The sequence below is a fragment of the Cupriavidus necator genome (assembly GCF_013141915.1).
GTDB classification, from domain to species: domain Bacteria; phylum Pseudomonadota; class Gammaproteobacteria; order Burkholderiales; family Burkholderiaceae; genus Cupriavidus; species Cupriavidus necator_B.
The window spans coordinates 229,493-336,345 of the sequence record NZ_SROX01000006.1 but is presented as its reverse complement, the minus strand read 5'-3'; the positions used below and the strand labels follow the sequence as shown (position 1 = coordinate 336,345).

Annotated in this window: 90 protein-coding genes and 2 pseudogenes (1 of these 92 cut by a window edge); 48 read left to right on the top strand and 44 right to left on the bottom strand. The window is 64.6% G+C overall.

Annotation, left to right across the window (positions count from 1 at the left end; all coding sequences use genetic code 11):
* Positions 1-157: 157 nt before the first annotated feature.
* From E5S69_RS14625 to E5S69_RS14615, 3 genes are read left to right on the top strand one after another with little or no spacing between them, the layout of a single operon-like run.
* A complete protein-coding gene (locus E5S69_RS14625) occupies positions 158-496 on the top strand; it encodes a hypothetical protein (RefSeq protein ID WP_171515360.1) in 339 nt (112 codons plus the stop codon).
* Positions 497-519: 23 nt separating this feature from the next.
* The gene (locus E5S69_RS14620; RefSeq protein WP_171515359.1) at positions 520-951 is read left to right on the top strand and encodes a hypothetical protein; all 432 of its coding nucleotides are present in this window, start codon (positions 520-522) and stop codon (positions 949-951) included.
* A gap of 11 nt (positions 952-962) precedes the next feature.
* Positions 963-1,289, top strand: coding sequence for a hypothetical protein (locus tag E5S69_RS14615; protein ID WP_171515358.1), 327 nt, complete (start codon positions 963-965; stop codon positions 1,287-1,289).
* A 107-nt stretch (positions 1,290-1,396) separates the two neighbouring features.
* Here E5S69_RS14615 and E5S69_RS14610 read toward each other — a convergent pair.
* Together E5S69_RS14610 and E5S69_RS14605 are read right to left on the bottom strand one after the other, a co-directional pair.
* Positions 1,397-1,772, bottom strand: a pseudogene (locus tag E5S69_RS14610) (PHA-granule associated protein 4).
* Between the two features lie 217 nt (positions 1,773-1,989).
* Complete coding sequence (locus tag E5S69_RS14605) at positions 1,990-2,736, bottom strand: DNA/RNA non-specific endonuclease (protein WP_171515357.1); 747 nt, start codon at positions 2,734-2,736, stop codon at positions 1,990-1,992.
* Positions 2,737-3,116: 380 nt separating this feature from the next.
* On the opposite strand from E5S69_RS14605, the gene E5S69_RS14600 reads away from it, so the two are divergent.
* From E5S69_RS14600 to E5S69_RS14585, 4 genes are read left to right on the top strand one after another with little or no spacing between them, the layout of a single operon-like run.
* Positions 3,117-4,565, top strand: a complete 1,449-nt coding sequence (locus E5S69_RS14600) for a hypothetical protein (protein WP_171515356.1) — start codon at positions 3,117-3,119, stop codon at positions 4,563-4,565.
* A gap of 9 nt (positions 4,566-4,574) precedes the next feature.
* A complete protein-coding gene (locus E5S69_RS14595; RefSeq protein ID WP_171515355.1) occupies positions 4,575-5,348 on the top strand; it encodes a hypothetical protein in 774 nt (257 codons plus the stop codon).
* Between the two features lie 2 nt (positions 5,349-5,350).
* Positions 5,351-6,799 (top strand): hypothetical protein, encoded by a 1,449-nt coding sequence (locus tag E5S69_RS14590; RefSeq protein ID WP_171515354.1) that lies wholly within the window; start codon positions 5,351-5,353, stop codon positions 6,797-6,799.
* Positions 6,800-6,831: 32 nt separating this feature from the next.
* A complete protein-coding gene (locus E5S69_RS14585; protein ID WP_171515353.1) occupies positions 6,832-7,536 on the top strand; it encodes a hypothetical protein in 705 nt (234 codons plus the stop codon).
* A gap of 292 nt (positions 7,537-7,828) precedes the next feature.
* Here the strand turns inward: E5S69_RS14585 and E5S69_RS32415 are convergent, their stop codons facing one another.
* Both E5S69_RS32415 and E5S69_RS14580 read right to left on the bottom strand, forming a co-directional pair.
* Positions 7,829-8,203, bottom strand: a complete 375-nt coding sequence (locus E5S69_RS32415; RefSeq protein ID WP_236901332.1) for a PHA-granule associated protein 4 — start codon at positions 8,201-8,203, stop codon at positions 7,829-7,831.
* Between the two features lie 672 nt (positions 8,204-8,875).
* Positions 8,876-9,301, bottom strand: a complete 426-nt coding sequence (locus E5S69_RS14580) for an amidohydrolase family protein (protein WP_171515352.1) — start codon at positions 9,299-9,301, stop codon at positions 8,876-8,878.
* On the opposite strand from E5S69_RS14580, the gene E5S69_RS32635 reads away from it, so the two are divergent.
* Positions 9,290-9,844, top strand: a complete 555-nt coding sequence (locus tag E5S69_RS32635; protein ID WP_171515351.1) for a tripartite tricarboxylate transporter substrate-binding protein — start codon at positions 9,290-9,292, stop codon at positions 9,842-9,844. The two genes, E5S69_RS14580 and E5S69_RS32635, sit on opposite strands and share 12 nt — an antisense overlap.
* A 41-nt stretch (positions 9,845-9,885) precedes the next feature.
* Positions 9,886-10,200: a Bug family tripartite tricarboxylate transporter substrate binding protein gene (locus tag E5S69_RS32630; protein ID WP_272871720.1), complete on the top strand. Its 315-nt coding sequence runs from the start codon at positions 9,886-9,888 to the stop codon at positions 10,198-10,200.
* Positions 10,201-10,727: 527 nt separating this feature from the next.
* On the opposite strand, the gene E5S69_RS14565 is transcribed toward E5S69_RS32630, so the two are convergent.
* The 5 genes from E5S69_RS14565 to E5S69_RS14545 form a co-directional block, all read right to left on the bottom strand.
* Positions 10,728-11,708 carry a Bug family tripartite tricarboxylate transporter substrate binding protein gene (locus E5S69_RS14565; protein ID WP_171515350.1) on the bottom strand — a complete coding sequence of 327 codons (981 nt, stop codon included), beginning with the start codon at positions 11,706-11,708 and terminating at the stop codon, positions 10,728-10,730.
* Complete coding sequence (locus E5S69_RS14560) at positions 11,693-12,700, bottom strand: tripartite tricarboxylate transporter substrate binding protein (RefSeq protein ID WP_423766633.1); 1,008 nt, start codon at positions 12,698-12,700, stop codon at positions 11,693-11,695. Before E5S69_RS14560 ends, E5S69_RS14565 begins: the two co-directional genes overlap by 16 nt.
* Before the next feature lie 67 nt (positions 12,701-12,767).
* Positions 12,768-13,826: a hydroxyacid dehydrogenase gene (locus E5S69_RS14555; RefSeq protein ID WP_336510595.1), complete on the bottom strand. Its 1,059-nt coding sequence runs from the start codon at positions 13,824-13,826 to the stop codon at positions 12,768-12,770.
* Complete coding sequence (locus E5S69_RS14550) at positions 13,823-14,500, bottom strand: RraA family protein (protein WP_171515349.1); 678 nt, start codon at positions 14,498-14,500, stop codon at positions 13,823-13,825. The genes E5S69_RS14555 and E5S69_RS14550 overlap by 4 nt, the downstream gene beginning before the upstream one ends.
* Before the next feature lie 58 nt (positions 14,501-14,558).
* Positions 14,559-15,701, bottom strand: a complete 1,143-nt coding sequence (locus tag E5S69_RS14545; RefSeq protein WP_423766636.1) for an alpha-hydroxy acid oxidase — start codon at positions 15,699-15,701, stop codon at positions 14,559-14,561.
* Between the two features lie 245 nt (positions 15,702-15,946).
* Between E5S69_RS14545 and E5S69_RS14540 the strand changes: the two genes are divergently transcribed.
* The 8 genes from E5S69_RS14540 to E5S69_RS14505 all read left to right on the top strand — a co-directional run bounded on the left by E5S69_RS14540 (position 15,947) and on the right by E5S69_RS14505 (position 25,511).
* Positions 15,947-16,849: a LysR family transcriptional regulator gene (locus E5S69_RS14540; RefSeq protein WP_171515347.1), complete on the top strand. Its 903-nt coding sequence runs from the start codon at positions 15,947-15,949 to the stop codon at positions 16,847-16,849.
* Positions 16,850-17,208: 359 nt separating this feature from the next.
* Positions 17,209-18,405: an ABC-three component system protein gene (locus E5S69_RS14535; RefSeq protein ID WP_171515346.1), complete on the top strand. Its 1,197-nt coding sequence runs from the start codon at positions 17,209-17,211 to the stop codon at positions 18,403-18,405.
* Positions 18,395-18,868, top strand: coding sequence for a three component ABC system middle component (locus tag E5S69_RS14530; protein WP_171515345.1), 474 nt, complete (start codon positions 18,395-18,397; stop codon positions 18,866-18,868). The genes E5S69_RS14535 and E5S69_RS14530 overlap by 11 nt, the downstream gene beginning before the upstream one ends.
* Position 18,869: 1 nt before the next feature.
* Positions 18,870-20,885, top strand: coding sequence for a DUF3732 domain-containing protein (locus tag E5S69_RS14525; protein ID WP_171515344.1), 2,016 nt, complete (start codon positions 18,870-18,872; stop codon positions 20,883-20,885).
* Between the two features lie 34 nt (positions 20,886-20,919).
* On the top strand, positions 20,920-23,415 hold the full coding sequence (locus E5S69_RS14520) for a DEAD/DEAH box helicase (protein WP_171515343.1): 2,496 nt from the start codon (positions 20,920-20,922) through the stop codon (positions 23,413-23,415).
* A gap of 150 nt (positions 23,416-23,565) precedes the next feature.
* On the top strand, positions 23,566-23,925 hold the full coding sequence (locus E5S69_RS32955; RefSeq protein ID WP_423766632.1) for a YHYH domain-containing protein: 360 nt from the start codon (positions 23,566-23,568) through the stop codon (positions 23,923-23,925).
* 221 nt (positions 23,926-24,146) lie between these two features.
* Positions 24,147-24,458 (top strand): H-NS family nucleoid-associated regulatory protein, encoded by a 312-nt coding sequence (locus E5S69_RS14510; protein ID WP_171515342.1) that lies wholly within the window; start codon positions 24,147-24,149, stop codon positions 24,456-24,458.
* A gap of 600 nt (positions 24,459-25,058) precedes the next feature.
* Positions 25,059-25,511, top strand: a complete 453-nt coding sequence (locus tag E5S69_RS14505; protein WP_171515341.1) for a hypothetical protein — start codon at positions 25,059-25,061, stop codon at positions 25,509-25,511.
* 169 nt (positions 25,512-25,680) lie between these two features.
* Here E5S69_RS14505 and E5S69_RS14500 read toward each other — a convergent pair whose 3' ends face one another.
* Positions 25,681-26,205 carry a DUF6471 domain-containing protein gene (locus tag E5S69_RS14500; protein WP_171515340.1) on the bottom strand — a complete coding sequence of 175 codons (525 nt, stop codon included), beginning with the start codon at positions 26,203-26,205 and terminating at the stop codon, positions 25,681-25,683.
* A 1,293-nt stretch (positions 26,206-27,498) separates the two neighbouring features.
* Between E5S69_RS14500 and E5S69_RS14495 the strand changes: the two genes are divergently transcribed.
* The 6 genes from E5S69_RS14495 (at position 27,499) to E5S69_RS14470 (ending at position 35,838) form a co-directional block, all read left to right on the top strand.
* Positions 27,499-28,071 carry a hypothetical protein gene (locus tag E5S69_RS14495; RefSeq protein WP_171515339.1) on the top strand — a complete coding sequence of 191 codons (573 nt, stop codon included), beginning with the start codon at positions 27,499-27,501 and terminating at the stop codon, positions 28,069-28,071.
* 159 nt (positions 28,072-28,230) lie between these two features.
* Complete coding sequence (locus tag E5S69_RS14490; protein ID WP_171515338.1) at positions 28,231-29,571, top strand: hypothetical protein; 1,341 nt, start codon at positions 28,231-28,233, stop codon at positions 29,569-29,571.
* 23 nt (positions 29,572-29,594) lie between these two features.
* Positions 29,595-31,154 (top strand): TnsD family Tn7-like transposition protein, encoded by a 1,560-nt coding sequence (locus E5S69_RS32950; protein ID WP_423766631.1) that lies wholly within the window; start codon positions 29,595-29,597, stop codon positions 31,152-31,154.
* A gap of 561 nt (positions 31,155-31,715) precedes the next feature.
* The gene (locus E5S69_RS14480; protein ID WP_171515336.1) at positions 31,716-32,780 is read left to right on the top strand and encodes a hypothetical protein; all 1,065 of its coding nucleotides are present in this window, start codon (positions 31,716-31,718) and stop codon (positions 32,778-32,780) included.
* Entirely contained in the window at positions 32,780-33,559 is a 780-nt protein-coding gene (locus E5S69_RS14475) for a hypothetical protein (protein WP_171515335.1), read from the top strand. The genes E5S69_RS14480 and E5S69_RS14475 overlap by 1 nt, the downstream gene beginning before the upstream one ends.
* A 158-nt stretch (positions 33,560-33,717) precedes the next feature.
* The gene (locus tag E5S69_RS14470; protein ID WP_171515334.1) at positions 33,718-35,838 is read left to right on the top strand and encodes a hypothetical protein; all 2,121 of its coding nucleotides are present in this window, start codon (positions 33,718-33,720) and stop codon (positions 35,836-35,838) included.
* Positions 35,839-36,131: 293 nt separating this feature from the next.
* Here the strand turns inward: E5S69_RS14470 and E5S69_RS14465 are convergent.
* The 4 genes and pseudogenes from E5S69_RS14465 to E5S69_RS14450 all read right to left on the bottom strand — a co-directional run.
* Positions 36,132-37,100: pseudogene (locus E5S69_RS14465) on the bottom strand (cytochrome D1 domain-containing protein); the annotation flags it as partial.
* A gap of 225 nt (positions 37,101-37,325) precedes the next feature.
* Complete coding sequence (gene leuD, locus E5S69_RS14460; RefSeq protein ID WP_171515333.1) at positions 37,326-37,970, bottom strand: 3-isopropylmalate dehydratase small subunit; 645 nt, start codon at positions 37,968-37,970, stop codon at positions 37,326-37,328.
* On the bottom strand, positions 37,963-39,381 hold the full coding sequence (gene leuC, locus E5S69_RS14455; protein WP_171515332.1) for a 3-isopropylmalate dehydratase large subunit: 1,419 nt from the start codon (positions 39,379-39,381) through the stop codon (positions 37,963-37,965). Before leuC ends, leuD begins: the two co-directional genes overlap by 8 nt.
* Positions 39,382-39,401: 20 nt before the next feature.
* Positions 39,402-40,364, bottom strand: coding sequence for a tripartite tricarboxylate transporter substrate binding protein (locus E5S69_RS14450; protein ID WP_171515331.1), 963 nt, complete (start codon positions 40,362-40,364; stop codon positions 39,402-39,404).
* A 103-nt stretch (positions 40,365-40,467) separates the two neighbouring features.
* Here E5S69_RS14450 and E5S69_RS14445 point away from each other — a divergent pair, with 103 nt between their 5' ends.
* Entirely contained in the window at positions 40,468-41,385 is a 918-nt protein-coding gene (locus tag E5S69_RS14445) for a LysR family transcriptional regulator (RefSeq protein WP_171515330.1), read from the top strand.
* Positions 41,386-41,405: 20 nt separating this feature from the next.
* Here the strand turns inward: E5S69_RS14445 and mobB are convergent, their stop codons facing one another.
* The 9 genes from mobB to E5S69_RS14400 all read right to left on the bottom strand — a co-directional run bounded on the left by mobB (position 41,406) and on the right by E5S69_RS14400 (position 53,233).
* Positions 41,406-41,960, bottom strand: a complete 555-nt coding sequence (gene mobB, locus E5S69_RS14440; protein WP_171515329.1) for a molybdopterin-guanine dinucleotide biosynthesis protein B — start codon at positions 41,958-41,960, stop codon at positions 41,406-41,408.
* A 4-nt stretch (positions 41,961-41,964) separates the two neighbouring features.
* Positions 41,965-42,654, bottom strand: a complete 690-nt coding sequence (locus E5S69_RS14435; RefSeq protein WP_171515328.1) for a carbonic anhydrase — start codon at positions 42,652-42,654, stop codon at positions 41,965-41,967.
* A 15-nt stretch (positions 42,655-42,669) separates the two neighbouring features.
* Positions 42,670-43,422: a peptidylprolyl isomerase gene (locus E5S69_RS14430; RefSeq protein ID WP_171515327.1), complete on the bottom strand. Its 753-nt coding sequence runs from the start codon at positions 43,420-43,422 to the stop codon at positions 42,670-42,672.
* Between the two features lie 27 nt (positions 43,423-43,449).
* On the bottom strand, positions 43,450-44,133 hold the full coding sequence (narI, locus tag E5S69_RS14425; RefSeq protein ID WP_171515326.1) for a respiratory nitrate reductase subunit gamma: 684 nt from the start codon (positions 44,131-44,133) through the stop codon (positions 43,450-43,452).
* Between the two features lie 213 nt (positions 44,134-44,346).
* Entirely contained in the window at positions 44,347-45,012 is a 666-nt protein-coding gene (gene narJ / locus E5S69_RS14420; RefSeq protein WP_171515325.1) for a nitrate reductase molybdenum cofactor assembly chaperone, read from the bottom strand.
* 27 nt (positions 45,013-45,039) lie between these two features.
* Positions 45,040-46,590 carry a nitrate reductase subunit beta gene (narH, locus tag E5S69_RS14415; RefSeq protein ID WP_171515324.1) on the bottom strand — a complete coding sequence of 517 codons (1,551 nt, stop codon included), beginning with the start codon at positions 46,588-46,590 and terminating at the stop codon, positions 45,040-45,042.
* Positions 46,587-50,324 (bottom strand): nitrate reductase subunit alpha, encoded by a 3,738-nt coding sequence (locus E5S69_RS14410; protein WP_171515323.1) that lies wholly within the window; start codon positions 50,322-50,324, stop codon positions 46,587-46,589. The genes narH and E5S69_RS14410 overlap by 4 nt, the downstream gene beginning before the upstream one ends.
* A gap of 188 nt (positions 50,325-50,512) precedes the next feature.
* On the bottom strand, positions 50,513-51,898 hold the full coding sequence (locus E5S69_RS14405) for a NarK family nitrate/nitrite MFS transporter (protein WP_171515322.1): 1,386 nt from the start codon (positions 51,896-51,898) through the stop codon (positions 50,513-50,515).
* A gap of 54 nt (positions 51,899-51,952) precedes the next feature.
* Positions 51,953-53,233: an MFS transporter gene (locus tag E5S69_RS14400; protein WP_171515321.1), complete on the bottom strand. Its 1,281-nt coding sequence runs from the start codon at positions 53,231-53,233 to the stop codon at positions 51,953-51,955.
* A gap of 236 nt (positions 53,234-53,469) precedes the next feature.
* Here E5S69_RS14400 and E5S69_RS14395 point away from each other — a divergent pair, with 236 nt between their 5' ends.
* Positions 53,470-54,696, top strand: a complete 1,227-nt coding sequence (locus E5S69_RS14395; protein WP_171515320.1) for an NnrS family protein — start codon at positions 53,470-53,472, stop codon at positions 54,694-54,696.
* A 19-nt stretch (positions 54,697-54,715) separates the two neighbouring features.
* Here E5S69_RS14395 and E5S69_RS14390 read toward each other — a convergent pair whose 3' ends face one another.
* Entirely contained in the window at positions 54,716-55,939 is a 1,224-nt protein-coding gene (locus E5S69_RS14390) for an MFS transporter (RefSeq protein ID WP_171515319.1), read from the bottom strand.
* Positions 55,940-56,043: 104 nt separating this feature from the next.
* Between E5S69_RS14390 and E5S69_RS14385 the strand changes: the two genes are divergently transcribed.
* Complete coding sequence (locus tag E5S69_RS14385; protein WP_171515318.1) at positions 56,044-56,964, top strand: LysR family transcriptional regulator; 921 nt, start codon at positions 56,044-56,046, stop codon at positions 56,962-56,964.
* 12 nt (positions 56,965-56,976) lie between these two features.
* On the opposite strand, the gene E5S69_RS14380 is transcribed toward E5S69_RS14385, so the two are convergent.
* Positions 56,977-58,005 (bottom strand): AraC family transcriptional regulator, encoded by a 1,029-nt coding sequence (locus E5S69_RS14380; RefSeq protein WP_236901331.1) that lies wholly within the window; start codon positions 58,003-58,005, stop codon positions 56,977-56,979.
* 567 nt (positions 58,006-58,572) lie between these two features.
* Between E5S69_RS14380 and E5S69_RS14375 the strand changes: the two genes are divergently transcribed.
* On the top strand, positions 58,573-59,106 hold the full coding sequence (locus E5S69_RS14375) for a hypothetical protein (protein WP_171515317.1): 534 nt from the start codon (positions 58,573-58,575) through the stop codon (positions 59,104-59,106).
* 64 nt (positions 59,107-59,170) lie between these two features.
* Here E5S69_RS14375 and E5S69_RS14370 read toward each other — a convergent pair whose 3' ends face one another.
* The gene (locus E5S69_RS14370; RefSeq protein WP_171515316.1) at positions 59,171-59,479 is read right to left on the bottom strand and encodes an H-NS histone family protein; all 309 of its coding nucleotides are present in this window, start codon (positions 59,477-59,479) and stop codon (positions 59,171-59,173) included.
* 328 nt (positions 59,480-59,807) lie between these two features.
* On the opposite strand from E5S69_RS14370, the gene E5S69_RS14365 reads away from it, so the two are divergent.
* Entirely contained in the window at positions 59,808-60,218 is a 411-nt protein-coding gene (locus E5S69_RS14365) for a VOC family protein (RefSeq protein ID WP_171515315.1), read from the top strand.
* 144 nt (positions 60,219-60,362) lie between these two features.
* On the opposite strand, the gene E5S69_RS14360 is transcribed toward E5S69_RS14365, so the two are convergent.
* On the bottom strand, positions 60,363-61,757 hold the full coding sequence (locus E5S69_RS14360) for an NCS2 family permease (RefSeq protein ID WP_171515314.1): 1,395 nt from the start codon (positions 61,755-61,757) through the stop codon (positions 60,363-60,365).
* Between the two features lie 468 nt (positions 61,758-62,225).
* Between E5S69_RS14360 and E5S69_RS14355 the strand changes: the two genes are divergently transcribed.
* On the top strand, positions 62,226-62,435 hold the full coding sequence (locus E5S69_RS14355; RefSeq protein ID WP_171515313.1) for a hypothetical protein: 210 nt from the start codon (positions 62,226-62,228) through the stop codon (positions 62,433-62,435).
* A 16-nt stretch (positions 62,436-62,451) separates the two neighbouring features.
* Here the strand turns inward: E5S69_RS14355 and E5S69_RS14350 are convergent, their stop codons facing one another.
* Positions 62,452-63,075: an N-acetyltransferase gene (locus E5S69_RS14350; protein WP_171515312.1), complete on the bottom strand. Its 624-nt coding sequence runs from the start codon at positions 63,073-63,075 to the stop codon at positions 62,452-62,454.
* Between the two features lie 548 nt (positions 63,076-63,623).
* Here E5S69_RS14350 and E5S69_RS14345 point away from each other — a divergent pair.
* From E5S69_RS14345 to E5S69_RS14335, 3 genes are all read left to right on the top strand, one after another.
* Complete coding sequence (locus E5S69_RS14345; RefSeq protein WP_171515311.1) at positions 63,624-64,796, top strand: glycosyl hydrolase; 1,173 nt, start codon at positions 63,624-63,626, stop codon at positions 64,794-64,796.
* A gap of 29 nt (positions 64,797-64,825) precedes the next feature.
* Complete coding sequence (locus E5S69_RS14340) at positions 64,826-65,086, top strand: MoaD/ThiS family protein (protein ID WP_092314329.1); 261 nt, start codon at positions 64,826-64,828, stop codon at positions 65,084-65,086.
* 143 nt (positions 65,087-65,229) lie between these two features.
* A complete protein-coding gene (locus E5S69_RS14335; RefSeq protein ID WP_171515310.1) occupies positions 65,230-66,207 on the top strand; it encodes a chemotaxis protein in 978 nt (325 codons plus the stop codon).
* 315 nt (positions 66,208-66,522) lie between these two features.
* On the opposite strand, the gene E5S69_RS14330 is transcribed toward E5S69_RS14335, so the two are convergent.
* Positions 66,523-67,179 carry a peroxiredoxin gene (locus E5S69_RS14330; RefSeq protein WP_171515309.1) on the bottom strand — a complete coding sequence of 219 codons (657 nt, stop codon included), beginning with the start codon at positions 67,177-67,179 and terminating at the stop codon, positions 66,523-66,525.
* A gap of 84 nt (positions 67,180-67,263) precedes the next feature.
* Complete coding sequence (locus E5S69_RS14325) at positions 67,264-67,701, bottom strand: universal stress protein (protein ID WP_171515308.1); 438 nt, start codon at positions 67,699-67,701, stop codon at positions 67,264-67,266.
* Between the two features lie 205 nt (positions 67,702-67,906).
* Here E5S69_RS14325 and E5S69_RS14320 point away from each other — a divergent pair, with 205 nt between their 5' ends.
* On the top strand, positions 67,907-69,592 hold the full coding sequence (locus tag E5S69_RS14320) for a SulP family inorganic anion transporter (RefSeq protein WP_171515307.1): 1,686 nt from the start codon (positions 67,907-67,909) through the stop codon (positions 69,590-69,592).
* Between the two features lies 1 nt (position 69,593).
* Here E5S69_RS14320 and E5S69_RS14315 read toward each other — a convergent pair whose 3' ends face one another.
* The 5 genes from E5S69_RS14315 to E5S69_RS14295 all read right to left on the bottom strand — a co-directional run bounded on the left by E5S69_RS14315 (position 69,594) and on the right by E5S69_RS14295 (position 74,333).
* Positions 69,594-69,788, bottom strand: a complete 195-nt coding sequence (locus E5S69_RS14315) for a CopG family transcriptional regulator (RefSeq protein ID WP_092314319.1) — start codon at positions 69,786-69,788, stop codon at positions 69,594-69,596.
* 190 nt (positions 69,789-69,978) lie between these two features.
* A complete protein-coding gene (locus E5S69_RS14310) occupies positions 69,979-71,097 on the bottom strand; it encodes a dihydrolipoamide acetyltransferase family protein (protein ID WP_171515306.1) in 1,119 nt (372 codons plus the stop codon).
* Positions 71,098-71,134: 37 nt separating this feature from the next.
* On the bottom strand, positions 71,135-72,112 hold the full coding sequence (locus E5S69_RS14305) for an alpha-ketoacid dehydrogenase subunit beta (protein ID WP_171515305.1): 978 nt from the start codon (positions 72,110-72,112) through the stop codon (positions 71,135-71,137).
* Positions 72,113-72,173: 61 nt separating this feature from the next.
* A complete protein-coding gene (gene pdhA, locus E5S69_RS14300) occupies positions 72,174-73,259 on the bottom strand; it encodes a pyruvate dehydrogenase (acetyl-transferring) E1 component subunit alpha (protein WP_171515304.1) in 1,086 nt (361 codons plus the stop codon).
* Positions 73,260-73,511: 252 nt separating this feature from the next.
* The gene (locus E5S69_RS14295) at positions 73,512-74,333 is read right to left on the bottom strand and encodes a MetQ/NlpA family ABC transporter substrate-binding protein (RefSeq protein ID WP_171515303.1); all 822 of its coding nucleotides are present in this window, start codon (positions 74,331-74,333) and stop codon (positions 73,512-73,514) included.
* A gap of 198 nt (positions 74,334-74,531) precedes the next feature.
* On the opposite strand from E5S69_RS14295, the gene clsB reads away from it, so the two are divergent.
* Positions 74,532-75,764, top strand: a complete 1,233-nt coding sequence (gene clsB, locus E5S69_RS14290) for a cardiolipin synthase ClsB (protein ID WP_171515302.1) — start codon at positions 74,532-74,534, stop codon at positions 75,762-75,764.
* Positions 75,761-76,720: a lysylphosphatidylglycerol synthase domain-containing protein gene (locus E5S69_RS14285; RefSeq protein WP_171515301.1), complete on the top strand. Its 960-nt coding sequence runs from the start codon at positions 75,761-75,763 to the stop codon at positions 76,718-76,720. The genes clsB and E5S69_RS14285 overlap by 4 nt, the downstream gene beginning before the upstream one ends.
* Positions 76,721-76,824: 104 nt before the next feature.
* On the opposite strand, the gene E5S69_RS14280 is transcribed toward E5S69_RS14285, so the two are convergent.
* Positions 76,825-78,099: an O-acetylhomoserine aminocarboxypropyltransferase/cysteine synthase family protein gene (locus E5S69_RS14280; RefSeq protein ID WP_171515300.1), complete on the bottom strand. Its 1,275-nt coding sequence runs from the start codon at positions 78,097-78,099 to the stop codon at positions 76,825-76,827.
* 318 nt (positions 78,100-78,417) lie between these two features.
* On the opposite strand from E5S69_RS14280, the gene E5S69_RS14275 reads away from it, so the two are divergent.
* Positions 78,418-79,188 carry a class I SAM-dependent methyltransferase gene (locus E5S69_RS14275; protein ID WP_171515299.1) on the top strand — a complete coding sequence of 257 codons (771 nt, stop codon included), beginning with the start codon at positions 78,418-78,420 and terminating at the stop codon, positions 79,186-79,188.
* A 2-nt stretch (positions 79,189-79,190) separates the two neighbouring features.
* Here the strand turns inward: E5S69_RS14275 and E5S69_RS14270 are convergent, their stop codons facing one another.
* Both E5S69_RS14270 and E5S69_RS14265 read right to left on the bottom strand, forming a co-directional pair.
* Positions 79,191-79,556 (bottom strand): helix-turn-helix domain-containing protein, encoded by a 366-nt coding sequence (locus E5S69_RS14270; RefSeq protein ID WP_171515298.1) that lies wholly within the window; start codon positions 79,554-79,556, stop codon positions 79,191-79,193.
* Positions 79,557-79,717: 161 nt separating this feature from the next.
* Entirely contained in the window at positions 79,718-79,951 is a 234-nt protein-coding gene (locus E5S69_RS14265) for an IclR family transcriptional regulator (protein ID WP_231942684.1), read from the bottom strand.
* Positions 79,952-80,368: 417 nt separating this feature from the next.
* On the opposite strand from E5S69_RS14265, the gene E5S69_RS14260 reads away from it, so the two are divergent.
* Complete coding sequence (locus E5S69_RS14260; RefSeq protein WP_171515296.1) at positions 80,369-81,118, top strand: IclR family transcriptional regulator; 750 nt, start codon at positions 80,369-80,371, stop codon at positions 81,116-81,118.
* Between the two features lie 211 nt (positions 81,119-81,329).
* Positions 81,330-82,589, top strand: a complete 1,260-nt coding sequence (locus E5S69_RS14255; RefSeq protein WP_171515295.1) for a GGDEF domain-containing protein — start codon at positions 81,330-81,332, stop codon at positions 82,587-82,589.
* Between the two features lie 36 nt (positions 82,590-82,625).
* Here E5S69_RS14255 and E5S69_RS14250 read toward each other — a convergent pair whose 3' ends face one another.
* Complete coding sequence (locus E5S69_RS14250) at positions 82,626-83,501, bottom strand: citryl-CoA lyase (protein ID WP_171515294.1); 876 nt, start codon at positions 83,499-83,501, stop codon at positions 82,626-82,628.
* A complete protein-coding gene (locus E5S69_RS14245; RefSeq protein ID WP_171515293.1) occupies positions 83,498-84,697 on the bottom strand; it encodes a CaiB/BaiF CoA transferase family protein in 1,200 nt (399 codons plus the stop codon). The genes E5S69_RS14250 and E5S69_RS14245 overlap by 4 nt, the downstream gene beginning before the upstream one ends.
* A 203-nt stretch (positions 84,698-84,900) precedes the next feature.
* Here E5S69_RS14245 and E5S69_RS14240 point away from each other — a divergent pair, with 203 nt between their 5' ends.
* Entirely contained in the window at positions 84,901-86,157 is a 1,257-nt protein-coding gene (locus E5S69_RS14240; RefSeq protein ID WP_171515292.1) for an Hsp70 family protein, read from the top strand.
* A gap of 175 nt (positions 86,158-86,332) precedes the next feature.
* Here the strand turns inward: E5S69_RS14240 and E5S69_RS14235 are convergent, their stop codons facing one another.
* From E5S69_RS14235 to E5S69_RS14220, 4 genes are all read right to left on the bottom strand, one after another.
* Complete coding sequence (locus E5S69_RS14235; protein WP_171515380.1) at positions 86,333-87,025, bottom strand: phosphorylase; 693 nt, start codon at positions 87,023-87,025, stop codon at positions 86,333-86,335.
* Positions 87,022-89,055 carry a squalene--hopene cyclase gene (gene shc / locus E5S69_RS14230; RefSeq protein WP_171515291.1) on the bottom strand — a complete coding sequence of 678 codons (2,034 nt, stop codon included), beginning with the start codon at positions 89,053-89,055 and terminating at the stop codon, positions 87,022-87,024. Before shc ends, E5S69_RS14235 begins: the two co-directional genes overlap by 4 nt.
* 60 nt (positions 89,056-89,115) lie before the next feature.
* Complete coding sequence (gene hpnD / locus E5S69_RS14225; protein WP_171515290.1) at positions 89,116-89,979, bottom strand: presqualene diphosphate synthase HpnD; 864 nt, start codon at positions 89,977-89,979, stop codon at positions 89,116-89,118.
* 226 nt (positions 89,980-90,205) lie between these two features.
* The gene (locus E5S69_RS14220; RefSeq protein WP_010810931.1) at positions 90,206-90,409 is read right to left on the bottom strand and encodes a cold-shock protein; all 204 of its coding nucleotides are present in this window, start codon (positions 90,407-90,409) and stop codon (positions 90,206-90,208) included.
* Positions 90,410-91,402: 993 nt separating this feature from the next.
* On the opposite strand from E5S69_RS14220, the gene E5S69_RS14215 reads away from it, so the two are divergent.
* From E5S69_RS14215 to E5S69_RS14175, 9 genes are all read left to right on the top strand, one after another.
* Positions 91,403-94,276, top strand: a complete 2,874-nt coding sequence (locus E5S69_RS14215) for a bifunctional glycoside hydrolase 114/ polysaccharide deacetylase family protein (RefSeq protein WP_423766635.1) — start codon at positions 91,403-91,405, stop codon at positions 94,274-94,276.
* Positions 94,239-98,318 carry a tetratricopeptide repeat protein gene (locus E5S69_RS14210; RefSeq protein WP_171515289.1) on the top strand — a complete coding sequence of 1,360 codons (4,080 nt, stop codon included), beginning with the start codon at positions 94,239-94,241 and terminating at the stop codon, positions 98,316-98,318. Before E5S69_RS14215 ends, E5S69_RS14210 begins: the two co-directional genes overlap by 38 nt.
* 55 nt (positions 98,319-98,373) lie before the next feature.
* Positions 98,374-98,931, top strand: coding sequence for a penicillin-binding protein activator LpoB (locus tag E5S69_RS14205; protein ID WP_171515288.1), 558 nt, complete (start codon positions 98,374-98,376; stop codon positions 98,929-98,931).
* A gap of 60 nt (positions 98,932-98,991) precedes the next feature.
* On the top strand, positions 98,992-100,431 hold the full coding sequence (locus E5S69_RS14200) for a PelD GGDEF domain-containing protein (RefSeq protein WP_171515287.1): 1,440 nt from the start codon (positions 98,992-98,994) through the stop codon (positions 100,429-100,431).
* Positions 100,424-101,410 (top strand): tetratricopeptide repeat protein, encoded by a 987-nt coding sequence (locus E5S69_RS14195; RefSeq protein ID WP_171515286.1) that lies wholly within the window; start codon positions 100,424-100,426, stop codon positions 101,408-101,410. Before E5S69_RS14200 ends, E5S69_RS14195 begins: the two co-directional genes overlap by 8 nt.
* Positions 101,407-103,002, top strand: a complete 1,596-nt coding sequence (gene pelF / locus E5S69_RS14190; RefSeq protein ID WP_171515285.1) for a GT4 family glycosyltransferase PelF — start codon at positions 101,407-101,409, stop codon at positions 103,000-103,002. The genes E5S69_RS14195 and pelF overlap by 4 nt, the downstream gene beginning before the upstream one ends.
* A 2-nt stretch (positions 103,003-103,004) precedes the next feature.
* On the top strand, positions 103,005-104,375 hold the full coding sequence (gene pelG, locus E5S69_RS14185) for an exopolysaccharide Pel transporter PelG (RefSeq protein WP_171515284.1): 1,371 nt from the start codon (positions 103,005-103,007) through the stop codon (positions 104,373-104,375).
* A 227-nt stretch (positions 104,376-104,602) separates the two neighbouring features.
* Positions 104,603-105,328 carry a response regulator transcription factor gene (locus E5S69_RS14180; RefSeq protein ID WP_171515283.1) on the top strand — a complete coding sequence of 242 codons (726 nt, stop codon included), beginning with the start codon at positions 104,603-104,605 and terminating at the stop codon, positions 105,326-105,328.
* On the top strand, positions 105,321-106,853 hold the 5' portion of the coding sequence (locus E5S69_RS14175; protein WP_171515282.1) for a FecR domain-containing protein. It continues 162 nt past the right edge of the window; 1,533 of the gene's 1,695 nt are visible here — the first part of the coding sequence; the start codon lies at positions 105,321-105,323; its stop codon lies beyond the right edge, outside the window. Before E5S69_RS14180 ends, E5S69_RS14175 begins: the two co-directional genes overlap by 8 nt.

Genomic DNA, 106,853 nt, shown 5'->3' with positions numbered 1-106,853 from the left:
GGCGCCTGCACGCATGTTCGTGCTGCAGCTGTATCCATTTTCCTGAGCTTTCGCTCGAGGGAATGGACCACTGCAGCGAATGAGCTGCTGAAGCGATAGGCAGCGTTAGTTGCGAAGTGCTTGAACGAAATGCCGCCCTGCGCGGCAGGGGCAACTCATGCCAATCTGGTCAGTCGCGACCGTCGACGAGCAGCCCGACATCACGCTTCAACGCTGGAGGGTCTATGAGACAGACCATGGCGAGCATCATTTCGTTGGATATTGCATCGAGAACGGGGCGGGTCGTGTCAGCTCTGCAATCACCTCCTTTGATGCCAAATCCAGAGCAGGCATCACCCGCAGTGGAAGGCGATACGCCCTATCGGGCGCGCCGGGTTTCGACAGAGACGCGCTGCATGTGTGGAGCTTCTGGGCCATTCGCAATGGCGTTACCGAAACCAAGGACGTCAGCGGCGAATATGTAGTGCTCAGGCCCCGCCATGATAGGCGGAATTGATGGCAGGTAGGAGGAGGCCCGTTATGCCGACAGCCACCGCATTGCAAGCAACTCAAGCAAGGCAGACCCAGGTTGAAGAATGGCGCGTGCTTGAGACTTACCGTGGCGAGCGACATCTTGTTGGCAGATTCTCCAGCACTGGCAAGTACTGGGCCGGCCCGCCCATCGTTCGATGGGATTCCGCCTCCCGCACTGCCTTCACGAGTGACGGGTGGCAGCTCTTGCTGGTCGGCGAGCCTGGCGCTCCAGCGGAAGCCGAGCGCTTCATCTCGCTATGTGCGGTGTTTGATGAGCGTCTGCTGACAACAAAGGACGTCACTGCTGAGTTTCTTTCGCACTGGCGTATGCCAAGGCAGAACGGAGCTAAGCAGACGCTCCCCAACATCCGTCCGCAAAGTCCTGGAGTTCTTCAGTTATCGCGGCGAGCCCGCAGTTTTCCCCTACCCACCAGCTAAGGAGTGACACCATGCCCGCATGGATTTCCGCGCCCGTGGATATTGCAGGAGACGCAATGCTGATGGAGTGGCGCGTGATGCAAACTTACAGTGGAACCAGACACTTTGTCGGCAGCTGTAGGCGAAGCAGTGGCGTCTATCGGGTCAGCCCTCCAATCATCTCCTTCGATGCCGGAACCCGGGTGGGGCTCGCGAAAGACGGCCTTCGATTTGGGCTAACAGGGTTCGCGGGCCGCGACGATGGGCTGTGGAGACTCTATTGGCTTATTGCAATGTGGAACAACAAGATATCAGGTGCAAAGGACGTGACAGGCGAGTACTCGTCAGACGAGACTTAAATGCAACGATTCTTAGGGGCGAACTTACCCGTTGCATAGATGGGGCTGCCTCGAGGCCACGCCGAATCCGGTCTAGTGCTACGCGGGACAGACCTCGATAAGATGCCTTACTCTGCCCACACCTCATCCACGTCCCGCATCAGGTGCCCCGCGAGAATGTAGTCCCCAAGACTGCTTGCCTTTGCTTCCAATGCCGCTAGGTCCTTAACTGTCAGCCTGTCCAAATTGAACTGGCAGTACAAGTTTCGCTGCCGGAACGTCGCGCTTTGAGCGCTTAAGGCCGGCAACCAGCGCTGCCCGCGATTTGACCGCTATGTTTTCGTGTCCGCGATACTCCACGCGTATCCCAAACTTTTCGCCAAGGCGGGCAAGCTCGATAGCGTCTTGCCAGGCAGATTCGTAGTCCAAGTCGAGCGTGGTTATGCCCTTCGTGTCGAGAAGGCGCAGCGCTTCAATTCTGCTCTTGGCGCATGCTGTCGTCACGGTGCTCCCTCCTTCACCTCATATTTGCCGCGCCCCGCCTTTGCTGCGGTGCGGTAGTTGCGCATACGCTAACCGCTGCCGCAATTTCGTGCAATCGAGATTTCGCTCCTTGGGGGCAGATGCCATGGACATGACAAGGCGGGCCGGAGGGCCCGCAGGTGTCAGCTGAGTACGCCTGGACGATGACAAAAAGGTGTCGGCATGCCTGGGCCGAGCGTCATTCGGCTAGAGGGATGCCTGGAAGGAACTCGACGCCGGTTCGCTTCACAAGTTCGCGGTAACTGATTGGACGTCCAGCTCGGGCCGAGTCCGAATTCTCAATCCAATGCGCCCAAGCTCGATGGGTTGCCGAGTCGTATACGAGTTTGAAGAGATATTGCGGCACCCATACCTGGTCTTGGCCGATGGTGGTGGGTGCGGAGGACTCGAACACTGGTCCCGTGATGACGTACACATCCCCCTTGGCACGCCGGACGTATTTTCGCGTCGATTTCTCGATGCCTGCCCAGCTCTTTCGATTATTCTGCGGGGCTTGGGGCACCATATTGGCCAGGGAGAAGCTCTGCGCCATGGCTGTGGCATTGGGCATATCTCCAGCGGGCGCCATGTGGCCTCGGTCATAGCCGGAACTCTTATAGTCATCGAGCTCAGCGCGTTCTGCCCGGGGTAGTCGAGCATCAGCGAAGAAGCGGTTTGTCCGTTCTTCGTCCTGCGCGTCAGCGACCTGTTCCGCATTCAGTCGCTCGGCCACATAGACTGGCGTCTTCGTGGTGCCGGAGTGCAATACCGCGAACGCCTCAAAGCACAGGGCGCGCGGCTTAAGGCTTTGGGCGTTCCGGACTTGCGGAACGGCGCCTTGAGCGAAGAACTGTGGGCAACGGTCAAATTCCGTTGCCGCTTGTACTGGGCCAGTGACGCCCAGGCAAATGGCAGCAGCTGCGGCCAGCCGTAAAACAAATTGCATTGATACCTTCCTTAGGCTTTCTAACCCTTCCTGATTAGGAGGAAGGGGGCCGGAAGGATAGCACTCACCAAGGGATACCTCAGTAGTTACCCAATCACTCACGAAGAGGTTCAACTCACAAAGTCAGTGAATACTCAGAAGAGTGCTGTACCGCTGTACCAAGCCGGGTTTCCTCATCACAGCTAAACGGTCGGACCGTAAAGCGTCACACGCGAGGTGCGATACCCCACTAACGGGTGGTGCGCTTGTCCTCTGCCATATTTTTCCCCAAGTTGGGTGCGCGCTGAGGCAGAATTCCGAAACATTCAGTTACATTAAGTACCCAGGGGCCTGGACTATGGCTTTGCTAAGCAGATGACCCGGGGGAGCAAGGGGGAAGCATGGATTCATATTCGGGAGAGCTGCTTAAGGCTCAGGGGTCATATCAGAAGAAAGGGCTGAAGGCCGGAGAGAAGGCCTTGCCTCCCATGACCGCAACTGCCCTTGATGCCAACGAAACGCAGTTGGTCGCTGATGCCAGTCGTTTTGCTCTTCAGGAGCATGCACGATACTCGCGGGTTGAGACGCAGAAAGACAAGGTCCTCGCTGACATGGCGAACGAGTTAAGTGAGGTCGCCGCCAACTGCGACACGCTTCTCGACGATGAATCGCTCAATGAAACCGCCCGGAACGCACTGGAACATGAGCGTCATGCGTTGGTAGGACTCAAGCGAAAGGCGCTGTTCAGGGAGGCCGAGCTGAAGGCCTATCAGATTCGACACGGGATTACTGAAGAGGCGTCATATCCAGCAGACCTGCGAGCACCTTATGTCTGGCTCATTCCCTTTATATTGGTCGAAACCATCGCCAATGCGTTCTTCTATGAGAACACCAATGGTCTACTCGGGGGGGCCTTCGTAGCCTTCATGGTTTCGCTCGTCAATATCGCCGTGTCCTTCGGTCTAGGTGCGGCCTTCCGTTTTAAGAATCTGGACAACGCGGCCTACAAGGCCATTGGTTATTCGGTCTTGGTCGCAGCTGCCATTGTGGCATTGTTCTCAAACGCACTCTTTGCGGCTTATCGGACGGAGTACCAATTGCTGGTCGACCCGTCAGACCTTAAGCAGTCGAGCGAGGCGTTCACCACTGCGATGGTCGCCGCAGGACATGTATTTCTGGGCAACATCCCAGCAACCGACCTGATGAGTTTCCTGCTCTTCTTTGCTGGCCTTGTCCTCTCTGTTATCGCTTTCCGTAAGGGAATGGGAGTCGATGACCCTCATCCCGGATATGGCGCGCGAGCGCGCCGCCTCAAGGAAGCAGAGGCAGCCCTGGCTGTTGTCGTGGAGGGCGTTAAGGCGAAGATATCTAAAGAGCTAGAGACTAAGCGCGAATCCCTCGCCAAGGCGAAGAATTTTCTCGGCCAGGCGGAAGCTAGCGTTCAGCAGACCAAGGCCGCGCTTGAGCACGAGCATCGGAAGATGCTGACTAATCTCGACCACGTCCAGCGCGATTTCGCCCTTGTCCTCAATGGATATCGGCAAAGCAACGTGAGCGTGCGTCCAACGGCCGCGCCTGGGTACTTTGCAGAAACGCCGGACTTGGCTGCCCAGTACCGCACTCCTCAAAGCGACAAGCTCGCCACCGTCGTTGAAGAACTTACAGGAAGAATTACGTACCTAAAGGATACCTATCAGGTTCAGCTAACAGAGCGACTCCGTGACTCTGCAAATGAAGGGCGCGCCATTCTTGGAAGAACCCTATCTGCTTTCTTGAGTGAAGTGACAGCCGAGGCGAAAGAGAATATCGAGGCTGACATTGTGAAAATGCCATCCCCGAATGCAGCTTGAGGAGATGGCATGAGTTCGTCGAATAAGTACATGTGGCCCGTCGCAATCGTATCCGGATTCGCACTGATAGCAATCCTAGTCTCAGTGCAACTGCTCAAAAAGCCCAAACCAGACGAGTTGGGATGCACAAAGGATTCAGCAGGAAAGACTGTCTTCGTAGTCGACCAAAGTGAGGACTTGTCTCGCCAAACGAAAGACGAGTTGGTCGCTCGCGCGATGAAGGTGGTCGACGAGCAAGTGAAGGATGGTGAGCTCGTCTCAGTCTTTTCAATAACAGAGCTGTCGAAACGCAACCTGGTTCCAGTGTTTAGCCATTGCAAGCCGAAACGGGAAGGCTCAAGGATGCTGAACAACCCCAAACTGCTGGAAAAGCAGTATCGCCAAAATTTTTCCGAACCACTTGAGAAGGCTCTTAGTACACCGTTTTCCGCATCGAATCAGTCACCGGTGGCGCAAGCGATTATCGACCTTTCTTTGTCCGAGTACCTGAAGGACTCCCATAGCTCTCGCCTTGTGGTGTTTTCCGACCTCCTCGAACACACGGAGAAGTTTTCGCTCTACGGTTGTCGCAGCGCGCAGGACGCGGTCGCTAAGTTTAGAACAGCGCGTGGCGCGGCGGTAGCGCGTCCGAAGTTCGAGAATGTTGCTATTGAACTCAACATCGTGCCGCGCCCCAACATACAAGCCCCAGTGGCTAAATGCCGGGACGCATTCTGGACATGGTTCTTTGGTGACAACGAAGGCACGCATGCCAGCCTCAATCCCTCGTACCTGCCTGGCTAGTCATGCACAACTTGAACAGAGTTTTCACCTACGCCATCTGCGTAGCGATTGCGCTCACGGGTCTGTCGATTTTTGTCAAGATGCCCATGCCGGTCGCCATCGTGCTCGAGTTGGCACCTCTCGGTTACTACTTCTATGAATTGTGGAAGCGGGCCCGGCAGGAGGGGCTTTCCCAGACGGCGATTGACTCCATCTACTATTTTGGCTTCATCATTACCATCTTCGCCTTGTCGGCGAGCGTCTTTCGGGTCTGGCTTTTCGGGTTCGGAACCGACATAGGCGCCCTCGTTGGTCATTTCGCAGTCGGGCTGCTTGCCACCGGGATGGCCCTAATGTTCCGGATGGTGCTGACCGCCCAGACCGAAGCCCTCAACGCGAAAGACCTGGGGGAGACGGTTGAGGACTATATCCGTCGAGTGGACGTCTTGGTTGCGAAGGTCGAGGCATCAGCAGCCAATTTTGAAGGACTTGCGGTCTCGCTCCAGGAGCGGACGGAGAAGGTCGTATCCGACGCACACCTCGCATTTAGCAAAGGTCTTTCCGAAAGTGCAAAGATATTTCAGACCGAGGTTAGCGGTGTGGCAGAGCAGGCATCCAGCGCCGTAGGCATATTCTCCGGCACGATTCAAAAGCTAAGCGAGTCGACCAATGTCGCACAATTGGAACGGAACATTTCTCAGCTAACACTGGGCCTTCGGAACTTTGCGGAAGAGATGACCCAGTACGGCCGTCACGTCACACAGGATGCACAGACGGCTAATCGAGTCGCCCTGGAAGCCTCAACGAAGGCGCACATAGAGAAGCTCAGCGCACTGTATTCGAAGAATACCGAGCTCATCGCGACAGGCTTGGCGCAAGTGAAGCAATTGGACTTCACGGCGGAGTCGGCCGCCGTCAAGGTTGAACTTCAGGGGCTGTCACGCACCATCACTAATTTCTCCAAAAAATTCGTCGAGCTTGAACAGCGCTTGGCAGATACGGTCGTGGAGCAGAGCTCGGCGGCCGCAAAATCTACGGTTGAAGGGTTCGCGGGCGACTTCACACGTATCACGGCGGAGCTTGAGGTCGCCATGTTCGAGAGGGCTAGCGACATGAGTCGAAGGCTCGTGGCGGTCACTGAGCAGCACGTTGCGGCAGTCGGGGCGAAAACACAGGAAGAAGTCGACCGGCAGATGAGTCATGTCGCCGAGGACGTGGCTGGCGTTCACCGCGCGTTAGACAGCTTCAGAACCAGCTTGGATGCCACGCGACAAGTGCGAGAAGGGGATGAACTAGCGTCAGCAGTTCAAACTGTCCGAGGTCTCCTACAAGACTTGGGTCATTCTCTTGCAGCAGCGGTAGCGCACTGCAATGAGCTTGCTGAACGTACACCCGCCGCTATCTCTCCGTTTGAAGGCCGGCACGATGCGCTCCACGGTCTAACCGGTGGTCCGGCGCCGCTTACGCGATGAGACAGAGCATTAAGAAGCAAGATAATGTCTTCTTGCTGACACTCGTCGATTTTCTAATTCAGGTCATTTTCTTCGGCATGTTTGCTTACGCCGCCTACGCGGCCATGCAAGACCCGCGCGTGGAGCAGCTTGGCCGGATGGTAAAGAGCAGGTTTGAAGGCGCTACGAATGACGAAGTCGGACAGGCGCTGGACAAGGCAAAGAAGCTCGATTCGAATGAGCTACAGAGCGCGTTAAAGGCGCAAGAGGAACTGCAGAAGCTTCAGAAGCAGATGGGCGTCTCGAACATCGAGGAACTGACTGATATTCTGACCAAGATGGCGCCGGTCAAAGAACTCAAGGAGACGTCTGCAGTCCTCAAGAAGGCCGGCGGTATCGAAAGACTGAATGCCGCAGTAGAATACTACAACCTACGAGGCCCGGGAAAACCCCATTGCTTAACGCGGCCGGGAAGCGCAAGTGCGCAGCCGTTGGCTACTTTGATTGGCTATGAAGACCACATCGAAATCCAAGGGCTGACACCCCAGCTTAGCACCGTTCTGGAAAAACTCGGCGTCAGCTTCGAAGCCGTGCGGTCCCTTTCTCTGCGAGAATTCGCTCGCACTTTCTCTAAGCTGGGCTCAGCATTTCCGGAGTGCTCTTACACATTCCTCTTGCTCGAGAAGACTCGCTTTGTCGAGCCAAGGGATGCTGCGAGCGCATTAGGAAACGTACGTGTATGGCCGCGTCGCGGGTAAAGAGGAAGGTAAAGAGGTTCGAAGCAGTTTGCCAGTCGCCATCTCGTCCTCGAAATTTGGTGCACACAGGTCGCTTGCCGAAAAGCCCCGGTCACAGAATCACAGCGCCGATAAGATTCTGTTGAATGCAGTACGGCGCTCCGAACTGCCAGCATAGCTGAAGAGTAGCGCTGACCGCATCTCAGGGTTTTCCTCTGAGCCAAAGGACAGATAACGAGAAGGGGCAAGTGGCGAGTCGGAGTAGTTATGCAAGTCGCGAACCGAAGAAACCATGGAATTCCGTACGGCGATGTTACTTAGCCCAAACGGTATCGACGTCCCTTAGTAAGTGCCCGGCTAGGATGTAGTCTCCCAACGTCGCTGCCTTTGCCTCGAGGCTCTCCAGTTCACCCGCTAGCAAGTCGCCAAGCTCAAACTGGCAGTAAAGATTGCGCTGGCGGAACGTGAGCTTTGGTCGTCTCAAGCCGGCAGCGAGTGCTGCGGGTGACTTCACGACAATATTTTCGTGGCCGCGATACTCCACGCGGATTCCGGCCTCCTTGCCCAGGCGCCTAAGCTCTGTAGCATCTTGCCAACCAGATTCGTAGTCCAGCTCGACGAGCCCGACTCCCGTTGCCTCCAGGAGCCGAATGGCTTCACCTCTTGTTCCAGCTCGAGCCGACGCCATTTTCGCCTCCACTTACGTCCGCGGCACAAGTCGCCGGTTTGGTTCTATCTGCAACTGATTTCAACTCGATGTTGCCCTGCTCAGTTTGAGCCAGCGGTTTCCGAATTGAGGTCAAAGTCTCGTTTAATTCTGACGTAAGAAATTTTAAGTCAATATAGACTAGCCCTGTAGTCCCCCTACCACCCGCGTAACCACCCTGGCGACGCGGGTTCTTTTTTGGGGCTCCGCGAGCGCTTCGTTACCTCTTTCGGCCTGAAGCGCCATGCCTCCCCTCTGCAACCTCATCTCGTTCGCGAACCTTAGCGAGCAGCGCTAATTCAAGCCGTCCGGTCCGTCGGGTAATGGCCGCTGGCGCAAAGCACATCATGTCGCGACATATCGTTTGGCCACCCAAGAAAGGAACCCCACGCACGTGGGGACCTTCTGTTATCTGAGGAGCGCTCGAGTCGAGAGCAATGGTAGCTCCCTGGTCCAGCGCCTACGGGAAGGAGAAGTCCGAGAACATCCCAGCCGGCGTAACGCGTGGGAGAGATGGCTTGGCGCCCAGGACGTACAGGCCAGCCGTCTAAGATACGGCCCCATCTTTGAATTGACGTCGCACCTGATTCAAGCTTGACGGCGGGCTTCGGAGTTGGACTGGTTCCTCGCTCAAGGGGACGCCTTCTGCCGACTCTATTCGCTAAAGTCATAGAGTCGGTTTGGATTGCTCACAAGAATCTGGTCGCGGACAGTCTTTTCGTGGAACCAGGTGGCCAAGAGATTTGTCAAGGTCGCGTCGTTGGGCTTCTCGGGCTCAGTCGCATGTGGCCAGTCCGTTCCCCATACCAACTGGGAAGAGAATTTTTCTTTGACGGACGACACAAAATCGCCTAGCCGCCCCAAGTCATGGTTGCCATTTGGTACGGCCATGTATGCGCCAGACAGCTTGAGCCATGCGCGCCCACTGGCTAGCAATCTGTGAACGGCTCTGGATACCAGAGGTGCTAGTACCGTATCGCTGTAAACGCGAGCAAAGTGGTCAACGACCACGTCAATGTCCAAGGTCAATAGCAAATCGACCTCGTTGAGGAACAATTCCGGAAGCATGTGAACCTGCAAGTGCCAACCCAGGCGTCTAATCCGCGCCGCCAAGGGTTCCCTCCAGGCGGTTCTGCCGATATCAACGCACGCATCGTGGCGCAAGGCTTGGCCTCGCAACTGTCTGGGTCCATTGTTCCGGACAATAAGCCCGGTGCTGGTGGCAATATTGCCGCCACTGAAGCGAAACGCGCCACGCCTGATGGCTACACAATCTTCTACAGCACCTCGGCAATCGTGCTCGCGCCGTCGCTGTATCCGAACGTGCAGTTCGACGCGTTCACCGATTTCGTGCCGATTAGCCTGACGGCAAACATCCCGCTGGTCCTGGTGACAACACCGAACCTCCCCGTCAGTAACGTGAAGGACCTCGTGTCGTACGCCAAGGCGAATCCAGGTAAGTTGAACTATGCGTCGTCGGGCTCCGGTGCTTTGCTTCATCTGGGGGGCGCATTGTTCGCAAAGGAAATGGGCATTCAGGTTACGCACGTTGCTTACAAGGGGAGTGCTCCCGCAATTACGGACCTGATTTCTGGGGCCACGCAGTTCATGTTCTTCCGCTAAATGAAGCCACTCCGCACATCAAGGCCGGCAAGCTGAAGCCTTTGGCGATTACAAGCAATAAGCGCACGCCAATCCTCGGCGATGTGCCGACTATCAAGGAAGCAACCGGGTTGGATTCGCTCGTGATGGGTGCTTGGCAAGGCATTCTCGTTCCGAAGGGGACGCCAGATGCAGTCGTTTCTCGACTGCGCGAAGCTACCGAGCGAACGCTGCAGGACAAAGCCGTTCGTAAAAAGCTTCAAGACCAAGGCTCAGAAATCCTTGGTGGAACGCCTCAGCAGTACACGCAGTATATGAAGAGTGAGTCTGTCCGCTGGGCCCGTGTTATCAAAGAATCCGGCGCAAAGGTCGAGTAGGTTAGTACCGAGAAACTTGCATGCCACGTGTAACTGCTCGCTCCAGGTCTGAAGCGACTCGCATTCTCCAGGCTAGGCGCAACATCGAGCTCGAGTTGGACTATGAGAGCGCGTGGCGTGACACTGCAGAACTGGGGCGGCTAGGGTTGGAGCGAGATGTCCGGGGTGATATCTCGAGGCGTAGACAATGTTCTAGTCCACTCCTTGCTGGCTCTTGAAGCCGGTTTGTCGCGTGCGAAGATGACATACCGCCAGCGACACCTCTACTGCAGTTTTCGGCTAGATGGAGTGCCGGAGAGCGAGCTGAGGGCGATATGCTGGCGGGTCCATATGAAAGGCGACCGCCTCTTTGATTGCGACAAGTTGCTAGGTGAGCCGCACGAAGATTGGTCCTAGTAGGCGGGGCTCATGTTGTGCTCACCTGTCGCAGATGCGGCTACAAATCTCGTGCACCTGAGTGACAGCTCTCCGGCCTGGCTGCCCGACCGCAGGGTCATGCAGTGCCCAACGCAAAGCCTGCGACGTCTTTAGTCCGCCTTCGCTCCGGAGATGCGGACTTGTTCGGCAGCTGTAGGCATCTGCTTCTTCACGAACGTCCAGTACTCATCCACCCCCATCGGCTTGACCAGCAGTGAACCTTGTTCCGAGAACTGCTTTTGCAGCTCGGGGTCTCGCAACGCCTGGTTCAGCGCAGTGTTCAACTTCTCAAGTGCCGGGCGCGGCGTGTTTGCGGGCGCCACGAGTCCATACCAGGAATCGGTATAAAACCCTTTCACGCCGGCCTCCTCGAACGTCGGCACGTCTGGCAACGCAGGCAGACGCTGATGCGCGGCGATAGCAAGTGCACGAACCTTCCCGGACCGGATAAAGGGCAGGGCACCCGTTGTGATGATGAAGTCGACCCGGCCGGCCATGAGGTCGGTCATGGCGGGAGCAGTTCCTTTAAACGGAATGTGTGCCACATCCACGTTCGCGAGCTTCCTGAACACTGCGCCTGCGAGATGCTGGCTCGAACCGACGCCTCCGGAACCGTAGTTCAGCTGACCAGGCTGAGCACGTGCCTTGGCAACCAGCTCGGCTACCGAACGGTAGGGCGAATCCTGGGGGACGAGCATCACGCCCGGCGAGGTGGTAATGAGGCCAATTGGCGCAAAGTCCTTTATCGGGTCGTAGTTGAGCCGGCTGTAGAGAGCAGAGTTCAGCCCGTGCGAAGTCGCGGTGGCCAGCATGATGGTGCTGCCGTCGGGCTTGGCGCGGGCGGCGATGTCCGAGCCGATATTGCCGCCTGCCCCTGCGCGGTTGTCGATAACGATGGACTGGCCCAGCGTCTTGGACATCTGCGCAGATACCAGACGCGCAACGGAGTCGGAAGGGCCTCCAGCAGGCCAGCCGACAACCATGGTGATTGCACCCGGTGGCAACGCCGTCTGCGCCGACAGCAGCGTCGAGCATACCAGCGCTGCGGTGCCGGTCGCAATACGGAGAAGCCGGCTCACTTTTCTTGCCATGGCATCTCCTTCCACAGTTGGCGGAAGCCTGCTTCGGCGCGTTCGAGTTCGGCGGCGTAGGCGGGTGGGGCCAGGTAGCGCAGCGGCGCAAACATGGCGTCAGCTTGCTGCTTAAACTGCGGGTCCGCAGCCACCTTGGCCATCGCATCGACAAGCTTCTTCTTGATTGGCTCCGGTAGGCCCTTGGGCGCGGCTAGGCCCCGCAAGGATGCGAGCTCGATGTTGTAGCCCTGCTCGCGGAACGTCGAGACGTTGGGCGCCAGTACCGCGCGCGACAGGCCCATCTGTCCCAGGAACTTAAGCGGCGTGCCGCCCTTCTGGTAGGCCAGGGCTTCGCCGACGTTGATGGCGCCAATCGTAATCTGTTGACCAGCCAGCGCGCCACGGACTTCGCCCGCGCCCTTGTAGCCCACGTGGGTCATCTTTACGCCTGCTGCCTTCTCGAACAGCAGCATCGCAAGATGGTCGTCCGAGCCAACACCCGTGGTGCCGACGGTGACGGCGCCCGGGTTTGCCTTGGCGTACTTCACGAGCGTAGCCAGGGAATCGATGCTGCTGGATTGGTTGACGGTGAATGCACCCGGGTCGTCCACCAGGTTGCCGATGAGGTCGTAGCTCCTCCAGGTGAACGTCGTCTTGCGTTCAATCGGAATCGTCAGCAGGTTCGGTGTGTTGATGAAGCCGATGGTGTAGCCGTCCGGCGTGGCGCGTGCCAGCTCGGCGAAACCAATGGCGCCCCCGGCACCGGGCTTGTTCTGCACGACGATGGTGGTGCCCAGTTCCTTTTCCAGATGGCGTGCGAGCAGCCGGGCAACCAGGTCGGTGCCGCCGCCCGGTGCGTACGCTACAATCATCTCGATGGGTCGATTCGGCCAAGCCGCGGCTTGCGCCTGGGCTGAGGCTGGTGCCAGAGCGCCAACCATACCGACGAGCGAACATGCGGCAAGGCAAAGGGATATACGCCGACGACGGAAGTCGGGATTGCTGTGCATGGTTTTGTCTCCTCACCGACCCCTTATGTTGCCGGCGTATTGTTGTGATGACTACGTGCGTGCGTTTTCAAATCGTGGCTACGCGCAAGGTTGCCTCCATCCGTTGGCGCATTCTGGGCCAGACCTCGGGGTTCACCAGGCGTTCGGGCTTCTTTCCCGTAGAGAGGAATTCCAGGATTTGTGTTGCGGCGAGCGTTGCGTTCCTGCGACGGGCGTCATGCGTCACGCCAGCTGTATGGAACGTCGCGACGACGTTGTCGAGCGTCAGAAGCGGATGGCCTGGCGGCGGCGGCTCCTGGTCCCAGACGTCCAGGCCGGCCCCAGCAAGGTGTCCGCTCGTCAACGCCTCGTACAGGGCTGCCTCATCGTGGATACCGCCTCGTGCAGTGCTGACGAAGATGCTGCCAGGACGCATGGCCGAGAAGGCCGCGGCGTTCATCATCCCAAGCGTGCTGGCATCGCGCGGGCAGTGCAGCGATACGATATCGGACGTGCGCAGCAATTCGTCGAACGAGACGTGTTCGGCGCCGCGCTTTGCCATCTCTGCGCTATTGAGATACGGGTCATAGCCCATCACGCGCATACCGAAGGCGCACCCCAGCGCAGCAGCTCGGCTGCCGGCATGCCCTACGCCTACCACGCCCAGAGTGCGTCCACGGAGTTCGTGGCCCATCAGGTCTTCGCGGCTTCCGGTGGTATGTTTCTTCATGCGGCGGTCTGACTCAGGAATGCGTCGCATCACAGAGAGCATCAGTCCGACCGCCATTTCCGCCACGGAATCGGCGTTCCCGCCGGCCTGGTTCATCACGGCCACGCTCGCGGCCGTGCAGGCATCGATATCAATCGTGTCGCAACCGGAGCCGCTCGATGATACGGCGAGAAGATTCGGGCAACGCGCGAGCAACTCTGCCGTCACGAACCAGCGTCGGGGCAGTTCGTCCTTGGCTGCCGTAATCTGATACACGTGGGCTTCGGAGAGGCGCGCCCATGCTTCCTCGTCTGCACCTTCGCGCTGGCATGTGTGTAAGGCGACATCCGATGCTTCGCCCACAATGCGGTTGAAAGCGGAGTCCAGCCAGTAGTCGAATCGGACGACCTGGCGCTTCGCGGGAAGGGCCAGGCTCACAGTACCCCCTTGTCGGTCAGCGAGCGGTCCACCCAGGTACGGTCCGCACGACCTTGTGCAATCGATTCCAGAACGCCGGCTTCCATGCGCTGCACGTCTTCCACGCGGACCGCAATCGCTTCAGCTTCCTCGGCGGGAACGACCAGCAGGCCATCACCATCGCCAATAATCAGGTCGCCGGGCCGAACCACCATGCCGTCGATGGAGACCGGCACGTGCAGTTCTCCCGGGCCATCCTTGTATGGGCCACGGTGCGAAACACCCCGGGCGTAGACAGGCAGGGACTCCTTGCCAATCGTGTCGCTGTCGCGAATCAGGCCGTCGATGACGAAGCCGGCGGCGCCGCGCGCAATGGCGAGTGCCAGCATGATTTCTCCGATGATGGCATTGGGTCCGATGCCGCCGGCGTCGACCACGATGACATCACCGGGCCCGGAGAGGTCGATGGCCTTGTGAACCATGAGATTGTCACCGGGACGCGTGCGTACAGTCAGTGCCCGTCCGACCAGGTTGCCCTCTCGACGATGGAATGCCCGCAGCTGACTGGTTCCGGTCGTGCGGCTCATGGCATCGCTGACATTGGCGACCGGGAACTTGCGATACCGCTCCATCAGCGACGTGCTGACGAGGTGCGCGGGACGCGGATGAATGCGAAAGCCGTGCGGTGAGGTCATTGTTTTGTCTCCTGTATCGACCGTGAGGGTTCTGTTGGGATGCGGTGAAGGTTGGTACTCAATGCGGAGCTGGGTGGTAAATACACTGCGCATCCACATCTGTTGCGCGGGTGATGCCCAGCATGGCCAGGTCTCGAGAAATTTCGGCTTGCATCAGGTTGATGCCGTGTGCGACGCCTTGGCGGGAGCCCACGGCTGCTGCGTAGGCGAACGGCCGGCCGATGAAGACGCAGCGGGCACCCAAGGCCAGCGCCTTGATGACGTCTGTGCCGCGGCGTACGCCGCTGTCGAGCATCACGGGCAGTTGCGGGACCGCCTCAACGACCTCGGGCAAGGCCCGCATTGCTGCAATGACGCCATCCAGCTGACGGCCACCGTGGTTAGAGACGACGATGCCGTCGACGCCATGTTGATGCGCCAGGCGCGCGTCCTCCGCAGTAAGGATGCCCTTGACGACGAGCTGTCCCTTCCACCGGCGACGGATGGTGGCCAAGTGGCCCCAAGTGAAGTGCGCGCGGTCTGAGAAATCGCGCTCCACATCTCGCGAGATGATGGGGGTGCCACGGTGGGCGTAGGCGTTCTCGAAGTGCGGCACGCCGTGGCGTACCAGGGTCCGAGTGAAGGTGCCAAGCAGCCAGCGGGGATGTGTGATGCCTTGCCAGGCAAGGGCGACACTTGGCCGCAAGGGTGTGGAAAATCCAGCGCGCACGTTGTTCTCGCGGTTGCCGGCAACCGGCGTGTCCACGGTGATGACGAGCGTCTCGACCTTGGCCGCTTCGACGCGCGCCAGCAGCCCCTCGATTTGGCTCATGTTTCCCGGAAGGTAGGCCTGGAACCAGGTGCCGGGGGCCGCCTCCATGACTTCTTCAAGGCGAATAAGGGACGAGCCGCTCATGATGGCCGGTACGGACGCCTGGCTGGCTGCCTGTGCCATCACGACATCTCCGCGGTATGCGAACAGGGCGGAAATGCCCATCGGTGCCAAGCCAAATGGCGCAGCGTACTGGCGGCCGAACAGGCTGAAGCTCAGGTCGCGCGACGAGACGCCAACCAGCACCCGGGGTCGCAGTGCCAGGTCTTCAAACGACTGTCGGTTCTGCGCCAGGGTGATGTTGTCCTCCACTGCACCGCTCACATAGGCATAGAGCGACTTTGGCAGCCGTTTGCGCGCCAGCGGCTCGAAGTCCTTCAGCGACAGCACGCGCTGTTTGAGCCAAGACGCCTGCCTTTCGTCTTGTGCCGTAACGGGCGCTTTCGCCGTCTTCCTATCACCGGATTGAAGTGCAGCGGTCTGGGCGGTGTCGTCGATAGGAGCGGCTGACATAGGAGTAATGGCCAGAGGGTGGAGCAAATCTAGCAACCCGCACGCGCCGACAAAAGCGAAAAATAACGAAGATATAATTTCGCTTTTTGGAAAACATCGGTCATTGACCGATTGGGCGCGACATGACTCTCAAGCAACTCGAGGCATTCTATTGGGCGGCAACCTGCGTCAACTTCACAGTGGCGGCGGAGCGCGTCCACCTGTCCGTGTCGTCGCTGTCCAAACGGATTGCCGAACTGGAAGCATCGCTCGGCGTTGCGTTGTTTGACCGCAGTGGGAGGAGCGCCGAGCTGACGGCTCAGGGCGAGCAGATGCTGCCCCAGATTCACGCGATGCTGCATGCCGCTGCGGAACTGCGGCAATCGGCCGGGCAACGTCATGGTCTGATTGGACGATGCCGTATCGGACTGGGAGAACTCAGTGGGCTGACCTGGCTGCCGAAGCTAGTACGCGAAGTGTCGTCACGCCATCCCGGCCTGCTGCTGGAGCCTCATGTCGATATCGGTCAGGTCCTGGAGCAGCGCTTGCATGATGGGGAGCTGGACATCGGCGTCCTTGCCGGACCGTCCACGCGCAGCAGTTTGGCGGCCGAGAGAATTGGCCAGGTAGATTTCGCGTGGGTGGCGAGCCAGTCGTTCCTCGAGCTGGCGGGCACCGACGACCCGCGGTTGCTCATGACCGAGCAGACGTTGCTGACACTCCCTGTCGGTGCCGGTGGAACGCGAGTGCTTGACCAATGGCTGGCGCTCCGGGGGCTGATGGTCGGCCGGCGTCTGATGTGCAACAGCTGGGGAGCTGTTGTCGGCATGGTTGTTGAAGGGCTCGGTTTCGGCTTTGTGCCCAGGCTATGGGCTGATGCACTCGTCGAACGCGGTGCACTGCGCATCCTGCCGGACAGCGACGCGTTGGAACCGCTCCACTACGCTGTGCAATGGCGCCGCGACGACACGCGGCCACTGATTCTGGCGATGCGAGAGATTATCCGCGGCGTCATCGACTTCCAGGCGCCGCGCTGCTTCGTCTAGGGCAACGCGATTCGCCTTATTGGACCCATTGCGCGGGGGACCATGTTTCACATCGGCTAGCCCAGGCGTTATTCTGAATAGACGGCTTTCTTCATCACTTCGAACACGAACTCTAGGTTCTCTTGTGTCGGGGGACTCTTCCGAAGCCATCTGACTTCAATGCTTGGATACCGCCGAGGTCGAACCCTGACAGTCGCACCGCATCAACGCAGATGCTCCTTCTGAACTGTCGCAATTGTCAAAGTTTGGCCATGATTGCTAATAACTACATTTCCCCTCCGACAGTGGGGTATCGGACTCGGGGTGGTGCGTCGTATTAAACGACAGCCGCATGTGGCATCAGCGAAACCGCAACCAGCATGGCCAAAGGAAAAAAGAAGAAGGCGACCGCGCCTGGGCAGGCGTATGGTTATCTCGTCCAAGTGGTACGTGTGCTATGGCACTTGCTCAGAGCGCAAGGCGACGACGTAGTAGCTTTTGAAGTATTGGGGGACATTACGGTTGAGCGAGACAAAAAAAGCGTCGCAGAAGAAGATAAGAGTGGACTGGCACACAACCCTATTGCGGACAGTTCTCCGTCCTTGTGGAAAACTTTCGCGAATTGGGCCGATGCCCGGCGAGACGGGTCTCTCCCGGCGTCGTGCTCATATATCTTATATGTTGCGCAACCATACGATGGCGACATCGCTCAGCAACTGAGCGACTGCACAAGCTATCCAGATGCACAGTTGCTCGTTCGAAGACTACGGGAGCAGATGTGCTCGGTCGATGCGGCGGGTTCTGATGGCATCGGCGCGACGTTAAGAACCCAAGTAAATAGACTCTTTGACCACAGCGATAGCGCTATCGCGCACATCGTCACGGCTTTCACCTTAGAGAAATCTCCCTCATCTCCGATAGACGAGGTGCTTGGCGAAATTGCGCGTAGTGAAGCCGATGAGCATGTGGACGAAATCACGGAGAGCCTCCTGGGCTGGGTCAACAAACAACTCATGACCTGCATCAAAGGCGGCATACCAGCGCGAATCGCCTACCGAGAGTTCCGAAAGAGGCGGTTGACAGTAACGAGGCGTGTGACCGGAAATCTGAAGGCTTTCCCGGAGTATGAAGTTGTTGTTACGCAAGAGCAAATTGCGGCCGAGTTCACCGGCCGCACCTATGTTCGACAACTCGCCTTGCTCAAGCTGAACCCCGACGATATCGGAAGCCATATCAGCGACCAGCTTCGCGCTTCCGCGCAGAGGACCGAATTGAGCGCTGCAGGCTACTTGAACAAGCAAAGCTTCAGCAAGTACGAGAACGAGCTGGTCGAACGCTGGAATATCAATCGCCAAGAAGTCGAGTATGGCTCGTCCGCAAAGACCGCTATCAAACGCGGTGTCGAAGTTCTGTTCCGATGTCTGCGAGAGGAGGTCGAACTGCAAGCGCTGCCACTACCGCGATACTTCGTAAGAGGTAGCTTCCATTCGATTGCCAACGAGCCACGGATAGGATGGCATCCAGAGTGGAAGAAACTTCTCGGCGTGGATGGGACGGAGACAAGCCATGCTGCTTGATGAAGTCGAGCAGGTTCAAAATCCAGGACTTGGCGCAGCTCTGATTTGGCGGTTCACCTGTGGTTACACAAAGGGCAGCGGAAGGGGTGATATGCCTCTTTCATACGCCTACCTTGTCGTTCCACTACTCTTCAACAGGAACATTCTAGACACAGTCTCTTCCACCAAAATCGGGCTCCGCAAAGTGGAGGAGAAGCTGAGTGCCAATGCCGGGCTGCTAGCTTCAGTTCAAGACAACGTGCTGGCAATGCGCGAACTGTCACAAGAGTCGATGGCGCTCGCAATCCGTGCGGGGCTGCTGTTTCTAGACTCCCGCCATGCGACCTTGCGCCCTCGCAGTTCAACGCCACCAATTCTAGATGACGCGGCTGAGGTCCTACTTCTGGCGGCAGAAAAGCTTGGAAATTGGGCTGGTGGGGTATCTCTGCGCGAGTTCTGCTTCATATTTCACCTGGAGCTTTGAGTTGAAGCTGCAAGTCATTGAAATCATTCTGTGGCCACGAAGAGGCGGCTTCGCGCCACGACGTCTGCCTTTCGCACCCAAGAAAACGAATATCATCACGGGGGCGTCGAAGACTGGTAAGTCGTCAATCATTCCTATCATCGACTATTGCCTGGCTTCGGACCGCTGTTCAATCCCGGTTGGGGTGATTCGTCAGGCCGTCGCGTGGTTTGGCATTCTGGTCGAAACCGATGAGGGACAAAAGCTGCTGGCGCGTCCAGAGCCGGGCAAGCAGCCGAGTGCGCAAGAGATGTTCGTAATAGAAGCCGACGAGGTCAGCGTTCCTCATCGCATTGAGGAGGCGAACACGAACTTCAAACAAGTGAAAGCAACGCTTGACCGGCTAGCCCAACTCACGAAACTCGGCACAGACGTAGACAACCAAGGTAGCGGATATGGCGGTCGTCCAAGCTTCCGCGACTTGATGGCTTTTTGCTTCCAGCCGCAGAACGTTGTTGCCAACCCAGATGTCTTGTTCTATCGCGCAGATACCACGGAACATAGGGAGAAACTTCGCGCAATTTTCCCTTATGTCTTGGGCGCTATCACGCCAGATAGCCTCGAAAAGCAGTGGGAGGTCGACCGCCTACGACGAGAGCTACGCGTGAAGCGTCGAGAGGCGGAGGCATACGAGCAAGCCTCCAAGACGTGGACTGCCAGTATCGGCAACTGGGTGGGCGAAGCATATGAACTCGGTCTCGTGGAGAAGAATGCCCTTGAAAAGAAAGGGGAGGCAGAGCTTCTTGCATTACTAAATTCATTGGCCCGTCAAGGAATTCCAGAACGGCCGGTATCCGCCGATGCGATGGAGGAGTCGGCATTAGAGTATGCCGCCCTTCAAGTGGAGGAAACTAAGCTTAACGGAGAACTCAGCGATGTCCGGCATAGGCTCAATCGCCTTGCTGAACTGAGAAGCTCAGTTGACCAATACAAGCTGTCCTTGGACAAGAGAAAGGAAAGGCTGTCTCTTTCTCGTTGGTTGCGAAACCAAGCCCACGACTCTGACCAAGGTACTTGTCCAGTGTGCGCTCAGACAATGAACTCGCATACTGAAGCTGTAGACGCCATGTGCGATGCCCTTGCAGTTGTCGAGTCGGACACTCGCCGGGCGTTACAGGCGCCGGTGGTCTTCGACCGGGACTGGAACACGTTAAACAAGTCTTTGCGCGAGCTGACCGACAAGCTCAGTGCAGTCAGCGTGCGCCGGAAAGGGATTGAGCAACGAAGCGCGCGAGCCAAACAGCAGAGGCTGCAGACCAACGCGGCTGCGCGCTTTCTGGGTGCCATCGAGCAAGCGCTTGTTTTGTATAACGCGCGCGTAAACTCAGGGGCGGCTAAAGCTATCCAAGATATCGAAGCACGCATCCGAGAACTCCTCGCTGAAATAGGTCGAGAGGACTTTGAGTCGCTACTTGAAAAAGCGCTCAAGAGACTCTCGAAATCAATGGAGAAGCTGGCATCGAAGCTCGATGCGGAGGACCCTGATGCTTGGCTTCAGTTGGACACTAAGGAACTGACAGTACGTGTTGGAGGGGATGAGGGGCGCAATGACTATCTATGGCAATTGGGGAGCGGCGCTAACTGGCTGACCTACCATGTCGCCGCAACCCTAGCGCTCCACGCGCTCTTCCTCGGACAAAAGCGCTCCCCGGTTCCTGGCTTGATGGTGTATGACCAGCCCAGCCAAGTCTACTTCCCGCGAAAGCTTGCAAGCAGGACGAAGGTCGATGAGGACCCAAAGATTGCAGACGAGGATACCGATGCCGTACGTCGATTCTTTGATGTGTTTGGGAAAGCAACTAGTTCCTTCAAAGGTGGCGACTTCCAGATAATAGTGGTGGACCATGCCGGCCGTGAAATTTGGGAAGGCCTGAAAGGCGTCCACCTAGTGGAGGAATGGCGCAACGGAAAGAAGCTGGTTCCAGAAGATTGGATTGAGGCTGTAGCACCAAACAGTTCAACGGGTGTGGAAGGCTAACGCTACCTACGCTCGGAATTCAAGGCAACAGAAAATGATTGATTTCAAAAAACTCCTCGCAGCTGGACCAGGGCAACAGACGTACGATTTGGTCAAATTCTTCGAGGCTCTTGATGTGAGGGGAACGCACACGGAGCCACGGCCGGCACAGTTGGAGGCCATGCGTGAGTTGACTAATCGGTACGATGAGCAAGACGTCGTTTTGAAGATTAGTACTGGAGCCGGAAAGACCACAGTAGGGTTACTATTTCTCTACGCTCATATGCGCATGTCGAAGGGAGTATCGGTCTTCCTGTGTCCAACTGTACAACTCGTAGACCAAGTCCTGGCGGAAGCTCAACGCCTAGGAATCGCGGCTTTCCCATATCGAGCTGGCGAGCCACACCCTCGTAACGAATGTACGCGAGGTGATGCGATTCTAGTCTGTACCTATGACAAGATGTTCAATGCCAAGAGCACATTCGCTCGCGCTGACGTCAATATCGTCCCAAATGCGCTTGTTCTGGATGACGCTCATTCTGGGATTGAAGAGGTTCGTAGCTCGATGACGCTTCGTGTCGAGGGAGATGCCTTCGAAAAACTAAAGGCACTACTTGAGCCAGGATGCAAGCAGTTCAATCTCGCTACGTGGTTGGACCTTCAAGGTGAGGTGCCAACAATTCTCGAGGTGCCCCACTGGATATGGGCCGGCCTGACGACAGAGGCCCTGCAGACGCTGAACGTTTTCGCCGATACAGCAGAATTTCGCTTCGTATGGCCCCATTTGCGTGACCGGCTTCCACTCTGCCGCTGTATCGTCGGAAACCGGTATGCGGAAGTTTCAGCGAACGTCCCACCTGTGGAGCTAGTGCGCGCATATTACCGGGCGAAGCACCGGCTTTTCATGTCTGCAACGCTTGCCGACGACTCTGTGCTTGTGCGAGATTTGGGCGTCTCGCCTAAAGCCGCGGTGAGCCCGATTTGCCCGCCGTCGGACCGCGGTTTGGGCGAACGCATGGTTGTCGCCCCTTCTCTTGTCGACCCCGAACTCGAACGTGGCTACGTCATGGAGCTCGCGGCCGATTTGGCGCGAACGACGAATGTCGTAGTGCTTACGTCCAGCGAGAAATTGGCCATCGACTGGGTTGCGGCAGGCGCGACGTACTACAGGGATGATTTTGCTGAAGGTGTTCGAGCACTGCAGAATCCAGCATCGGGCGTTAGGTTCGCCGTCTTTGCGCAGAGGTATGACGGCGTGGATTTGCCGGATGACTCGTGCCGTGTGTTGGTAATTGATGGCAGACCTTTTGGACAGAATCTGACTGACACGAGGGACGAGCAGATATTCGGCACTGCCGGCGGAGCCCGTAACAGAACCGTCTATCGAATAGAGCAGGGCATGGGGCGCGCGGTCAGGTCGCATAAGGATTACGCTGTCGTCATCCTTGCGGGAGAAGATTTGACAAGCTTCGTCGGAAAGCATGATGTTGTGCGTGACATGACGGACGACACCCGCAATCAGATTGAGCTTTCCCAGAATCTCGCGGCCCATCTCCGTACGTCAGGTGGGTCTTCCAGGGCCGCCATTCGAGCGCTCATTGAGCAATGCTTGAGTCGGGACGAAGGCTGGAAAGAGTTCTATAATGAGAAAATCCGAAAAGGAAGCCGAACAGCGCGGGAGCCAAATCATCAGGCAGTTGAATTGGCCAGTGCCGAAAGGGAGGCGTATCTACTGGCATCCCAGAATCAAGGCTACGAAGGAAAGAACCGCTACGAGCGAGCACTGAATTCGGCCAATCTTGAGGACGAGGAACTGGGTGCTCATAAGGAGAGGCTCTCGCGTATTGTCTTTACTCTGGACCCGAACGAAGCCATGGCAATCCAGGTGGTCGCTAAGACTAAGAACCTCGCTGTAGCATCTCCGCCTGCGTTCATTCCCAAGGCGCTGACTCAAGAGACAAAGCCGGCAGCACAACGAGTGGTCGCGTGGCTAAAGCAGTTTGACAATCTGAATGCTGCTGTGGCTGAGGCAAAGCAAATCGCCTCAAAGGTCGACTACGAGCGGAAGCCGAAGCAACTGGAAGCGGCACTTAAGATGCTCGGCGAAGCTCTCGGAGCGGTATCGTCCCGTCCGGACGAAGACTATCGCGTCGGGCCCGACAATTTATGGCTTTGGGGCGATATGGCCATGGTCATCGAGGCGAAGAACGGCAACAAGTCTTCGTTGCATCGCGAAGACGCTGGACAAATGCACAACAGCCTGCAGTGGGTTAGCCAGAACTATCAAGCGTTCGCTAATCGGCTCAAACCAATCGTTGCGGCCAAGGTTAACGTCGTTGACAGGGGCGCCATGTACCCAGAAGGAACTAGGGTGCTGACTGCGGACGGCTGTGCTGCTGTTGCCAATGCGTTCCAGCAGTTCGTGCTTAAGGTCGCCCAACAGGGGGAAATCTTTGTAAATCCAGATAGTATCCATCATGAGCTTCAGTCGTTCGGTTTGTTGCCGGATACGTTTGTTGGCAACTTCACTGTTGGCCTGACAAGCCTCTAGTCTTCTTTCCATTCGACTCCGCGAGGGTTATCGCGGAGTCGCGTCTCCTTCTCGTGCAGTATCGTTATGTCGTCATTGATGCTGGAAAATTTCTTGCGCCGGCTCAACCCCCAAGAGCCATGCAGGCCTTGTTAAAGGGAGGAGGAGGCCATGTGCAAGCGGCGAGCTTTATTGCCACCACGCTGGTACAAGAACGGGAGCAAAACTTTGTGCCGTTTTATGTTTGGCCTCGGCTGCACATTAGTGGCAGGAGCGGCCGCCGCGCACGGCGGTGGCCTGGACGCGGAAGGGTGTCACACCAACCACAAGACTGGTGAATACCATTGTCATCGCGGAGGTGGAAAAAACGCGCCCCGTCCGAATCCTGGTTCGAACTACGAGGCTGCTAAGTCGGCGAGTTCGTTCGTGAGGACGCCCAGCGCATCATCTGGCCCGACATGCTTCACGGGTCCTCGTGGTGGCACATACACCATCACCGCAAGCGGTCGAAAGAACTACGGTGGTTGTTAGCGCCAGGTGGGACCGCCGCCCGTACATGAGACAGATATATAGGAGGTCGGGTGGCAACATGCGTTCGGAGGGCGCTAGGGCCGGAATCCGGAGGGATTTCACCGGAAGTCTTTGAATTGAACCGCGTACATCTCACGGTAAGGTGCGAATAATTGTGCGCCTAAACCTAAATTGGCTATAAACTTCCCTCTATTAGTCCTCGACTAGAAAGGAAGAATCGTATGGCCACTTACAAGGAATTGATGGCACAGAAGCAGGCGCTCGAAGCCCACCTGGAAGAGGTGCGTGCCAATGAGATTGCTGGTGTAATCGAGCAGATTCAGACTCTGATGGCGGAGTATGACCTGACCGTCGAAGACATCACCAAGCGCCGACGCGGCCGCCCTGCCGGCAGCGGTGCAGGCAAGCCCAAGTCGGAACTGCCACCGAAGTATCTTGACCCAAAGACTGGTAAGACTTGGTCAGGCCGCGGCCGCAAGCCGGCTTGGCTCGGCAGGAATCCGAACAAATTCCTGATTGCCGAAGAGGCGTAAACCCAAACAAGCTTTAGCCTCTCAATGAGCCGACACCCCTGTCCTGGACAGGGGTTTTTCTTGCCTGCTCCTGCGTAGCAGCTAGAGACCCAGACAAAGCAGTGGCCGAGCTCACCTGTCCCGAGAGGGGGCAGCGTGCTAACCAGCTGCCTTTCGTGGGCAAATGGGAAAAGCACTGTAAGGCAAGCAACACCCGACCTCGAAAAAGCGACTACGGCCTCAAGGCGCCAGCTATGTGCCTGGGGTTGAACGCCAAATTACTGTAACGCGTGAATTCTCATGACGCTCGATGAGCTGCACCTAGAAATTCTCCATGCGCGGCCCGACCTCCACTGCGAAAAGCCAAGGAAGGACGGATACGCGTACCGGATAAGGGGTACTGATACTCGCGTAATCCGGCTTTCTCGGACGGGGACGCCTGGGGTGTTCGAGTTGGTTCGGGCAGCGAGCAAAAGAGCAGGGGAGCCGGATGCCAAGTCTAGATTTAGCGGGACATTGGCCGAGTTGCTTCGCATCATCGATGAACAGCGGTCTCGCATACTCGATAAAAAGCATGCTGCCGGGCCCGCATCCCTTACAGCGGCTCCTGGGGTTGCACGAATGGCCGAAGACCATTCAGCTTCCATCAATGGAGCCCGCAGACGAACCAGAGCCACTGGCGCATTGCCCTATGCAATTGTGAACAATGGCGTCGACCTGAGCAAGCCGCTGGTCTACCGATGGCAGATTTTTCATGCGGATGATGGTCCCGTCAGTAATTATATCGGCTTGGTCTATGTCCATCCAAAAAGGACGGTTCGCAAACGCATTGCCAAGTACGAGTCAAGGGTCAGAGGGCTCCAACAAGGCAAACCATATTCCCCTGAGAACCCCGAGGGCTACCGCAAGGTTCACCGCGCGCTCTTTGCGGCAGTGAATGCCGGGGACAGGATTGTGCTGACCTTTCTGTGCAACAACTCCCCGGAGGAAAGTCTCTCGTACCTTGAGTCGAAGCACATTGGCGAGCATGACAGTTGTGGGCCACTCCCTCATCAGCTCAACGAGAGGCGTTGATACTCGATGTTCTGTGCTCGCTACTATGCGACAAACCCACGATAGGCCACAGGGCGGCTACTGTCAGAAATGTGGCGACGTGGCACCACCGACTGACTTCTTGCGTTTTGCTTCAACTGAACTAATCTCCTAGTGAGTGTTTCCCCTCACTACTGCGCGACTTGACGTATCACGAAGCCTGTGACGTCGCCGGACGAGCTTCCTTTGCAGCTTGTTCGAGGTCAGAGCGGTCGACGAATCTCTCGAGCGGCGGAAAGGGGTAGAGATAGGCTAGTTGGAGAAGCAAGCTGAATGCGTACACACCCGACTGCAATTGGGAATCGATTTGTGCGGGGCTTAGACGCGTGCCGCATTCCTCGAGCTGGTGCGACAGCAGTTTGGAGGAAATAGACGAATCGGCGATTAGCAAGAGCTGAGCTAGTCGGCGGCAGGCGTCGTCCCACCCACTACTGCTATCTAGAATGCGGTGAAGGTCTGCTGGCACGTCGGCGCGAAGCACGTAAATGAGCTGGAGGAAAAGGCTGCATTTGAGTGTCCCCCTCTGAATTTTTTGTTCGACCGCTTTGGTCGTCTCCTCGATGCCAAGCCCGCGCAGGGCGAGCGCGACGTCATCGTACGTCCCGCCTTTGCGCGCGAGTAAGCCGCGAGCAGTGCGCGACGCGAGCTTGCTCCAGGCTGTGTCGATGTGGCTCAAAGTAGCGTCCCCGAGTGCGCAGCGGCGCCGTGCCTGTCAGGCTTACCTACAGGCAATTTAAGTACGACTCAAAAAGCAGAACCACAGCAGGAGTCGTCGTGTAGACCCTAAACCGGTGGCAACTCATTTTAACGCCTGTTCGTTGTGATAGCGAATCAGGGCGTCAGGGCATGCCATGGTCCGTGCGGGAGTCCCCATGTCTGCGACTCTCTATATAAATCCGGATGGCATCTTGGGCCCACCAGTTGCCTGCTGGGGGCACCAAGATTTTCCGCGGTGGCTCGCTTCAGTATCGGTTGAAGCCACGAGGGCTCTTGAGCGCTTGCTCCTCGCATTCCCGGAGACATCCCTTGTTTTGCACAGCCAGAGTGTCCGGCTCTTCGGTTATCAGACGGTAACCCACGCCATGCCAACGGTGATTCGAGCTAGATTCGCGGGGTCAACGTGTGGTGGAAATCGGCTGGTGAGGTTCTGTCGGAGCCAGGGCTACAGACGAAGGCAGTGGCTGCGTGCGGACCTCAAGCGTCGCGCACCTGCGTTTCCTATCGTCCTGGATTCAGATTGGGCGCAAAGCGTACCTGAGCTCTCTGGACGAACCCTCATCGTCGAAGACGGACGCGGCTTGGCAGCACCAGGCGTGTCAAAGGCCCTGTTCGACCTCCTGTATCTAGCGGAGACAGAGGTAGCGTGCAATCTGACGGCTACGCGGGCAAACACTCGATGATAGCGGTGGGGAAAACAAGACGCAGCTGGGTGGGGAGGCTTTACGCAGTTTGAGTCAATCGGCCTGAGAAGGCCTGGAAGAGGAGCGAAACCTATAGACGTGACAAAATCCTTCGCGTCTTGCGGCGCAAAGAAAGGGCGGCTAGAATTGCCGGTTGTTTAAAAACGACAGCTTGTCGATTTGATGGCCAGCGTATCGAATTGCGCATCCTCGCGAAAAATTTCCCGCTCGGATTCTAAAACGATACAGGTTGCTATCAGAACGATACAGATTGTATTGCTGAACGAATTCTAGCTTAGGGCGAGCCAGGCGACAAGCGGCCGGCCATATGACATGACAGGGACCGATATGAAGAAATGATGAGGTCGCGCATCGCGCGATTCTGGAAGCGGAAACACGCTCCGCAAAAAGAAAAGACGAACGACTGGTTGCCCCCATTCGTCCGTCTTGAGCGTGGTCATAGACACACTAACTCCAATTAGCAGTGTCTCGTGGCCACGCATGTGTGTCAAGTCCCTTCTGTTGGCAGGGAGGGCTCGACTCGTCCTAATGTTGCAGAAGGGAACGCCATGAGAACCAAGAAGCCCAATCTCACCGAATTGGTGACAAACGTGTGTGACCACAGCACACCCATTACACAGACATCTTGTCGGCCCGTATTTTTTTCATCTATGGGCCAGCCAGAGGCCCGGGATGTCGACGGTGTGAGCGTGGGGACTGCTCTGTCTATCGGGCGCGGCACCACAGAATCGAAGCGCCAGAGCCGTCGGAAACTACAGCGCTATATTGAGTCGCGAAAGGCGTCCTTCCCCAAGCAACCGGGGCAGCATTCGTTTGAGGCAAGCGAGCAAGGCGCGGAACAACAGAATTCTTGCCGTCTCGGACGTCTCAAGCACCTTGTTGAAAAGTTCTTTTCGGATGGGCACGAGGCTGAGGCCATTCGGCGCATAGTTCGCGAGACGCGGCAACGTGCGGGCCGGCTGTCAGTAGCAGACGTGCAGGCGCTGCGGCGTAAATTTGCCCAGGAGCTGGTGGCCTCCATACTGATTCGCAACGTAGGCCCCACCACCACCAGCAGAACCGCGCGTTTCTCGGGCAAGTGGAAGCGGAAGCGACTCGGTCGCGCTAACTCGCAGCGCTGACTAACGTTATCACGAAGCAAGGCCACGGTGAGCGCCACATGCGCTCACTATGCCATGTGCGCAATCTGCATCTGAAGGGGGTGAGGCAATGGTCATCCCCTGCGATACCACCCGGCCTCGTCTAGCCGGGTGTTTTTGGCCAATTACCCAATTACCCTCATGTCGGAAGTGCCACGACGGACGCCCAGCAGCGTAACCCGTATCCAGGGCTCCGTACCTACGCCTGCGAAAAACTTCAATCCCTTTCTTGCTCAGGTTAAGCCGTTCCCTACTGACAAAGAAGGGCAGTACGCATCGTTGTACCTCAATGGCCGGCTTGGAAAAAATCTGGAAGATGTCCGAACGACTAAGAATCGTGATGAATTCTTCTCGCCTCGACCGTGTCATTTGTCTGCCGCTGAAGCAATTATCGAAGCAGTTAGAAAGTCTTATGAGAACCGCAACCCCGCCGAAACGCGATTTGCGGAGCACATCAACCGTCAAAATATAGCCCTTCGTTCCCGTTCGGTCGAGGCATTCCCTGTCGCAATGGTTCCCGGGCAGTGCATCATCGTCTCGGGGCCACTTGGTATTGGGAAAGGAGCATTTAGACAGCGGATTCGCGATTACCTGGGAATGGAGGTCGTTCCGCATAGAAATCTATCGGACGCTATTGCATTCACTAAGCAACTCAAATACTTGGAGATTCCGTTTCCGAGCTCTGGTAAGCCTGAGCACCTCATATATTCCATGCTACATGGCATCGACTCCGAGGTTAAAGGGGTTATTTGGGATGGAATTCAAAAACCCACATCTCGTACTGGTCTACTTACACCGCAACTTTTCGCGCATGCTGGACGAGTCGGGCTCGGTCTATTATATGTTTATGGAATAGACGCTCAAAAGCTGAGCGCTCGTTCGGCCATGGATTGCTTGAAGCTACTTGAGGAGTTCTCCGTGGTCACCGGCGTTCCAGTCGTATGCTCGGCAACCTGTGCCATTTGGGCTTTGTTAGACGGAACAATCGCAAGCACTCTAAAACTGGCGAGTGGAGGAATTCACAGATTTGAATACATTGCGCTGGGCTCAGACTGGGGGAATCTCGTCAATGCCTTTCTAAGGAGATTTCGTCTTACGGTCGCCGATATCGAGAGCTCGTCTATCCGTTCATTTCAGGACCAAGTTCCGTTGCTGCTTAAAAGCGGAATGAAGGATGGCGCAGATGCGCAAAGAAGCCAGGGAGACTGGTTCGCGACGGCATTAATCGTGGAGGCGGTAGGGCTGCCAATGCTGCTATTTGTCATTTTGGAGGAGCTTTGGAAAATCATGAAAATAAAGGCCAGAAATCAGACAATTATTGAGAAAAATGATTTCATAAGAGCGTCAAAACAGTATCGAACAAAATGGGAGGGGCTTCGCGCCAATCTGTCGATATTGCTGGGAAAGGAACGTTGCTCGAGGGAAGAGACAATGCGTCTCTCGGACTGGATACTTCCTGAGCAGCGCGCACACGGAATTTGATAGGCAAAGGTTATGGTGCAAAAATGGTCAACGGATTTTATATGCTTCCTAAGGCAATACCGGGAGAGGTATTGCCAAGCCTCACTGCGCGAATTGGAAGGGTCTCCGGCCTCCCCACGGACGGTGCGTTGATGCGAGCCATCCGCTGCCACTTACAAGGTGATTTGCGAGCACTGCCAAGGTGCGTTGCCGCATTCTGTTCTGCGTTCGATTATGTGTACGGAAGCCCGTTAGAAGTTCTCCACAAGTATTCGTTGCTGCGCTATTACGCCGCCGTCTTGCGGAAGGGCGAATGTCAGCTGCTGGTAGCGAAATTGCTGAGTTCGAGGAGTGGGCCCACTCGTCCGTGCCATCTGCCGCTGTTCTTGGCGCCATCGGGATTTCCGGAACCGCACTGCGTCCATTGCGACATCGAAGCAGTACGGGACTACGGAGCTGTTGCCGTCCTTTGCGTCCATCTCCCGCCCTTTGTCACACACTGCCCGATTCACGGCGTTCCCCTTTTCATCTCTACCTGCCCGTCGACCTACGACGCCGCGATGAAGGCGACGCCCAGCAATTTGCGCATGACGAACGGCATCGAGTTCTCTCGAAGATGTGCAGCTCTTTTCAATGACAGCAATCAGCCGGGAGAGCTACGAGAGGCCTTGGTGAAAAGGTTGGAGAACATCGGGCTACGGCACAAGAGCGGGAGCTATCACACAAGTGCCATTGTTGACGGAATGAAAATGCTGGGCGAAGGCGGATTTCCCGATTCGCGGCTTGATGACCTTGTCCAATCGGGTCGTGCTGCTCAATCCGCGGTTACTGCATTACATAGGCCAGGCCGTGCGCTTCATCCTGTGTACTACGTCCTCCTCGACTGGCTAGTGAACCTGCATTGCGGCACTCAAAACGTTTCTGTGCTGAGGACTCGGCACGTCTTGTTGACGGAATCGTTTCTGCGTCGCGAGATTGGGGCGGGAAAGACTCTGACCCGCATCGCTCGCGAGAACTGCGTTGCTGTAAACACGGTGCGTTCTCAAGCTGAGAGGTTCGGGATTCCCAGACTAAAGAAGCCCAAGCAGAACACCACCGCACGTGACAGGAGGGCCCAGCGCCTCGGATATCGAAAGGCTTGGTCCGCTGCATGTGTGGACTTCGCCGGCTCGGGCAGAACGCAGATTCGCCAGCAAACGCCTGCCGTATGGTCTTGGCTGTACCGCAACGATAGGGCGTGGCTTGAGGCTCATTCGCCGGACCGAAGGAGCTCAAGCCGTAAGGTCACCAGGCGTGAAGTTCCTCAAGGACTCCTTCCGGCGCTCCGATTGTCAGCTTCCGCGGCCGCTGGAGCATTGGATGGCCAATCGGGCCGTCCGAAACGCCGTTCATACTCGCACCTCGCAGAGGCAATGGGAATCAGCATCTACCAGCTTGACGTCGCCAAGGAGGAAGTCGCCATCGAGCGACTTGTCGATTCAAGGCTGACCTTTGTGCGGCGAAGGCTCAGGTGGGCTGCTGATTCGCTGAAAGAACATCAACAACACCCTGCTCGATGGCGAGTCTTGAAGAAAGCATGCATTAGACGAACTACTAAAGGATAAAAACTTTTGGATGCTCCATTCATTCCGGCCATACAAAAGGGAGAGCCGGTCGCATATTACCTACTGAGATTGTTGCCGCATTTGAATTCGGAAAATCAGCGAAGCATCATTAGCACTCAGATTGCACACTACCGAGCACGACTTTCGTGGATTTTGCCGAAAGGGCTTGCACAGCTTGCTGAGCTCTTAGGCGAAGAGCGGGGTGGAGTAACTTTAATGCGAAGACAGACGCTCACTCCGCTATATCATGCGTTCCTCGACTCCGATAACGGCCAAACGCTGGTGGACTACTCGCTGATGGATGAGGGCGCGGTGAAGTTTAACGTCGCAAAATTAGTGAGCCACAATCGCGTTGCATGGAGCCTTGCTCTATGCGCACAGTGCGCGGACGAAAGCAGAATCGTCTCCGGCACACATATTGTGAAACGCACCCACCTCTTACCCAGTCTGGCCATTTGTCATAGCCATGGTGAGCCCCTTATTGAGGGATGTGGGGCCTGTGCTTGGGGGCGCCGGCACTCGCGAGCCCCGTTTCTCAACGCAAGACAGTGTGGATGCGGAATGAAGTTGCGACCGCGGTATGAGCGGCTAAGTGCTACCGAAATTGAGCAGGATGTTCGCCTTGGTTCCATTGCGCGAAGGCTGCTCGACTGCGATACAAACGGCGCTGTTGCATATGACTTGGCGGTTCAAATGCAGAAGAGTGCCCACGCACGTGGACTGCTCTCTCGAAAAGGCATCGCGCATCCGCTACGCGAGTTCTTAAGCGATACATTTGGAACGAGCTTCTTAGAACGTCACGGTATTCATTTGCCAGATAAAAGCATTTTTTATGGTCGGCTCCGACGCGGAGAGCCAATCGGTAATCCAATGGTCGGAACGGTACTTGCTCTTGCATTGCTCGGAGAGGATTTTCATTTACGAACAGTTGAAAGTACACCTTTGGCAGAGAAGGACCTATCCGCGCCTCCAACTGCACCCAAGCGCGTGCGCCCCGACTATGTCTCACATGCGGAAAGTACTGGGACGGTAAAGCTGGGGAACAGGCTACTTAGTTCAACTGAGTTCACGCACCATTGCCGAGCATTGCTCTTAAACCATATCCAGAAGCATCCTGGTGCACCGAGGAAATCGATTGTGGACAAACTGACACCTCCGGTAAGAAAGTGGCTCCGTGGTCGGGACAGCGATTTTCTCAACCAAGCGTTACCCCGCCGTAGTAGGACCCAGGTCGCAGCCACGGTGCGTTCGGTGTCCCATTGGGAGCGCTATGACCACTCGCTGGCGGCGCATATGAGACGTCAGCATATTGCGCTTTGGGGAGCGCAGTGCCACAGGCTCTTTCGTGTATCTGCGCGGCTCCTTATCGCTAATCATCCGAGCGCGACGGTCGTCAATTTTAAGCGCGACCCGGTGCCTCAATCCATTAAGGCGTTGCAGGAACTCGAGGAAACGGTTCCGGCGTTCGCAAAGCGCGTTCTTTGTCACCTTTGGGTTTCGAACGGGCGATATCCCGACTTTCAGGTGGCGGCTAACAGAGCGAACGAGCTCAGTGACGATGAAGTGAAAGCTGAACGGGCAAAGGCCAGACGTCAATCGAGGAAGAAGTGGAACTTCGAAAACTAATGAAGCAACCTGGACAGTTACCCTGGCCGTTGAACGTCCCATCCGTTGACCCGTACGGCGTCGATGGGGGAGCGGCCTACGTTCCACATCTGCTCGCTCGGGACGTGAAAGGATGGTCCATTCCAAGCGATAACCCGTTTAGCAAGAACGGATTCGCTTCCGTCCCGGCTCATTCAGAGCAAGAACAACGCGTGCAACTGGCATGCTTCTTCTGTCCGCATGTCTTGGATATTAGAGCGCAATACTACTATACAGACGATGAAATGGACTGGCGTATCTTGAATGGAAATCGTCCGGGAAGGAAGGAGTTACCAACGCTAGATTTGATGTTGACGATTAATTGTCCGTGGACAAATAAGGTCGTCTATCACGCCATCTCGGTCAAGCACGAAGATAGACGTGATGATGACAAGGAAAAGAGACGGATGAACAGGGACATAGAGTTCTGCAAACAATACGGATTTACCTTCGAAATGTTGGGCAGTGATAGTTTTCCGGAGACTGAAGCAGGGAATCATTGGGCATTGTTCAGTTTTCTGCGATATCAAAATTTAAACGACCTTTATAAACCGGCGAGAGAATTTTCACATTTTCTAAATACTTCCAAAGCCCAGGGAACGGCGGACAAGGTATTAGGTAGGATTGGGAAACGCTTTGGCTTGGACGTCGAGGATAGCTATCGCCTTTTCGCAGCAGCGGTCTTCTTCGGGTTCGTGCGTATGGATATGACGCACCCGCTTGAGGCCGACGAGAAACTGGTCATAATGAGGGAGACGTAATGGAGCTTAGCGAGCCGCCTTGTCCTGGTTTTCGCACGCCATCTGATGTGGAATACCGTCCTTATCCGAAAGGGACCCTTCTTCAAATGTCAGCAGGTGGAGGGAAATTTAGCCTTTGGAGATACTTGGGCTATTGGGAGCCTACGGACCGTATCTTTATGCTTGAAGTGGAGCAAGGGGTAAGGCCGCCAAAAAGTAAGCTACCCCGGAGTTGGCGGCGGGATGCCATCGCGCATAGATTTGGCAACGAGATTGTTCGCATTCATGACAACGTTAGATTCGACTTCATGGACGTGAATACGAGCGAATTGCCGTACGAAGAAGCTCAGAAGCGGCGTGCAGATATCGCTCGTAGATTCGCGCCGATAAGACATCTTGTTAACGAACGAAACTTCATGGCAGTCGTGGCGGACAAGAAGATTCGGCCAGCTTTAATAAAAAAAGCCGTAGCGGAATCTGGTATCGATGAGGCCACTATCCGGCACAACCTCACCACCTATTGGTGGTTTGGATGTGATAAGACAGCGATGATTCCACTTCACGCAAGAAAGGGTGGCCCTGACGTGGGCCGTAGAGGTTATGGCAAGGCTAAGACCGGTCCTCGACCGGCTGCATACGAGAATTCTGGGAACCAAATTGATTTGGGGATACAGTGTAGTCCGCTGCATGTAAGAATGATACATCGCGCTGTGGAGAAATATGTAATGGACGAAGGCTACTCTTTTCGACGAGCTTGGGAAAAGGCGAGAGAGACCGTCTTTGTAGGGCGCACGCGTGTAGAGGGGGAAATAGTCGAGTCGCCGTGGGATATACGCTTGACGCCAAGCTTTAGTCAATTTTATCGCATCGGCAGCGAATACTTGGATGACGAGGATAGGCGTAAGAGATTTGTTGGGGTCGAGGACGCAAGAAATAAATTGTCGGCTCGAAGAGGGCATGCGACAGATATCCTAAACCACTCTAAGCAAGTCCTACTCATGGATGGTACTGAGCTGCAGGTATATCTGGTTAAGGACACCAATGATTTTTCGCCTATCGGGAAAGCGACAGGCCTCTTTGGAATATGTGCTCGGAGCGGTGCTCTAGTCGGCCAACACGTGTGGCCGAATCAGGAGAGCTCCGATGCGTATCGTTATTGCTTATTTAGTGCAATGAGCGAAAAAGATGAGCTGGCCAAGGAGTATGGTCTCGTCTCGTGCGAGGGACTTCCAAAGGGGGATTGGGATTCTGTATTTATAGACAGAGGTCCAGCGATTAGCGGTGAATTCGAAGAGAATGTCGTGAAGTCGCTGCGGATGTCACGGGAGCTTGCCGAGGTGTACCGCGGACAAGCAAAAGGGCTCATAGAAAGCTTCAATGCTTATTTAAAGAGCGAGATAGCCGCTCAAGTGCCGGGAGCATACACAAGGCGACTTCGAACAAGGGATAAGAGAAGACGCGAGGAGGCGAAGGAGAGCGCAGTATTGACCCTTGGCGAACTAAAAAAATGTGTGATTCTTGCAATCGAAAAATACAACCTGTATTCCGACGCGACGTCTTATTACACAACAAAGATGCGTGATAGACGAGTTCCACTGCATCGAGCCGGTATCCTGGAATACATTCAGAAGAGGAGAAGGGGGGATGGAAGGACTTCATGGACTAAAGAGGAGCTACTCGTCAAATTGTTGCCGTTTGTGCGTCGAACGAACAGGGAGGGATTCGTGGCGTTCGGCTCGTCACAGTATTCTTCGACCGAACTTAGGACGACATGGGAGCGGGCCCCGAATCTTCTAAAAAATAATAAGGTGGTGAATCCAATGGTGTGGGTTGCGCCGGTTCCTGGAACCACGAATGTTCTCGTCTGGAGGAAGGATGATGGAAGCATCAGTTGGCTCGACATATCAAAAAGGGATAGGGAGCGCTACGGCCACATGACACAACAGGAGAGAAAGTTCGTGGCGCGGCCGACCGACATCGCCAGAGCGCAAGCCAGTATGCAGAGACGGAGGCCAAATTCGAAAGTACGCAAAGAGCAAGCAGCAGCGCTCAAGGACCACGCCCGCCGCCGACAAGCGGCGAAGATTCCGGCACTTGCTATGAGCGGTGTTAATGAAAACAAAAAACAGGCGATTGCGAAAAGTGACGAAATGCTGGGACAAAAGGTGATGGAAGTTCTTGGACGCCCTGGGGTGCAACCCAGTACTCGTCCCGACGAATCATGGACGCTTGTGGATGAGGGGAGTCACGAAGATTCGGAAGATTTGACCGGTTTCTTTGACGCTAGATTTGAGGATTGACGGAGCATGGCGAATGCTGCATTCAAGCTGACACTCAGCCGCTGGAGACCGGGAGCAGAGAATGCATTGGGAGACGAAATTGCTTATAAAACAACTAGTTGTGGGATAATTCGCCGTTAGTAATGTATGTGGAGCCGGCAAAAGTTTCGGCGAGCACTAGGGAGGTGAATTTCAGGGACGAGAGGTAAGATTAGCACCGTACACAGAGCGTAACAGGTTGATATATTTAGATTTTTTCGATGATGCTCGACTCTTCTAAAGAGATTCTTGGTCTCTTTTGATGCTTAGTGCCAGTAATTGACCATCAGGATCTTGCCGGTCTCCTTGGCGTTGATCACGAACTCGGGGTGGTAGTGGCTGGCGACGATCGAGGCGACACGCGGCTCGGGGTGGTATTCGTTGTCGACGGTCATGCCGCGCGTGGACACCACCTTCAGCGGCTTGAGCGTATCGCCTTCCATGATCACGTACTGCGGCGGCCAATACGAGCCCGCCACCGCGTACTTGTCTTCATAGCCCTTGTACTTGGAGGTCTCGACCGAGCGCGCCTCCATGCCGATCTTCACTTCGGCGACGATATCGGGCTTGGGCAGCCACAGGTCGATCAGGTCCAGCCGCGCGTCGCGGCCGATCACGTACAGGTAGCGTCCCGACGCCGACATGCGCGAGATATGCACCGCATAGCCGGTCTTGACGATATTGATGATCTGCTTGCTGTCGCCGTCGATCAGCGCGACCTCGCCGGCGTCGCGCAGCGTGACCGAGAACAGGTTGTCGAGGTTGTACGGGTTCATCTTCTGCGTCGGTCGCTTGGCGACGGGCAGGATGTCCTTGCGGCTTTTCTCGATATCGGCAAGCGAGAACTCGGGCGGCGTCGGCGGGTCTAGCTGGATGTAGCGCGCCATCAGGTCGACTTCCTGGTCGGTGAGGTCGCCCGAGGTGCCCCAGTTGGGCATGCCGGCGGGGCTGCCGTACTTGATGAAGGTCTTCAGGTATTCGGTGCCGCGCGCGCGGGTGATGTCCGGTGTCAGCGCCTTGCCGGTGGCACCCTTGCGCAGCACGCCGTGGCAGCCGGCGCAGCGCTCGAAGTAGATTTGCCGCGCGTGGTCGAATTCAGCGGCGGTGAGGGTGGGGATGGCGGTCTTTTGCTCCGCCTTTTGTGTGGCCCTGGGTTCGGCCTTGGTGGCCGCATGGGATAGCCCGAGCCCGAGTGAGAACGGCAATGCCGCGATTGCCGGATACAGCCAGTTTTTTGCTTTCATGGGGTGCCGTGGATCAGCGGTGGGAAAGCGATGTCGCGGTGCGCAGGCTTGCATTGGCCTGGACCTGTCGTGCATGTGGCGATCATGCGCACACACTGCCGACATGGGATTGACTGGCATCAAACCAAGGAGGGAGGGCGGGAACGAAGCGCGGGCGGTGGCTTCATGTCGTTCCCGGCAGGCAAGCGTGCGGCCTGGGCGGCCGCATGCCGGAGATGGTGCGGCTCAGGTGTTGCCGAGCCTTGCGCGCGTGCGCGCCGCGACGTTCTGGGTCCATGGAAACGCCGACCAGTACTGCTGGATGAACTGCTCGATCTCGCTACGCTGCCGCAGCGACAGGCCGATCATGTCCAGCCCTTCGAGAAACATGCGGCGGTGCCGTGCCGACAGTTCGAAGGCGTGCTCGCCGCAGGGCGTGCGCACGCGCATGGCGTCGAGGTCGATGCTGATGGTGTTGCGGCTGTCCGCGTCCACCGCGTTCATCAGGCGCTCGATGACGTCGCGCGGCAGCATCACCAGCAGCAGCCGGTTGTTGATCGCGTTCGAGTAAAAGATCTCGCCGAAGCTGGGCGCGATCACGGCGCGGATGCCGAATTGCTGCAGGCCCCAGACTGCATGCTCGCGGCTGGAGCCGCAGCCGAAGTTGGCGCCGCCCACCAGGATGCTGGTGCCGGCGTATTCCGGCCGGTTCAGCACGAACTCCGGGCGCGGCGCGCCGCTGGCGTCGAAGCGGTGGTCATGCAGGATGCCCTGCGCCAGCCCCGACTTGTCGATGCCGCGCAGGAACTGCTTGGGGATGATCTGGTCAGTGTCGAGGTTCTCGAAGCGGATCGCGGCAGCCTTGCCGCGGATGCAGGTGGGTTCAGGCATGAATCGTCTCCAGCTTGCGGACGTCGGTGATGGCGCCGGTGACCGCGGCGGCGGCGGCCATGGCCGGGCTCATCAGGTGGGTGATGGCGCCGCGTCCCTGCCGGCCCTCGAAGTTGCGATTGGTGGTCGAGGCGCAGCGCACGCCGTCGGCGAGCACATCGTCGTTCATGGCCAGGCACATCGAACAGCCCGGCTGCCGCCATTCGAAGCCAGCGTCGATCAGGATGCCCGCCAGCCCCTCGCGTTCGGCCTGCGCCTTGACCGCGCCCGAGCCGGGCACGATCATGGCCCGCACACCCGCGGCCACCTTGCGGCCGCGCACCACGTTGGCCACCGCGCGCAGGTCTTCGATGCGGCCGTTGGTGCAGGAGCCGATGAAGACGTGCTGGATCGCGGTGCCGGCCAGCGCCGCGCCGGGCTGCAACCGCGTGTATGCGAGCGCGCGCTCGACCGAGCGCTGCCCGGCCTCGTCGAGCTGGTCTTCCGGAAACGGGATGGTGCCGGACACCGGCAGCACCTGGTCCGGGCTGGTGCCCCAGGTTACGTAGGGCTCGATCTCGCCGGCATCGAACGAGAACTCCAGGTCGAACACGGCATCGGCGTCGCTGTGCAGCGTGGCCCAGTAGGCCAGCGCGGCGTCGCGCTGCGTGTGCGCGATGTCGGGCGCGCGCCGCAGCACATAGTCGGTCGCCACCGCATCCGGCGCGATCAGCGCGCCGCGCGCCGCCGCTTCGACGGTCATGTTGCACAGCGTGAAGCGGGCCTCGATGCTGAGGTCGCGGATCGCCGTGCCGCAATACTCGACCACGTAGCCGCGCGCGCCTTGCGCGCCGATCGTGCCGATGATGCGCAGGATCAGGTCCTTGGCAGTGGTGCCGGCGGGCAGCTTGCCGTCGACGCGGATGCGCATGGTCCGGGCCATGCGGTAGACCAGCGTCTGCGTGGCCAGCACGTGCTCGACCTCGGACGTGCCGATGCCGAAGCCCAGCGCACCGAGCGCGCCATAGGTGGTGGTGTGGCTGTCGCCGCAGATCACCACCATGCCGGGGCGGATCATGCCGTGCTCGGGCGCCACCACGTGCTCGATGCCCTGCAGCGCATCGTTGGTATCGAACAGCGGGATCGCATGGCGCGCGCAGTTGGCGTGCAGGTTGGTGGCCTGCAGCGCCGAGGCGGGGTCCGTGATCACGCGGATCGCGGTCGGGTGCGTCGGGATGATATGGCTGACCACCGCCACGTTCTGGCCCGGCACCAGCACGCCGCGGTCCTGCTCGTGCAGCCCGGCGAAAGCCTGCGGGCTGGTGTACTCGTTCATCAGGTGCAGGTCGCAGTACAGCAGCACGTTGTCGTCGTCGATGCTGGCCACGGTATGGGCGTCGACCAGCTTCTGGTATAGCGTCTTGGGGGTCATGGCAACGGCCTGGTCTGTCGTTATTCCGCGGTGATGCCGCGTTGCTTGATCAGCTTCGCCCACACGGGCATTTCTTTTTCAAGGCGCTGGCGTGCCGCCTCGGGCGTGCTCGGGGTGGGCTCGAAGCCCTCCCTGACCATGCGGTCACGGGTGGCCGGCGCGGCCAGCGCGGTGTTGAGCGCGGCGTTCAGCTTGTCGATCACGGGCCTGGGCGTGCCGGTCGGGGCGAACACCATGAACCAGGTCTCGAAGGCATAGCCGGGCAAGCCCGCCTCGGCCGCGGTCGGCACGTTGGGCAATTGCGGCGCGCGCCTGGTGCCGGTAACCGCGAGCGCCCTGAGCTTGCCGCCCTGCACATGCTGCTGGGCCGCCGAGATCACCGGGAAGCTCATGTCGACCTGGCCCGCGATGGTGTCGACCAGCGCCGGGCCGCCGCCGCGGTACGGCACGTGGACGATCGAGACATTGGCCACCGACTTGAACAGTTCGGCCGACATATGGAAGGTGCTGCCGTTGCCCGCGGAGCCATAGGTCAGCTTGCCGGGCGCGGCTTTGGCAGCCGCGATCAGTTCCTGGAGGTTTTTGGCGGGCACGTTGTTGTTGACCACCAGCACATGCTGCGAACTGGCGACCATGCCGATCGGCGCCAGGTCCTTGAGCGTGTCGTACGGCATGCGCGGGAACAGTCCCGGGTTGATCGCCAGCGACACGGTCTGCAGGCCGATGGTGTAGCCATCGGCGGCGGCCTTGGCCACCGCATCGACGCCGATATTGCCGCCTGCGCCGGCGCGGTTTTCCACCACGATGGTGCCGCCCAGGCTCTTTGCCCACGCCTCCGAGACCAGCCGCGCGGCGATGTCGGCGCTGCCGCCCGGGGCATACGGCACGATCAGGCGCACTGGGCGCTGGGGATAGTCCTGCGCGGCGGCCGTGCCGATCGATGCGGCGCATAGCAGCAAGGCGGTGAGGCGGGCAACTTTCATGGGTGTCTCCGGTGGCGATGACTTGTTATGGAAGCCATCGTATCATTCACCTGAAGATGCATAATGCAAACTCAGTTACTTCTTTGTTTCCTGTAATTCATCAATGGACCCGCTTTCCGACGTCGCGTTCTTTGCCTGTATCAACAAGCACGGCAGCCTGGCCGGCGCGGCCCAGCAGTTGGGCGTGACGCCGCCGGCGGTCAGCAAGCGGCTGGCCGCGCTGGAAGCGCGGTTGCGCGTGCGCCTGCTGCACCGGACCACGCGCCGTATCAGCCTGACGCCGGAAGGCGAAAGCTACCTGGTGGAAGGCGCGCGCATCCTGGCCGAGATGGAAGCGCTGGAACGCACGATCGCCGGCACCGGCAGCACCCCGCACGGGCTGCTGAAGATCGGCGCCACGCTGGGATTCGGGCGCAGGCAACTCGCGCCGGCGCTGTCCGGGTTTGCACGCCGCTTCCCGAATATCGAGGTCCAGCTGTACCTGAGCGACCGGCCCCTGAACCTGGTCGAACAGGGGCTGGACGCCATGATCCACTTCGGCGAGATGCCGGACGTGCGGCTGACGGCGCGGCTGCTGGCCAACAACCGCCGGCTGCTGTGCGCGGCGCCGTCGTACCTGGCGGCGCACGGCGAGCCGTCCAGCCCGCGCGAACTGGCGCGGCACAATTGCATCTTTATCCGCGAAGCCGACGAGACCTTCGGCACCTGGCACCTGCGCCATGGCGCGCAGCAGGAGACCGTCAAGGTGCGCGGCACGATGAGCACCAACGACGGGGAATCCGCGCTGGCGTGGGCGCTCGACGGGCAGGGCCTGATCGTGCGCTCGGAGTGGGACGTCGCCGGGCACCTGCGCAGCGGCGCGCTGCGCCGGGTCTTGCCGCAGTGGCAGTTCGCGCCGGCAGACATCCACCTGGTGTTCCCGGCGCGCAACCATCGTCCCGACAAGGTGCGGGCGCTGGTGGATTTCCTGCTGGAGCACTTTTCCGGCCATCGCGCCGCGGGTGGCGCCAGCGCATGGTAGGCACGACCGGCCTTGGGTCGCTACAGTGCCAGCTCCGCGGCACGCGCAGCGCTGGCGGCCGCGCCCGGCATGGCGGCGGCCTGGTCGCGCATGGCCAGGATAAAGCCGCCGATCTGCGCGATATCGTCCAGCGCCATGCAGGGCAGCACGGTGTCCATGCGCGTGTCGGTGGCCAGCGCGATGACCGACGGATCGCCCGGATAGTAGGGCGCGCGCCCGTGCGCGGGCCGGTAGACCTCGATGCGCGGGATCGCTTCGCTGCGGAAGCCCTCCACCAGCGTGATATCGGCCGGCCGCAAGCGCCCGACTTGCTCGGCCAGCGTCGGCTCCGCCTCGCCGGCCAGTTCGCGCACGATGGCGTAGCGATAGGGTGAGGCCACCATCACCTCGGCCGCGCCGGCGGCGCGAAAGCGCGCGCTGTCCTTGCCCGGCGGCTCGAGCTCGAGCGGATGGTGACTGTGCTTGACCACGTTGACGGTCAGGCCGTGTGCGCGGAACCAGGGCAGCAGCGCCGTGATCAGCGTGGTCTTGCCGCTGCCGGAGGTGCCGGTGATGCCAACGATAAAGGGATGCATGAGATCAGGGTTCCGTATGGGCGGGCAGCGGGCACACCAGCGGCAGGAAGCTGTCGGCGCGCTGCGAATAAGCCAGCAGTGCGCCGGCCTGGAGATCGAAATACCAGCCGTGCAGCGTCAGCGCGCCGGCTTGCAGCGCACGCCGCACGAACGGGAAGGTCTGCAGGTTGCGCAGCGACACCAGGATCGCCGCCTGCTCGCAAGCGCGCTGGCGCTGCGCGGCGCTGGCCGTCGCCAGGGTTTCCTGTACCTGCTGCCGCGCCGGCGCGGCGATGCGCACCCAGGCGCCGAGGTAGTTGGGGTCCTGGCCTTCATCGGGCGGATGGTCGCCGGCGTCGGCCGGCTGCGCGAGCAGCGCACGGATACCGCCGCAGCCGCCGTGGCCCATTACGATGATGCGGGCCACGCGCAGTTGCTGCACGGCGAACTGGATCGCGGCGGAGACGCCGTGCAGGCTGCCTTCATGGCGGCCAGTGCAGGGCGGCACCAGGTTGCCGATATTGCGCACGGTAAACAGTTCGCCCGGGTCGCAGCCAAGCAGCAGGCCGGGATCGACGCGTGAATCGCTGCAGCCGATCAGCAGCGTCGGCGGGCGCTGGCCGCTGCGCAGGATGTCGAACAGTTCAGGCTCGTCGTCGAAATAGCGTTGCTGGAAGCGTTCGAAACCCTTGAGCAGACGTTCGATGTGATGCACGGCGGCCTCCGGACGTTACTGCACCAGCGGGCTGTCGGCGCCTTCCAGCTCGATGCCTTCGATGCGCGCGCGCCCGATCAGCAGGCCAGCGTACTGCTTCCAGGCGCGGTCGCGCGCGGCGGCGCCAAGCGCGCTGGCAATCTCGCCGCGCACCGCCTCGAATGGCAGGCGCGTGCCCGGGCAGCGCTCGAGGATGCGCACGATATGCAGGCCGAAGCGGCTCTGCACCAGTTGCGGCAGTACGCCGTCCTGCTGCGCCGCGAACAGCGCGCGCTCGAATTCGGGCGCCGTCTCGCCGCGGAACACGCGGCCGAGCCGGCCGCCATTGGCGCCGCTGGGGCAGTTGGACAGCGCGCGGGCATGGTGGTCGAAGCTCGACGGATCACCGCGCACCAGCGCCAGCGTCTGCGCCGCGATTTCGCGCAGGGCGTCCAGCGGCACGCGCGGCGTGACCTGGAACAGGATGTGATCGGCCTCGACCCATTCGCCGGTGCGGAAGCGCTGGGGGTGGCTGTCGTAGTGGCGGCGGCAGCTGGCTTCGTCGGCTGCGGGCGTGACGGCCTCGCGCGCCAGCAACGCCTGCGCCAGCGCCTCGTCGTCCATCTGCGCGGCGTCCAGGCCGATGCGCGCGGCTTCGGCACGCATCAGCAGGCGCAGGATTGCCGCGATGGTGGCCAGCCGCGCCGGGTTGGCGGCGTCGTGATGGTGGTCCAGTTCGCGCTCGATATCGGCGTCGCGCAGCTCCACGCCATTGACGGTGACAGGCATCGTGTTCTCCTTGTGGGGTGGCGGCGCTCAGCGGCTGCGCACCAGTTGCCAGGCACGGCCGAGGTAGCCGACCGAGGCAAAGCCGCTCCATACATGGACCAGCCGCGTGAACGGGAAGATCACGAACAGCGTCATGCCCATGAACAGGTGCGCCTTGAACAGCAGCGGTGCGTCGGCGACGTAACCGGCGGCGTCGCCGCGCAGCGTGACGATGCGCTGCGCCCAGTTCATCAGCTGCACCATCATGTGGCCGTCCATGTGGCCGGCCGATTCGAAGATGGTCGACAGGCCCAGCAGCAGCGTCGCCAGCAGCCACAGCAGCAGCACCTTGTCGCCGGTGCGGGTCACCGCGGACACGCGCGCGTTGGTCAGCCGGCGGTGCAGCAGGATCAGCAGGCCGGCCAGGCACATGGTGCCCATCACGCCACCGGCGGCCATCGCCACGGCCTGCTTGAAGCCGTGCGAGACGCCCAGCGCGTCCCACACCGCCACCGGGGTCAGCAGGCCGACCAGGTGCCCGAAGAACAGACCCAGGATGCCGACATGGAACAGGATGTTGCCGGTGCGCAGGTTGCCGCGGTACAGCACCTGCGAGCTGTCGCTCTTCCAGGTGTATTGCTCACGCTCGAAGCGGGCCAGGCTGCCGAACAGGAAGACGGCGAGCGCGATGTACGGGTAGATGCCGAAGAGGAATTGGTGGAGGGTTGCCATGGTGTTAGCTCGGAAAAGAGGGACAATGACCGATTGCCTGTGGGCTTGCTTCGGGGCCCGAATCATCCAACTGTGTTCCCTCTTCCCTCAGGGGAGAGGGTAGGGTGAGGGGGGGTTAAGCACCGGCGCTTCATCGAAGTTGCGGCCCTCTCCCCCGCCCCTCTCCCGCAAGCGGGAGAGGGGGGAAGCGAACAGTCGGCTTGCGTTGGCATTTCAGCAAGGCACCGGCGTCGGCGCCGTGCCGCGCGGATAGAACTTCACCGCCTGCGGCCCTGCTTGCGGCGCCAGCAGCGGCTCCACGCCATCGGCGCCAGGCCCGAAGGTCTCCAGGGCCTCGTCCATGTCCCGCACCGGCGGCTCCTGCTGCGGTTGCGGCTGCACGTCGGTCAGCGTGCGCAGCACCGCGAACACGCCGCCGTACGGGCTCTGGTTGCGCGCCAGCCGGCCGCCGATCGCGGCCAGCACGTGGATGGCCTCGCCCAGCAATTGTTCGGCGCGCGCCTCCTTGCCGTCGGCCACGAGCGCGCCGAGAAACTCCAGGAACAGCGGCACGTAGTCGGGCAGCTCCGACGCCGCGGGCTCGAAGCCGTCGCGCCGGTATTCGTCGATCAGGTCGACCATGGCCTGGCCGCGGTCGCGGCTTTCGCCGTGCACGTGCTCGAACAGGTGCAGCGAGTGCGCCGGGTTGCGGTCGAAGGTGGCGACATAGTTTTCCTGCAGCGTGATCAGGGTTTCGCTGCGCAGCATCGCGGTCACCGGCGCCAGCAGGTCGCGCGCCTGCGGCCATTCGGCCAGCGCGGCGTCGATTTCCGGCAGGGCGTCGAGCAGATCCTGCTCGGGATAGCCGAGCAGGGTGCTGAGGATGGGATAGAGCGGCATGTTCTTCTCCGTTTCGTTCGCGAGGTTTCAGCTCATCACGGCTTTCTTGCGCGACTTCGGCATGTCGACGAAATGCACGCTGCCTTGCGGTTTCTTGCCGAACAGCGCGCCTTCCGAGGTGCCGCCCGAGCAGCCGTTGCCGAAGGTGAAGCCGCAGCTGGCCTTGTCGTTGAAGCTGTCCTCGACCATCTCCTTGTGCGAGGACGGAATCACGAAACGGTCCTCGTAGTTGGCGATGGCCATGGTCTTGTACATGTCCTCGACCTGCGCGGGCGTCAGGCCCACCTGCTTCAGCACATCGAGGTCCTGCACGCCGTCGACCACCTGCGAGCGCTTGTACGCGCGCATCGCCAGCATGCGCTCCAGCGCCGACAGCACCGGCATCACGTCGCCCGCGGTGAGCAGGTTCGCCAGGTACTTGACCGGGATGCGCAAGCTCTTGACGTCGGGGATGATGCCGTTCATGCCCATGTGGCCCGCTTCGGCCGCCGACTGGATCGGCGACAGCGGCGGCACGTACCACACCATCGGCAGCGTGCGGTATTCGGGATGCAGCGGGAAGGCGATCTTCCATTCGCACGCCATCTTGTAGACTGGCGACTTGCGCGCGGCGTCGAGCCAGCTCTGCGGGATGCCCTGGCGCAGCGCCTCGGCCTGCACCTTGGGATCGTGCGGGTCAAGGAACACGTCGAGCTGCGACTGGTACAGGTCGCGCTCGTCGGCCACCGACGCGGCCTGCTCGATGCGGTCGGCGTCGTACAGCATCACGCCGAGGTAGCGGATGCGGCCGACGCAGGTCTCGGAGCAGACCGTGGGCTGGCCGGCTTCGATGCGCGGATAGCAGAACAGGCATTTCTCGGCCTTGCCGCTCTGCCAGTTGAAATAGATCTTCTTGTACGGGCAGCCCGAGATGCACATGCGCCAGCCGCGGCACTTGTCCTGGTCGACCAGCACGATGCCGTCGTCCTCGCGCTTGTAGATCGAGCCCGACGGGCACGAGGCCACGCACGCCGGGTTCAGGCAGTGCTCGCACAAGCGCGGCAGGTACATCATGAAGGTGTTCTCGAAGGTCGAGTACATCTCCTTCTGCACGTCGTCGAACAGCTTGTCGCGGCCGCGCGAGCTGAACTCGCCGCCGAGGTCATCTTCCCAGTTCGGGCCCCACTCGATCTTTTCCATCTTGCGGCCGGTCAGCACAGACACCGGGCGCGCGGTCGGCGGGGTCTGCGACAGCGGCGCCTTTTGCAGGTGCTCGTAGTCGTAGGTGAAGGGTTCGTAGTACTCGTCGATCGCCGGCAGGTTCGGGTTGGCGAACAGGTTCGCCAGGATCTTCAGCTTGCCGCCCTGGCGCGGCTCGAGCGTGCCGTCGGCGTTGCGCTGCCAGCCGCCCTGCCATTTGTCCTGGTTTTCCCATTCCTTGGGATAACCGATACCGGGCTTGGTCTCGACGTTGTTGAACCATGCGTACTCGACGCCGTCGCGGCTGGTCCAGACGTTCTTGCAGGTCACGGAGCAGGTATGGCAGCCGATGCACTTGTCGAGGTTCAGCACCATGGCCACCTGGGCGCGGATCTTCATTGCGTTGCTCCTTCCTTGGTCTTTTCCACGAGCGGCCCTTCCAGCCAGTCGACCTTCTTCATCTTGCGCAGGATCACGAACTCGTCGCGGTTGCTGCCAACGGTGCCGTAGTAGTTGAAGCCGTAGGCCAGCTGCGCGTAGCCGCCGATCATGTGGGTGGGCTTGGTCACGGCGCGCGTGACCGAGTTATGGATGCCGCCGCGCATGCCGCTGGTCTCGGCGCCGGGCACGTTCACGATCTTTTCCTGGGCGTGGTACATCAGGCACATGCCCTTGGGCACGCGCTGCGACACCACCACGCGCGCGGTCAGCGTGCCGTTGACGTTGAACACCTCGACCCAGTCGTTGTCGCGGATGCCGTTGGCCTGGGCCTCGGCTTCCGATATCCACACGTGCGGGCCGCCGCGCGACAGCGTCAGCATGCGCAGGTTGTCCGAGTAGGTGGAGTGGATGCCCCACTTCTGGTGCGGCGTGATCCAGTTCAGCACCAGCTCCGGGTTACCGTTGGGCTTCCTGCCCAGCATCGGCGCGACGGTCTTGGTGTCGATGGCCGGCTTGTACACGCACGCGCCTTCGCCGAAGTCCAGCATCCAGCGATGGTCCTGGTAGAACTGCTGGCGGCCGGTCAGCGTGCGCCAGGGGATCAGCTCGTGCACGTTGGTATAGCCGGCGTTGTAGCTGACCTCCTCCGATTCCAGCCCCGACCACGTCGGCGCGGAGATGATCTTGCGCGGCTGCGCCTGCACGTCGCGGAAGCGAATCTTGTCGTGCTCGCGCCCTTCGGCGAGGTGAGTGTGGTCGCGGCCGGTGATCTTCGACAGCGCTTCCCATGCCTTGACGGCAACGTGGCCGTTGGTCTCGGGCGCGAAGGTCAGGATCATCTCGGCGGCGTCGATCGCCGTTTCCAGCTTGGGGCGGCCCTGGCTCACGCCAGGTTCCGTCACCGTGTGGCTCAGCTCGCCGATTTCCTTGACCTCATGCCGGGTGTTCCAGTTGATGCCCTTGCCGCCGTTGCCAAGCTTGTCGAGCAGCGGGCCGATCGAGGTGAATTTCTTGTAGATGTCGGCGTAGTTGCGCTCGACCACCGTCATCGACGGCGCGGTCTTGCCCGGAATCAGGTCGCACTCGCCGGCCTTCCAGTCCTTCGGCTCGAACGGCTGGCCCAGTTCGCCCGGGGTATCGTGCAGCAGCGGCGTGCACACCAGGTCCTTGCGCGTGCCCAGGTAGGGGCCGGCGATCTCGCTGAACTTCTTCGCGATGGCCTTGTAGATTTCCCAGTCGGTCTTGCTTTCCCACAGCGGCTGCACGGCTTCGGACAGCGGGTGGATGAACGGGTGCATGTCGGACGTGTTGAGGTCGTCCTTCTCGTACCAGGTTGCCGTGGGCAGCACGATATCGCCATACAGGCAGGTGGTGCTCATGCGGAAGTCCAGCACCGTCAGCAGGTCAAGCTTGCCTTCGGCGGCCGGCCGCACGTTGACTTCGCCCGGCGTGATCGCATCGGCCTCGTCGCCAAACACGGCGTTCTGCGTGCCAAGCAGGTACTTCAGGAAATACTCATGCCCCTTGCCCGAGCTGCCCAGGATATTGGAGCGCCACACGAACATGTTGCGCGGGAAGTTGGCGGGATTGTCGGGGTCGTCGCAGGCAAACTGCAGCGCGCCCGACTTCAGCTGCTCGACGGTGTAGGCCACCGGATCCTTGCCGGCTTGCTCGGCCGCGTCGACCACGTCGAGCGGGTTGGTGCCGAGCTGCGGCGCCGACGGCAGCCAGCCCATGCGCTCCGACTTCGCGTTCAGGTCCAGCAGCGACAGGCCGTCGTAGCGCTTGCGGTCGGCGGTTGGCGACAGGATCTCGTCGACCGCCAGCTTCTCGTGGCGCCACTGGCTGGTGTGGTTGTAGAAGAACGAGGTGCCGTTCATCTGGCGCGGCGGGCGCGACCAGTCCAGCCCGAACGCCAGCGGCGCCCAGCCGAACTGCGGGCGCAGCTTCTCCTGGCCGACATAGTGGGCCCAGCCGCCGCCGCTCTTGCCGATGCAGCCGCACATCATCAGCAGGTTGACGATGCCGCGGTAGATCATGTCGTTGTGGTACCAGTGGTTCAGCGCGGCCCCGACGATCACCATGCTCTTGCCCTGCGTGCGGTCGGCGTTGTCGGCGAACTCGCGCGCGACCTGCGTGACCAGCCGCGCCGGCACCGAGGTGTGCTTTTCCTGCCAGGCCGGGGTGTAGGGCACGTCGTCTTCAAACGACGCCGCCACGTTGGGGCCGCCGAGCCCCTGGTCGACGCCGTAGTTGGCCATCTGCAGGTCGTACACGGTTGCCACCAGCGCGCTGCTGCCATCAGCCAGCGTGATGCGGCGCGCCGGCACGCGCCGGCGCAGCAGTTCGTCGTGTTCGCCGCCGAAATAGGGGAAGCCGACTTCCACTACCTCATCGTGGTGGTCAAGCAGCGACAGCCGTGGCTCGACCGGGCGGCCGCTGCCGCCATCCTTCATTTCCAGGTTCCAGCGCCCCACCTTCTCGCCATCGTTGTGCGCGGCTTCGCCCCAGCGGAAGCCGATCGAGCCGTTGGGCGCGACGATCTCGCCGCTGGCGTCGTCGACCAGCAGCGTCTTCCATTCCGGATGGTTGGCTTCGCCGAGGCTTTGCGCCAGGTGCGAGGCGCGCAGGAAGTGGTCCGGCACCAGCGTATCGCCATGCTCGCGCAGCAGCACCAGCATCGGCATGTCGGTGTATTGCTTCACGTAGTCGCGGAAGTACGCCGACTTGCCGCTGGCATGGAATTCCTTGAGCACCACGTGGCCCATCGCCATCGCCAGCGCGGCATCGGTGCCTTGCTTCGGCGCCAGCCAGATATCGCCGAACTTGACCATCTCGCCGAAGTCGGACGACACCGCGACGGTCTTGGTGCCCTTGTAGCGGACTTCGGTGTAGAAGTGGGCGTCGGGCGTGCGCGTCTGCGGCACGTTGGAGCCCCACACCATCAGGTAGGTGGAGTTGTACCAGTCGGCGGATTCGGGCACGTCGGTCTGTTCGCCCCAGATCTGCGGGCTGGCCGGCGGCAGGTCGCAGTACCAGTCGTAGAACGACAGGCAGGCGCCGCCGAGCAAGCTCAGGTAACGCGCGCCGGCGGCATACGAGACCATCGACATCGCCGGGATCGGCGAAAAGCCGATCACGCGGTCCGGGCCGAAGCGCTTCACGGTGAAGGCGTTGGCCGCGGCGATCATCTCGGTGGCGGTGTTCCAGTCGGCGCGCACGAAGCCGCCCTGGCCGCGCACGCTCTTGTAGCGTGCCGCCTTCTTCGGGTCCTGGCTGATCGATTCCCAGGCGGCGACCGGATCCATGGTCTTGCGGGCCTCGCGCCACATCTCCATCAGCCGGCCGCGGATCATCGGGTACTTGACGCGCTGCGCGGAATAGACGTACCAGCTGTACGACGCGCCCCGCGGGCAGCCGCGCGGCTCATGGTTGGGCAGGTCCGGGCGCGTGCGCGGGTAATCGGTCTGCTGCGTTTCCCAGGTGATCAGGCCGTTCTTGACGTAGACCTTCCAGGAGCAGGAGCCGGTGCAGTTGACGCCGTGGGTGGAGCGCACGATCTTGTCGTGCTGCCAGCGGCTGCGGTAGCCGTCTTCCCACTTGCGGTCTTCGTTCACCACCGCGCCGTGGCCGTCCGCATAGGTGGACTTGACGCGCGACATGAACTTCAGTCGATCCAGGAAATGACTCATTTGCTTGTTCTCCGCGAGGCTATTCTGCGGGGCTCCGACGGTTGCCCGGGAGCATTTGCAGGGACACCTCGAGCTTATGGGGGAGCGGGGCGGCGGCCAATTCGCTGGTGGAACAGCCGCCGGATGGCGATCGGGGGAGGTGGCGGGCGCGGACCTAGTTCCGAAGAACTAGTCCGGCCGGCGAGGCCTCAGCAAGGCATGGGCGCGTTGCGGCGCGCGTAGTACCACCACGTCACCAGCACGCAGCTGAGATAGAAGGCGATGAAGCAATAGAGCGCGGCGTCGGGCGCGCCGGTCAGCTCCAGCGCGGTGCCGAAGCTCTTGGGGATGAAGAAGCCGCCGTACGCGCCGATCGCGCCGGAAAAGCCCAGCACCGCGGCCGATTCCTTGCCGGCATCTTGCAGCGCCTGGCGTTGCGCGGCGTCGCCCTTGCCCTGCGCGGCGCGCTGGCGCTCGGTCAGGAAGATCACCGGGATCATGCGGAAGGTCGAGCCGTTGCCGATGCCGGTCAGCGCAAACAAGGCGATGAACGCCGCGAGGAAGTACGTGAAGTTGCCGCCCGCGCCGTCGTGCGGCAGCGCCGCCAGCACCGCGAACACCGCGGCGATCATGCCGACGAAGGTCCACAGCGTGACGCGCGCGCCGCCGAGCTTGTCCGAGATCCAGCCGCCCACCGGACGCGTCAGCGCGCCCACCAGCGGCCCCAGGAAGGCGTAGGCGGTGGGATTCACGCCCGGGAACTGCGACTTGGTCAGCAGCGCCAGCCCGGCCGAGAAGCCGATGAACGAGCCGAAGGTGCCCACGTACAGCCAGCACATCAGCCAGTTGTGCTTGCGCTTGAAGATCACCGCCTGCTCGGCGAACGAGGCCCTGGCATCGGCGATGTCATGCATGCCGAACCACGCGGCCAGTGCGGACACAACGATGAACGGTACCCAGATAAAGCCCGCGTTCTGCAGCCACAGGCTCTGCGCGGCGCCGTTGGCCTGGTACTGCTGCGGCTCGCCGCCGAGCGCGCCGAACACCGCTACCGAGACCACCAGCGGCGTGACGAACTGCACCACCGACACGCCCAGGTTGCCGATGCCGGCATTCAGCCCGGTGGCCAGGCCCTTCTTCGCCTTGGGGAAGAAGAAGCTGATATTGGCCATCGACGAGCTGAAGTTGGCGCCGCCCAGCCCGCACAGTAGCGCCAGCACCAGCAGCGTGGGATAGCCCGTGGACGGGTCGCGCAGCGCGAAGCCCATGCCCAGCGCGGGAATCAGCAGCAGCGCGGTGGAGATCGCGGTGAAGCGGCGCCCGCCGAACACCGGCACCAGGAAGGAATAGAAAATGCGCAGCGTGGCGCCGGACAGCGCCGGCAGCGCGGTCAGCCAGAACAGCTGGTTCTTGGTGAACTGGAAGCCGGCGCGGTCGAGGTTGACCGCGACCACGCTCCACAGCATCCAGACCACGAAGGCCAGCATCAGCGCCGGGATCGAGATCCACAGGTTGCGGTAGGCGATGCGCTCGCCTTCGCTTTGCCAGAATGCCTTGTTTTCAGGCTCCCAGCGGGTGAGTACGGATGAGGTCATGATCAGTTTGCCTTGATGAGGAAAGCGCGCAGGCGCAGGGAGGTCGGTGCCGCGTCAGGCCGCCTGGGTCAGGCCCACGGCCTGGGCCTTGCGCTGGCGTTCGGCGCGGTGGCTGTAGTGCATCCACACCAGGCTCACGCAGACGGTGCCGTACATCAGCATGAAGCAGCTGCTGCGGATGCCAGTCAGGTCGGCCAGCATGCCGAACAGGATGGGCAGCACGAAGCCGCCCAGGCCGCCGGCCAGGCCCACCACGCCGGAGACCGCGCCGATGTTGTGGGTGAAGTCGTTGGAGATGAACTTGAACACCGAGGCCTTGCCGATGGCGAAGGCGATGCCGACCACGAACAGCAGGATGGTGAACAGCGTGGGCGTCAGCGCGATGCGGAAGGCCTGCGGGCCGCCGGTGGTCTGGACGATGAAATCGGTCTGCGGGTAGCTGAGCAGGAAGAAGCCGACCCAGCTGACCCACATCACCCACCAGGTGGTGCGGTGCGCGCCGTAGCGGTCCGAGATCCAGCCGCCGATGGCGCGCAGCACGCCGCCCGGCAGCGAGAAGCACGCCGCCAGGAAGGCAGCGGTCTTGATGTCGAAGCCGTATTCGCCGATGTAGTACTTGGTCATCCACAGCGACAGGCCGACATAGCCGCCGAACACCACGGAGTAGTACTGCGAGTAGCGCCACACGCGCGGGTCGCGCATCACCGCCAGCTGCTCGCGCCAGCCCACGCTGGACTTGACCAGGTGCGCCGGGTTGCTGCGTGACAACACCCAGAACAGCAGCGCGGTGACCAGCATCGCCACCGAATAGACGCGCGGCACGACGGTCCAGGTGCCGGCCGCCAGGATCAGCGCCGGCGCGACGAACTTGGTCAGCGCGGCGCCCGAGTTGCCGGCGCCGAAGATGCCCATCGCCAGCCCCTGGCGGGAGCGCGGGAACCAGCGCGCCACGTAGGGCGTGCCCACCGAAAACGAGCCGCCCGCCAGGCCGACGAACAGCCCCAGCACCAGCAGTTGCCACAGCGTGGTCGCATACGAGATCAGCCAGATCGGGATCACGGTGGCCAGCATCAGCACGAAGAAGACGATGCGGCCGCCGAAGCGGTCGGTCCACAGGCCCAGCGGCACGCGGATCAGCGAGCCGCTCAGCACCGGCGTGGCCGCGAGCAGGCCGAATTCCGTGTCGTTGAGGCCGAGCTGCTGTTTGAGGGGAATGCCGAGGACCGCGAACAGCATCCACACGGCAAAGCAGATGGTGAAGGCAAAAGTACTGGACGCCAGTGTTATTGCGGCGCCGGGCGGGATCGGCGCCGGCGCGCGGGATTGGGTGGCCATGGCCATGCTCCTGTGTCAACTTTGGCGGGGGTGATGCCAGAGTAGGGGCGGGCGCTGGTGCTGCCTATTCGCCGGCAGCACAGCGCACGCGCGGGCGCGGCCTGCCTTTGGAGGTAGTTCTACCGGGGGAGGTTGCCGGCGCGGCGGCGGTGCTATCGTGCGATCAACCTGCGGCGCATCGCCTCGCACCGCTACGGCGACCCCCGCGCCGCCTCCCCTGATCCTCATCGCCACCCATGGACACCATTCCCATCCTTCCCGCGCGGCGCACGCCACCCTCCGGCAAGGTCCCCGCGGGGCCGCCGCCACGTGGCTTTGCCTTGTTTGCGCTGGGTTTTCGCCCGTTCTACCTGGGTGGCGCGGTGTTTGCCGCGCTGGCGATCGCGGCATGGTCGGCGATGCTGGCGGGTATGAACGGTGTCGGCCCCGCACCGGCGCTGCCGGCAATGTTCTGGCATGCGCACGAGATGGTGTTCGGCTTCGCCGCGGCCATCGTGGTGGGGTTTCTGTTTACCGCCGGACGGGCCTGGACCGGGCAGCCGACGCCGACCGGCTCCGCGCTGGCTGCGCTGTTCGGGCTCTGGGTGGCCGGGCGCGCCGGACTGTGGCTGGCACCCGGCACCGCGGCCTTCGTGGTCGAAGGCGCGTTCCTGCCGCTGGCGGCGCTGGCGTTTGCGCGCGCGCTGGTGCGCGGCGGTAACCGGCGCAACTATCCGCTGGCGCTCGCGCTATGGCTGCTGGCCTTGGCCGATATTGCCAGCCTGTGGCTGCAGGCACGCGGCCATGACGCCGGCGCGATGCTGGCCTGCCGCGCCGGCGTGGCATTGGTGACGCTGTTCGTGGTGGTGATCGGCGGGCGCGTGATCCCGATGTTCACCACCAATGCGATTCCGGGCTTCCGGCTGCGCCAGTACCGGCAGGTGGATCGCCTGACGATTCCCGCGGCCGTGCTGGGGCTGGCGGCCGGGCTGCTGCCCGTGCCCGGATGGCTGGTGGCGGCGCTGTCGCTGCTCGCCGCGCTGGTGCTGGGCGTGCGCGTGGCGGGCTGGCGCGGTTATGCGGTCGGCAACCGGCCGATCCTGTGGGTGCTGCATCTGGCTTATGCATGGCTGCCGGTGGCGCTGGCGCTGCAGGCGCTCGGTGCACTCGGCCTGGTGATGGCCGGGCTGGCCACCCACGCGTTCACCGTGGGCGTGCTCGGCGTGGCCATCATTGCCATGGTTACGCGTACCGCGCTGGGCCACACCGGCCGCATGCTGGTGGCCGGCCGCGCGGAGACCGCGGCGTACTGGCTGGTGGCCGCGGCGGCGGTGTTGCGGGTGTTCGGGCCGCTCGCCTGGCCCGCCGGCTACCTGCATTGGGTGTGGGGCGCGGGCGCGTGCTGGGTGGCGGGCTTCGGGCTCTATGCGCTTACCTATGCGCCGCGTCTGGCGCGCCCGCGGGTGGACGGCAAGCCGGGCTGAAGGCGCGCTCGCGCCGCGCTCAGGGGCAGGCCGGCGCCAGCGGCGCGCGGGCGCCTTGCTCCAGCTTCACGCTGAGCCACGCCACCGCCAGCGCCGCCATCGGCGCCAGTGCCGCAACCCAGGGCAGTGCCGTCAGCCCCAGGCGGTGATCGACGACCACCCCGCCCAGCCACGCGCCCAGGCCGTTGCCCAGGTTGAACGCGGCGATATTGAAGCTCGATGCGAGGTTCTCGCCGGCGCCGCGGGCGTGGCGCAGCACGCGCAGCTGCAGCGGCGACACCGTGGCAAACGCCGCCACGCCCAGGATGCCGACGAAGGCCACCACCAGCACCTGGCTGTGGATGGCCAGCGTCATCGCCGCCAGCACCAGCGTCAGCGCCGCCAGGGTGGCCAGCACCGCGCGGGTCGGGGCGCGGTCGGCAAAGCGGCCGCCCAGCACGTTGCCGACGATCATGCCGGCGCCGAAAAGCAGCAGGGTGGGTGATACCGCCGCCTCGCCAAAGCCGGACACGCGCGTCAGCAACGGCTGCACGTAGGTGATCACGGCGAAGATGCCCATCGACTGCAGCACCGTCATCGACAGCCCCAGCAGCACCTGCGGGCGGCCGATGGTGGCCAGCTCGTCGCGCAGCGCCGCGCGCGCGCCGTGGTCCTGGCTCTTCCGCACCAGCAGCGCGATCACCGCCAGCGACAGCAGCCCGATCAGCGTCATTGCCCAGAAGGTCGAACGCCAGCCCAGGTGCAGGCCCAGCCAGGCGCCGGCGGGCATGCCCAGCAACGTGGCTAGCGTCAGGCCGGAAAACATCACGGAAATCGCCGAGGCGCGGCGGTGTTCCGGCACCAGGCCGGTGGCGACCACGGCGCCGACGCCGAAGAAGGTGCCATGCGTAAGCGAGGTCAGCACGCGCGCGATCATCAGCGTGGTGTAGTCGGGCGCCAGCGCGCACGCCGCGTTGCCCACGGTATAGATCACCATCAGCGCCAGCAGCACCGCCTTGCGCGGCATGCGGCGCGTCAGCAGCGTCAGCACCGGCGCGCCGGCGAACACGCCCAGCGCGTAGCCGGAGACCAGCATGCCGGCGGCCGCGATGGTCACCTGCAGGTCGGCGGCCACCTGCAGCAGCAGGCCCATGATTACGAATTCGGCGCAGCCGATGCCAAAGGAACCGGCGGTCAGCGCGTACAGCGCCATCGGCAGCCTTTCCCGGGCGGGGCGGGCGGGGACGGATTGGGGGGAAGCCATGATGGACGGGGTCGCAAAGGGAGGAAAGCCCGCAGTCTCGGTCTTTTCGGATTCAGCAAAAACCGGCATGATCCATAATCAGTTTCAAGAAAATATTGAAAATCATGGACCGGATCGGCGATATCGGCCTGTTTCTGCGGGTGCTGGACCTGGGCTCCATCAGCGCCGCGGCGCGCAGCCTGGATCTTTCCGTGGCGGTGGCAAGCCAGCGGCTGCAGCGGTTGGAGCGCGAACTGGGCGTGCGCCTGCTGTATCGCACCACGCGGCGGCTGCACGCCACCCCGGAGGGCGCCGTGCTGGCCGAGCAGGGACGCGCGCTGGTGGACGACCTGGAGGCGCTGGGGGCGTCGCTGCGGCAGGCTGGCACCGGCGTCAGCGGAACCTTGCGGGTGACCACGTCGTCGTCGTTTGGCCGACTCTATGTCTCGCCGTTGCTGCCGGAATTCCTGGCCCGGCATCCGGGCGTATCGCTCAGCGTGAACCTGAGCGACCAGGTGCTGGACCTGGTCAGCGCCGGCTTTGACCTGGCGATCCGCATCGGCGCGCTGGACGATTCGGCGCTGGTCGCGCGCCGGCTGGCCAACAACCGGCGGCTGCTGTGCGCGTCGCCCGACTACCTGCGCCGGCGCGGCACCCCGCGCACGCCGCAGGACCTGGCGCGGCACGATTGCCTGCTGCTGGTTGGCAGCCAGGGGCGGCAAGATGTCTGGCGGCTCGGCGATGGCGCCGGCGGCGAGATCGCCGTGCGCGTGCGCGGCCGGATCGAGGCCAATACCGGCGAGCTGCTGTCCGACGCGGCGCTGGCGGGCTTCGGCATTGCGCTGCATTCGGCCTGGCATGTCTGCGCCGACCTGCAGGCCGGCCGGCTGGTGCAGGTGCTGCCCGATTACCCGCTAGCGGACACCGGCATCTACGCGGTGATGCCGCAGCGGCGGCTGGTGCCGCCGCGCGTGCGCGCCTTTGTCGATTTCCTGGCCGAACGCTTTGGCGACAACCCGCCGTGGGAGCAAGCCCGCGGCGGGTGAGCGAGGCCGCTGCTAGGCCGGTGGCTGCGGCGCTGGCGTGGCGTGGCGCCGGTAGTCGCCCGGCGTCGTGCCGGTCCAGCGGCGGAAAGCGCGGAAGAACGAGTTGGCATCGTCAAAGCCGAGCCGGAACGCGATCTCCCCGAGCGACAGCGCGCCTTCGCTCAGATAATGGCCCGCCAGCTCGCGCCGCGCGTCCTCGCACAGCGCGCGGAAGCTGGTGCCGGCGGCCATCAGCCGGCGCTGCAGCGTGCGCTCGCTGATGTCGAGGTGGCGCGCCACCGCCGCCAGGCTCAGGGCGCGGTCGCCGGCCAGCTGCTGCAGGGCACCGCGCACATCAGCCAGCGACGCCGCGGCCGGCCGCAGGTCGCGGCTGGCCGCGGGCGCCGTGGGACTGGAGCGGTCGCGTGCCATCAGCCGCAGCGCCAGGTCGCGCCGGCCGAACACGATCGCGTCTTCAGGCTCGCCGAAGCGCACCGGGCAGTCGAAGGCCTCGGTGTAGCGCAGGTGCCAGTCGGGCCGGCCGATGCGCAGCGAGACCCGCAGTGGATGCAGCGGCTTGCGCGTGAAGCGCCGGCCGAAGGCCAGCAGCGAGCACAGCTCCATGTCGATGCGCGGCCGGCTGTCGGGCGCTTCGGGATCGCTCGGGCGGATGCAGACCCAGGCTTCGTCGCCTTGGCGGCGCAGTTCGACGCGGTCGCCGGCAAGCAATTTCTGGTAGCGCGCGATGCGCCGCAGGGCCGTTCCCAGCGACGGGCCGGCCATGGCGGGCAGGCCGGCCAGGCCGAGCAGGTCGGGCGGCATGCGGCTGCCCAGCCACAGCCCGATGGCGGGGTCGCCGGTGGCGTGATAGACGGCCAGCAGCAGGTGGATGGCCTGTTGCGGGTCGGCCGCATGCGCGGCGGGTTGGTGGTCGCAGGAGTCGGAGTCGGTATCGGATTCCGGGGCAGGCGCGAGTGCCGATACGTCGTAACCGCCTTCACGCAGCGCGTGCAGCAGGTCACGAGGCAACGGCCCGGCCTGGAGAGGCTCTTGTTGTGGCATCGTCGTTTTCTGGCTGGCAAGGTGGCGCAAATGCGCCAGTGCAGCCCCCGGTACGAAAGAGATTACGCGGTGACGATGGCCCCTACAAGGGTGCGTGCCGGGCGGAAGTGTGTGCCAGGCAGCTTTACTGCTTCCGGATCCGTGCCTGATGGCGCCCAGTGCCGCGCCGCTGCTGGCTTCCCGGGTCGCTGCAACCCGTTGCTTAAATTTTGGGCAGTCCGGTGCGCTGGCGCACAGACTGGGGTTTCCGGACTGGGCACGGGCAGGATATCCACAGATTCTGTGGATATCACGTCGGAGTTTTCAACATGGGTTTGTGCGGCTGCCGGGGGGCGCCGGAAGCGGGTATGCTGGGCGGCTTTGGTGGCATGGCGGCCTCGTCCGGGCCCCGGCGGCCATTGGCGGTGCGGTCAGTCGCAGCGCGATCAGCCCGCATCCCTGGCCCAATTTTCATCATCGTGCCGCCAACCCCGGCTCGGGCCCGGCATCCTGCCTTTGCGACTTAACCTGCCCGCCATGCGCCATGACCGGTTGTCCGCCCGCCCGCCCCGCCTTGCCGTGTTGCCGATGCTTGCGGCTGCCGTGGCGGTGTCGGGATGCGTGGCGCAATACCGGGTACCGGCTGGTGCGCCGTCCGCCAGCGTGCGGCTGGTGACCAGCACCGACGAAAACACCTCGTTCACCATCGTCGATCCGGCCCGGTGCCCGGATCCGGCCCGGCCGCTGGTGCTGGCAGGAATGGGCAAACAGTTGTCGGCGATGGGAAGGAAGCGCAGCCTGGACATGGCCGGGCGTTCGCCGGAGCCGGCCACGCGCACGCGCGAACGGCTGGTCGAGGCGGGCCGGCGCATCTATGTGGCGGTGACCTCGGCCGCTGCGCCGCCGCTACCCGAACTGCGCTGCGCCGCGGGCGTGTCGTTCGTGCCGGTGGCCGGCGGGCAGTATGAGATCCGCTACCAGCGGGACGAGACCGCCAGCCAGTGTTCCGCGCGGATTCTGCGCTTGCAGCCGCTGGCCGACGGCGGCGCGCGCCTGACGGCGGAGCCGACCCAGCAGGGCTTCAGGGCGTTGCGCAAGGATTACGTCTGCCAGGCGTTGTGAGACCCGTCCGGGCCCCCGGGCTGCGGACGGGTTGCGGCGCTGCCGTCCGGCGGCAGCGCCCGTTTTACTGCTCGATCAGGAAGCGCTCCGGACGCTTGCCCAGCCAGGCCGGCGCACGGCCGCGGCCCGACCAGGTCTTGCCGGTCTTGGGATCCATGTATTTCGGGGGCAGGGCGGCGGCGGCCTTGCGCGGGCTGCTGCCGGCGGGACGGCCGCGCTTGCGCCGGGGCAGGATGTCTTCCGCGGTCAGGCCATATTCGGTCATCAGGTCGCGGATTTTATCGATCACGCCCGCCACTTCGGTCGCGCGCACTTCATTCAGCTTGGCTTCCAGCGCTTCCTTCTCAGCCAGGAGTTGCTTGTATGTCGCCATTTATATCCCCTTTCTGCAATTAGGCCGCTGCATGGTACTAGAAATTCCGGTGACAGAGCACCTGAAAAAATTTTACAAAAAATAACGCAGATTGCACGGAGAGATTGTCGGGCAAGCTGGCCAGCCTGATTACCATGCCAATTAGGGGCAACCATTGTCGCAAGCATCGCCGCAAGCTCGCCCGATCCAATGCACTGCTTGAGCGCGCCGGATCTTCCTTTTTGCCGTCATTTAGAGAATGGAAATACGCGCGCCGCTTTGCTGTTTTCGCCTAGACTGTTTGTCTGCGCCCCGCGCAGTGCCATGTCACGACCTCCGGAGCCACCCTATGAATCAGCAGATCTTTGTCAATTTGCCCGTCCGCGACCTGCAAAAATCGATTGCCTTCTTTACCCAGCTGGGCTTTTCCTTCAATCCGCAATTTACCGACGATAGCGCCACCTGCATGATCGTGGGCGAGAACATTTTCGTGATGCTGCTCACCGAAGCCAAGTTCCGCAGCTTCTCGCCCAATGAAATCTGCGATGCGCGCAAAGCCACCGAAGTGCTGGTTTGCCTGTCGATGGAAACCCGGGCGCGCGTCGATGAAATGGTCAATGCCGCAGTGCTGGCGGGCGGCAATACCTACAAGCCGCCAATGGATCTGGGCTTTATGTACGGGCACGGCTTCCAGGACCTCGATGGCCATGTCTGGGAACTGGTGTACATGGATATGGCGGCGATGCAGGCGTCGCAGTGAACGCGCCATCGCGCCGGGCAAGCGCCAAAAAAAACAGCCCGGGAAAGCAGGAAGCCCGGGCTTGAAATCCACCTGGATCGTCGGTGGAGGAGACATCTGGTTGTCAGCGTCCCGGGAAGGCCCGGGACGCGGTCATGCATGGGGTCAGATCGCCCAGCCGCCGGCGTAGAACGCCGCCAGCGCCACCGCGATGGCCACGGTGCCAACATTGAGCTTGCGCCATTCGCCGGCGACCACGCGTCCCACCACCAGGGTGCAGAAGCCCAGCATGATGCCGGTCACGATATTGCAGGTCAGCACGATAAACACGGCGCAGACCAGGCCGGCCAGCGCATCGACCAGGTCATCCATGTGCAGGCGGCTGACGCTTGACAGCATCAGCAGGCCCACATACATCAGCGCGGGCGCGGTGGCGTACGACGGTACCAGCGCGGCCAGCGGCGAGAAGAACATCACCGCGACGAACAGCAGGCCCACCACCACCGCGGTCAGGCCGGTCTTGGCGCCGGCGGCCACGCCGACGGTCGATTCGATATAGGCCGCGGCCGGCGCGCCGCCGAACATGCCCGAGAAGATCGAGCTGACCGAATCCGCGGTCAGCGCGCGCCCGCCGTTGTGGATATGGCCGGCGGCATTGAGCTGCCCGGCCTGCCCGGCGACGGCGCGGATGGTGCCGGTGGCGTCGAACACCGCGGTCATCACCAGTGCCAGCACGCTCGGCAGCACGGCGGCCGTCAGCGCGCCGCGCACGTCCATGGCGCCAATCAGCGATTCATGGCCCGGTGCGCTCAGCGACGGCAGCGCGAATACGCCGGTGAACTTCACCGCCGGATCGAAAACCAGGCCCAGCGCGGAGATGGCGACGATCACCAGCAGGATGCCGCCCGGCACCTTGCGGCGCTCCAGCCCGAAGATCGCGGCCAGGCCCAGCACCGACATCACCACCGGGAACGAGGTGATCTTGCCCAGCGACACCGGCAGGCCGGCGTGCGCGTTCTTGACCACCAGGCCGACTTCATTCGAGGCGATCAGCAGCAGGAACAGGCCGATGCCGATGCCGGTGCCGTGCGCCACGCCGGCCGGCAGGTTGCGCAGGATCCAGGAGCGCACGCCGGTGACCGAGATCGCGGTGAAGACCAGGCCCATCAGGAACACCGCACCGAGCGCGACCGCCGGCGACAGGCCTTGCCCCAGCACCAGGCCGAAGGCCATGAACGCGGTCAGCGAGATGGCGCAGCCGATGGCGATCGGCAGCCTGGCCCACAGGCCCATCAGCAGCGAACCAAAGGCCGTGGTCAGGCACACCGCGACAAAGACCGCGCTGGTGTCGAAGCCGGCCTTGCCCAGCATGCCCGGTACGACAAAGACGGCATAGACCATGGCCATGAAGGTGGTGACCCCGGCCACGACTTCCTGGCGCTGGGTGCTGCCGCGCTTGGTGATCTCGAAGAACGCGTCGAGCCGGCCCCTGGCTTCGGGGACGTGGGAGCGTGCGGCATCGGCGTCCGCCGCGGACGACGGATAGGGTTGCTCGATCATGATGAACTGTCTCCTTGCGGGCGCTGCAACGTCCGTCATGCGGACTGTCGTCAGGCTTGTCTCACTTGGTTCTGGTCTGGGCTGGAGGCGGAAATCCTGGCCAACCCCGCTGTTATCGGTGTGCCGCTTGTCGGTGCCTCTGCGGGCCTGATCCGGGCAAGGCTGAAGGCTAGGGGAGCGCGGGCCAGCCGTCATCACCGGCGCTCAATGCGCGGCATGCGCGGGCGGGAATATCGAATGTGACGTTTGAGTATCGTCACGGCGCGAAACCGCGCCACGTGGCGTTTTCGGCCGCTGCCGTTATCAGGCGGCGCATATACGGCCTATAGGGATTGACCCGTAGGTCGGGCGGGCCACTTCGCTATACTAGGGATAACCCTTGGATGTCTTGCGATGGGAGGCGAACCGCGTCTCCCGGTGCTTCGCGAGGCACGTCAAACCATGTCCCACCGGAAAGGAAAATTCCCCGTGCAAGCACTTGCCGACACCCTCTATCGCCAACCCGCCCAGCCGGAGGTCTCTAAGCCTGCGCCAGTCCAGCCGGCGCGCGATGTCGCCTATTACGCCCGGATCGGCGCAGGCCAGTCGCTGGCCGCGCGCGTGCGCGCGTACTTTGCGCAGGGCTGGACGCTGTATGCGGCGAATGCCCGCGAGGCCGCGCCGATCCGCTGGCTGTAACGACACGCGCGCTGCGTCAGTACATGCCGGTGCGAGCCATGAACGCCTCCAGCGTCCAGCCGCGCCCGAGCAGCAGCATGCGCGTATGCAGCCCCTCGCGCGTGGCTTGATCGACGGCATCTCCGAGCCACGTCAGCGTCTTGCCGCGCAAATCCACATAGCCCATGGCGTAGTCCGGGGCCAGTGCCTGCCATAGGGCGTGGGCGCCGGCCGACTGCCGCGCGCCGCTCAGCAGGCATAGCCCGCCGTCCAGTGCCCAGCGATACAACGCCCGCGCCAGGCCGCGGCGCTGGTAAGCGGGCGCAAACTTGGTATGCGGCGCCCGCACCCATGGATCGGCCCGGCGGCCGACCTCGATCAGCCGGTTGAAGACGGTATAACCGGCCAGCCGGCGCTGCATGACGTCCTCCACATACACGTAATACTCGCCGTCCGCCTCGCGGTAGCGCAGGCGCAGGCCGGGCGCGCCCGCGGCCAGGGCGGGCATCGCATGGAGGCGGTCGCCTGGCCGGGCGATGCGGCCGTGCAGGGCGTCGAGCTCGCGCTCGATTTCGGCGGGGGGCAGGTCAACGTCGATGCGCAGTTCGAGCGCGCGCGGCAGCGCCAGCATCGGCAGACGCAGGGCATGAAAATTCGCCATGGCAATGGTCCCACCTGCTCAGGTATTGAGGATCAGGTAGAGGGCGGCGAGCGCCACCATGGCGCAGAAGGTATGGCGGTAGAGCGGTGACATGTCTGGCTTTCTCCTGGCGGCATGATCGAGCGGGTGCCGGATGGCATCCGCGACATGGGCCGTGCGGGAAAGCTCAGGGCTGGAGGGTGGCGCCCCGAACTGCCCGCACGGCCAGGAAAAGCACGGCGCGGCGGACCCCAAAGACGAGGCCCCGCTGCGCGGCGCGCGCACGCACGCCTGCCGCCGGCTGGGCCGGGCGGTTCAGGGTGTCGAAACGGGCATCGCAAGGCATGAGGGCGGGGCGCGAAGATTGGGAAGAACATTGCTTATGCCACACTTTTCCCGCAATGTCCAGCCAAGTTGCCGGCTTCCGCGCTCAACGCCGTTCTACTTCATCGGCAGCCAGGAGCCGGTGCAGAGACAGGTCGCGACCTTCGTCATGGTTCATTGTGAACACTGTCTACATGTACTAGACTCGGAAACATCGTTCACCCGGCCTTGCTCCAGGAGCCAAGATGACGACTTCTCCCACACCCGAAATTGCTGGCCATGACGCGGATACCGGCCCGGTCCGGCTGTTGGTGGCCACGACCAAGGGCGCCTGGTTCCTGACCAGCGACGCCGCTCGCCGCAGCTGGCAGATCGCAGGCCCGACCTTCCTCGGGCATACCATTCACCATATCGTGGAGGACCCGCGCGACCCGTCGCGCCTGCTGATGGCGTCGCACACCGGCCACCTGGGCCCGACCGTGTTCCGCTCCGCCGACGGCGGCCGCAACTGGACCGAGGCAGCGCGCCCGCCCGCCTTCGACAAGGCGGCGGAGGGCGAGACCGGCCGTGTCGTCGACCACGTGTTCTGGCTTACGCCGGGCCATGCCAGCGAGTCCGGCACGTGGTACGCCGGCACCTCGCCGCAGGGCCTGTTCCGCAGCGCCGACCATGGGGCTACCTGGGAGCCGGTGCGCGGCTTCAACGACCATCCGATGTGGCGCGCCTGGACCGGCGGCGAGCAGGACGGCACCCCCGACGGCCCCAAGCTGCATTCCGTGCTGGTCGATCCGCGCGACGCGCGCCACCTGTATATCGGCATGTCCAGCGGCGGCGTGTTTGAGAGCACCGACGGCGGCGCCGACTGGAAGCCGTTGAACCGCGGCAGCATTGCCAATTTCCTGCCCGATCCCAACCCGGAATACGGACAGGACCCGCACTGCGTGCTGCAGCATCCCGCGAACCCCGACATCCTGTACCAGCAGAACCATTGCGGCATCTACCGGATGGACCGCCGCGAAGGCGTGTGGAAGCGGATCGGCGAGGCGATGCCAGCGGAAGCCGGCGACATCGGCTTTCCCATCGTGGCGCACCGCCGCGATCCGCGCACGGTGTGGGTGTTTCCGATGGACGGCAGCGATGTGTGGCCGCGCGTCAGCCCGGGCGGCCGGCCTGCGGCCTATGTCACGCGCGATGCCGGCGAGACCTGGCAGCGCCAGGACCGCGGCCTGCCGGCCGAACAGGGCTGGTTCACGGTCAAGCGGCAGGCCATGGCCACCGACGGCCACGATCCGGTCGGCGTGTACTTCGGCACCACCGGCGGCGAACTGTGGGCCAGCGCGGACGAAGGCGAGGCCTGGCAATGCATCGCCCGCAACCTGCCGCAGATCTACGCGGTCAGCGTGGCGCGTCCGGCCTGAGCGCCGGCCGCCGCTCCGGAGGACTCCTCATGCAGGTCCGTATCGCGACGCCGCTGTTCTCCTATACCGGACAGCGCGAATATGTCGAGGCCCGCGGCGCCAGCATTGCCGAGCTGCTCGACGACCTCGAGCGCCAGTTTCCCGGCATGCGCTTTCGCATCGTCGATGAACAGGGCAAGCTGCGGCCGTATATCCGCGTTTTCGTCAACCGCACGCAATTGATGCGTCTCGACGCGCCGCTGCAGGAAACCGACGAGGTCCATATCCTGCAGGCACTGGCCGGAGGCTAGGTCCCCGGCTGCGGCGCCGCTCAACTCTCCCGTGCCCCCGGCCGATATCCAGTCATGAACCCTGCCGTGCGCCATCCGCCGCGGCCGCAGGCAGATGACCACGATGGCGGCAACACACCATACGCACGGCACGGGAGCGACGCATGAGCAGTTCCATGAGGGACATCGACGAACGGACTAACCTCACCAATAACAACCAGTTCGAGCTGCTGCTGTTCCGGCTCGGCGAGGCGGAACATTCCGGCCAGTCGGAGCTGTTCGGCATCAACGTCTTCAAGGTGCGCGAGATCCTGGTGATGCCGCCGGTGACCACCGTGGTCGGCGCCGACCCGTCGATCCTGGGCATGGCCGATATCCGCGGTCAGGTAATTCCCGTGATCGACCTGCCGCGGCTGGTGGGCTGCAAGCCCCGCGGCGGCCTGGGCATCCTGCTGGTGACGGAATATGCGCGCTCGACCCAGGGCTTTGCGGTCGAAGCCGTCGAGGAAATCGTGCGGCTGGAATGGAACCAGGTGCATTCGGCCGAGGCCAGCGTGCGCACCGGCCATGTGACCAGCATCGCCAAGCTGGAGGGTGGGCCGGATGGCGCCGATGGCGGCGCGGCAGCAGCGCGCCTGGTGCAGGTGCTGGACGTCGAGCAGATCCTGCGCGACGTGCTGCCCACCCGCCAGCCTGACGTCGATCCCGGCGAGGTCGGGCCCCAGCTGCAACTGCGCCCCGGCGCCAGGGTGATCGCCGCCGACGATTCGGCGCTGGCGCGCGGGCTGATCGAGCAGGGCTTGAAGGCGCTGGGCGCGCCGGTGGTGATGACCAAGTCGGGCAAGGAGGCCTGGGAACTGCTGGATCGCATCGCTGCCGAGGCCGCCAGCCATGGTCGCCCGATCCACGACGACGTGGCGCTGGTGCTGACCGACCTGGAAATGCCCGAGATGGACGGCTTTACGCTGACCCGCAAGATCAAGGCCGACAGCCGGCTGAAGTCGCTGCCGGTGGTGATTCACTCGTCACTGTCGGGTGAGGCCAGCGAAGAACACGTGCGCAAGGTCGGGGCCGACGCCTATGTGGCCAAGTTTGTCGCCAAGGAACTGGCCGACACCATCCGCACGGTGCTGAGCCGTTAAGCGGACGCGGGGGCTCGCAGCAGGCACAAAATGCAAGCGCCCGCAACCATTCCCGTACGCCGTTCGGTTGCCTATAAAACGGGCACTCCAGTGTGTGCCAGCGCGGGCGCGCCCTTTGCGGTTGTCAAGAGGGGGGATATCCACTGAACCTGTGGATATTTCCTGTGGCCCAACCAGGGCGTGCCGCTGCCCTCCCGGCCGGCATCGCGCGATGCCGGCCGGGAAGCCCGGCGCGGGCCTGGCGCACAGTGCGCGCCGCCGCGCTTGCCGGTGCTGCCGCTCCTCGCTCTCCCAGTTCCTGCCCGTCCTGCCCTGCTACTTGGGCTGTGCCACGGTCCGCAGGTAGGGCTTCAGCGTCTTGAAGCCCTGCGGGTATTTCTTGCTGGCTTCCTCGTCCGAGACCGAAGTCGGGATGATGACGTCCTCGCCCGGCTTCCAGTTCACCGGCGTGGCCACGGAGTGCTTGGCATTGAGCTGCAGCGAATCCAGCAGCCGCAAGACCTCGTCAAAATTGCGTCCCGCGCTCATCGGGTACACCAGCATCGCCTTGACCTTCTTGTCCGGGCCGATGATGAACACCGAGCGGATGGTGGCGTTGTCCACCGCCGTGCGCGGGCCGCCGCCGCTGGCCTCGGGGTGGATCATGTCGTAGAGCTTGGCCACCTTCAGGTCGGCGTCGCCGATCATCGGGTAGTTGATGGTGCAGTTCTGCGTTTCCTCGATGTCCTTGACCCAGCGCTGGTGGTCGCCGACCGGATCGATGCTCAGGCCGATGATCTTGGTATTGCGCTTGTCGAACTCGGGCTTGAGCCGGGCCATGTAGCCCAGCTCGGTGGTGCACACCGGCGTGAAGTCCTTGGGATGCGAGAACAGGATGGCCCAGCCGTCGCCGATCCACTCATGGAAATTGATCTGGCCTTCCGTGGTCTCGGCGGTGAAATCAGGGGCTTGCTCGCCCAGTCGAATCGCCATGGTTGCGCTCCTTGCAGTTGGCATGGTTTGGAATCGCGCGTCGCCGCGCACTATTGCCCGCTCTCGCCATGGCCCTGCCCGCCGCTAGCGGAAGACCAGCACCGGGATCGTGCTGTGGGTCAGGACCTTGTGCGTCTCGCTGCCGATCAACAGTGCCTGCAGCCCGCGCTTGCCATGCGACGACATCACGATCAAGTCGCACTCGCGCTGCTGCGCGCACGCGATGATGGCCTGCCAGGGATGGTCGTCGGTGGCGGTGATGGTGTCGCAGGGCACGCCGGCCTGCGCCGCGGCATGGCTGAGCGCGGCCAGGAAGGTGTCGGCGTGGCGCGCGGCTTCGGCGGCGAAGCTGGTTTTGGTGTCTTGCAGGCTGGTGAGCCGGTAGGTCAGCACGTGGTACTCGGGAAGCACATGCAGCCCCGTCACGCGGGCGCCGATACGGCTGGCGAATGCCATCGCGCGGCCCACCATGGCCTCGGCGCGCGCGGAGCCGTCGGTCGGTACTAGGAGGTGCCTGAACATGATGAGCCTCCGCTTGCAGAGAGATACCGCGCCAGCCTGACGCGTCCGCGCACTGGCGGGCGAGCCAATCCAGTATAGGAATTGCGCGGCATAAGTAACAGGACACCGGGAGCCGGACACCCGCCGACCGGAGGGCGGCCAGGCATTAACATCCTGTTATCATTCGATGCACCTGTACCCCCGCACCGATGGAAGGGACCGAGGCATGATTGCGCTGCGCGAAGCTTGGCTGGCCGGATTGTTCCAACGTGGCAACTGGTTGCGGAATCTGGTGTCGGGCGTGATCGTGGGGGTGGTGGCGCTGCCGCTGGCGATGGCCTTTGCGATTGCCTCGGGCGCCAAGCCGGAGCACGGCCTGTACACGGCCATCGTCGCCGGGCTGGCGGTGTCGCTGTGCGGCGGCAGCCGGGTCCAGATCGCCGGGCCCACCGGCGCCTTTATCGTGGTGCTGTCCGCGGTGACGGCGCGCCATGGCATCGACGGCCTGCAGATCGCCACGCTGATGGCGGGGCTGATCCTGCTGGCGATGGGGCTGACGCGGCTAGGCAGCGTGATCCGGTTCATACCCGCGCCGGTGATCGTCGGCTTCACCGCGGGCATCGGCGTCATCATCTTCGTGGGCCAGTGGCGCGATTTTTTCGGGCTGGCGCCGGTGGCCGGCGAGCATTTCCACGAGAAATTCTGGCATCTGCTGCAGGCGTTGCCGCAATGGCACCCAGCCACCACCGCGCTGGCGCTGGGCAGCCTGGCGCTGGTGTTGGGCGCGCCCCGCGTGCGCTGGCTGCGGCGTGTGCCGGGGCCGCTGGTGGCGCTGGTGGCGGCCACCGCGGTGCAGGCGCTGTTCCGTTTCGACGGCGTGGCCACCATCGGCACGGCCTTCGGCGGCCTGCCGCGCGGCTTGCCGCTGCCGGCGCTGCCGGAGGTGACGCTGGCACGCGTGCTGGAGCTGGCCGGGCCCGCCTTCACCATCGCCATGCTCGGCGCGATCGAGTCCTTGCTGTCCGCGGTGGTGGCCGATGGCATGGCCGGCACCCGGCATGACTCCAACCAGGAACTGGTGGGCCAGGGCATCGCTAATGTGCTGGCGCCGCTGTTCGGCGGGTTTGCCGCCACCGGCGCGATCGCGCGCACCGCCACCAATATCCGCAACGGCGGCAACAGTCCGCTGGCGGGCGTGGTGCACGCGCTGACGCTGGTGCTGGTGCTGCTGTTCCTGGCGCCGCTGGCGGCCAGCGTGCCGCTTGCCGCGCTGGCCGCGATCCTGTTCGTGGTGGCGTACAACATGAGCGAGATGCGCCAGTTCGCCCGCATGGTCCGGCGCGCGCCGCGCGCCGATGTCGCAATCCTGCTGATCACCTTTACGCTGACGGTGCTGACCGACCTGGTGGTGGCGGTCAATATCGGCGTGATCCTGGCCATGCTGCAGTTCCTGCGGCGCATGTCGGCTTCGGTGGACGTGGCACCCCAGGACGCCGAGGCGGTGGCGCGCGAACTGGGCGATGCCGGCACCGGCGTGGTGGCGCGGATGCCGCCGGGCGTGCTGGTCTATGTCATCGACGGCCCGTTCTTTTTCGGTGCCGTCGAAGCCTTCGAGCGGGCGCTGGTGCAGACCCATACCGAGCCGCGCGTGCTGCTGATCCGCCTGGGCCGCGTGCCCTTCATGGACATGACCGGCCTGCAGACGCTCGAGGCGGTGATCGTCACGCTGCAGAAGCGCGGCGTCGCGGTGGTGCTGGCCGAAGCCAACGCACGGGTCAGGGAAAAGCTGGCGCGCGCCGGTGTGCTGGCGGCGCTGGGGGAAGGCAACTACGTGGATTCGCTGGCGCAGGCGGTGCAACGCTGCGCCGTGCTGGCGGGGGACGAGCAAGGCGGGGGCAACGCCCCGCACTGAGTTACTTCTTCTGGCGCGTGCTGCCCGCCGGCCTGGGCTTGGTGGCGTAATCCACGCCATGCTGCGCCAGGTAATCGCGGATCAGCTGGCGCACCACCTGCGACGGCGTCAGGTCCTGCGCGGCGCACAGCGTTTCAAAGGCCTTTTTCTTGACCGGATCGATCAGGATGGTCAGGCGGGCAGTCTTGGATTCCATGAGGGTGTGCGGCGGTCCGGGCCGGTGATGGCGGCGGCGATGGAAGGGCATTATATACAGCGCCCCCGCAGCGCCTGGCGGCCGTTGGGACGCGGGGGGGGCTCCCTCTCCCGCTTGCGGGAGAGGGAGCACACAGGGTGTTGGCAAAGCCTGTAGCACTTCGTCGTGCCACACCCACTGTCGGCCAGCCCTATTCCGCCATCTCCAGATCCGCGATCACCGCCGCCAGGAAGCGCGCGGCTTCCCCGCCGGTGACCACGCGATGGTCGAAGGTCAGGCTCAGCGGCATCACCCGGTGCACCGCCGGCATGCCATCGGCCGCGACCACTTCATCGCGCACGCGCCCGGCGCCCAGTATCGCCACGGTGGGCGGCACCACGATCGGCGCCGCATAGCGCCCCGCGATCATGCCGAAGTTGGACAGCGTGATGGTGTTGCCGCGCATCTCCTCGGGGGCGATGGTGCGTGCGCGGATGTCGGCGCGCATGCGGTCGAGCCCGTGGCGCAGGTCGGCCGCGTCGCGGTTGCCGACATCGCGCAGCACCGGCACGAACAGGCCCTCGGGCAGGTCGGCGGCAATGCCGACGTCGATTTTCTTCAACACGTGGCGGCGCCCGGTCTGTCCTTCATACCAGGCATTGAGTCCCGGCTCGGCGCGGCAACCCGCCACCAGCGCGCGCACCAGCCGGATGGTGACGTCGGCGCCGTGCTGCCAGGCGTGGATGTCGGCGTCGTCCATCACGGTGGCGGCGGCCACTTCGGCCTGCGCACGCGCCATGTTCTGCGCCATCGCGCGGCGCACGCCGCGCAGTTCTTCGGGCGTGCCGAGATCCGCCAGCGTGGCGGCGACGCGTTCCACGTCGGCGGCGGTGACCACGCCTTCGGGGCCCGAGGCGGTGGCCATCGCCAGGTCGACGCCAAGCCGGCGCGCCAGCGCGCGGACCGCTGGGGTGGCCTTGATGCGCGCCGCCATGCCCGGCGGGGGCGCCGCGGCGCCAGGCGGTGCGGCTTCACTGACCACGTGCGTGCCGACCTGGACCGAGCCCACCACGGTGCCGGCGTCGGCATCTTCGCCGGCGCCCTCGAAGCCGACCAGCGGCGCGCCCAGGTGCACGATGTCGCCCGGCTGTGCAAACAGCTTGCCGATGCTGCCGGCATAGGGCGACGGGATTTCCACGATCGCCTTGGCCGTCTCCACCGACAGCAATGGCTGGTCCGCCGCCACGGTGTCGCCGGTCTTGACGTGCCAGGTCACGATCTCGGCCTCCTGCAGGCCTTCGCCCAGGTCGGGCAGCTTGAAGACTCGCATCCGTCCTCCTTGGCAAGTATTGTCGGGGGTCTGGTGCCTACGCCGCCAGCGCCCGCCGCGCAGCATCGACGATGCGCGCGACGCCGGGCAGGTAGGTGTATTCCAGCCGCGCCAGCGGCACCACGGTATCGAAGCCGGTCACGCGCTGCACCGGCGCGGCCAGCGAGTACAGCCCGGCATCGGCCAGTTGCGCGGCGATCTCGGCGCCGAAGCCGGCGGTGCGCGGCGCCTCGTGCACGATCACGCAACGGCCGGTGCGCGCGACCGCCTCCAGGATGGTCTGCATGTCCAGCGGCTTGAGCGTGGCCACGTCGATGACGGTCGCGGTGACGCCTTCCGCGGCCAGGGCATCGGCGGCGGCAAGCGTCTCCTGCACCATCGCGCCCCAGCTGACCAGCGTGATGTCGCTGCCTTCGCGCAGCGTGAAGCAGGTATCGAGCGGCAGCGCCGCGCCGTCGTCGGCCACTTCCTGGCGGAACAGGCGGTACAGCCGCGTGGGCTCGAGGAAGATGACCGGGTCGGGGTCGGCGATCGCCGCCAGCAGCAGCCCGTACGCGCGCGCCGGCGATGACGGCACCACCACGCGGATGCCTGGCATATGCGCGAACATTGCCTCCGGGCTTTCGGAATGGTGCTCGGGCGCGTGGATGCCCGCGCCGCACGGCGAGCGCACCACCAGCGGGCAGCTCAGGCGCCCGCGCGTGCGGTGCCGCATGCGCCCGGCATGGTTGATGATGTGGTCGACCGCCGGGTAGATGAAGCCGGTGAACTGGATCTCGGCCACGGGCTTGAGTCCCATCGCCGCCATGCCGATCGCCGCGCCGACGATGCCGCCTTCGGCCAGCGGCGTATCCATGACGCGCGCGGCGCCAAAGCGCGCCTGCAGGCCGACGGTGGCACGAAACACCCCGCCGTTGATGCCGATGTCCTCGCCCAGCAGCAGCACATCGGGATCGTGATCCAGCGCATGGGCCAGCGCCAGGTTGACTGCTTCGACCAGATTGATTTCCGCCATGGTTCGCTCGCTCTCGCTGTGGGCAGATGGAGGACGGCGCGGGCAGCGCCGGCAGGCGCGGCTAGCCGTGCTGCGCCGGGAAGTGCCGCGCGATCTCCAGCTGCGCCTGCAGTTCGGCCGGCATGGCCGCGTACAGGCAGTCGAACATCGCCGCCGGGTCTGGCGGCGGCAGCGCCAGGTAGGCCTCGACCGCCTGCGCCACCTGCTGCGTGCACGCCTTGACCAGCGCCTCTTCGCGCGCCGCATCCCAGGCATGCAGGGCCAGCAGGTGGGTGCGCAGTCGCAGCAGCGGTTCGTGCTGCCAATGCGCCTTGACGCTGGCCTCGTCGCGGTAGCGCGAGGCATCGTCGGCGGTGGTGTGGTCGCCCAGCCGGTAGGTAATGGCCTCGATCAGCGCGGGACCGCCGCCGTCGCGGGCGCGCGCGATGGCTTCGCCGACGCGATCGCGCACCGCGACCACGTCGTTGCCGTCGATCTGCTCGCCCGGAATGCCGGCGGCGATGGCCTTCTGTGCCAGCGTCTGGGCCGCGGTCTGGGCGCTGCGCGGCATCGAGATTGCCCACTGGTTGTTGTTGATCACGATCACCAGCGGCGCACGCCAGGCGCCGGCCATGTTCATGCCTTCATAGAAGTCGCCCTTGGAGGTGCCGCCGTCGCCCAGCAGGCAGACCGCTACGCGCGGCTCGCCGCGCAGCTGGAAGGCGTAGGCGGCGCCGGCCGCGTGGCACACCTGGGTGCCGATCGGCACGCAGTTGGCAAAGTCGTGCGGCGCCGCGCCAAAGCCGCTGCCGCGCTCGTCGCCGCCCCAGTAGAGCAGGCTCTCGGTCATCGTGACGCCGCGCACAAACTGCGCCGCGTGGTCGCGGTACGAGGGCACCAGCACATCTTCGGGCCGCATGGCGTAGGCCACGCCCACGCCGATGGCCTCCTGGCCCAGCGCCGACGCAAACGTGCCGATCTTGCCGGTGCGCTGCAGCGCGATCGCCTTCAGGTCGAACTGGCGCGTGAGGACCATCGCCTGGTACAGCGGCACCAGCGCGTCAGGGTCGCTGGCAAACGGTGGAGGGGAAGCTGTGGGGGGGGACGTGTCGCCCGGCGGGGCAAGGTAGCGGGTATAGCCGATCTCAAAGCGCGCAACCGTGGACATGGCAGGTCTCTCGATGCGGTTGTCTCGACAGGATCCGCGCGGACAGGAGCGAGGATCTTCGCAGCCATCCGCAGCAATGATCGCGTTGTGATCCCTGCCGTGCTTTGTGGGCGCGGGGGACTTGAGCTTGAGTGTAGGGCATTTGCGCGGCCGGCGCCGCGCGGAATTGTCGTGCTGCGCACAATGCGGCAATGCCTGCGCGCCCAGGCGAAAGCGCGCCGCGCGGCGCGCCTTGCTGGGCTGGCGCAGCGCTCAGCGCTGGTACGGCGGCGGCACGAAGCCCGCGAAGCGCTGCCGCGTCACCGCCTTGAACTCGGCTGACTGGTAGGCCTCGCGGATATCCTTGACGAAGGGTTTGTCGAGGTCGGCGGTTTTCACCGCGACCAGGTTCATGTAATAGTCCGGGATTTTCTCGAGCGCCAGTGCCGAGGTCAGCTTCAGGCCCGAGGCCAGTGCATAGTTGCCGTTGACGAAGGCATAGTCGACATCGTCGAGCGAGCGCGGCAGCTGCGCGGCTTCCAGCTGGATCAACTTGAGCTTGTGCGGGTTGGCGTCGATGTCGCGTTCGCTGGCGCGGATCGGGTCGATACCGGGCTTGAGCGTGACCCAGCCGATCTGCTGCAGGATGGCAATGGCGCGCGCCAGGTTCGTCGGGTCGTTGGGCAGCGACACAGTATTGCCCGCCTTCACCTCGACCAGCGCCTTGTGCTTGCGGCTGTAGATGCCGATCGGCGCGGTCGGCACCTGGATCACGTCGCTCAGCGCCAGCTTGCGGTCGGCCGAGAACTTCTTCAGGTAGGCCACATGCTGGAACGCGTTGGCATCGATGGCCCCGTCGGCGAGCGCCAGGTTGGGCTGCACGTAGTCGCTGAACTCGATGATGGTGACCTTGTAGCCGCGCTGTTCCAGCACCGGCTTGACGCCATAGCGGATCTGGTCGGCATAGGGGCCGGCGGTGGCGCCGAAGCGGATTTCCTTCTTGTCCGGATCGGCCGCGCCAGCGCCGTGGACCACGCCCAGCGCGAGTACCGCTGCCGCCAGCCGCGCGGCCAGGCCGAATTTCCCGTATTGCATTGGATCGCTCCCCATGGATGGTGTTGGCTGCCTGCGGCATCGCGCGGCGGCATCGGCCCATTGTATGGAACGGCGGCCCATGGACGAACGAGCGATTACGCATGGCGATATGCCGGCGCGGCATAAGGGCTACGCCGCGGTCAGGGCCCACCGGCGTGGTGCTTGCGCTGGCATGGTGTTTGCGGCGATTCCCCGGCCATGACACCGCTGCCGTCCGCTTCCGACCGCTTCCGCCTGCTTGAGAACGGCGAGGAGTATTTTCCGTGCGTGTTCGACGCCATTGCGCGCGCGCGCGAAAGCGTACTGCTGGAAACTTTTATCCTGTTTGAAGACGAGGTAGGCCACAAATTGCACGCGGCACTGGTGGCGGCCGCGCGCCGCGGCGTGCGCGTGGCCCTGACGGTGGACGGCTTCGGCTCGCATGACCTGTCGGCGGGCTTCATCACCGGGCTGGTCGATGCAGGCGTGCAGTTCTGCACATTCTCCCCGCGGCCGCGGTTGTTCGGCGTGCGCACGCACATCTTCCGCCGCATGCACCGCAAGCTGGTTGCCATCGATGCCGAGGTGGCGTTTGTCGGCGGCATCAATTTCTCGGCGCAGCACCTGTACCGGTTCGGGCCGCTGGCCAAGCAGGACTATGCGGTGGAAATCCGCGGGCCGTTTGCGCGCCAGGTGCACGAATTCCTGGTGCGGGCAATGCCAGGCGCGTGCCCGCCGCCACCGTTGCCCGAGCTGCCGGCCGAACCGGAGCGATCGGATGCGCGCACGCCTGCAGGACGCGCGTGCCTGGTTACGCGCGACAATCACCGCCACCGCAACGATATCGAGTTGGCCTACCTGGACGCGATCCGCGCGGCGCGCCACGAGGTCATCATCGCCAATGCGTACTTCCTGCCGGGCTACCGGCTGCTGCATGCGCTGTGCGAGGCCGCCGCGCGCGGCGTACGGGTGCGGCTGCTGCTGCAGGGCAAGCCGGACATGCCGTGGGTGGCGCGCGCCGGCGGCCTGCTCTACGCGCAGCTGCAGGACGCCGGGGTGCAGATCCTCGAATACGTCGAGCGGCCCTTCCACGGCAAGGTCGCGGTGGTGGATCACAACTGGGCCACGGTGGGCTCCAGCAATCTTGACCCGCTGAGCCTGTCGCTGAACCTCGAGGCCAATCTCGTGATCCGCGATGAAGCCTTTGCACGCCACCTGCGCGGCCAGCTCGAGGCGCTGATCGGCGCGCGCTGCCGCGCCGTGCCGCCGGGGCTGAAGTCGCCGCGCAGCCGCCTCGACGCGCTGGGCGCCACGCTGATGTTCCACTTCCTGCGCCGCTTTCCGGCCTGGGCGGGCTGGCTGCCGGCGCATGCGCCGCGGCTGGTGCAGCCGATGCCGGGCGGGCGGCGCAACGCGCGGCGCGTGGTGGTGCTGCGCGGAGGCGCGGAATGACGGGCGCCGAGGCCCTGTCGGCGCTCCGCCAGCATGCGCACTGGCCCGCGTGGCGTCGCGCCATCGGCATCCTGTTCATTGCCGCCGTGCTGGCGCTGATCGCCCGTAAGCTGGGCACCATCGACTGGGACGCGGTGCTGGCCGCGCTGCGCGGCTTCAACGCGCGCACGCTGCTGCCGGCGGCCGGCTTCGTGGCGCTGAGCGGGCTGCTGTACAGCCAGTTCGACGTGCTTGGCTGCCGCTACGCCGGGCACCCGCTGCCGTTGCGCCGGGTGATGGCGATCTCCTATGTCAGCTACACCCTCAGTCTCAACCTTGGCGCCACGCTGGGCGGCGCGGGGGTGCGCTACCGGCTGTATTCGCGCGCGGGGCTGAGCGCGCCGCAGATCTGGAGCCTGTTCGTGGTGGTGGTCAGCAGCAACTGGCTCGGCTATGCCGTGCTGGCGGGCGCCATCCTGGCCGGCGAGCTCGTGGTGCTGCCGCCGGAGTGGGGCATTCCCGCGGCGGCGACACGGCTGCTGGGCGTGCTGATGCTGGCGGTTCCGGCCGGCTACCTGGCCGCGTGCGCGCTCTGGCACGGGCGCCACCGCACCGTGCGCGACCACGACATCTATATGCCCACGATGCGCTTTGCGGCGTTGCAATGCGCGCTGTCGGCGGTCCACTGGATGTCGATGGCGGCGATCCTGTATGCGCTGCTGCATACGCATGCGAGCTACTTCACCGTGCTAGGCGTGCTGCTGGCATCGGGGCTGGCGGGCGTGGTGGTGCGCATTCCCGGGGGGCTGGGCGTGATCGAGACGGTGTTCCTGGCAATGCTGGGCGACCAGGTGCCGCACGGGCTGCTGCTGGCCGCGCTGATCGCGTACCGCGCGCTGTACTACCTGATCCCGCTGGTGATCGGCTCGGTGAGCTATTTTGTGCTGGAGGCGCGAGGCAAAGCTGGGGGAGGGTAGGTGTGCGAGGGTCGTCCGCGAATGCCGGCGCCTGCCCTCTCCCCCGGCCCCTCTCCCGCGGGCGGGAGAGGGGAGCAAACCAGCGGTATCAGATCGGGCCGGGGTCAGGCCGCTGCCAGTGCGCGGTCGAGGTCCTCGATCAGGTCGTCGATATGCTCGATGCCGATCGACAGCCGCACCATGTCCTCGCTGACGCCGGCGGCCTGCAGTTCTTCGGCATTGAGCTGGCGGTGCGTAGTCGAGGCGGGGTGGGTGGCGAGCGACTTGGCATCGCCGATATTGACCAGCCGCGTGAACAGCTGCAGCGCATCGAGGAAGCGCGCGCCGCCTTCCCGGCCGCCCTGCTTCAGGCCGAACGACAGGATGCCGGGCCCGCGCCCGCCCAGGTATTGCTGCACCAGCGCGTGGTCGGCATGGTCGGGCAGGCCGGCAAAATTGACCCAAGCCACCTTGGCATGCTGCTGCAGGTGGCGCGCGATCGCCAGCGCGTTGTCAGTGATGCGGTCCAGCCGCAGCGCCAGCGTCTCGATGCCTTGCAGGATCAGGAAGGCATTGAACGGCGACAGCGCCGCGCCGGTATTGCGCAGCGGCACCACGCGCGCGCGGCCGATATAGGCGGCCGGCCCCAGGGCCTCGGTATAGACCACGCCGTGGTACGACACGTCCGGCTCGTTCAGGCGCCGGAAGCGTTCCTTGTGCTGCGCCCAGGGGAACTTGCCGCTGTCGACGATGGCGCCGCCGACGCTGTTGCCATGGCCGCCCAGGTACTTCGTCAGCGAATGCACGACGATATCGGCACCATGCTCGAACGGCCGGCACAGGTAGGGTGACGGCACCGTGTTATCGACGATCAGCGGCACGCCGTGGTTGTGTGCCACGCGAGCGATCGCGGCGATATCGACCACGTTGCCAAGCGGGTTGCCCACCGACTCGACAAACACGGCCTTGGTGCGCGCGTCGATCAGGTCGCCGAAGCTGGCCGGATTGCGGCCGTCGGCAAAGCGGGTCTCGATGCCGGACTGCGGCAGCGTGTGCGCCAGCAGGTTGTAGGTGCCGCCGTATAGCTGGCTGGACGAGACGATGTTGTCGCCGGCCTCGGCAATGGTCTGGATCGCATAGGTGATCGCCGCCATGCCCGACGCCAGCGCCAGCGCGCCCACGCCGCCTTCGAGCGCGGCCAGGCGCTGCTCGAGCACGTCGTTGGTGGGGTTCATGATGCGGCTGTAGATGTTGCCGGCCACCTTCAGGTCGAACAGGTCCGCGCCATGCTGCGCGCTATCGAAGGCGTAGGCCACGGTCTGGTAGATCGGCACGGCCACCGCGCGCGTGGTGGGGTCGGGCGAATAGCCGCCGTGGACGGCCAGGGTTTCGAGTCTCATCGTCTTCTCTCGGTTGGATGGCGCAGCGGCGCTGCGTAGCAAGTCCCGCGGTGCTGCCGGGCATGCCGTGCGGGCGCGCCGGGCCATGCGATGGTACCAGCGCCGTGCAGCATGGCAGCCATGGTCGCGGAGCGCGCCTGGGCGGGTCAAGGAAGCTTATTGCATGCGAATATGCGCGGCGTGGTGCCAAGGTCGAGACCTGGGTATGCAATAGGCGGCCAAGGGTCGGCGCTTTGATGCATTGACCGTGCAGCACCAGCTTGTCCGATCGCACAGGGGCGCGTAGGCTACGGCACGACCATGCACCGGAGTCCGCCCATGAATGCTGTCCATCAGGCCGCCGCACAGGGATTCGCCAGCCAGGCCGATACCTATGCGCGCGGCCGCCCCGAGTATCCGGCGGAAATCGACCCCTGGCTGCGCGGCGCGCTGGGCCTGCATCCCGGCCGCGCCGTGCTTGACCTGGGCGCGGGCACAGGCAAGTTTACGCGTTGGCTGGTGCACACCGGCGCCACGGTCACGGCGGTCGAGCCGGTGGCGCAGATGCGCGCGCAGCTGGCGGCCGCGGTGGCGCCGGTGCAAGCGCTGGAAGGCAGTGCCGAGGCGATTCCGCTGGCCGATGCCAGCGTCGACGCCGTGGTCTGCGCGCAGGCGTTCCACTGGTTTGCGAATGCGCAGGCGCTGGCGGAGATCCGCCGCGTGCTGCGCCCCGGCGGACGGCTCGGGCTGGTCTGGAACGTGCGGGATGAAAGCGTGGACTGGGTGGCGCAGCTGACTGCCATCATGGCGCCGTATGAAGGCGACGCGCCGCGTTTTCACAAGGGCGACTGGAAACGGGTGTTTCCGGCCGAGGGCTTCGGGCCGCTGGCACTGCAAAGCCTGCCCTATACGCATGTGGGGCCGCCGCAGCGGGTGATCGTTGACCGCGTCATGTCGGTCAGCTTCATTGCGTCGCTGCCCGGGCCGGAGCAGGCGCGGGTGCGCACGCGCCTGCACGCGCTGATTGACCAGCATCCGGCGCTGTCGGCCCGCGCCGAGGTCGCCTTCCCCTACCGCACCGAGGCCTATCACTGCGAACGGCGTGCCTGAGACTACATGGTGGCCTGCCGCACCCAGAAAGCCGCGCCGACCCGCACCGCGCAGGGTTCGCGCGTCAGCGCCGCGGCCGTGCCGCGCCGCGCGGCGGTGCTGCCCTGGACTTGCTCCCAGATGTCCAGCATGGCGTGGATCTTGGGCAAGGCGCTGAGGCCCGCCGCCGTCGGCAGCCAGGCCGGGCTGCAGCTCTCGAACAGCGGCGTCCCCAGCGCGGCCTCGAGCCTGCGGATCTGGTAGTGGAGCCGTTGCGGCTGGATGCCGAGCGCCTGCGCGGCGCTGCCGGTGTCGCGGTGCTGCATCAGCGCGACAAAGACACGCAAGGAGAGAAAAGAGACGCGCCGGTTGCGGAGTCGGTAAGCCATGCCCATGTCATGGCCGGGGGCGGTTCGGCGCTTGTGCGCTGGTACGAGTCCCCGGCGGTTCGAAGTGAATCGATCGTAGCGGGGCAAGGCGGGGCTGGTGGGCAGCCGGATTCGGAAATACGGCGGGGAATTTTCCGGCGATGCGCGCAGTGGCTGCGCAGTCAGTGCATCGGCAGCTGGCCGATCGCGGTCAGCGCCAGCACCACGTCCGGCGACAGGCGGCGCTCGCTGCACGGCACGCCCGCGGTTTCGAGCGTGGTCCACAGGTCGGCGTCGCCGGTGACAATGCGCTGCCGCAGCTGCGCCAGGTATGCATATTCCGCGGACGTCAGCGGCCGCGGGGCGCTGCGCAGGTCGTCCAGGATGGCACCAAGCGAGAGTGCGGGAACGGTCATACCAAGGTCGGGGAAAGCACGGCGATGAGACATTTGCGGCGGAAAAAGCAGGATGGTGCGGAGTTGAGCAACGCATGATTCTATCCATCCGGTGCAGCAGCCGCTTAAGCAAAAAGCGGCGTGGATTTCCCCGCTGATTCCGCTTGCAATGCCAGGAGTGGCGAATAGGCTAAGCGCCGAGCGCGCGATGTGGCGCATGCGGTAGCCCAGACGGCGCAGGAGGCGCTTGCGCGGACGCGCGGTCCGGCACGCTATTGCGCGGGGTGTTGCAGAAAAACGCCACCATGCGGGGGTCCAACCAGCCAGGTCCTGGCACATCGACGCCGCCAGGAGCCCCGATTGACAAGGCAGGGAGCGTTCTATACGGTGGCGCATCGTTTTGACCCAAGCCCCTCCCAGGTTCATTTGCCGCCCGCCATGCCACGCAAAGCCGCACAGGTTTCCGAAGCCGACAAGCACGCCGCCGCCGGGGGCGCCATCGCCGTGGACCGGGCCCTGTTCGTGCTGTCGGTATTCCGCCTGGGCGATGGCGCGCTGGCGCTCGCCGAACTGGCGCAGCGCAGCGGCCTGTACAAGAGCACGCTGCTGCGCCTGCTGGCATCGCTCGAGCACGCCGGGCTGGTGCTGCGCCACGCCGATGGCCGTTATGGCCTGGGCCCGGAAGTGGCGCGGCTGCACGCGGTCTATGCGGCGTCGTTCTCGCTCGAGGCGGTGGTGATGCCGGTGCTGCGCGAACTGGTGAACGCAACGCGCGAGAGCGCGGCCTTTCATGTCGAGCAGGGCGAGCACCGGTTGTGCCTGTACCGCGTGGATTCGCCGCAGCCGGTGCGTGACCACGTGCGCGCGGGCGAACTGCTGCCGCGCGACCGCGGCGCCGGCGCGCGCGTGCTGCGCGCCTTCGCCGGCGAGGCCGGCGCACTCTATGACCAGATCCGGCAAGACGGCGTGGCCGCGCTGGTCGGTGACCGCAGCCCCGATCTTGCCGGGGTTTCGGCACCGGTGTTCGGTGCTGGCGGCGAACTGGCCGGCGCGCTGACGCTGACCTGCCCGGCGGCGCGCTACCGCGACGCGTTCCGCAGCGATGTGCTGCAGGCTGCGCGCGCGCTGACGCGCGCGCTCGGCGGCTCGGCGCCGCCCGCCACGCCTGGTCCGACCGTCCCAGACTGACGCAAGACCCCCGCCCCGGGCGAAGCCCGGCCGACCCGGCTTGCAGGGGGTGCCAAGCTTGCGCCGGCGCGGGCTATCATGCGGATGGCATGAAAAACCGCGCACGTCACATCTGGTGAAATCAGCGCCCGCATGCCCCGCGTCGCCCCCGTGGCCTGATGCCTGCCGATCGAGATTGACGGCAGGCGGACGGCATCCTTGAGGAAATCCCTTGCACCTGGACCAGCAGACCATCGCGGTGGTGATGATGGTGTTTTTCTGCAGCACGCTGATCATTGCGGCGGGGCTGGTGTTCGCGCTGCGCGCGAGCACGGCGGGGCGGCTGTGGGCCTTCGGGCATGTGCTGGTGTCGGCGGCGGGCCTGGCGCTGGCGGTGAGCGCGGCCAGCGGCACCGGCCAGCTCGGCACGCTGGGCGCATTCGCCTTCGTCGCCGGCTGGCTGCTGATCTATCGCGGCGTGCGGCTCTACTACGGCGTGCCGGCGCATCCGGGCGCGCTGGCCGGGGCGGGCGCGATCGTGCTGGGCCTGATGGCGGCCTCGAGCGGCCTGCCTGAAGGCCCGCAGCTGGTGCTGCGCATCGTCTATGGTGTGCTGGCGCTGGTGTCGCTCGCCACCTTCGCCACGCTGGCGCGCGCCGGGCGCGGGCGCCGCAGCATTGGTGCGCCGCTGGTGCTGATGGCGAGCCTGGTGCAACTGGCGACGCAGCTGGCCGGTTTCAGCCATGCCATGAGCCTGCCGGCCGGCAGCGCGGCGGCCGGCGGCGCCGCGGCGCCGCTGACCTTGTTCTTCGCCGGCCCGGCCGATTCGGCCTGGGTCCTGGCGCCGCTGATCGCCACGTTGCTGGGGCTGTTCGGCTTCACCGTGATGGCGATGGAGCAGATCGTCGCGCACAACGAGAGCGGCGCGCGCATGGACGCGCTGACCGGGCTGCTCAACCGCGGCGCGCTGGAGATGTCGGCGCTGTCGCTGGTGGCGCGCTGGCAGCGCGACGGCCAGCCGCTGGCGTGCCTGGTGATCGATATCGACTACTTCAAGCAGGTCAACGATAGCTGCGGCCACCATGCCGGCGATGCGGTGCTGCGTGAAGTGGCGCAGGCGCTGGACAACTCGCGCCGCGCCTCGGACGTGGCCGGCCGCTACGGCGGGGAAGAGTTCTGCGTGCTGTGCCCGCATACCGACGAGCAGCAGGCCTCGGCGCTGGCCAACCGGGTGCTGCGCAAGGTGCGCGCGATCGCCTTGCCCGCAGGCCGCGGCCATGCCAGCGTCAGCATCGGCGTGGCGCAGCTGCGCAGCGGCGCGGGCAGCAGCGAGGCGCTGTGGCGGACCCTGTTTGCCGAGGCCGACCGCGCGCTTTACCACGCCAAGGCGCATGGGAGGGACCGCTATGTGCTGGCATCGTCGATGGCGGTAGCGGCGGCCAGTGCGGCGCCGGCCGCGCTGCTGGAGCCGGCGCCCGACCTGGCCGGCTGACCTCGATCGGGTCGGCTTGTCGTGGGGATCTTGCGGCTAGGGGCGTGTGCCCGGCTCCGGCACGTCGCGCGGCGGCGCGCCATCATAGGTCCACAGGAACTGGCGCGGCATCGGGCCCTTGTTGCGTCCGCCCTCGCACTGTTGTTCCCACGCGTGCGCGAGGATGCCGACCGAGCGCGACAGGCAGAACAGCCCGCGTGCCAGCGGCGCGGCAAAGCCCAGTTCGGCGTAGATCACCGCGGTGGCGCCATCGATGTTCATCGGGATCGGCTTGCCGCGCCCCGCGCCCAGCGCCGCTTCCACCGCGCGCGCGATGCCGGCGTAGCGACCGCTGACCACGCCGTCGGCCGCGGCCTGTTCGACCAGCGCCAGCAGCCGCGGCGCACGCGGATCGACCGGATGGAAACGGTGGCCGAAGCCGGCTACGTACTTGCCGTGCAGATCGCGGTAGTGTCGCAGCGCCTCGGTCACAGCCGCCGCCATCGCGCTGCCGCCATCCAGCCGCTGCGCCACGTCGTGATACAGCGCCACCGCCTGTTCGCCCGCGCCGCCATGCACGTCGCCCAGCACATTGACGGCCGACGCCATGGCATTGTTCAGCCCCACGCCGCAGGTGGCCGCCATGCGCGCGATGGCAATGCTGGGCGCCTGCGGGCCGTGGTCGACGGCAGCCATCAGCGCCGCGTCAAGCAGTTCACCCTGGCCCGGGCCGGGCAGCTCGCCACGCAGCATCAGCCAGATCATCTGCGCAAACGATACCCGGCCGATCAACTGCTCGATCGGGTAGCCGCGGTAGCGGATCTCGCCCGGGCGCATGTCGATGATGCCGGTGCGCCACCAGTCCTGCGACTGGCGCTGGCCGTGGTCCAGGCCCTCGTCCCGGGGCTGGCTGGCAGTGTCGGTACCGCTCATATCGCACCCTCCTGGCTCAGTTGATCGATGTCCGCATCGCTGTAGCCCAGGCGCTCCAGCACCTGCCGCGTATGCTGGCCAAGTTGCGGCGGCGGCGTGTCCACCGCCGGCGCTTCGCGGTTGAGCTTGAAGCCGGTGCGCACCACGCGGATGTCGCGGCCCACGCCGGGCGCGTCGGCAAACTCGGCGATCATGCCGCGTTCGCTGACCTGCGGCTGGGCCAGTGTCTGCGGCACGTCAAGCACCGGCCCCGCCGGCACGCCGGCCGCGGTCAGCAGCGGCCACCACGCGGCCGCCGGCTTGCGTGCCAGTTCGGCTTCCAGCGCCTGTGTCAGCGCGGCCCGGTTCGCCAGCCGCGCCTGGCGCTGCGCGAAGCGCGTATCGGCAGCCAGCGCGGGGCGGCCCACCACGCGGCAGAGCGCTTCAAACTGTTCCTGCTTGTTGGCGGCGATATTGAGCAGGCCGTCGGCGGTGCGGAAGGTGCCGGACGGGCTGGCGGTCATGTTCTCGTTGCCCATCGGCGTGGGCGCCCGGTCCGCGATCAGGTGGTTGGACACCGCCCAGCCCATCGTCGCCAGCGTTGCTTCCAGCATCGAGACGTCGATGAAATAGCCCTCGGTGCGCCCGGTATCGGCCAGCGCCGCCGACACCGCCAGCGCCGCGGTCAGCCCGCCGATGGTGTCGGACACCGGGTAGCCTACCCGCAGCGGCGCGCTGTGGGCGTCGCCGGTGATCTGCATCACGCCGGCCATGCCCTGGATGATCTGGTCGTAGGCGGGCAGGCCGGCGAGCGGGCCGTCCTGGCCGAAGCCCGAGATCGCGCAGTAGATCAGCCGCGCATTGTCCTGCTTCAGGGTCTCGTAGCCCAGCCCGAGGCGGTCCATCACGCCAGGCCGGAAGTTCTCGACCACCACATCGGCCCCACGCACCAGCTTGCGGAACACCTCCTTGCCGCGCGCATGCTTCAGGTTGACGGTGACCGATTGCTTGCCAGGATTCTGTGCCAGAAACGACACGCCCATCAGTCGCTGGTTCAGCACCGGGTCCGCGCCCAGTTGGCGAGCCAGGTCGCCGGTGCCCGGGGTTTCCACCTTGATGACTTCGGCGCCCAGGTGGGCCAGCTGGTGGCAGCAAAACGGTCCAGCCAGCACATTGGTGAGGTCGAGGACGCGGATATGGCGCAGTGGTTTTTGCATGGCTGAAGATCAGATCTCGCCCCGTTCGTTCTGAACAACAGAACAACGGTCTTTAATAAGGAACCTTCGCAGCATAGGTTTGCCCTGCCAGCGTGTCAAGGCATGCTCGGCCGGCACGGACCCGGTCGCTGCCCTACAATAGCGCCCCCGCCCGCGGCCGGCTTGCGCCGCGCGCGCCACTTTGCTTGCAGGGAACGGAATCGATGATGTCAAACGCATGCGGCCTGGACTTCGGCACCTCCAACTCGACCGTTGGCTGGAGCCGGCCCGGCAGCGCGGCCGCGCTGCTGCCGCTGGAGGATGGCAAGGCGACGCTGCCGTCGGTGATCTTTTTCCATGCCGAGGATCCGCTGGTCAGCTACGGGCGCGCCGCGCTGGGCGATTACCTGGCGGGCTACGAGGGCCGGCTGATGCGTTCGCTCAAGAGCCTGCTCGGCACTTCGATGATGGACGACAGCACCGAGGTGATGGGCCAGGCCATGCCGTTCCGCAAGCTGCTGGCGCATTTCATCGGCGAACTGAAGACGCGCGCCGAGCACGCCGCCGGCACCGGCTTCTCGCGCGCGGTGCTGGGGCGTCCGGTGTTTTTTATCGACGAGGACCCGGTGGCCGACCAGCTGGCCGAAGACACGCTGGCCGGGATCGCGCGCGACGCGGGGTTCAGCGAGATCGCGTTCCAGTATGAGCCGATCGCGGCGGCGTTTGACTACGAGGCCGGCATCACGCGCGAGGAACTGGTGCTGGTCGCCGATATCGGCGGCGGCACCTCGGATTTTTCGCTGGTGCGGCTGTCGCCGGAGCGTGCCGCGCGCGCTGACCGGCGCGACGACATCCTGGCCAACGGCGGCGTGCACATCGGCGGCACCGACTTCGACCGCGCGCTCAGCCTGGCGCGCGCGATGCCGCTGCTGGGCCTGGGCAGCGCGCTGCGCAACGGCAAGGCGATGCCGTCGAGCCAGTATTTCGACCTGGCCAGCTGGCACACCATCAACCTGCTCTATACGCGCAAGGCGTGGTCGCTGGTGATGGACAACTATCGCGACGCCGCCGACACGGTCAAGCTCGACCGCCTGGTGCGGCTGATCCGGGAGCGTGCCGGGCACTGGCTGGCGATCCAGGTCGAAGCCGCCAAGATTGCCCTGTCGGACGCGGGCAGCACCGAGGTGGACCTGCAGCGGCTGGAACAAGGGCTGACGCTCACCATTACCCGCGATGAGTTCGATGCCTCGATCGACAAGCTGGTGGCGAAGACCGAGCAGACCGTGCACAAGCTGCTGGCCGACGCCGGCGTGTCCGGCGCGGCCGTCGATACCATCTTCTTCACCGGCGGCTCCAGCAGCGTGCCGCTGCTGCGCCAGCGGCTGGCGGCATTGCTGCCCGAGGCGCGCTGCGTGGAAGGGGACCGGTTCGGCAGCATCGGCAGCGGGCTGGCGCTGGACGCGGTGAGGAAGTTCGGCTGAGGGGATGACTCTAGCTTCCGGCGTCTAAGCGCACCGGGCTTTGCTCCCCTCGCCCGCTTGCGGGAGAGGGGCCGGGCGAGGGGAGGCCCAGGCAGACCGACACGCTTTACTTCGTGGACAGTCCGGCCCTCCCCCAACTCTCTCCGGCGAGCGGGAGAAAGCCTTGCGTCGCCGCTCAGAAGTCAGCTTGCCGCCCGCGCATGTCGCGCAACCCGTACGCATCCCCCAGCGCCAGCCGCGCCGCGCGCAGCGCGCCGCGCGCGGCGGCGGCATCGCCGGCCAGGCGCATTAGCGCCGGCAAGTCCCCGGGCGCGCGCAGCAGCGCGCGCAACACCGCGGCCACATCGGTCTTGCCTTGTTCGCCCATGCCTGCCGCCGCCGCGGCCGGCACCGCGCGCGTGGCGGGGTCGATGACCACGCGGCAGGCCGCGAACGGCAGCCGGCAGGCTGCCGCCATGCGCGCGGCCAGATGCGATTCCATATCGACGCACAGCGCCCCCGTGGCCCGGTGCAGCGCCGCCTTGGCAGCCACCGACAGTACCGGCTGGTCGGACCCGGCCGCGGTGCCGATGCGCGCGTGCGGCAGCGCCCCGTGCATGGCGCGCGTCCAGGTCGAAGCGGTGTCGTAGCGTTCGCCGGGAGCACAGACCGCATCCGCCAGCACCACATCGCCGGGCGCCAGCGTCGGCTCCAGCCCGCCCGCCACGCCGAAGCTGAGGATTCCCATGCACTGCCGGCTGGCCATCGCGGAGACCTCTTGCTCCAGCGCCAGGCCGCGCACGCCGTGCACCACGCGGCAATGCGGCCCGGCCGCGATGCGCGCTTCGAATGCCATGCCGGTGACGACCAGCACGAACGGCGCCGTCACAGCCCCCATGACACCTGGCCGGTGCCGCCGCGCTGCAGGTTGCGGTAGCGCGCCAGCGCCCACAACGGAAAGTAGCGCGCGTAGCCGTGATAGCGCAGGTAGAACACGCGCGGAAAGCCCACCGCGGTAAAGCGGGCCTCATGCCACAGGCCGCCGGGCTGCTGCGTGCGCAGCAGGTAGTCGACGCCGCGCGCCACCGCCGGGTGCTGGGCCGCACCCGCGGCCATCAGCGCCAGCAGCGCCCAGGCGGTCTGCGAGGCCACGCTGGGCGCCGGCTCGTAGCCGCGGTAGTCAAGCCGGTAGCTGCTGCCGTCCTCGCCCCAGCCGCCGTCTGCGTTCTGGATCCGCGCCAGCCACGCCACCGCGCGCTGCAGTTCGGGCGCCTCGGGCGGCAGGCCGGCGGCGTTCAGCGCGCACAGCGCGCTCCAGGTGCCGTAGATATAGTTGGTGCCCCAGCGGCCGAACCAGCTGCCGTCGGGCATCTGCTCGGCCAGCACGTAGCGCAACGCGCGCGCGGCGGGCTCGCTGTTGCCGGGGTTGGCGCCGGTCTGGCACAGCATCGACAGGCAGCGCGCCGATACGTCCGCGGTGGGCGGGTCCAGCAGCGCGCCGTGATCGGCAAAGGGGATGTTGTTCAGGTACAGGTGCGTGTTCTCGGGCTCGAACGCGCCCCAGCCGCCGTTGCCGCCCTGCATGCCGACGATCCACTCGGTGGCGCGCGCCACCGCTTCGCCGTAGCGCCCCGGCGCGTGGTGCGCGCGCATGAAGCGGTCCATCGCGGCGGCCACCACGGCGGTGTCGTCGACGTCGGGGTAATAGGCGTTGGCGTACTGGAAGGCCCAGCCGCCCGGGCGCACCAGCGGGCGGCGCACCGCCCAGTCGCCACGCAGGTCCAGCACTTGCAGCGGCCTGAGCCAGTCCAGCGCGCGCCCGGCCGCCTGCGCCGCGCGCGCTTCGCCGGTTTCCAGCAGGGCGTGGGTGGCCAGCGCGGTATCCCACACCGGCGACAGGCAGGGCTGGCAATAGGCCTCGTCGCCGTGCTCGACCAGCAGGCGCTCGAGCGAACGCCTCGCCACCGCGCGCGCCGGGTCCTCGGGCGGCACGCCCAGCACGTCGAACATCATCACGCTGTTGGCCATGGCGGGGAAGATCGCGCCCAGGCCGTCCTCGCCGTTGAGCCGCTCGCGCACGAAGCGCTGTGCCGCGGCAACGGCGCGCCGGCGCAGCGCCCGCGGAAAGAGCGGCTCGGCCACGCGCAGCAGCGCGTCCAGGCTGCGGAACATTCTGTACCAGCCGGCATGCTGGTGGGCCGCACGCGGCGGCAGGCCCAGCGTGTGGCAGTTGCCGACGAACAGTTCATGGATGCCGACGCCGCGCGGGTTGCGCGCCTGCGGGCGCAGGCTGTTGAGCACCAGCAGCGGCACGATCACCGTGCGCGCCCAGTACGAGACCTTGGACAAGTGGAACGGAAACCAGCGCGGCAACAGCATGATCTCGACCGGCATCATCGGCACCGCCGTCCACGGCAGCACCCCGTACAGCGCCAGCAGCGTGCGCGTGAACACATTGCTGGCCTCGGCGCCGCCCATGGCATGGATAGCCTGGCGCGCGCGCTGCATTGGCGCCGATTGCGGATCGTCGCCCGCCATCTTCAGCGCGAAATACGCCTTGACGCTGGCGCTGATGTCGGAGCGGCCTTCATGGAACAGCGGCCAGCCGCCGTCGGGGTTCTGGATGCGGCGCAGGTAGCGGGCGATGCGCGCTTCCAGGTCGAGGTCGGGAGGCTCGCCCAGGTAGTGCACCATCAGCACGTATTCGGCGGGGATGGTGGCGTCGGCTTCGAGTTCGTAGATCCAGTGGCCGTCGGGGCGCTGCTGGTGCAGCAGCGCGTCGAGCGCGCGGTCGATGCCTTGGTCGAGCGCGTGCGCCGGCGCGCGCGCTGCCGCCGGCTCGTGCGCGCCGGCTGGCTGCCGCGGCGCCGCGTCCAGCTGGGGCGCGGCATTGGCAAAGACGGTCTCGTTCATCGACATGCAGCCTCCTTGTGCCGGCGCGCGGCGTGGCCGGGCCGGGCGTGCATCGGCTTGCCGCGCTCAGCCAATGGCGTGGCGCAGCACAATCCAGAGCAATTGCGCGCGCGGCAGGCGCACGCGCTGGCGCGGCGCGCGCCAGCCCTGCGCGCACAGCCGCCCCAGGATGCGGTGGTAGACCTCGGCCATGATGCGTGGCGAGCGCACCTGGCGTGCCGGGCAGCGCGCCATGATGGCCCAGGCCTGGTCATAGTGGGCCCGGGCCTCGCGCGCCACGGCCGCGCACGCCTGTCCCAGCGCCGGGTGCGCGGCCACGGCCGCGGGCGTGGCCGCGCCGATGCCGGCCGCGGCGAGCGCCTCGGCGGGGAGGTAGAGCCGGCCGATGGCGGCGTCCTCGTCGATATCGCGCAGGATATTGGTCAGCTGCAGCGCGCGGCCCAGGTGGTGCGCCAGCGCTATCCCGCACGACGCCTCCAGACCGAACACGCGCACCGCCAGGCGGCCCACCGCGCTGGCAACGCGGTCGCAGTACAGGTCCAGGGTGGCCGCGTCGGGCGCGCGGATATCCTGCACTACGTCCATGGTCATGCCGTCGATCACGGCGAGGAAGTCTGCCTGCTGCAGGTCGAACGCCCGGATCTGGGCGCACAGCGATTGCAGTGGCGCGGGCGGGTTGCCGGCGTAGCAGGCGCCGATGTCGCGGCGCCAGGCATCCAGCGCTGCCAGGCGCTCGGCATGCGGCGCGTTGCCGTCGGCGATATCGTCGACGGCGCGGCAGAACGCGTAGATCTCGAACATGGCCTGGCGCTGTACCGCCGGCAGGATGCGCAGCGCGGCATGGAAGGAACTGCCCGCCGAAGCGGCGGGGCTAGCCTGGCAGCCTGCGACGGCGGGGCTGTCTGAAGCTGCGATCTGAGTACCGGCCACGTAACTCCTCGACACGCTGCTTACCGTCCCGCGCCGGCCGCGCGACGTCGGCGCGCACTTGCCCGGGAGGTGGTTGTGGGGTCGGGCGATTATAGCAATTTCACCTGCAACGGCGCTGGCGCAGCCGTGCTCCAGCACAGCGCGCCCAAAAACAAAAAGCCCCGCAACGACGCTGCGGGGCTTTTGTGCCGGCTGGTCCGTTGGACCAGCGGGTACCTCACCGGTATCAGAGGGCCTGGATCTTGGTGGCTTGCTCGCCCTTCTGGCCCATGGCCTTGACGTAGCGCACCTTCTGGCCTTCCTTCAGCGACTTGAAGCCATTGCCTTCAATCGCGGAGAAGTGCGCGAACAGATCATTGCCGCCTTCGTCCGGCGTGATGAAGCCGAAGCCCTTGGCGTCGTTGAACCACTTAACGGTACCGGTTTCCATATCTATCTCAACCTTGAATTTCAAAATGAGCGAAAACGCTCGTTATACACCGTGTGCAACGCACCCAGCGGATCTCTTTTATGTTCCCCGCCAGCGCATTCCATATGACTTCGATATGTCGCTGTCGTGACAACCGAAACCGTCACGGAACGACTACACCAAATGACACCGAATGAACGCTGCACAAGTGGGAATCATTCTGCCGAATTTTCCCGGTGTGTCAATCAGGCTAAGCGCCTAATCATGATGAGAGGTTCCGACAGGAGATATTAGCGTTTTCTACTTCGGTCCCAGTTCAGTGAATTCCCTGATTTTTTATTGTCGGGTTTACCTGTGCATGCACCGCCGGGGGGCAACCGTGCCACCTGGTCGTGCATAATGGCTGCCGCCCGCTGCAGGTTGGTGCCATGCTTTTTACAAATTTTTACGGCACGTCTTCTACCGCGTTTGGGTGAGGCTGGTCCGGCGCTGAGATAGCATTATGCGAATAAAACACAAGAACCGTGGTGGCAGTCAGGTGGTGCGTGCGCATACATGAGTCAATGGTCTGGATGCGCGTCCATACATTGGGCAATCTGCACAAGCTTTTCGTGCGGGCGGAAACCGGACTGTCCGGAAATGCGGTAGCGGACAGCGGCGTCATCGGGCGTCCGGCTTTGGCGGGCTTTACGGGCCGGCTGACTGCGCCGGACCGTCCCCGCTAGGCAGGGCGGTAGTTAACGCGTGCGCGGGCTCAATGTCTCCTTTTCGGGACAATTGTTGACAATGCAGCAACCGGGACTGCTCTAGTATGCGGTTGCCGGATAACATCGGACTTTTCCGAATTGACGTCCAGAACCAGACGCCGCGCGGTCTTGAGGCGCCACTAAAATGTCTGGCATAGAGCACCTTGAGGTGCGCAAAATAAAGGGAAGCACGCTTGTGAATCGACTGGGGGCAGCGCAAAGCAGCCGGGGCGTCCGCACGCCGCGCCGGCCGGGATGGCTGGCGTGGCTGGGGCAACTGGCGCAGCGCGCCGCGTTGGCCCTGGTCCTTGGCGCTGCTGGCGCCGCCGCGGCACAGCCGGCGTCCGACGCTGCGGCACCGGCGCTGCCGTCGATCGCGCTGCACTATGGCGCCAAGCCGCCGGTCGACGCGCTGCAGGCCTTCGATATCGCGGTGGTCGAACCCGACAGCGGCTTCGATCCGCGCCAGCTGGCCACCCCAGCGACCGCCTGGTTTGCCTATGTCAGCGTGGGCGAGGTGCTGGAAGGCCGGCCGTACTTCAAGGACATCCCCAAAAGCTGGTTCGTCGGCCGCAACGACGCCTGGAACGCGCCGGTCATCGACCAGGCGGCCGACGGCTGGCCCGCCTTCTATGTCGACAAGGTGATCGCGCCGCTGTGGCAACGCGGCTTCCGCGGCTTCTTCCTCGATACCCTGGACTCGTACCAGCTCGCCGCCAGGACCGACGCCGAACGTGCGCGGCAGGAAGCCGGCCTGGTGCGCGTGGTGCGCGCGATCAAGGCGCGCTATCCCGAGGCCCGCCTGATCTTCAACCGTGGCTTCGAGATCCTGCCGCAGGTGCATGGCCTCGCGTATGCCGTGGCCTTCGAGTCGCTGTTCCGCGGCTGGAACCAGGCCCAGGGCCACTACGTCGAGGTGCCGCAGGCCGACCGCGACTGGCTGCTGGCGCAGGCGCGCACCATCCGCGAGCAATACCGCCTGCCGGTGGTGTCGATCGACTATTGCCCGCCGGCGGATCGCCGCTGCGCGCGCGAGACTGCCCAGCGCATCCGCGCGCTGGGCATCACGCCCTACGTGGCCGATCCGGGCCTGCAGACGGTCGGCATCGGCAAGGTCGAAGTGCTGCCGCGGCGTGTGCTGGTGGTGCAGGAGCGCCGCCCTGGCGAGTCGATCGATGATTCCCCGGGCGTGCGCTTTGTCGCGATGCCGCTCAATTACCTGGGCTACCGCATCGAATTTGCCGAGATCGGCGACGAGCTGCCCGAGATCGGGCCGGACCGCTACGCCGGCGTGGTGGTGTACCTGTCGGGTAAGGTCACGGCGCAGCCGGGCCGGTTCCACACCTGGGTACAGGCGCGCATGGCGCAGGGCATGCCGGTGGTGTTCCTGAATGACTTTGGCACCAGCGTTAGCGGCGCGGTGGCGCGCAGCTTCGGCCTGAAGGCGGTCAGGGGACGTGTGTCGGGCCCCGTCGAGGTCGTGGCCAAGGACCGGATGATGGGCTTCGAGATGCCGGTGGCGCCCGACCGTACCCAGGCCGAGGCGATCCAGGTCCCCGACGGCGGCGGCTTCCGCTCGCTGCTGCGCCTGCGCTCCGGAACCCTGACCTATGACGCCGCGGCCATCACGCCGTGGGGCGGCTATGTGCTGGGGCCGTATGCGGTGCACCAGAGCGGCACCGGCAACACCCAGAGCCGCTGGGTGGTGCAGCCCCTGGACTTCCTGCGCGAGGCGCTGCGCCTGCCCGCCATGCCGGTGCCCGATGTCACCACCGAGAATGGCCGGCGCCTGCTGACCATCCATATCGATGGCGACGGCTTTGCCTCGCGCGCCGAGATGCCGGGCGGCGGCTTTTCCGGCGAGGTGCTGTTGCGCGAGATCTTCGACCGCTACCGGCTGCCGATGACCATGTCGGTGATCCAGGGCGAGGTCAGCCGCGACGGCATGTACCCGAAGCTGAGCGCCGAACTGGAACCGATCGCGCGCAAGATCTTTGCCCAGCCCTATGTCGAAGTAGCCAGCCATACCTTTTCGCACCCGTTCGAATGGGCGCGCACAGTGCTGGGCCAGCCCGCGCATGCCGGCAATGCCGCGGTGGTCGAGGGCGACGAGGCGTTCCACCTCAACATCCCCGGCTACACCATGGACCTGAACCGCGAGATCGGCGGTTCCATCGACTACATCAACCGCAGTCTGGCCCCTGCCGGCAAGCCCGTCAGCATGCTGCTGTGGTCGGGCGACTGCCAGCCGCCGGCCGAGGCCCTGCGGCTGGCCGACAAGGCGCGCGTGCTCAACATGAATGGCGGGGATACGCTGATCACGCGCAGCAACCCCAGCTGGACCGCGATCGCGCCGCTGGGTATCCACAAGCCGGGCGGCACCTTCCAGGTGTTTGCGCCCAACCAGAACGAGAACGTCTATACCAACCTGTGGCACGGCCCGTTCTACGGCTTCGAGCGCGTGATCGAGACCTTCGAGCTGACCGACCAGCCGTATCGCTTCAAGCCCGTGAACATTTACTACCACAGCTACTCGGGCACCAAGGCCGCGTCGCTGAAGGCGCTGCGCAAGGTCTATGACTACGCGCTGGCGCAGCCGCTGCTGCCACTGCATGCGACCGACTACGTGCGCAAGGTGCTCGACTGGCAGGACATGGCGGTGGCGCGCGAGGTGGGCGACGGCAGCCCAGGCGTATCCGGCACGCGATGGATCGTGCGCGGCGACGGCAACCTGCGCAACCTGCGCTGGAGCGGCGCGGGCCTGCCCGACGTGGCCGCCGCGCATGGCGTGACCGGGACCTCGCCGGCGCCCGGCGGCGGCGTTTACCTGCACCTGGACGGCGGCGATGCCCGCTTTGCCATGCGCGACACCGCGGCCACGGTGGCGCCGGCCACGCCGCAGCTGGCCGAAGCGAGCGGCATCGTGCGCGACTGGTCGCAGCGCGATGGCGTGACCCGCTTCGCTTTCAGTGGCTACTTCAAGCCGTTCTTCCGCCTGGCCAACGCCGGCAACTGCCGTGTCAGCGTCGATGGCAAGGCCGTACCGGCCGTGCGCGAGCGCAACACGCTGCGCGTGGATACCGCACCCGTGACCGACCCCAATCATGTCAGGCAACAAGTTGAAGTCCGCTGCGCCGGCTGAGCGCGAGCGGCTGCTGCCGCCGACGCTGGTGCTGACCTTTACCGCCATCGTGGGCATCGGCCTGGCGCTGATGTTCCCGCGCGAGACCCTGCGCGAACGGCTGCTGGGGCAGGGCCGAACCATCGACGGGCTGACCATGGCTTACCTGGAAGCCTGGTGGAAGGTCACGCCTGACGACCCCGCCTTCATGGGCGTGCTGGCCGAGCAGTACGCGCGCACCGGCCGGCTGGAAGAGGCGCAGGCCATGCTGGAGCGGATGCAGGCGGTGCAGGGCACCGACCTCTCGGGCCAGGTGCTGCGCACGCGCATCGAGATCGCGCAGCAGCGCGCCTGGGCCGCGCTGCCGGGAACGCCCGAGCGCGAACAGAACCTGGTGCAGCTGCGCAGCCTGCTGGACCGGGCCGCCGGCCGCCGCTGGCCCCTGGCCGACCTGCAGGCACTGGCCACGCAGGCGCGCCAGGCGGGCGCGGATGAGGCGATGCGCAGGTTCTATACGGCACTGGCCAGCCAAGACCGCAACAATGCCGCGTTCTGGAACCGCCAGCTGGCGGACCTGGCGATTGCCGGCGGCGACTACCGCGACGCCGCCAATGCCCTGTTCGCGCAGCAGGCGGCCGCGACCACGCTGGCCGAGCGGCGCGCGCTGTTCCTGAAGGCGGTGCAGACGCTGCAGTCAGGCAACCTGCTGGACGAGGCGCTGGCGCAGGCCGAGCGCCACGGCGGCAAGCTGCTCGACGACCCGGAGGTGCTGCGCTACCTGACCCGGCTGGCGCTGGCGGCCAACAAGCCGGAACAGGCCAGCCGCTATGTCGAGCGGCTGCTGAAGGTGTCGGCGCGGCTGCGCGACGGCGCCGATGCGGAGCGGGCCGCGCTGGCCGCCCGCCAGGCCGAAGTGCGGCGCATTGCCGCAAGCCAGCCCTGGAGCGATCGTGGCGTGGTGTTCCTCGACGGCCCGCGCGGACTGGCATTGCGCGAGGCGCTGGCGGCTTCGGGCCAGCTCGGCGTGCGCAAGGCCGCGGCGCAGGAGGCCGCACCCGCGCAGCCGGCTGACACGAAGTTCAATGTCGAGGACTATGAGCTGGCCTATCGCGTGTTCCTGTCGGCGGGCAAGCTCGACCAGGCGCAGCGCGTGGCCGAGACCGCGGTGCGCCGGCTGCCGGGCGAGCCGGTCTGGCGCGAACGGCTGGCCCAGGTGGCCGAATGGAACCGCCAGCCCGCCGTGGCGCTGAAGAGCTGGCTCGACTATGCGCGCGCGACCAACGACGAGCGCGCCTGGGATGCGGTGATGCGGCTCGCGCCGGGACTGTCCGACGACCGTGCCTACCTGGCCGCGCTGCGCCACCGCGCGGGCGGCGCGGACCTGAAGACGGTGGACGAGGTGGTGGCCGCCTACGAACGCCTGGGCGAGCCGGAAGAAGCGATGCGCTTCCTGGAAGGCCTGAGCCACGGCCCCAAGGCGCGCGACATCATGGAGCGCCATGCCGCGCTGGCGGAACGCGCCGGCAAGGACGAGCGCGCGTTCCAGCTCTATACGCAACTGCAGCAGCGCTTCGGCCCGCGCCCGGCCTATGCGCTCAAGCTGGCCAACCTGCTCTATGTGCGCGGCAAGCTGGCCCACGCGCTGGATGCCATGCTGCCCGCACGCGCCGCCGCGGGCCCGCGCGACCTGCTTTACTGGCGCACGTTCACCGAGCTGGCCCGGCTCAACCAGCGTGACGACCTGCTGCAGGACGGTTATCGGCAGCTGATGGTGGCGGCCGTGCAGAGCCGCGACGAGCACTGCATGCAACGACCGGCGGGGCCGGCGCGCAACGATTGCATGGACGAGTTGCGCGACGCGCAGGGAGCGGATTTTTCCAACCTGATCGCGTATTACGACAAGACCCCGATCGACGCCGGCCGCATCGCCGAGGCCGACTGGCGCCGCGGCGCCAGCCCGGCCTCGCTGGAGCTGGCGCTGTACTACTACACCCGTGCCCATGCCTACCGCCGCATCGAGCGCCTGCTGCAGGACATGAGCCCCGAACAGCGCCGGGTCGCCAAGCAATCGAGCCGCTTCCTGATGCGGCGTGCCGAGTATTACCGCGTGACCGGCCAGCGCGACCAGGCCCTGGCCGACCTGCGCCACGCCGCGGGCCTGCCGGACGCCGACAGTGAAACGCTGGCGGCGCTGCTGTGGACGCTGGTCGACCAGGGCAGCGATACCGAGGTGCGCGCGGTGATGCGCCGCCTGCAGGACCAGGCCGAAGACAATCCCGACCTGTGGGGTGCCTTCGCCGCCGGCCATATGCGCTACTACGACGGGCGCGCGGCCCTGCATTACCTGCGCAAGCTCAAAGACGGCCAGAGCGCCGATCCGCTCTGGCTGAACCTTCTGGCCGACGCCTATGAAGCCATCGGCCAGACCGACATGGCCTGGCGCGTGCGCCGCCAGGCCTGGATCGACCTGCATCGCGGCTGGGCCCGGCGCGGCGCGGGCGCTGCCCGTATGCGCCCGGATAACACCGACGGCGACGAGGAGCACGAGAACGCATCGGGGGCGCCGTCGCGGGCGGACCTGCGCCGCCAGACCGTGGCGCTGGGGCAGATCTTTGCCTCCGGTGATGTCTCGCGCGCGCTGGTGATCCAGATGCTGCGCGCCGACCGCGCTTCCACCGCGGCGCGCGACTTGCCGTCGGCGGGGGCGGGGGCACCGTCGCAGCTGGGGGAGATCGACGGGCTGCCACCACTGCGCGAGCCGGTTTCCGCCGAGGTCGTACGCGACGCGGCGCGGCGCGAGGCCGCCTTGTCGGCCGCTGGCCGCGATGCCGCGCTGGCCTGGGCGATGTCGGCGGAATCCAGCGAACTGGCGCGCGGCTGGCTGGCGCGCCGGTACGCCAGCCGGCTGCAGCGCCCGGCGTATGCCGAGGTGGCGATCGCGCTGGACCGGCAGGACCTGAACAGCCTGGACCGCATCCTGGAGCGCCAGGCCGGCCGCGTTCCGGTGGCGAACCAGATTGAGGCCAACCAGCGGCTGGACCGCCTCGGCGCGGCACAGACGCTGGCCTTCGAGACTCAGGAACGGGCCCGCTCCGACGACGCGCTGCAGGAAACCCTGCGCGAAACGCTGCTCTTCAACGCCCAGGCGATCGAGCCGCGCGTGCGTTTCATGCACCAGAAGCCGCTGGAATTCACCGAAGGCAGCCTGGCCGGCGGCGTGCGGTTGTGGGACGGCTATGACCTGAACCTGCAGGGCACCTGGCGCGACCAGCGCAGCACCGACCCCGAGCAACTGGTCAACGTGCCCGCGTCGGACCGGCGCGCTGACCTTTCGCTGGGCTACCGCGACAACAACCGGCGCTGGCGTGCCACCGCCGGTTACCGCGAGGGGCTCGACACCATGGCCACGGCGCGCTTCTTCGGCGAGTGGAACCAGCAGGGGCGGCTGCAGTTCAGCACGCTGGCCGGGCTCAACCAACCCGCGGACGAGTCCGCGCCGCTGCGCGTGGGCGGGGCCAAGGACGTGCTGGCGCTGGGCGCGACGTGGCGCTTCAGCTTGCGCGAGTTCATCGGCGCGCGCATCGAATACAGCCGCTTCCGCGGCCAGGACCGCAGCACGCTCGGCCACGGCATGGTCTACGACGTCGAGGCCGGCTACAAGATCCGCACCGCGTATCCGGACTACACCGTGCGCGTGGTCGCTACCCATGCCAGCTACAGCACGCAGGATGGCAGCCTGACGCCGCGCCTGGCCGCGCTGGTGCCGGCCGGCGACGCCGCGACGCCGGCGTTCTATATGCCGCAGGGCTTCACGCAGGCCGGCGTGCTGTTTGGCTTCGGCACCGAACTGCTGGACGAATACACCCGCAAGTGGCGGCCGTTCGGCGAAGTCGGGCTGTTGCACGACACCCGCGCGCGGCAGAACTTCCGCGTGCAGGGCGGCGTGGCGGGCTCGGTGTTGGGCAATGACCACCTGGCGCTCTATGTCTCGCACGAGACCGCGGCGCGCAACGGCGGACGGCCGATGACGGAACTGGGATTGCGCTACCGCTGGCTGTACTGAGCCGGCGGCGGGGCAGGCATCATCAGGACATGGCAATACGAAAAAGGGGATGAACATGAACAAGCAAGGGACGGGCAAGACGGTGGCGAAGCGGCTGGCGGCATGGTGCGGCGCGCTGGGCGCGGCGCTGTGGCTGGCGGGTTGCGCGGTGACCGATGTCGGGCGCGCGCCGGTGCTGGCGCGCGGCGAAACCATCGCGGTGCTGCCGATCGTCAATTACACCGAGACGCCGCAGGCCGGCCTGCGCGCCGAGGCGATCGCCGAGAGCCTGCTGAAGACCGGCGGCGTGGCCAGCCTGAAGCGCTATCCTGCCGCGCTGAACCCGGAAACGCTGTTCGAGCCGGCCGAGCGCGAGGCGGTGGGCAAGGCGCTGGAATGGGCGCGCGCCGAAAAGGCCCGCTATGCACTGACCGGCGCGGTGCAGGAATGGCGCTACAAGGTGGGCGTGGATGGCGAGCCCGCGGTCGGCATCTCGCTGCAGCTGCTCGACGTGAACAGCGGCGAAGTGGTCTGGTCCGCCACCGGCAGTGACAGCGGCTGGAGCCGCGCCTCGCTGTCGGGCACCGCGCAGAAGCTGCTGCGTCGCCTGCTGGCGCCGCTGATGCAGGGCTGAGGTGGCAATCCTCAGCACGGCGCCGCGCCCGCGCGGCGATGGATCGGTTGAAGCAAGGGGATGAGCGTGGCCAAGACGGCTGACAACACCTATCGCGCGCGACAGGGGCAGGGCATCGGCCTGGGCGGGCGCTATGCGCGCCTGCTGGCGCCGGCGGTCGCCGGGCCCGCCGCCGTGGTGGAACTGGTAGTGGCAATGCTGGCCGCGCTGGGCCTGGCCTGGCTGGTGCTGCCGCAGAACCCGCTGCTGCTGGGCATGGGCTTTCCGTGGGCCTGGCTGCTGCCGGTGATCCTGGCACTGCGCTACGGCACGCTGATCGGCGTGGGCAGCGTGCTGATGCTGCTCGGCGCCTGGTACGTCTACCACCATACCGGCGTGATGACCGGGCCGTTCCCGCGCCTGTTCTTCCTGGGCGGCCTGCTGCTGGTGCTGGTGGCGGGGCAGTTCGGCGATATCTGGGGCACGCGCCTGGCGCGCGCCCGCGCCGTGAACCGCTACCTGGATGAACGCCTGGCGGCGCTGACCAAGAACCACTACCTGCTGCGCATCTCCCACGCGCGGCTGGAAAACGACCTGCTGGCGCGGCCCACCACGCTGCGCGACACCTTGTCGCAGCTGCGCGGCGTGGCGCTGGAGGAGGCAGGCCGAGCCGGCCAGGTGCTCGCCGGCGCGCAGCCGGTGCTGCAGGTGGTGGCGCAGGCCTGCCAGCTGGAGGCTGCCGCGCTCTATGCCTGCGACGGCGAGCACATCGACGCCGAGCCCGCCGCCAGCATCGGCCCGGCCTTCACGCTCGACACCGCCGATCCGCTGGTGCGCCACTGCCTGGACACGCGCCAGCTCGCGCACCTGCGCGCCGACGGCCTGCAGCATGATGCCCGCACGCGCTACGTGGCGGTGGCGCCGGTGCTGGCGGGCTCCGACCACCTGATCGGGTTGCTGGTGGTGGAACGCATGCCGTTCCTGTCGCTGAGCTATGAAAACCTGCAGATGCTGATGGTGCTGCTGGGCTACTACGCCGACGGCGTCGAGCATGCCGGCGCCACCCGCACCATCCAGGCGGCGCTGCCGGCCTGCCCGTACCCGTTTGCGCTGGACTATGCGCGCCTGTCGCGGCTGCAGCGCGAGACCGGCATCGACAGCTCGGTGGTGGCGCTGGTGTTCGACACCGACCCGGAGCGCGATGCGCTGTTCGAGCAGGTGGTGCGCAGCCGGCGGGCGCTGGACGTGGCCTGGCCGCTGGTCAACCCCCACCACCGCGCCATGCTGACACTGATGCCGCTGTCCGATGCGCAGGCCGTGGCGGCCTACCTGGTGCGCATCGAAGACATGCTGCGGGCCCAGTTCGGCACCGATTTCACCAGCGCCGGCATCGGCGTCTACACGCTGGCGGTGCCCGCCACCGGCGCGGAAGACGCGCTGGTCAAGCTGCTGCGCCGGGCCCAGGTCGACGGCGCGGTCGCGCGGTCGACGCTGCCCGCCGGGGAAGCGCCCCATGTTTAAGCTCGGCGCCGGCGGCCTGGCCGCCCAGATCGCCGCGCTGGCGCTGCTGGCCCGCGCCGGCAACAGCACCGCGCTGCTGCTGGCGTTCTTCGGCATGCAGGCGGTGGCCGCCGCGCTGACCGCGTTGCTGCTGTGGCGCCTGCTGCCGCGGCGCATGCGCATGCCGTTCGCGTGGAGCTATGGCTTCCTGGCGCTGTTCTGCTTCTTCGTGCCGCTCGGCGGCGCGCTGGTATGCCTGGGCAGCTACCTGCTGTCGAAGCTGTACCCGCGCCGCGTCGATACCAGCGGCATCGGCACCGTGGGCCTGCCGGAGTTTGTCACGCACCTGATGTCGCGCGTCACGCACGGCGGCGGCGCGCGGCTGCGGGCGCAGCTGGGCAATGCCCGCGCGCCGCTGCCGGAGCGCATGACCGCGCTGGTGGCGATGCAGTCGATGCCGGCGCGCACCGTCAGCCCGGTGCTGCGCGAGTTGCTGGCCGACAGTGCCGACGATATCCGGCTGCTGGCCTACGGCATGCTGGACGGCGCCGAGAAGCAGCTGACCCAGCAGATCCTGGCCGAGCTGCCGCGGCTGGAAAGCGCCTACAGCCCCAGCGAGCGCGCCGAGATCAGCAAGCGCCTGGCGGACCTGTACTGGGAACTGATCTACCAGAACCTGGTGCAGGGCGACGTCTACCGCTATACCGCGAGCCAGGTCGAGCGCTACGCCAGCGCGGCGCTGTCGCATGACGACAGCAACGCCTCGCTGTGGTACATGCGCGGGCGCCTGGCGCTGGCCCGCAACGCCCCGCGCGAGGCGCGCGCCTGGCTGCAGCGTGCCGAAGCGCTCGGCTTCGCGCGCGAGCGCGTGCTGCCACACCTGGCCGAAGCCGCTTACCTGGAACGCGACTACGCCGCGGTGCGCCAGCTGATGGCATCGTTTGACAGCCCTTCGCCGCTCCCGCTGGTGCGGCCCCTGCTGCGGTACTGGCAATCATGAGCGAGATCCTGTTGAAAGCGGCGTCGGCCGACGTCATGCTGCTGCTCGAGGGCACCTTCCCGTACGTGAGCGGCGGCGTGTCGAGCTGGGTCAACCAGATGATCCGGGCGTTTCCCGAGCTGCGCTTCGGCATCGTCTTCATCGGCAGCCGGCGCGAGGACTATGGCGACATGGCCTACCAGTTGCCGCCCAACGTGGTGCACCTGGAAACGCACTACCTCTATGACTTCCCGCCGCCACCACTGGTGCAGGGGCGCAGCGGCAATGCCAAGGCGTTCGACGCCGCGGACCGCCTGCACGACCTGCTGCGCGAGCCCGGCCGCGAGGCCGAGGCCGGCGCCATGATCCGCGAGCTGATGCCGGCGCTGCGCGAAGGCGGCGCGCTGGGCGAAGACGCGTTCCTGTACAGCCGCCGTGCCTGGCAGACCATCACCGAGCAATACCGGCGCTTCTGCACCGACCCGTCGTTCACGGATTACTTCTGGACCGTGCGCATCATGCACAAGCCGCTGTGGCAACTGGTGCGGATTGCCGACGGGCTGATCCCGGCGCGGGTCTACCACACGGTTTCCACCGGCTATGCGGGCTTTCTCGGCGCGCTGCTGCGCCACCGCAACCAGCGCCCGCTGCTGGTGTCGGAGCATGGCATCTATACCAAGGAACGCAAGATTGACCTGTTCCAGAGCCAGTGGATCCGCGATAACCGCAACGTGTTCGAACGCGATATCTCCCAGATCAGCTATTTCCGCGAGCTGTGGGTGCGCTTTTTCGAGACCATCGGACGGGTCTGCTACGACGCCGGCGACGACATCGTCGCGCTGTATGAGGGCAACCGCCGCCGCCAGGTGCAGGACGGCGCGCCCGAGGCGCGCACGCGCAGCATCCCCAACGGCATCGACCTGCCGCGTCTGGCGCCGCTGCGCGCGCGGCGCCCGCCGGGCGTGCCGCCGGTGCTGTGCCTGATCGGCCGGGTGGTGCCGATCAAGGACGTCAAGACCTTTATCCGCGCGATGCTGACGGTGGTGCGCGAGTACCCCGAAGCCGAAGGCTGGATCGCCGGCCCGGAGGACGAAGACGCGGAGTACGCGCGCGAATGCCGCAGCCTCGCCGAAAGCCTGGGCCTGGGCCAGAAGGTGAAGTTCCTCGGCTTCCAGCGCATCGACGCGCTGCTGCCGCAGGTGGGGGTGCTGGTGCTCAGCTCGATCAGCGAAGCGCTGCCGCTGGTGGTGCTGGAAGGCTTTGCCGCGGGCGTGCCGTGCGTGACCACGGACGTGGGCTCGTGCCGCGAGCTGCTGTTCGGCCTGCCCGGCGAGGACGCCGCGCTGGGCTCGGCCGGCGAGGTGGTACGCATCGCCGATCCCGCCGCGCTGGCCGCGGCCGCGCTCGGGCTGCTGCGCGACCCGGTGCGCTGGCAGGCGGCACAGGCCGCCGGCGTGGCGCGCGTGGAGCGCTACTACACCCAGGAGCGCATGGTGGGCAGCTACCGCGAACTGTATCAACGGCTGCTGGCGCGGCCCGACGGCGCCGGGCATGACGGAACGGCCCGGCACGGCGGCAATCCGGCGCGCTGCCCGGTTCACGGAGGAGGCTGAGCATGGCGGGCATTGGATTCGAGCTGCGCAAGATGCTGCGGCGGGACAACCTGTCCGGCATGCTGAGCGCCTATGCGTATGCCGGCATCATCAGTTCCGGGCCGTGGATCCTGTCGATCGTCGGCATCCTGCTGATCGGCATGCTGAGCCTGCCGTTCGTGGTGCCGGGCTCGCTGATCACGCAGTTCCAGGTCTCGGTGACCTACCTGATCGCGGGCAGCCTGATCCTGACCGGGCCGATGCAGCTGTCGTTCACGCGCTTTACCTCCGACCGGCTGTTCGAGAAGCGCGATCACCTGATCCTGAGCAACTACCACGCGGTCGCGCTGCTGGCGACGGTGCTGTCGGGCGGCATCGGCGTGGCGTGCGCGGTGTTCAGCTTCGGCCAGCAGTCGGTGCTGTACCGGCTGCTGATGGTGGCGGGCTTCGTGGTGCTGAGCAATATCTGGATCGCGGCGATCTTCCTGTCGAGCATGAAGCAGTACAAGGCGATCGTGTGGACCTTCTTGCTGGGCTACGCGGTCTCGGTGGTAGCCGCACTGGGGCTGCGCCGCTACGGCATGGAAGGGCTGCTGGGCGGGTTCGCCGCGGGCCAGCTGTGCCTGCTGACCGGCATGGTGACGCTGATCTACCGCAACTACACCAGCCGCCAGTTCGTGTCGTTCGAGGTGTTCCAGCGCCGCTATGCCTACCCCAGCCTGGTGGCGGTGGGCCTGCTCTACAACCTGGGCATCTGGATCGACAAGTTCATGTTCTGGTACGCGCCGTCCACCGGCCAGCAGGTGATCGGGCCGCTGCACGCGTCGATCATCTATGACATCCCGGTGTTCCTGGCCTACCTCGCCATCATTCCCGGCATGGCGGTGTTCCTGGTGCGGATCGAGACCGATTTCGTCGAGTACTACGACGCCTTCTACGATGCGGTGCGCGGCGGCAGCTCGCTGGAGCATATCGAGGACATGCGCAACACCATGGTCCAGACCATCCGGCTGGGCCTGTACGAGATCGTCAAGGTGCAGGCCATCGCCGCGCTGCTGCTGTTCGCGGTGGGCGTGTGGGTGCTGCGGCTGCTGGGCATTTCCGAGCTGTACCTGCCGCTGCTGTATGTCGATGTGATCGGCGCCAGCCTGCAGGTGGTGCTGCTGGGCGTGCTCAACATCTACTTCTACCTGGACCGGCGCCGCGAGGTGCTGCTGCTGACCGCGCTGTTCGTGGTGCTGAACTTCGCCCTGACGCTGGTGACGCTGCAGCTGGGGCCGGCCTGGTACGGCTATGGCTTCGCGGTGTCCCTGCTGGTGGTGGTGGCGCTGGCGCTGACGATGCTGGACCACAAGCTGGAGCGGCTGGAATACGAGACCTACATGCTGCAATAGTGCTGGCGTCATGCCGGCGCACCCCTCGTCGGGGCGTCTCGACGGAATGGGCCGCGATTGGGTAACATGGCGGCAGCCGGCGGGCTTCGGCCTGGCCCGCCGGTTCAGATCGACGGCCGCGCCCCATTGCCAGGGTGAATATAAAGAATGACTTGCCGGCCGGGCCGTCGACACGCCGTGGCAGAGACCGCAGTTGCAGTCGGAAGCTGGCAGAAGGGTGTAGAGGTATGCGAATTGCATCCGTGGAGGATGATCCGGATCAGGCCGAACTGATCCGGCAGATTTTGAGCGAAGCCGGTTTCGAATGCGAATCCTTCGCTAACGGCGCCGATTTGCTGCGCGCACTGCGCGAGCGCGCCTACGACCTGCTGCTGGTCGACTGGCAACTGCCGGGCACCAGCGGCTATGAACTGGTCAGCTGGGTGCGGCAGAAGTCCGGCAACATGCCGCCGATCCTGTTCGTCACCAGCCGCACCGCCGAATCCGATATCGTCGACGGGCTGACGGTGGGCGCCGACGACTACATGCTCAAGCCCATCCGCGCCGGCGAACTGGTCGCGCGCGTGCGCTCGCTGCTGCGCCGCGCCTATCCCGAGGCCGCGCAGGAGGTCGAGCTGATCCGGCGCGGCAACTACACCGTCGATACCCATGCGCGCACCGTTACCGTTGGCGGCGAAGCGGCGCTGCTGTCGCCGCGCGAATATGAGCTGGCCCTGTTCCTGTTCCGCAATACCGGGCGCCTGCTGGCGCGCGAGGTGATGGAACAGGCGGTGTGGGGCCGCGCCATGGGCGCGGGCTCACGCACGCTGGACACGCATATCTCCCGGCTGCGCCTGAAGCTGGCGTTGCGCCCCGAAAACGGCGTGCGGCTGACTTCCGTGTATTCGCACGGCTATCGTTTCGAAGAGATATCCGCGGCCGACGCGCAAGCGGACGATGCCAGCGATGCGTAGGGGTGTGCGCGGTGCCGCGCTGGCCCTGCTGGCGCTGGCCGGCGCCATGGCGGCGCCGGCGCATGCCGGGCCCGCGGGCGCGGAGGGCGCGGACTTTATCTACGTGGTGGAACCGGGCGATACGCTGATCGGGCTGGCCTCGCGCTACATGGCATCGGAGCAGGGGTGGCGCACGCTGCAGCGCCTGAACGGCGTGGCCGATCCATACCGGCTGGTGCCGGGGTCGCGCGTGCGCATCCCGCTCAGCCAGATTCCGGAACAGGCGGCATCGGCGCGCGTGGTCTACGTGCGTGGCGAGGTCCGTGCCAACGGCCGGCCGGTGCAGGTCGGCATGACCCTGGACGAGGCGGCGCGCATCGAGACCCCGGCGGGCGGATCGGCCACGCTCGAGCTGCCGGACCGCACCCGCGTGACCTTGCCGTCCGCGACCACGGTGGCGGTGAAGCGGCTGCGCACGTTTGCGCGCAGCGGCCTGGTCGACTCCGTGATCCGCATCGACCAGGGCGCGGCGGAGACGCGCGTGGCGCCCGCGGGCGGCGGTGTCGGCCGCTTCGAGTTGCATACGCCGATGATGGTGACCGGCGTGCGCGGCACCCGCTTCCGGGTTTCCGCCGACGCCGGCGGCAGCCGCAGCGAGGTGCTGCAAGGCCGTGTCGGCGTCAGCGCCGCGCGCGCCAAGCGGGTATCGGCACCGGACCGCGCCATGACTGCGGCGGCGTCCATCGATGCCGGCTATGGCATCGGCGTATCGGCCGGCGGCAAGTTGTCGCGGCCGGTCGCGCTGTTGCCGGCGCCGGTCTTGCTGCCGCCCCATGAAACCGTGCTGGGGCCATCTTTCGAGGCGGCCTGGCAACCGGTGCCGGGCGCGATCGGCTACCGCGTGCGGGTGGCGCGCGATGCCGCGCTGAGCGAACTGGTCTGGAGCGGCACCGCCAACGGTGCCGATGCCGCCCGGGCGCGCGTCGATGGCCTGCCGGAAGGCACGCTGTACCTGAGCGTCAGCGCCATCGACCCGCACCAGCTGACCGGCCATGACGCCCAGGCACCGGTATCGGTGCGGCTGAACCCGCCGGCACCGTTCACGCAGCAGCCCGCCGCGGATGCGGTGCGCTATGCCGATGCCGTGACCTTCGCATGGGCCACGGTGCCGGGCGCGGCCAGCTATGAGCTGGCGCTGGCCAGCGATGCCGCCTTTACCGGCGACGCCGCCGTGCATGCGGCCGCCGCGTCGCCCGCCACGCAGGCGCTGGCGCCGGGCCGCTGGTGGTGGCGCGTGCGCAGTGTCGATGCGGCCGGCCGGCCGGGCCCGTGGTCGGACGCGGTGCCGTTCCGCATCGAGCCCAAGCCGCCGGTGCCGACCCTGCGGGACGACGGCGGCGCGCTGCACATCGGCTGGCCGGAGGGCGGTCCCGGCCCTGGCTACCGGGTGCAGCTGGCGGCCGATGCGGGCTTTGCCACGCTGCTGGCGGACCAGCACACCGCCACCAACGCGATCGACCTGCCGCGTCCTGCGCCGGGCGTCTAT

Bases quoted from the DNA above. Each gene is read 5' to 3' on its own strand.
- E5S69_RS14620 (WP_171515359.1), top strand. From the start codon at position 520: ATGCCGACAGCCACCGCATTGCAAGCAACTCAAGCAAGGCAGACCCAG.
- E5S69_RS14195 (WP_171515286.1), top strand. From the start codon at position 100,424: ATGTTTAAGCTCGGCGCCGGCGGCCTGGCCGCCCAGATCGCCGCGCTG.
- E5S69_RS14285 (WP_171515301.1), top strand. From the start codon at position 75,761: ATGACGGGCGCCGAGGCCCTGTCGGCGCTCCGCCAGCATGCGCACTGG.
- E5S69_RS14615 (WP_171515358.1), top strand. From the start codon at position 963: ATGCCCGCATGGATTTCCGCGCCCGTGGATATTGCAGGAGACGCAATG.
- E5S69_RS14590 (WP_171515354.1), top strand. From the start codon at position 5,351: ATGCACAACTTGAACAGAGTTTTCACCTACGCCATCTGCGTAGCGATT.
- E5S69_RS14625 (WP_171515360.1), top strand. From the start codon at position 158: ATGCCAATCTGGTCAGTCGCGACCGTCGACGAGCAGCCCGACATCACG.
- E5S69_RS14450 (WP_171515331.1), bottom strand. From the start codon at position 40,364: ATGAAAGTTGCCCGCCTCACCGCCTTGCTGCTATGCGCCGCATCGATC.
- narH (WP_171515324.1), bottom strand. From the start codon at position 46,590: ATGAAGATCCGCGCCCAGGTGGCCATGGTGCTGAACCTCGACAAGTGC.
- E5S69_RS14200 (WP_171515287.1), top strand. From the start codon at position 98,992: ATGAGCGTGGCCAAGACGGCTGACAACACCTATCGCGCGCGACAGGGG.
- E5S69_RS14380 (WP_236901331.1), bottom strand. From the start codon at position 58,005: ATGCCACAACAAGAGCCTCTCCAGGCCGGGCCGTTGCCTCGTGACCTG.
- E5S69_RS14270 (WP_171515298.1), bottom strand. From the start codon at position 79,556: ATGGCTTACCGACTCCGCAACCGGCGCGTCTCTTTTCTCTCCTTGCGT.
- pdhA (WP_171515304.1), bottom strand. From the start codon at position 73,259: ATGTCCACGGTTGCGCGCTTTGAGATCGGCTATACCCGCTACCTTGCC.
- E5S69_RS14505 (WP_171515341.1), top strand. From the start codon at position 25,059: ATGGCCGAAGACCATTCAGCTTCCATCAATGGAGCCCGCAGACGAACC.
- E5S69_RS14475 (WP_171515335.1), top strand. From the start codon at position 32,780: ATGAAGCAACCTGGACAGTTACCCTGGCCGTTGAACGTCCCATCCGTT.
- E5S69_RS14385 (WP_171515318.1), top strand. From the start codon at position 56,044: ATGGACCGGATCGGCGATATCGGCCTGTTTCTGCGGGTGCTGGACCTG.
- shc (WP_171515291.1), bottom strand. From the start codon at position 89,055: ATGTCGATGAACGAGACCGTCTTTGCCAATGCCGCGCCCCAGCTGGAC.
- E5S69_RS14395 (WP_171515320.1), top strand. From the start codon at position 53,470: ATGGACACCATTCCCATCCTTCCCGCGCGGCGCACGCCACCCTCCGGC.
- E5S69_RS14540 (WP_171515347.1), top strand. From the start codon at position 15,947: ATGACTCTCAAGCAACTCGAGGCATTCTATTGGGCGGCAACCTGCGTC.
- E5S69_RS14490 (WP_171515338.1), top strand. From the start codon at position 28,231: ATGTCGGAAGTGCCACGACGGACGCCCAGCAGCGTAACCCGTATCCAG.
- E5S69_RS14470 (WP_171515334.1), top strand. From the start codon at position 33,718: ATGCTTGAAGTGGAGCAAGGGGTAAGGCCGCCAAAAAGTAAGCTACCC.
- E5S69_RS14330 (WP_171515309.1), bottom strand. From the start codon at position 67,179: ATGGCGATTCGACTGGGCGAGCAAGCCCCTGATTTCACCGCCGAGACC.
- E5S69_RS14280 (WP_171515300.1), bottom strand. From the start codon at position 78,099: ATGAGACTCGAAACCCTGGCCGTCCACGGCGGCTATTCGCCCGACCCC.
- E5S69_RS14605 (WP_171515357.1), bottom strand. From the start codon at position 2,736: ATGCAATTTGTTTTACGGCTGGCCGCAGCTGCTGCCATTTGCCTGGGC.
- E5S69_RS14350 (WP_171515312.1), bottom strand. From the start codon at position 63,075: ATGGCGAATTTTCATGCCCTGCGTCTGCCGATGCTGGCGCTGCCGCGC.
- E5S69_RS14240 (WP_171515292.1), top strand. From the start codon at position 84,901: ATGATGTCAAACGCATGCGGCCTGGACTTCGGCACCTCCAACTCGACC.
- E5S69_RS14375 (WP_171515317.1), top strand. From the start codon at position 58,573: ATGCTTGCGGCTGCCGTGGCGGTGTCGGGATGCGTGGCGCAATACCGG.
- E5S69_RS14205 (WP_171515288.1), top strand. From the start codon at position 98,374: ATGAACAAGCAAGGGACGGGCAAGACGGTGGCGAAGCGGCTGGCGGCA.
- E5S69_RS14430 (WP_171515327.1), bottom strand. From the start codon at position 43,422: ATGCCTGTCACCGTCAATGGCGTGGAGCTGCGCGACGCCGATATCGAG.
- E5S69_RS14595 (WP_171515355.1), top strand. From the start codon at position 4,575: ATGAGTTCGTCGAATAAGTACATGTGGCCCGTCGCAATCGTATCCGGA.
- E5S69_RS14325 (WP_171515308.1), bottom strand. From the start codon at position 67,701: ATGTTCAGGCACCTCCTAGTACCGACCGACGGCTCCGCGCGCGCCGAG.
- E5S69_RS14560 (WP_423766633.1), bottom strand. From the start codon at position 12,700: ATGCACAGCAATCCCGACTTCCGTCGTCGGCGTATATCCCTTTGCCTT.
- E5S69_RS14510 (WP_171515342.1), top strand. From the start codon at position 24,147: ATGGCCACTTACAAGGAATTGATGGCACAGAAGCAGGCGCTCGAAGCC.
- E5S69_RS14180 (WP_171515283.1), top strand. From the start codon at position 104,603: ATGCGAATTGCATCCGTGGAGGATGATCCGGATCAGGCCGAACTGATC.
- E5S69_RS14600 (WP_171515356.1), top strand. From the start codon at position 3,117: ATGGATTCATATTCGGGAGAGCTGCTTAAGGCTCAGGGGTCATATCAG.
- E5S69_RS14535 (WP_171515346.1), top strand. From the start codon at position 17,209: ATGGCCAAAGGAAAAAAGAAGAAGGCGACCGCGCCTGGGCAGGCGTAT.
- E5S69_RS14245 (WP_171515293.1), bottom strand. From the start codon at position 84,697: ATGCAAAAACCACTGCGCCATATCCGCGTCCTCGACCTCACCAATGTG.
- E5S69_RS14220 (WP_010810931.1), bottom strand. From the start codon at position 90,409: ATGGAAACCGGTACCGTTAAGTGGTTCAACGACGCCAAGGGCTTCGGC.
- E5S69_RS14405 (WP_171515322.1), bottom strand. From the start codon at position 51,898: ATGACCTCATCCGTACTCACCCGCTGGGAGCCTGAAAACAAGGCATTC.
- E5S69_RS14320 (WP_171515307.1), top strand. From the start codon at position 67,907: ATGATTGCGCTGCGCGAAGCTTGGCTGGCCGGATTGTTCCAACGTGGC.
- E5S69_RS32955 (WP_423766632.1), top strand. From the start codon at position 23,566: ATGTGCAAGCGGCGAGCTTTATTGCCACCACGCTGGTACAAGAACGGG.
- E5S69_RS14495 (WP_171515339.1), top strand. From the start codon at position 27,499: ATGAGAACCAAGAAGCCCAATCTCACCGAATTGGTGACAAACGTGTGT.
- E5S69_RS14400 (WP_171515321.1), bottom strand. From the start codon at position 53,233: ATGGCCACCCAATCCCGCGCGCCGGCGCCGATCCCGCCCGGCGCCGCA.
- clsB (WP_171515302.1), top strand. From the start codon at position 74,532: ATGACACCGCTGCCGTCCGCTTCCGACCGCTTCCGCCTGCTTGAGAAC.
- pelF (WP_171515285.1), top strand. From the start codon at position 101,407: ATGAGCGAGATCCTGTTGAAAGCGGCGTCGGCCGACGTCATGCTGCTG.
- E5S69_RS14210 (WP_171515289.1), top strand. From the start codon at position 94,239: ATGTCAGGCAACAAGTTGAAGTCCGCTGCGCCGGCTGAGCGCGAGCGG.
- pelG (WP_171515284.1), top strand. From the start codon at position 103,005: ATGGCGGGCATTGGATTCGAGCTGCGCAAGATGCTGCGGCGGGACAAC.
- E5S69_RS14265 (WP_231942684.1), bottom strand. From the start codon at position 79,951: ATGACCGTTCCCGCACTCTCGCTTGGTGCCATCCTGGACGACCTGCGC.
- leuD (WP_171515333.1), bottom strand. From the start codon at position 37,970: ATGCCTGAACCCACCTGCATCCGCGGCAAGGCTGCCGCGATCCGCTTC.
- leuC (WP_171515332.1), bottom strand. From the start codon at position 39,381: ATGACCCCCAAGACGCTATACCAGAAGCTGGTCGACGCCCATACCGTG.
- E5S69_RS14520 (WP_171515343.1), top strand. From the start codon at position 20,920: ATGATTGATTTCAAAAAACTCCTCGCAGCTGGACCAGGGCAACAGACG.
- E5S69_RS14390 (WP_171515319.1), bottom strand. From the start codon at position 55,939: ATGGCTTCCCCCCAATCCGTCCCCGCCCGCCCCGCCCGGGAAAGGCTG.
- narI (WP_171515326.1), bottom strand. From the start codon at position 44,133: ATGGCAACCCTCCACCAATTCCTCTTCGGCATCTACCCGTACATCGCG.
- E5S69_RS14360 (WP_171515314.1), bottom strand. From the start codon at position 61,757: ATGATCGAGCAACCCTATCCGTCGTCCGCGGCGGACGCCGATGCCGCA.
- E5S69_RS32415 (WP_236901332.1), bottom strand. From the start codon at position 8,203: ATGGCGTCGGCTCGAGCTGGAACAAGAGGTGAAGCCATTCGGCTCCTG.
- E5S69_RS14335 (WP_171515310.1), top strand. From the start codon at position 65,230: ATGAGCAGTTCCATGAGGGACATCGACGAACGGACTAACCTCACCAAT.
- E5S69_RS14305 (WP_171515305.1), bottom strand. From the start codon at position 72,112: ATGGCGGAAATCAATCTGGTCGAAGCAGTCAACCTGGCGCTGGCCCAT.
- E5S69_RS32950 (WP_423766631.1), top strand. From the start codon at position 29,595: ATGGTCAACGGATTTTATATGCTTCCTAAGGCAATACCGGGAGAGGTA.
- E5S69_RS14365 (WP_171515315.1), top strand. From the start codon at position 59,808: ATGAATCAGCAGATCTTTGTCAATTTGCCCGTCCGCGACCTGCAAAAA.
- E5S69_RS14550 (WP_171515349.1), bottom strand. From the start codon at position 14,500: ATGACCTCACCGCACGGCTTTCGCATTCATCCGCGTCCCGCGCACCTC.
- narJ (WP_171515325.1), bottom strand. From the start codon at position 45,012: ATGCCGCTCTATCCCATCCTCAGCACCCTGCTCGGCTATCCCGAGCAG.
- E5S69_RS14345 (WP_171515311.1), top strand. From the start codon at position 63,624: ATGACGACTTCTCCCACACCCGAAATTGCTGGCCATGACGCGGATACC.
- E5S69_RS14530 (WP_171515345.1), top strand. From the start codon at position 18,395: ATGCTGCTTGATGAAGTCGAGCAGGTTCAAAATCCAGGACTTGGCGCA.
- E5S69_RS14445 (WP_171515330.1), top strand. From the start codon at position 40,468: ATGGACCCGCTTTCCGACGTCGCGTTCTTTGCCTGTATCAACAAGCAC.
- E5S69_RS14410 (WP_171515323.1), bottom strand. From the start codon at position 50,324: ATGAGTCATTTCCTGGATCGACTGAAGTTCATGTCGCGCGTCAAGTCC.
- mobB (WP_171515329.1), bottom strand. From the start codon at position 41,960: ATGCATCCCTTTATCGTTGGCATCACCGGCACCTCCGGCAGCGGCAAG.
- E5S69_RS14315 (WP_092314319.1), bottom strand. From the start codon at position 69,788: ATGGAATCCAAGACTGCCCGCCTGACCATCCTGATCGATCCGGTCAAG.
- E5S69_RS14370 (WP_171515316.1), bottom strand. From the start codon at position 59,479: ATGGCGACATACAAGCAACTCCTGGCTGAGAAGGAAGCGCTGGAAGCC.
- E5S69_RS14480 (WP_171515336.1), top strand. From the start codon at position 31,716: ATGAAGTTGCGACCGCGGTATGAGCGGCTAAGTGCTACCGAAATTGAG.
- E5S69_RS14250 (WP_171515294.1), bottom strand. From the start codon at position 83,501: ATGAGCGGTACCGACACTGCCAGCCAGCCCCGGGACGAGGGCCTGGAC.
- E5S69_RS14310 (WP_171515306.1), bottom strand. From the start codon at position 71,097: ATGCGAGTCTTCAAGCTGCCCGACCTGGGCGAAGGCCTGCAGGAGGCC.
- E5S69_RS14565 (WP_171515350.1), bottom strand. From the start codon at position 11,708: ATGGCAAGAAAAGTGAGCCGGCTTCTCCGTATTGCGACCGGCACCGCA.
- E5S69_RS14295 (WP_171515303.1), bottom strand. From the start codon at position 74,333: ATGCAATACGGGAAATTCGGCCTGGCCGCGCGGCTGGCGGCAGCGGTA.
- E5S69_RS14275 (WP_171515299.1), top strand. From the start codon at position 78,418: ATGAATGCTGTCCATCAGGCCGCCGCACAGGGATTCGCCAGCCAGGCC.
- E5S69_RS14260 (WP_171515296.1), top strand. From the start codon at position 80,369: ATGCCACGCAAAGCCGCACAGGTTTCCGAAGCCGACAAGCACGCCGCC.
- E5S69_RS14340 (WP_092314329.1), top strand. From the start codon at position 64,826: ATGCAGGTCCGTATCGCGACGCCGCTGTTCTCCTATACCGGACAGCGC.